This window comes from Serratia sp. JKS000199, assembly GCF_900215455.1.
In the GTDB taxonomy this organism is placed as follows: Bacteria; Pseudomonadota; Gammaproteobacteria; order Enterobacterales; family Enterobacteriaceae; genus Serratia; species Serratia ureilytica.
In genome coordinates, this window is the sequence record NZ_LT907843.1 from 2150694 (window position 1) to 2263646 (window position 112953).

Here is a 112953-nt window from a genome sequence, read left to right on the forward strand (position 1 = left end):
GCGCCGAATCCGGGTTCTTGGCCATAAACACCTGTTCGATGGCGAAGAAGTCGGGCTGAAACTGGGTGATGATCTCGCTGACGCCGGCGTAAATCAGCTTCAGCCGCGTCGGCATGTCGTCCACCACCGTGCGGATGCAGCCGCTGGCGATATAGCTCAACTGGCGCCCCTGCTGGCGGATAAGGCCATAGCCGGTGACGCGTGAGCCGGGATCGATACCGAGTATGATCGCCATATCTACATCCACCTTGCATGCACGGCGCCGCCTGATGGCGGCGCCAGTTTTACCGGATTACAGCGTCGCCGCCACTTCGTCGGAGATCTCACCGTTATGGTAAACTTCCTGCACGTCGTCGCAGTCTTCCAGCATATCGATCAGGCGCAGCAGCTTAGGCGCCGTTTCTGCGTCCATGTCGGCCTTGGTCGATGGGATCATCGACACTTCCGCCGCTTCGGCTTCGAAGCCCGCCGCGGTCAGCGCGTCTTTCACCGCGCCCAGGCTTTCCCAGGCGGTGAACACGTCGATGGCGCCATCGTCATAGGTCACGATGTCTTCCGCACCGGCTTCCAGCGCCGCTTCCATCACGCTGTCTTCATCCAGGCCCGGTGCGTAAGTGATTACGCCCTTCTTGGTGAACAGGTAGGCAACGGAACCGTCGGTACCCAGGTTGCCGCCGCATTTGGTGAAGGCGTGACGCACTTCCGCCACGGTGCGGTTACGGTTGTCACTCAGGCATTCGATCATGACGGCGGTGCCGCCAGGGCCGTAGCCTTCGTAGATGATGGTTTCCATGTTGGTATCATCATCGCCGCCCACGCCACGCGCGATCGCCCGGTTCATGGTGTCGCGCGTCATGTTGTTCGACAGCGCCTTGTCCATCGCCGCGCGCAGACGCGGGTTGGAATCCGGATCGCCGCCGCCCAGCTTCGCGGCAGTGACCAGCTCACGAATAATCTTGGTGAAAATTTTACCGCGCTTGGCGTCCTGCGCCGCTTTACGGTGCTTTGTGTTGGCCCACTTACTATGACCTGCCATAAAAAATCTCCGAAAAAAACTACTGGACTGAATTGATCACGAACTCTTCAATCGCCTGCTGATTGCTCCACGACTTGGTCAACTTCACGGCCTCGGCCGCCTCAAGCCATTGGTAAGCGTGATGCTCGGTAATCACCGGATCGCGCTCCTCGGGCAACGCCAGACAGAACCAGTGCTCTTTATTGCGCGTGGTTCCCGGCGCATAGCGATGTCGCAAATGGACAAAGAGTTCAAACTCCACGCAGCGTTGGCAATCGAACAACGGCAGGTGCTCTGCTTCGATATCGATGCCGACTTCTTCCATAACTTCACGCCGCGCGGCATGCGGTGGCGACTCATCCTGCTCCAGACTGCCGGTGACCGACTGCCAGAACTCGGTATCGTCGCGCCGCTGTAACATCAGCACCCGACCACTGGATTTCGCGTAAATCACTACCAGGATAGATTCAGGGCGCTTATAACTCATCACTCGCTCTCTTGTTCCGCACCGGCTTTCTTTACCACGCTGATCGCCAGCTCCTGCAGCGACGCCGGGTTGGCGAAGCTCGGGGCGTCGGTCATCAGACAGGCCGCCGCGGTGGTTTTCGGGAAGGCGATCACGTCGCGGATATTGTCGGTGCCGGTCAGCAGCATCACCAGACGGTCCAGGCCGAAGGCCAGGCCGGCGTGCGGCGGCGTGCCGTACTTCAGCGCGTCCAGCAGGAAGCCGAACTTCTCGCGCTGTTCGTGTTCGTCGATGCCCAGAATGCTGAATACCGTCTGCTGCATTTCGCTGCGGTGAATACGCACCGAACCGCCGCCCACTTCGTAACCGTTGATGACCATGTCATAAGCGTTGGCGATAGCGTTGACCGGCGCTGCGGCCAGCTCTTCCGGGCTCATGTCGCGCGGCGAGGTGAACGGGTGGTGCATCGCCGCCAGGCCGCCCTCTTCGTCTTCTTCGAACATCGGGAAGTCGACCACCCACAGCGGCGCCCAGCTGTCGAGTTGGGTCAGCCCCAGATCGCGCCCCAGCTTCAGGCGCAGCGCGCCCATCGCATCGGTGACAATCTTGAAGCTGTCTGCGCCGAAGAACAGGATGTCGCCGGTCTGCGCGTCGGTACGCGCCAGGACAGCTTCCAGCACTTCCGCGCTGAGGAATTTGGCGATCGGGCTCTGCACGCCTTCCATGCCGGCGGCGCGGTCGTTGACCTTCAGCCAGGCCAGGCCTTTCGCGCCGTAGATGTTGACGAAAGCGCCGTACTCATCGATCTGCTTGCGGGTCAGCTGTGCGCCGCCCGGTACGCGGATCGCCGCCACGCGGCCTTTGGCGTCGTTGGCCGGGCCGGAGAACACTTTGAACTCGACGTCCTTGACCAGGTCGGCCACGTCCACCAGCTCCAGCGGGTTACGCAGGTCCGGCTTATCGGAACCAAAGCGACGCATCGCTTCGGCGAAGGTCATGACCGGGAAATCGCCCAGATCCACACCCTTCACGTCCAGCCACAGTTCACGCGCCAGTTTCTCCATCACTTCACGCACCTGGTCGGCGGTCATGAAGGAGGTTTCGACGTCGATCTGGGTAAATTCAGGCTGACGGTCCGCACGCAGGTCTTCGTCACGGAAGCATTTGACGATCTGATAGTAACGATCGAAGCCGGACATCATCAGCAGCTGTTTAAACAGCTGCGGAGACTGCGGCAACGCGTAGAATTTGCCCTTGTGCACGCGGCTCGGCACCAGGTAATCGCGGGCGCCTTCCGGCGTCGCTTTGGTCAGCATCGGCGTTTCGATGTCGAGGAAGCCGTGGCTGTCCATGAAGCGGCGCACGAAGCTGGTGATTTTGGCGCGGGTCTTCAGACGCTCGGCCATTTCCGGGCGGCGCAGATCCAGGTAGCGGTATTTCAGGCGCGCTTCTTCGCTGTTGACCTGGTTGGAGTCCAGCGGCAGCGGCTCGGAGCGGTTGATGATCTCGAGCGCGTGGGCAAACACTTCCACTTCGCCGGTGGCCATATCTTTATTGATCTGGCTGTCCGGACGCGCACGCACGGTGCCGACGATCTGGATGCAGAACTCATTGCGCAGGTCGTAGGCCTTGTCGAACGCCACTTTCTCGTCCGGATCGAAGAACACCTGCACGATGCCTTCGCGGTCGCGCATATCAATAAAGATCAGGCCGCCGAGATCGCGACGACGATTGACCCAACCACACAGAGTGACTTCCTGGCCCACGTGGGACAGATTCAACTGCCCGCAATATTCAGTACGCATACGCTATCCTTTTACACAGCCGATGCCGCGCCGGGCTAGTGCGCCCCTGTCGCGCGGCTGTTATCTGATAAATTCTACTTGTTACCCGGTTTAAAATCCGTCGCATACCAGCCGGTGCCCTTAAGCTGGAAACCGGAAGATGAAATCAACTTGGTCAACGCGGGCTGCCCACACGCCGGGCAGTCTGCCAGCGGCGCATCGGAAAATTTTTGCAATTTCTCTAACCGATGGTTGCAAGCACCACATGCATATTCATAAATCGGCATAGGTCGTTGGATTAAAGAGTGTTGAAAAAAGGGAGTCATTATAAAGGAAATTCATCCGCCCGATAAGTGCGAACACAGCATTGTTACTGCACTAAATGGCGCGTTTTTGTTCGAATCAACACATCGGTTAACAAATTTCCCATTAACCTGCGACAGTTTTTTCACGTAGCCTGATTCTCCCCCGGTTTTGCGCCGAACGCAGCTCGCCCGACGCGCCGAACAGTTTTTATCCACTTCGCAACGAGATGAAATCCATGCTGAAACTTGACGCCCAAACCACCGCTCTGGTGCTGATCGATTTGCAAAACGGCATTCTGCCCTACGCCGGCGGCCCGCACGGCGCCGACCAGGTGGTGGCGAACGCCGCCCTGCTGGCCGCGCGTTTTCGCATGCTGGGCGCGCCGGTGCTGTTGGTGCGCGTCGGTTGGTCAGACTCCTTCGCCGAGGCGCTGAAACAACCGGTGGATAAACCGGCTCCCGCGCCCGCCGGCGGTTTGCCGGCCACCTGGTGGGAGTTCCCCGCGCCGCTGGCGGTCTGCGACAGCGATATTCTGATCACCAAGCGCCAATGGGGCGCCTTCTACGGCACCGATCTGGACTTGCAGCTGCGCCGTCGCGGCATCAAATCCGTAGTCTTGGGCGGCATATCCACCAATATCGGCGTGGAATCCACCGCCCGCGCCGCCTGGGAACACGGCTATGAGCTGGTGATCGCCGAAGACGTCTGCAGCGCGCAGAACGCGGAAATGCACCGTTTCGCGTTCGAACACATCTTCCCGCGTTTAGCGCGGGTGCGCGACACCGGCGAAATTCTTGCCGCGCTCGACCGGTAACGTTAAGTTGTAGCCTGATAAGCCAAGCACAAGTAAAGGAAGACGAGCCGTGATCTACATCGGACTGCCACAGTGGCAACATGCAGCCTGGAACCGTATCGGGCTGCGCGACTTGGCGGATTACAGCCGCTACTTCAACTGCGTGGAGGGCAACACCACCTTCTATGCGCTGCCGAAGCTGGAAATCGTGCAGCGCTGGCGCGACATGACCGGCGACGATTTTCGCTTTTGCTTCAAATTCCCGTCGGACATCAGCCATAAGGCCGCCCTGCGCAACTGCGCCGCCGAGCTGCAGGCGTTTTACCACTGCCTGAGTCCGGTGCATCAACGCATCGGGCAATTGTGGCTGCAGTTGCCCGCCGCCTTCGGCCCCGATGAGCTGCCGCGCATGTGGCAGTTCTTCGAAAGCCTGCCGCAGGAGTTCACTTACGGCGTCGAAGTGCGTCATCCGGCATTTTTCGCCAAAGGCGAGGAAGAGCGCGCGTTGAATCAGGGGCTGCATCAGCGCGGCATCAATCGGGTGATCCTCGACAGCCGCCCGGTGCATCACGCCGCCCCTAATACCGCCGCCGTGCGCGATGCCCAGCAGAAAAAACCGAAGCTGCCGGTGCACGCGTTAGTCACCGCCGACCAACCGCTGGTGCGTTTTATCGGCGGCGACCAATTGGCCGACAACCTGCGCTGGTTCGAAGCCTGGCAGCAAAAACTGCCGCTGTGGCAGCAACAGCATCAACCGTATCTGTTTATTCATACGCCGGACAACGGCGATTCACCCCAGCAAGCGCAAAAAATTTGGCAGCAGCTTCGCCGGGCGATCCCCGATTTGCCTGCGCCGCCGGACTGGCCAGAGCAAGATGCACTGTTTTGACCTATTAATCTGACCAATAACATCAAATATTTCCCCGCGACAGTGAATACAATGACGGCTATGATGCTGGCTGCCAGTTTTGGTTAGGGAACGGAGTTAAAAATGGTAAGCGCGCTTTATGTGGTGCTCGGCGCATTGTTGTTGATCAAACTCTCTTATGACGTTGTCAGATTAAGGATGCAGTACCGCGTAGCCTACGGCGACGGCGGTTTTTACGAATTGCAGACCGCCATCCGCGTGCATGGCAACGCCGTTGAATACATTCCTATCGCTGCTGTATTGCTGGTGATTATGGAAATGAACGGCGCAGAAATCTGGATGATCCACCTTTGCGGCCTGATGCTGATGGCCGGGCGACTGGTGCATTACTACGGTTTGCGCAACCGCGAGGTTCGCTGGCGTCGTTCGGGCATGGCCGCGACCTACATCTCTTTGTTGTTGATGGTTCTGGCAAATATCTTCTATCTGCCCTGGGATCTGATTTTCAGCCTGCATTGATCCCGTTTTATCATCAGGCGGCCGCGCCGCCTGCTTCCGCTCCGCTTTTTTACGCTTTTCTGTTAGACTACGCAGCTTCGAATTCTGAACTGATTTGCCGCTATGCCAAACCGCGATACTCTTTTCTCAGCCCCCATCGCCAAACTGGGCGACTGGACCTTCGACGAACGCGTCGCCGAAGTGTTTCCCGACATGATCCAACGCTCCGTTCCCGGCTATTCCAACATCATCTCGATGATCGGCATGCTGGCCGAACGTTTTGTGCAACCCGACAGCCGGGTGTATGACCTGGGCTGCTCGCTGGGCGCGGCGACGCTGTCGATGCGGCGGAATATCAGGGTGCCCGGCTGCACTATCGTCGCCGTCGACAATTCGCCGGCGATGGTGGAACGTTGCCGCCGCCATATCGACGCCTTCCGCGCCGACACGCCGGTCGACGTCATCGAAGCCGATATTCGCGACATCGATATCGAAGACGCCTCGATGGTGGTGCTGAACTTTACGCTGCAGTTCCTCGAACCTGCCGATCGCCTGCGCCTGCTGGAAAAAATTTATCGTGGCCTGCGCCCGGGCGGCGCACTGGTGCTGTCGGAAAAGTTCAGCTTTGAAGACGCCGAAGTCGGCGAGCTGCTGTTTAACATGCACCACGATTTCAAGCGCGCCAACGGGTACAGCGAGCTGGAGATCAGCCAAAAACGCAGCATGCTGGAAAACGTGATGCTGACCGACTCGGTGGAAGCGCACAAGGCGCGTCTGCAACAGGCCGGATTCGAGCATGCCGAAGTGTGGTTCCAGTGCTTCAACTTCGGTTCATTGATCGCTCTGAAAGCGGGGGATGCGCAATGATCGAGTTTGGTGACTTCTATCAGCGCATTGCCAAGAGCCCCCTCAGCCACTGGCTGGATACGCTGCCCGCTCAGCTGAGCGCCTGGCAGCGCGAATCGCTGCACGGCAAATTCAAGCAGTGGTTCAACTCGGTAGAGCATTTGCCGACGCTGACTCCCACCCGCCTCGATCTGCTGCACGGCGTGCGCGCCGAGATGGAGCCGGGGCTGTCGCCGGGCCAGCTTGAAGGCATCGAGAAAATGCTGCGCACCCTGATGCCGTGGCGCAAAGGGCCCTTCTCGCTGTATGGCATCGATATCGATACCGAATGGCATTCCGATTGGAAATGGGATCGCGTACTGCCGCACATTTCTCCGCTGGCCGGCCGCACCATTCTCGACGTCGGCTGTGGCAGCGGCTATCACCTGTGGCGCATGATTGGCGCCGGCGCACACTTCGCCGTGGGTATCGATCCGATGCAGCTGTTCCTGTGCCAGTTTGAAGCCGTGCGCAAACTGTTGGGCGGCGATCAGCGCGCCCATCTGCTGCCGCTCGGCATCGAGCAGTTGCCGGATCTGGCGGCGTTCGACACCGTGTTCTCGATGGGGGTGCTGTATCATCGCCGCTCGCCGCTCGATCATCTCTATCAGTTGAAAAATCAGCTGGTGGCTGAAGGTGAGCTGGTGCTGGAAACGCTGGTGGTGGAAGGCGACCGTCACCAGGTGCTGGTGCCGGGCGATCGTTATGCGCAGATGCGCAACGTGTATTTCATTCCTTCCGCCGAAGCGCTGAAATGCTGGCTGGAGAAGTGCGGCTTTGTCGACGTGAAGATCGCCGATATGTGCGTCACCAGCCTCGAAGAGCAGCGACGCACTGACTGGATGACCAGCGAATCGTTGGCCGAATTCCTCGATCCGAACGATCGCAGTAAAACGGTCGAAGGCTATCCGGCGCCGCTGCGCGCCGTGCTGACCGCCAAAAAGCCCTAGCGCACGCTAATCGGGCCGGCCTGCGCCGGCCCGCCTTCACCCGTTACTGACATCGACAATCCGCAGCTCATAGACCATCGTCGCGTTTGGCGGGATCTGCGGCGCATAGCCAGTTTCACCGTACGCCAACGCCGGCGGCACCACCATCGTCAGCGAGCCGTGATTTTTCAGATGGCCGATAGCCTCGCGGAACAACGGCGGATAGGCGGAGAGCGGCTGGGACATCACCTTCCCACTGCGATCCATATCCTGAATCACGCGACCGTCGGTTAAACTTTCTTTCACCACGATATCCACCCGCGCGTTTTCCGTAATGGCCTCATCACCCGCATAATCGATGCGATACCAGAAACCGGAAGGCGACTTCTGCGTGCCCTTCTTCTTTTGGAACTCGGCAACGAACGCCTCACCTTTGCTGGCCTGCGTCTTCGCAGCCTGGTTTCTGGCATCGTTCACCGCTTTTTCCGACTCCGCCAGTGCGCTGGTCAACTGCGCATCGCTCAACTGGTAATGGCCGTTGAAGGTATCGATCACGCCCGCCAGCAGCGCGGTTTTGTCGGGCGTGATACCCCAATTTTTACGTTCCGCCAGCATCGTTTGAATATCGCGCCCCAAAGCGACACCGGCGGCATAGCTCTGTTGCTCCGGCTTTTTCTTCAGCGCTTGCCTATCCGGCAGCCATTTGGCCCGCGATCTCAGCCCGTCCAGTTCCTCACGCAAGGCTTGCTGCGCCTGATGCGCGGCCGCCAGCTCCGTCGCCGTTTTATCTGCCTGTTGCGCCGCTTTATCCCGTTGCTGCGCAGCCTGCGCGCTTTCCGCCGTCAGCGCCGCCAGACGCTGTTCCAGCGCCTTAGCCTGCTCGGTTTGCGTCTTGTTTTTTTCCTGCAGCTGCGCCAGCTGCTGCTGAAGTTCACCCGCCGCTTTGGCGGCCTCGGCCTTTTGCTGCTCCAGCGCCATCTTCAGTTTTTTCTCTTGCTGCTCGGCCTGCTGGCGTTGGTCATCACGCTCTTTTTGCAGCGCTGCCAACTGCTGCTGAAGTTCGCCCGCCGCCTTGGCGGCCTCGGCCTTTTGCTGCTCGAGCGCCATCTTCAGGTTTTTCTCTTGCTGCCCACCCTGCTGGCGTTGGCTTTCCTGCTCTTTTTGCAACTGCGCCAATTGTTGTTGCAGTACGCCGAGCGCCTTGGCGGCTTCGGCCTTCTGCTGTTCCAGTTCAGCGGCGGCCGCTTTTCGGTCCTGTTCATAACGCTGGCGCGCTTTATCGTTGGCAGCTTGCGCCGCCGCCAGTTTCTCCTGCCAAACCTGTTGCTGCGCGTTATCAGACTGTTTTGGCAACGCCGCCAACCGTTGTTCCAGCAATGCGATGCGTCGATCCCGCTCCTCGGTTTGCTGCTTTTGCCGCGCTAACGCCGCTTGCGCCTCAGCGATTTGCGCCTGAGCCTTACGCTCCTGCGGCGTCAGGTTCAGCGCCTGTCGCACGCCGCTGGCAAAGTCGCTCAACGCGCTCAGATCGGGCGCCGGAGCCGGTTTATCGGCAACCGCCAGGGAAGACGCGACGCGCAACGCGGTCAGCTCCTGCTGCAGTGATTGAATAGCGGCTTGCTGTTGTTCCAGTCGAGTCTCTTTCTCACGCAGCGCCTTTTGCAACTGCGTCAGTTGCTTTCTCTGCGCAGCCGTTTCACGAAGTTGAACCGGCCGGGACGCCGGCTTTTGGATTTCCCGGGGCGGGGTAACCGCGGCGTCAGCCGCCGGTGCATCCTGTTGCTGGTAGCGCTCGGCAAACTGCAATAATGCAGGCACATCGTCATCCGCCACGGCCAGCGTTGGCGCAAGCGCCAGCGATATCATCAGGCTCAGCAGTGCCTTTCTCGCACGAGGGATCATTGGGCGCGTTCTCCGCGCTCAGCCAGACCGGTCATCATTGCAGAACTGATGTCTGCGCAGAGACGGCTGGTGCGATAACGATACAGCGCATCGACGGTTTCCTGCGTGCCCGTATTGATCCGCTGGCGCACGCCGGCATACTGCGCCGCACCGCTCATCAAGGTATCGAACTCGCGTTTGAATTTCTGATATTTCTCGTTATCCATGCCGCGCATGGCATCCAGTTCGCGTTGGCACTGCTGCATGCGCTCGGCCTCACGCTGCCGCTTATCCTGCTCCGCAACTTCTTCTGCGCTGGGCGGCTTACTCAATGTAGAAACGGGCCGTTTGGCGGTCTGGCAGCCGGTCAGGGCCAACGTCAGTAAAAGCGCAGCGGTCCAACAGTGTGCCGTTCGGGTCATTATCGTTATCTCCTTGTAAAGTCCGCCGTCGATGTGCTCTGTGGCTGCGCCGACGGCTCTCCTCATTGGTGCTGTGATGTTCCGGCCATAAAAACCGGCGGTGAACAGGTATAAAATGCAGACGCGATAATGAGCGGCAGAGCGCAAATCATTCACCACGCCAATACATACCAAAAAATCATTTAATATTATGATATTTAAAGGATTTTAACTCACAAACTTATCAGTAGGGCATGACGAGCGCAAGAGAAGAGATGGCGCCTGACCGAGCGAGCAACAGTGCAGGAATGGGCCAGTGTCTTAACAAGACATAAAAAAAGCCCCGGCAAAACGCCGGGGCCTGGTACTTGCGTGATCGCCGAAGGCTCAGTGACACGCAAAGGGGTCTTACGGCCCGGAAACCGGTTATCAAACGCGGTTAGCTGCGTGTTTATGCGCTTTGCGCCAAGGGGTCAACCAAGGCCAGCGCGTTTTTCATCGCCTCCACCATTTCGCCATCCACGCAATAATGGCTAAATTCGTCAAACTCGTTATCGGAACACATGGTGACCCCCGCCTTGCGATAACGCATGGTCGATGGCACCAGATGGCCGGAAGAGCTGTGCAATTCATGCAGGCCGATATCGACAAACTTGTGCAAATTGCTCAGACGCACGCCGGCGCCCGCCATGATCACCGGGCCCTGGCTGGCCTGACGCAAATCACGCAACAGCGGCAGGCCCAGTTCGGCGCTCTGCTGTTGACCGGAAGTCAGAATGCGCGCCACGCCCAGGTCGGTTAGTTGCTCCAGCGCCACCATCGGGTTTTGACACATGTCGAATGCGCGATGGAACGTGACGGCCATCCCTTCGCACAACGTCATTACCTCGCGCATCCGCGGCAGATCGATATGCCCTTCTTCGTCCAGCATGCCGACGACCACGCCGGGGAATCCCAACTCGCGGATCTGGCGGATATCCTGCTTGATCACCTCGAAATCCACCGCGCCATAACAGAAATCGCCACCGCGAGGGCGTACGATCGGATGAACCGGAATCGAAACCCGTTCCCGCGCCAAACGCAGCGTGCCATAACTCGGCGTCAATCCGCCCTCGCTCTGGCTGGCGCATAACTCGATACGATCGGCGCCCGCCCGTTCGGCCGTTAGCGCGCAGTCGACGCTAAAGCAACAAACTTCCAGTTTTATCATTGTCACCCCCAGATAACGGCCAACATACGGCGGCAATTGTTCATTTCTTCATTTCTCACGTAGGCTCATGCTTAGGCATAAACCGGCTCAGGGTTGTAACTATGGCATTCAATTTTGATCAATGGGTAGACCGCAGTCACAGTGACAGCGTTAAGTGGGATAAATATCGCGACAGCGACATCATTCCGCTGTGGGTCGCCGACAGCGACTTCGCCTCCCCGCCGGCGGTCATCGACGCCTTGCAGCGGCGCGTGGCGCACGGCGTGTTCGGCTACACGCACCCATCCCCCGATCTTCTTGAGGTTTTTACCCGCCGCATGGTAGAGCGCTACCGCTGGCACATCAAGCCTGAATGGATCCTTTTCCTGCCCGGCCTGGTGTGCGGCCTGAACCTGTGCGTGCGCGCCTTCACCGAAGACCATCAGAGCACGCTCGCGCCCAGCCCCATTTATCCGCCATTTCGCAAAGCGGCCAAATTCGCCGGGCGCAAGCACCTCTCGGTACCGCTGGCGGCAACAGGCCAACGTTGGGTGCTGGATTTTTCCGCGCTGCATGGGCAGATCAGCGGCAATGAGAAGCTCCTGCTGCTGTGCAACCCGCAAAATCCCGGAGGCACCGTTTATCGTCGAGAAGAGCTGTCGCAGCACCATCAGTTCGCCCGCGAGCACGATTTAATCGTCTGTTCGGATGAAATCCACTGCGAATTGCTGCTTGAACCCGGCGCACGGCATATTCCTTTCGCCACCCTGAGCGAAGACGCGGCCCAGCGCAGCGTAACGCTGATGTCGCCGTCAAAGGCGTTTAATCTCGCCGGGCTGGGCGCCTCGATGGCGATCGTCCCTAATGAGGCGCTGCGACAAAAGCTGAAACGTGCGCGCAGCGGCATCGTGCCGGAGGTCAATCTGCTGGCGCTGGTCGCCGCCCAGGCGGCCTATCAATACGGGCAACCCTGGCTGGACGAGCAGTTGATTTATCTGCGCGCCAATCGCGATCGGGTGACAGAACGCATCAACGCCATGCCGGGATTGAAGTTGTTGCCGATTGAAGCCACCTATTTGGCCTGGATCGACTGCGGCGCGTTGCCGGTGGACAATCCGCATCAGTTCTTCGAGCGCGCGGGCGTTGGATTAAGCGCCGGTTTGGATTTCGGCGATCGGCGCTTTGTACGACTGAACTTCGGTTGCCGGCGGGCTCTGCTCGATGAAGCGCTCGATCGCATGGCGCGGGCCTGCGCCACGCTGTTCGACTAGCCTTGCTCGCTGGCGACAATGTCCCGAATGGAGTAAGGATGAAACTTGATCGTGACCGTTCCATCGGTGATGGCCAGCGTCGGGTTCGGCAACCGCTCGCCCTCGCCTTTTGGCGAGCTTTGCTTCAGTTTGATCCCCGGCGCCAGCAACGCTTCATCAGCGAGATGGCTCAGCGCGCGGGCGTGCAACGTCTGCGGATCGCCGCTCAGCACTAGCTCGACATGTTCCCACCCTTCATGCGGATACCGTTTCTCCCCGGGATACGGCAGCTCGACGCAATCTATCCGCCACGGCCCCACGACCAGCGGCTGCTGTAAATCAAACAGACAGATAGGCCGCCCGTTGATCATCGATTCGGACAACAGTGTCCCGCACTGCATCAATCCCTGGCGCCAGCGTTCGGCGGTAGCGTTCTGGTGACAGCGCAAGGAAATGTGATCGGCGGTAAACGAGGACAGGTCAAGCTGCAATCTGGCGGCGAATTGTTGCAACGCCTGCTCGAAACGCGGCAGGTCGAGCCTCAGATCGTCAAGCTCGGCAATGGCCTGCAAGGGATTGGTCATAGAAACCTCAAAACAACGAGCGCAAAGTTAAAGGCCGTAATTTACACGGTGGCGACGGCGCTCGCCAGAGTGGCGAGATTTTTCAGCGGCAGTACAGCATAATTTTCGGTTCTGGATGGGGGACGAAAAACCCAGCGCTTATTGAGATGGCAGCTTATTAATTCGGCAATTAAATAAAAAATAGGATTTTTCGCAGGCCATTATATCATTTCCTTATGACAGTAAGATTTAAGTTATTTTGCACAAAACCCTCCGCCACCTGCGGGCTAAATCGATTGATTTTTTTCGCTTAATCAAACCTCACCCACTTATATAAGTCACACAAAAAATGAAGCTTAACCAATTGTAAACAAAGAGAATGCAGCGCAAAAAATGATGGAAAACTAAGGATTATCTTAATTTAATGCCGGGCAATTGATTCACCCACTCAACTCGGCTACTTTGGGGGAAATTTAAATTAGAGATGATCATTATGTTATTGCTGACGATATCCTTGGTGTTGATAATTATCGCCGTATACGCCATCTACCGTCATTTTAAATCTCGCAGCACCAATACGCTGGATTCCGGTCGCCGCAATAAAAAACGCTAGCCCCTCATTTTTTCCACCGTATATCTTCTCTCGGTTGTCCATCTTTTATCCCCACGGCAATAACGCGCGCCTCCGCAACTGTTTCATCGCTGCGGTCGCGCCAACTGCTGACGGGCTCCCTCAGATCGGTTACAATTGCAGGCTGTTTTGTGGAGGTCGCCGCCGCCCGCGCGCCGTTGGCCACCACCGTTGAATCCCTCGGGGGCTGGTTTCGGCCCCTCGTTCGTCATTAAGGTAACCCGGTGAATATTCAGGTTCTTCTTTCAGATAAAGTCAGCCAGGCGCTGATCGCCGCTGGCGCGCCAGCGGATTGCGAAGCGCAGGTCCGCCCATCCGCCAAGGCGCAGTTTGGTGATTACCAGGCCAACGGCGTGATGTCAGTCGCCAAAAAGCTGGGCATGCCGCCCCGTCAGCTGGCGGAAAAAGTGGTGCAACTGCTGGATCTCGGCGACGTCGCCAGTAAAGTGGAAATCGCCGGCCCCGGCTTCATCAATATCTTCCTGAACAGCGACTGGGTCGCCCGCCAGGCCGACCAGGTGCTGAACGCACCGAAATTGGGCATTGCGCCGGTTGAACCGCAAACCATCGTTATCGACTATTCCGCGCCGAACGTGGCGAAAGAAATGCACGTCGGCCACCTGCGCTCCACCATCATCGGCGACGCCGCAGCGCGTACTCAGGAGTTTCTGGGCCATAAAGTGATCCGCGCCAACCACGTCGGCGACTGGGGCACCCAGTTCGGCATGCTGATTGCCTACCTGGAAAAAATGCAGAATGAAAACGCCAGCGATATGGGCTTGTCCGATCTCGAGCAGTTCTACCGCGAAGCCAAGAAGCATTACGATGAAGACGCCGAGTTCGCCGAGCGCGCACGCGCTTACGTCGTGAAGCTGCAGGGCGGCGATCAATACTGCCTGAAAATGTGGCGCAAGCTGGTCGACATCACCATGGCGCAAAACCAGCTGACCTATAACCGCCTGAACGTCACGCTGACCGAAGACGACGTGATGGGCGAAAGCCTGTATAACGCGATGCTGCCGGGCATCGTCGCCGATCTGAAAGCCAAAGGGCTGGCGGTGGAAAGCGAAGGCGCCACCGTGGTGTTCCTCGACGAATACCAGAACAAGGACGGCGACCCGATGGGCGTCATCATCCAGAAAAAGGATGGCGGCTACCTCTATACCACCACCGATATCGCCTGCGCCAAGTATCGCTACGAGACCCTGGGCGCCAATCGCGTGCTGTATTACATCGATTCCCGCCAGCATCAGCACCTGATGCAGGCCTGGACCATCGTGCGCAAAGCCGGTTATGTGCCGGAGTCCGTCTCGCTGGAACATCACATGTTCGGCATGATGCTGGGCAAAGACGGCAAGCCGTTCAAAACCCGCTCAGGCGGCACCGTGAAGCTCTCCGATCTGCTGGATGAAGCCATCGAACGCGCCGAACAGTTGATCGCCGGCAAAAACCCGGACATGCCGGAAGACGAAATGAAGACCATCGCTCGCGTGGTCGGTATCGGCGCGGTGAAATACGCCGATCTGTCGAAAAGCCGCACCACCGACTATGTTTTCGACTGGGATAACATGCTGGCCTTCGAAGGCAATACCGCGCCTTACATGCAATACGCCTATACCCGTGTGGCATCGGTATTCAAACGCGCCGGGATCGACGAAAGCAGCCTGACGCTGCCGCTGACCCTGACCGAAGAGCGTGAAATTGCGCTGGCCACTCGCCTGCTGCAGTTCGAAGAGGTGCTCACCGCCGTCGCGCGTGAAGGCACGCCGCACGTCATGTGCAGCTACCTGTACGATCTGGCCGGCTTGTTCTCCGGCTTCTACGAGCACTGCCAGATCCTCAACGCCGACAGCGAAGAAGCCCGTCAGAGCCGCCTGAAGCTGGCGCTGCTGACCGCCAAAACGCTGAAAACCGGCCTGGATACGCTGGGCATCGAAACCGTCGAGCGCATGTAAACCGCGCCGCGCAGAAAAGCAAAAAGGTCGCCGTGGCGACCTTTTTTTTTACGCTTTCACTCGGCTCAGACGACCCGGCGCGCGAAATCACGCGGGCGGAAACCCAACCCGGCCAGCACGCCGAAGTAGGCTACCACACCGGCCACCACCACCGCCGCCAAGCGCAGCAAACGCTCCAGCATGTTGCCCTGATCCCAGGCCGGCATCAGCCACATCAAGCCAATCAGCACGGCCGACATCACCAGCACGGCAATCACCAGCTTGGTGAGGAACAGCGCCCAACCCGGCTGTGGCTGGAAGATTTTCTGCTTGCGCAGCTGCCAATACAGCAGCGCGGCGTTCAGGCAGGCTGCCAAACCGATCGACAGCGCCAGGCCGGCATGCTTCAGCGGACCGATAAACGCCAGGTTCATCACCTGCGTCATGATCAGCGTAATGATGGCGATCTTGACCGGCGTTTTGATGTCCTGACGCGAATAAAAGCCCGGCGCCAGCACCTTAACCACGATCAGCCCCATCAGCCCCACCGAGTAAGCCACCAGCGCGCGTTGCGTCATCGCCGCGTCAAAGGCGCTGAACTTGCCGTACTGGAACAGCGAGACGGTCAACGGTTTGGCCAAAATACCCAGCGCGATGGCGCTCGGCAGCGCCAGCAGGAAGCACAGGCGCAGCCCCCAATCCATCAGGCGCGAATACTCGTCGTGGTTGCCGCTCGAGAAGCTTTTGGCCAGCGACGGCAGCAGGATGGTGCCCAATGCCACGCCCAGCACGCCGGAAGGAAACTCCATCAGGCGGTCGGCATAGTACATCCAGGACACCGAGCCGGACACCAGGAACGATGCGAAGATCGTGTTGATGATCAGCGAGATCTGGCTGACCGACACCCCAAGGATCGCCGGCCCCATCTGGCGCATCACCCGCCAGACCCCGGCGTCACCCAATTTGATGCGCGGCAGCACCAGCATGCCGATCTTGCGCAGGTGCGGCAGCTGATAGCCCAGTTGCAGCACGCCGCCGACCACCACCGCCCACGCCAGCGCCAGCACCGGCGGGTGGAAATACGGCGCGGCGAACAGCGCGAAGCCGATCATGCTGACGTTAAGCAGCGTTGGCGCAAAGGCCGGGATCGAGAAACGGTTCCAGGTATTGAGGATCGCCCCCACCAGCGAGGCCAGCGAAATCAATAGAATATAGGGGAAGGTAATGCGCAGCAGCGCCGACGTCAGCGCAAACTTGTCGGGCGTATCGGTAAAGCCCGGCGCAGTGATATAGATCACCCAGGGCGCGGCCAGCATCCCCAGCACCGTCACCACCGCCAGCACCAACGTCAACAGCCCGGAGACATAGGCGATAAAGGTGCGCGTCGCTTCCTCGCCCTGCTGGCTCTTATATTCCGCCAGGATCGGCACGAAAGCCTGCGAAAATGCGCCTTCGGCAAAGATACGACGCAGCAGGTTAGGAAGTTTGAACGCCACGAAGAAGGCGTCCGTTGCCATGCCGGCCCCGAACACGCGCGCGACGATCGCATCGCGGGCAAAGCCCAACACCCGCGAAAACATCGTCATCGAGCTGACGGCAGCCAAGGATTTGAGTAGGTTCATGTGGTTGTCTGATAGGTACCGTAAATATCAACGCCTGCAACAGCAGGCGTCAGTGAAACAATCGGCTCAGTTTACGCATCCGGAAAAGAATAGCTACCGCCATATGTTACATAGAGTTATCGCGTAACAAACGCTCGACCACCCGCTGCGCAACCAGCGCCTGCTCGCCGCCGGTTTCCGGCGCGCTCTGATTGGCGACGGCGCAGAGGAAATGCCGCACCGCCCCGTCGAAACCGCGTTGCACCAGCGTGCTTTGCCAACCCGGCACCGGCTGTTCCAACTCGCCCTGCGCATCTTCGCGCAGCCAGTGGCGCATATCGGTCAACTGATACCGCGCGCCGTCTGTCACCGCCTGCACGCTTTCGCGCTGGCTGCCGCCGCGGCGATGCATACTGGTCGTCACCAGCGTATCGCCACAGGCGAAGTGGTGCTCGGCGTACAGCATTTCGCCTGCAGCGTTGGCGTGCACGCTGCCGCTCAGCAGTTGCTCGCCTCCGCCCGCCAGCCACAGGGCGGTGTCCACCACGTGCAGATAGTCATCCAGCAGGGTAAAGCGCAGATCGTGAGGGCCGACGCTGTCCGCCCGATGTTTATCCATGCGAATGGAGGCGGGCTGATTCATTTGCTGCTTGAGTTGGCGGTAAAGCGGCGCGAAACGGCGGTTGAACCCCACCATCAGCGTTTTGCCCCGCCGCTCGGCCAGCTCAAGCAACTGCTCGCCCTGCTCCAGCGTTTCCGCCAGCGGTTTATCGACGTAAACATGTACGCCACGGTTAAGCAGCTCGCCAATGACCGAAAAATGGCTGGCGGTGCTGCTGTGGACAAAGACCGCATCGCACTGTTCGGCCAAGTTGTCCAGCCGAGGGAAACAGGCCATGCGGTAGCTGTCGCACAGCGGCTGCGCTTTCTGTTGATTAGGCGAGAAGCCGCCCACCAGCGTCCAGTCCGCCGCCTGACTGAGGATCGGCAGGTAGGCCTTCTGCGCGATGCTGCCCAGCCCCACCACGCCCACGCGCAATTTAGTCATGCGTTTCCCTCGCCAACAGTTGCTGCACCTGCCGTTTCAGCTCCGCCACGTCGTTTTCCAACGCGCTGACCCTGGCGCTCAATTCACCGTCGATCTCCGACTCGAGCGCCGGCGGCGCCTCATCGATTGGCCCGCTGAACAGATGCATGAAGCGGCTTTCGCGCTTGCCCGGCTCGCGCGCCAGGCGCACTACGAACGGGCCGTCTTCGCGCGTGGTCAACTGCTGCAGCACCTGTTCGACCTCGCTGACATCGCTGAACTCGTGCATTCGGTTGGTGCGCGTGCGCAGCTCGCCCGGCGTTTGCGCGCCGCGCAGCAGTAAGGTGGCGATCACCGCCAGTTCGGCGGGAGAGAGCTTCAGCTGGCCAAACTCGGAATTGCAAAACCGCTGCTCGTATTTCACGACCCGATTGCCGAACCCGCTGAGGGTGCGCAGGAAATGTTTGCGCAGCAAGAGATCGAGGAGTTGCTGCACCTCGCTTTCGCTCAGATCCATCACCGGCTCGCGGTTGGTCTTTTGGTTACAGGCCAGGGTAATGGCGTTAAGCGAAAGCGGGTATTGGTCCGGCGTCGTCACCTGTTTTTCCAACAGGCAGCCGATGACCCGGGCCTCTTTGGCGTTCAATTCATATTTCATCGTTTGGCCTCAACGTGGGGGTAGCCACTCTTTATTGGTGTATGCCGTCAAAACGTGGTCTTGCCACTTGCCGTCGATCAGCAGGTAATCTTTGGCGTAACCTTCGCGTTCGAATCCCAGACGCGTCAGCAATGCGCCGCTGCGCTGGTTATGCGGCATATAGTTGGCCATGATGCGGTGCATGCGCTGTTGGCGCAGCATATAGCGGATGGCGGACTGCAAGGCTTCGAACATCAACCCCTGCCCCTGCCATTTCTCCCCCAGCGAATAACCGAGGAAGCAGGCGTGAAACGAACCGCGCAACACGTTGCTGAAGTTCGCCACGCCGCGGACTTCCTGCTCTTCCGGATCGAGCAGGATAAAATAGTAGGCGCTGCCCTGCTTTTGCATTTCAGCGATCATCCCCAGGCGCGCCTGCCAGCCGGACGGATAACAATGGCTTTCATCGCGCACCGGCTCCCAGGGTTTGAGAAAGGTCCGGTTCTCGGCATAATAGTCCGCCAGACGATAGGCGTCCCGTTCATGCACTAAACGGACCACCATCCGGTCGGTAGTAAGACGTACTTTTGGCGATGCAGAGCGGTAGCCGAACATCATTTCCCCCGCGGTCAAAACGGTTCGATAAGAAGTATTTATTAGGAAGCCTCGTGGATAATTATCCGACGCCAATCTGAGGCCATGACTTTATGTTGCCAATAGCGCCTCAGAACCGCGCTCCCTTGCATTCAATATAACCGTAGGCCGCCCCCGAGGTAAAATACCGGCCGCTCAGTAAATCGCCGAATACGCGTTTTACGGCGTTTTTCCGCCAATTTTGCAGTTCAGGTAACACCTTGACGATAAAAAAATATTATCTACTCCGCCCCTGTCGCCGTCCGCCAATTGGGTAGAGAATGGTGGGGTTGCCTTCCCCCTCTCTCTTAATTGCTCATGGTGATGCATGTCTCTGGTGTCGCAAGCGCGCAGCTTGGGTAAATATTTTCTGTTGCTCGACAACCTGCTGGTGGTTTTAGGCTTCTTTGTCGTGTTCCCGCTTATTTCGATCCGCTTCGTCGATCAACTGGGATGGGCGGCGCTGATCGTCGGCATCGCGCTGGGTTTGCGTCAGTTGCTGCAACAAGGGCTCGGCATCTTTGGCGGCGCGGTCGCCGATCGCTTTGGCGCCAAGCCGATGATCGTCACCGGCATGCTGCTGCGCGCCGCCGGTTTCGCCACCATGGCGATGGCCGATGCGCCGTGGATCCTGTGGTTCTCCTGCGCGCTGTCGGCCCTCGGCGGCACGCTGTTCGATCCGCCGCGCACCGCTTTGGTGATCAAACTGACCCGTCCGCACGAACGCGGCCGCTTTTTCTCGCTGTTGATGATGCAGGACAGCGCCGGCGCGGTAGTCGGCGCGCTGATCGGCAGTTGGCTGCTGCAATACGATTTCCACTTTGTCTGCTGGGTCGGGGCGGCGATCTTCGTGCTGGCCGCCGGCTGGAACGCCTGGTTACTGCCGGCTTATCGCATCTCCACCGTGCGCGTGCCGATGAAAGAAGGCATGTTGCGGGTCGTGCGCGATCGCCGCTTCCTCACCTATGTCCTGACGCTGACCGGCTACTATATGCTGGCGGTACAGGTGATGCTGATGCTGCCGATCGTGGTCAATGAAATTGCCGGCTCACCGGCGGCGGTGAAATGGATGTACGCGATCGAAGCGGCGCTGTCGCTGTCGCTGCTCTATCCGCTGGCGCGTTGGGGTGAAAAACATTTTCGGCTTGAACAACGCCTGATGGCGGGCCTGCTGCTGATGACGCTCAGCCTGCTGCCGATCGGCCTTGCCAGCAGCCTGCAAGGCGTGTTCACGCTGATTTGCTGTTTCTATCTGGGTTCGATCATCGCCGAGCCGGCGCGCGAAACGCTCAGCGCGTCGCTGGCCGATCCGCGGGCGCGCGGCAGCTACATGGGCTTCAGCCGCCTCGGGCTGGCGTTGGGCGGTGCGTTGGGATATACCGGCGGCGGTTGGATGTACGATACCGGGCGGATGATGAACATGCCGGAGCTGCCCTGGCTGCTGCTCGGCGCCGTAGGCTTCGCCACGCTGCTGGCGCTGTACTGGCAATTCAGCCCGCGGCGCAACGCGTCGGTGATACTGCGCGGCGGCTAACGCCATAGAAATCCGGCCGAATCGGCAACAGCTGCTATCCTGTTAGTAAAAACACCCACAGGAGCCCGTCGGCATGAGCGAAGAAGCCAAATTACCGCAACTACTCGAACATATGATACTGAACTTGCGCATGATTTATGCGCGCTCCACTCTGGTGGAAAAGGCGCTGGCGCATATCCTCGCCAGCGACGCCGGCCTGAAAAACGATATTATCAAACAGCTGCAGGTCGTCACCGCCGCCAACGAACGCGATCAGATCGATTTGGAACAAGCCCGCATTCACCTGATCGATGTGCTCAACTCGGTACCGGTCAAGAAATAGCACTCCTCGCCCGCGCCTGTTGCGCGGGCAATATCGCAATAACGCACCATCCAACACACGCGTTTCAAGACAGCCTCGATAAGCTGTGGTAACTATTGCTGTTAAAACCTGACAACCCGGAGCAAGCATGAAACTGTTCATTTACGATCATTGCCCATTCTGCGTTAAAGCCCGCATGATTTTCGGCCTGAAACATCTGCCGATTCGCCTGGTCACGTTGCTCAACGACGATGAGACGACCCCGTTCAATCTGATTGGCAAAAAAATGGTGCCGATCCTGATCAAAGACGACGGCGAAGCGATGCCGGAAAGCCTGGATATCGTGCGCTATGTCGATGGCTTGGACGGCAAACCGGTGCTGACCGGCCGCACCACCCCGGCCATCGCCGAGTGGTTGCGCCGGGTCGACAGTTATGCGGCCAAATTGCTGTTGCCGCGTATTGCGCATGCCGATTTCGAAGAATTTGCCACCGACAGCGCCCGCCGTTACTTTATCGATAAAAAGCAGGCGTCAATCGGTAATTTCGCCGAGCATCTCGCCAACAGCGCCGATTTGATCGCCGAACTGGAGGCCGACCTGCAAACGCTGTCACCGCTGATCGTCTCCGCCGACGCCGTGAACGGCGAGCTTTCTGAGGACGATATTCATCTGTTCCCGCTGCTGCGCTCATTGTCGATCGTCGCCGGGGTTGCCCTGCCGGACAACGTGGAAGCCTACCGCAACCGCATGGCGCAGCGCAGCGAAGTGCCGTTGCTGCTGGATATGGAACAATAACGTTCGACAGTCACAAAAAGGATATGGCGTACTGATGCTGAAAATGGTGCTCGCCACCGCTCGCGATCGGGCGCGGCTGAAGGAAATTACTTCCGTTCTGATTCGTTATGGTTTGCAAGACGTTCTGCGCCTGCTGGGCCTGGGGGCGTTGCTGCGTGGCGCCCGCGGTGAGCCCGCACGGCAGAGCGCGCAGCCCCTCCCTCAGCGGCTGCGCGAAGCGCTCGAGGCGCTCGGCCCAACCTTCGTCAAATTCGGCCAGATCCTGGCCACGCGTTCTGACCTGCTGGATCCGGCCTGGACCGACGAATTGGATCGCCTGCACAGCCAGGCGGCGGTGTTGCCATGGGAAATGCTGGCGCCGCAGATCATCGCCGATCTCGGGGATGATCCCGAGCAGCTGTTTGCCGAATTCGATCGCACACCGCTGGCCGCGGCGTCGATGGCGCAAATTTACCGCGCGCGCCTGCACAGCGGCGAACAGGTGGTGGTGAAAGTGCTGCGCCCTGGCCTGGCAAAAACCATTCACGCCGATCTGCGGCTGCTGGCCTCGCTGGCGGAAACCGTGGAGCAGCAGAGTCAGGCGCTGGCGCGCTATCGACCACGGCAGATGGTCAGAGCGCTGGCGACGGCGCTCAATCATGAACTGGATTTGACCCATGAAGGGCATAACTGCGATCGCGTCGCCGGCATGTTTGCGCGTGAACCCGACGTGGTCGTGCCGAAAATCTATTGGCAATGGTCTTCTCCGCGTCTGTTAGTGCAGGAATACTTGCCCGGCACCGCGCCGGAGAACCCCCGGCAGTTGGCAGAAGCGGGATTTGACGGCCCGCTGCTGGCGCGGCGCGGCGCTCGCGCCTTTATGAGCATGGTGCTGGAGCACCGGCTGTATCACGCCGATCCGCACCCCGGCAACGTGATGGCGCTGAGCGGCGATCGCGTCGGCTTCATCGACTTCGGCATGGTGGGGCAGCTGTCCGAACGGCGGCGCAACCAGTTGCTCCTGCTGCTGCAGGCCATCGCCGATCGTCAGTCCGAAGGCATCGTCAACACGCTGATCGCCTGGTCGGACAGCGAACCGCTGGATCTGATGGACCTGGAGCTGGCGGCGCAAAACTTTCTCGACAAGCAGGCCGCCGCCACCCTAACGCTCGGCAAAGCCCTCACTGACCTGTTGGTGATGGCGCGTGAGCACCAGCTGGCGCTGCCGCCGGATCTGGTGCTGCTGTTCAAGGCCTTAATCACCGCCGACGGCGTGCTGCACCGGCTGGATCCGGCCTTTGACATCGTCGCCACGCTCAAACCGATGCTGCAACAAACGGTGCTGCAACGTTATGCCCCTGACGCCGTGCGCCAACGGCTCTTGACCCTGGGCGGGGAAGCGCTCGACGCCGGAGAGGAGCTGCCGCAAACCCTGCGGCTGTTGGTGCGCCGCCTGAAACGCGGGCAGCTCAATGCCGACATTAACGTCAAGAACCTCGGTCAGTTGAGCAAAGCGCTGGAGCGCAGCGCCGTTACCCTAGCCATCGCCATCGTCACCGCCGCTTTTGCCCTGGGGCTGGCGCCTTATCTGATGCATTCGTCGCTGCGGCTGTGGGGCATTCCGCTGTTCCCGTTGTTGGGAGGCGCAGCCTGCCTGGCCGGCGTGATCCTCTTGGCGCTGCGATTACGGCGCTGACGCTTTCGGCGTTATCCGATAGGTCTCGCCCTGTTTTACGCGCACTATTCCTGCCATACCGCCGCCTGCCGTTTTCACGCGCAGGCGGAGCGTTTATAATGATTAATCAATTATCTGCAGCACTTTTCGCCAGCAGTCGCAATGAGGCATTAATGAAGAAGATCCTGATGGGCGCAGCCGCCCTGCTGTTCGCCGGCGTATTGGCCGGTTGCAATCAACTGACCCAGTACACCCTGAGTGAGCAGGAAGTGAATGACTACCTGCAGAAACATAACGACTATCAGAAGCAAATCGGCGTGCCCGGCCTGCTGGACGCCAACATCGTGCTGACTCAGTTGCAAAGCCAGATCGGCCGCAGCGAACCGGGTAAAGTCACCCTTTCCGGCGACGCCAAGGTCAACATCACGTCGATTCTCGGCCCGCAGACCGCTGATCTGAAGCTGACGCTGAAGGCGCAGCCGGTTTATGACCGGGCGCAGGGCGCCATTTTCCTGAAGGACATGGAGCTGACCGATTACAGCGTGCAACCGGAAAAAATGCAGACGGTCATGAAAGCGCTGACGCCGTATCTGAACCAGTCGCTGAAATCCTACTTCGACCAAAAGCCGGCTTATGTGCTGAATCCTGACAACAGCAAAACCGAAGCGCTGGCGAAAAAACTGGCGAAAGGGTTGGAAGTGAAACCGGGTGAATTGGTGATCCCGTTCAGCGACTGACGCCGCCTGAGAACATCAAGCCCGCCGCTCGGCGGGCTTTTTACTGCCGGGAAAGCGTTACTGTGGGGCGCTGTAGGCGATTTCGCCGGTGTTGCAGTTGAGCGTCACGTTGTAGGTTTTATCTGCCTTGGTGCCACGCACCGTCAACGGCACCTGCCATACCTGATCCTTGCCGCTGATGGCATCCGGGCTAACCCAGGCAATCGGCGTTGCGGTACCCAGCAGCTTTTTGTCCGACTCCCAGCGCGTAATGCGGTTCTGCAAGAAGTCGCGCTTGACCTGGGCGGCGATATCCGCCGGCTGCAGGCCCGCACACTGCCCCACCTTGGCGGCGCGCTGTTCGTGATCCTGCGCCCACACCGTCGTCGATGCTCCCATCATGGCCAACAAGGCGATAGCCAAACCCGTTTTTTTCATATGTCCTCCCGTTGTGATTAGCGCTATCCGGGCGCCCATCCCTGGCTCACAACAGGGCTTCGGCAAAGGGTTACCGTTTGACGAACTCAATGACAAACAGCGCATCCAGGCCCGGATAGATTTCCTTGATCACCTGCTTCAGTTCGCCGAGCGACATGTTCTCCTGCTGTGCGTGGCGTTCGGTCAGCGCATCCAGGCGCACCGGCGTTACCGACAGCACTTCGATAAAGCAGAAAAATACGCCGTCCTCATTGCGGCTAACGCGCAATACCTCGCCCGGTTCAAAATGCGATTCACTGGCATCCCGAATGGTGATGGTTTTACGCCCGGCCAGAATGTCTTGCTCAAAGCGGCTGAAGAAAGTTATTTCACGGCTCATTTTAGATCCTTTTTCATCACAACACCGCAACATAAGTCATTATGCCGCCTGCTTTTCTGACGCAGATCCCTCTTTTGGGGTAGAGGCCGCTTTTTTCGCTTTGCTTTCCGCCGGTTTCTTGAGGGTTTCCGCCGGCGATGCGCCGCGCAGAATCAGGCCCAGCGCATCCTTGTTTTCCGCCAGGAAGAAGCTCAGCCCTTCGCGCTGTTCGTCATCCAGGTTCAGCGGCGCCTGCTGCAGCCACTCCCCAAGGTTGTCCGCCAGATCCAGCATTTTGTCGTAGGCGTCGGCTTCTTTCTTGCTCGCGAAAGTCATTTTTTCCTCACCGTTTCTCACCACCACATATTTAACTTCAACCGCCATGCGTGCGTCCTCAAATACTCAAATTACTGTGATTATATACAGTATAAATAGATCGTGGCGGGAAGGCAAACCGCCGCCCGCCTTCGGCTTATTTCAGCAGCCGCACCTTGCAGCTTTTGCCTTTGATTTTACCCTGCTGCAACTGTTGCAGCGCCTTGCGCGCGCTGGCTTTGCGGATCGCGACATAGGCATGCACCGGGAACATATCGATCTTGCCCACTTCCGCCGCCGTCAGCCCGGCATCACCGGTCAGCGCCCCGAGAATATCGCCGGGACGGATCTTCGCCTTGCGGCCGCCGTCGATACACAGCGTCACCATTTCCGCCTCCAGCGAGCCGTTGGCCGCCCCGCTCAGCTCGGACACCGGCGACCAGTCGACGCTCATCTGCAGATAGTCTTCAATCGCGTGCGCACGCGCCATTTCCTGCGGCGTGCACAGGCTGATCGCCAACCCGCTCATGCCGGCGCGGCCGGTACGGCCAATACGGTGCACATGCACTTCGGGATCGAACGCCAGCTCGTAGTTGACCACCAGCTCCAGCTCTTTAATATCCAGCCCGCGTGCGGCGACGTCGGTCGCCACCAATACCCGGCAACTGCGGTTGGCGAAACGCACCAACACTTGGTCGCGGTCGCGCTGTTCCAGATCGCCATGCAGCGCCAGCGCACTGATGCCGCGGGCCTCCAGGGCCTCAAGCACCGTCTGACAGTCGCGCTTGGTATTGCAGAACACCACGCAGGACGCGGGTTGATGATAGCGAATGGCCGACACCAGCAGCGCTGGGCGCTGATCGCGCGTGGTCTCATAAAAGCGTTGTTCGATGGAGGTCTGCGCTTCGCCATCGTCCACCTCGACGCTCAGCGGCTGGCGTTGAACGCGCGCGCTGATGCGCTCGATGCCTGCCGGGTAGGTGGCGGAAAACAGCAGCGTCTGACGTTGCGGCGGCGTATAGCTGATCACATCGTCGATGTCGTCGGCGAACCCCATGTCCAGCATGCGATCGGCCTCATCCAGCACCAGCACCTTCAGCTCGTCCAGCTGCAGCGTTTTCTTGCGCAGGTGTTCCTGGATACGGCCCGGCGTCCCCACCACGATGTGCGGCGCATGCACCAGCGAATCGAGCTGCGGCCCCATCGGCTGGCCGCCGCACAGCGTCAGGATCTTGATGTTTTGCGTAAAACGCGCCAGGCGACGCAGCTCTTTGCTCACCTGATCGGCCAGCTCGCGGGTGGGACAGAGCACCAGCGCCTGCGTGGCGACCTGACCGACGACGATACTGTTCAGCAGACCAATGCCGAAGGCCGCCGTTTTACCGCTGCCGGTTTTCGCCTTGGCGCGCACGTCCCGCCCTTGCAGGATGGCGGGCAATGCGGCGGCCTGTACCGGCGTCATTTCGGCGTACCCCAGTTCGTTGAGGTTGGCCAACTGTTCGGCTGGCAGCGGCAGGGAAGAAAAAGAAACTGTGCTCACGGCGATAACTCTTATGTGACGAATGGAATGGCGGCGCGCCCGCAGGTAAGCGCCGAATCAGCGGTAAATGATAACAGAGATGGGCGGCGTTACGGGGTGCGGGCATAAAAAAACCCGCCGGCGGCGGGTTTCTTGGCAACGCAGTCGTTAAATCGCAACGACGTTGGCTGCGGCTGGGCCACGTTGGCTGTCCTGGATGGAGAACTCAACCTGCTGGCCTTCAGCCAGGGTCTTGAAACCATCGCTGACGATAGCGGAGAAATGAACGAAAACGTCTTTAGAGCCGTCGGCAGGGGTAATAAAGCCGAAACCTTTGCTTTCGTTGAACCATTTAACGTGACCAGTGATCTTGCTCATTTGTGTTTCCTTTACTTGATAAACCTGCCTTGACGGCACGAGACGCGAAAACCTTTCGATAAGTAGGTCTTCTTTCGCCGTCGGTTATTAACGCACAATCGCTCATACAGGGCAAATATTTCTGTTTGTTATAAAAACAGCCAGTTAGCAACAAAAACGGCGCGGCGGCTGCGCGCGCAATCGTTTTCGTATATACTGCCCGCCGATCATCAATCCGCTTACTTTCACCGATCCAGGTACGAAACTATGTTAACGATTGGAACCGCCCTGCGCCCTTCCGCCACCCGCGTCATGTTGCTCGGCTCAGGCGAGCTGGGTAAAGAAGTCGCCATTGAATGCCAGCGCCTCGGTCTGGAGGTGATCGCCGTCGATCGCTACGCCGATGCGCCGGCCATGCATGTGGCGCACCGCAGCCACGTCATCAATATGCTGGACGGTGACGCGTTGAAAGCCGTCATCGAACACGAGCGGCCGGACTATATCGTTCCCGAAATCGAAGCGATCGCCACCGCCATGTTGGTCGAACTTGAACGCCAGGGCCATCGCGTGGTGCCCTGCGCCGAAGCCACGCGCCTGACCATGAACCGTGAAGGCATCCGCCGACTGGCGGCGGAAGAACTTGGCCTGCCCACCTCCAGCTACCGCTTTGCCGACAGCGAGACGGTCTTCCGTCAGGCGGTCGAGCATATCGGCTACCCGTGCATCGTCAAACCGGTGATGAGCTCTTCCGGCAAAGGCCAGAGCCTGATCCGCACGCCCGAACAGCTGCAAAGCGCCTGGGATTACGCCCAACAGGGCGGCCGTGCCGGCGGTGGCCGGGTGATCGTCGAAGGGCTGGTAAGATTTGATTTTGAAATTACGCTGCTGACCATCAGCGCCGTGGATGGCGTGCATTTCTGTGAGCCGATCGGGCACCGTCAGGAGGATGGGGATTACCGCGAGTCCTGGCAGCCGCAACGCATGTCGGCTACGGCGCTGAGCCGGGCCCAGGCTATCGCCGAGAAAGTGGTGAAGGCCCTGGGGGGCTTCGGGCTGTTCGGCGTGGAGCTGTTCGTCTGTGGCGACGACGTGATCTTCAGCGAAGTGTCGCCACGCCCACACGATACCGGCATGGTCACGTTGATTTCACAGGATCTGTCTGAGTTCGCCCTGCACGTGCGCGCGTTTCTCGGTTTGCCGATCGGCGCTATCCGCCAGTTCGGCCCTTCCGCTTCGGCGGTGATCCTGCCACAGCTCACCAGCACCGATGTGCGCTTCAGCGGATTGGAAAACGCGCTGCGCGGGCACAACCAGCTGCGTCTGTTCGGCAAGCCGGAAATCGCCGGCCAGCGCCGCCTGGGTGTAGCGCTGGCGACGGCGGACACCACGGAACTCGCGGTGGAGCTGGCGAAACAGGCCGCCGCCACCGTGGCGGTCAACCGCTAAAACTGACGGGGCCGCTTGCGCGGCCCCGATAACATCAATAGTCTTCGTCTTCTTCAGCATCGTCATCCCGCGACGCCTCCGGCGCGGCATCCTGCTGTTCGTCTTCGTCATCGAACAGCACCGCGACATGAGCGCCCTGATGCTTCTCACGAATTTCCTGCGCAACGCGAGCAATGGCCTCACCGCTGCTCATGCCCTGTTCCATCAGCTGATGGATGCGATCCGCCGCTTCCTGCTGCTCCGCGTGGCTCAGTAATGGCATACCTGCATGCATGTGTCGTTCTCTCCGGCAAAAGGGAGAAGGAGTATACGCGCTAACGCGGCGGATCCCAACGTCTTGTGCCTCAGGCCGGCTGTGAACAGCCGTTATCGTTGCGCCACTGCTTTAAACGGTGCCGCCACAGCATGACATGCCACCCCTGCTTCACGCCGCGCGCATTGGCGAGCATCGCTCTGTCGATGCCACGTTGGTAAAATTCCTCGGTAATCTGATTCTGAGCGGCCGGATCCGGCTCACGGCGAATGCTGTGGCAAATCCCCAGCGCTTCGCGGGTGATCTGCCAATGGAACGCCGGCCGAATGGCGATGGTGTTCGCATAACGCAGGTTGAGCCGCTCCAGCATTTCGACGATTTTCATATAGTGGCGCTGATAATCCACGTTAGCCTTGCCGGTGCGGCGGCGATTGCTGATCGACTTGTCGTGCACCCGTTGGCGGTACAGCGGCGTGCTTAAATATTTGACCCGCTTGGCATTAAACATGACCTCCGTCGTCCAGGGAATATCCTGGTGATGTAAGCCCGGTTCAAAATAGAGCCGATGCTGGCGGATAAAATCGAGACGATATATCGCCAACCACACAACGTGAATAAACTTTCGCGATTTCAACGCGCGTTCGAACCATTGAACGCCAGTGATAACATCAGTGGTGCGTAAACGCTCCTGAGGAAAAATCGGCTGCAATTCGTCCTGGCTGGCAAAATAGCGTTCGCCATTGCATTGCATCACGTCTAATTGGTGCCGTTCGGCCTGCTCGAGCAGCGTGGAATACATTTCCGGCGCCAGCAGATCGTCAGCGTCGGGAAACGCCACGTATTTTCCTCGGGCAACGGCGAGCCCGGCATTACGCGCATTGGAAACGCCGGCGTTCGCCTGATCGATAACCCGAATATGCGGATGCGCCGCCGCATAGCGGTGGGCGACCTCCCCCGAACCGTCGGTGGAACCATCGTTAACGATGATCACCTCCAACCGCTGTTCTCGTTGAGCAAGCAACGAAGCCAGGAAAGGTTCTAACAGTTCTCCCGCATTGTGCATCGGGACGATGACGCTCAGCATTAACGACATAGGCAGCTCTTCAATAATAATGTAACAAAATGATAATTTTATTTTTTTGAAAAATAGAAATCGCTTCAGCGCCCGAGCGAAAATATGACGCGAACATTCACATTTCCGCCGCGAGCCAAATAAGATTCATCTTGTTTGTCTTTTCATGCTTTCTACAAGAAAAGCGTTCCACAACAAGGAATAACTTTCACAAGACGGCCACCTTAAAAAACACAGGCAAAACCGTTTCGCATCGCCCGCTTAATAAAAGCGAGCAACAATAAAAGTGTGAAATTAACGAGTTGTCTTTATATTTCTCGGGTCTTGCGCCCTCGGTGAAAAATGCTTTCAGTTATTTTGACGTTAAATTTTTAACATATCGAAGTATAAACAATGGCGCAAAAAATGCCTTATTTCAGGTTTATTGAACTGTCGTTTATGTGAGGTGTGCTGCATGTCTCGCATGGCAAAACATGCATGCCATGGCCGTCTATGGCACACTAGCCGCCAGATATTGCCGTCTTCACAGCCAGGTTTATTGACGTTCATGAGCGTAACCGCCCCAAACATAAAGTCTTTGCCCTACCATCGCAGCGCCCTGATGACGCTTTTTGCCCCGCTTTCATCGCAGCCTTGGGCGATGCTGCTGCACTCGGGCTTTGCCGACCATTCGCACAACCGCTTCGATATTCTGGTCGCGCAGCCGCGCATTACTCTCACGACTCATGGCGCCACCACGGAAATCATAAGTGACGACGTAACAATACGGTCGCAACAAGATCCGTTTGAGTTGTTGCAACAGCAGATGGTGGCGCAAGGTTGGCAACCGGCCTTTAATCCGGATCTGCCGTTTCAGGGCGGCGCCCTGGGGCTGTTCGGCTACGATCTTGGGCGGCGGGTGGAAAGCTTGCCGCAGTTGGCCGAAGCCGACCTCGCCTTACCGGACATGGCGGTGGGCATTTATGACTGGGCGCTGATCGCCGACCACCGGCTGCAAACGCTGACGCTGCTCAGCTATGGCGACGTGGAACAGCGCTGGCGCTGGCTCAATAGCCAAACCGCGCCTGCGGCACGCCCTTTCACACTGCTGAGCGATTGGCGCGCCAATATGAGCCGGCAGCAGTACGGCGAGAAGTTCCAACGCATTCAGCACTACCTGCGCAGCGGCGACTGTTACCAAATCAATCTGGCGCAGCGATTCTCCGCAGACTATCAGGGAGATGAATGGCAGGCGTTTTGCCAATTGAGCGCCAGCAACCGCGCGCCGTTCTCCGCGTTCTTGCGTCTGCCTCACAACAGCGTGTTGAGCGTTTCTCCCGAGCGCTTCCTGTGGCTGGAGCAGCAGCGCATCCAAACCCGCCCGATCAAGGGCACGCTGCCGCGGCTGGCGGACGCAGAACAAGACGCCGCACAGGCTCGTCGTTTGGCCGGTTCGCCCAAAGATCGCGCTGAAAATCTGATGATTGTCGATCTGCTGCGCAACGATATCGGCCGCGTCGCCCAGCCCGGCAGCGTGCGCGTGCCGGAACTGTTCATCGTGGAGCCGTTCCCGGCGGTGCACCACCTGGTGAGCACCATCACCGCAACCCTGCCGGACACCGCCTCGGCGACCGAACTGCTGCGCGCCTGCTTCCCCGGCGGCTCGATCACCGGCGCGCCCAAGGTGCGGGCGATGGAAATCATCGAAGAACTGGAGCCGCAGCGTCGCAACGCCTATTGCGGCAGCATCGGTTACCTGAGCGCCTGCGGCACCATGGACACCAACATCACTATTCGCACGCTCGTCACCGAAAACGGCCGCATCCATTGCTCCGCCGGCGGCGGCATCGTGGCGGACAGCCAGGAACAGGCGGAATATCAGGAGACCTTCGACAAGGTTGGCCGCATTCTGCCGCAGCTCGGGGAGTGCGCCCAATCGTGATCCCACCAAATGCACCGGCCTCACTGCACGCCTTTATCAGCCGTTTCCAACTGCAGCTGCCGCAGGCGGCGCAGATCTCGCACAATGTGCGCCCGGCCGCGGTGCTGATCCCGATCGTCTGTCGCGCCGAGCCAACGCTGCTGTTGACCCGCCGCGCCGACTCGCTGCGCAAACATGCCGGCCAGGTGGCCTTCCCCGGCGGTAAAACCGACGCTGAAGACGGGTCGGCGATCGTGACGGCGCTGCGAGAAGCGCAGGAAGAAGTGGCGATACCGCCACAGGCGGTTACCATACTCGGCCAAATGGCGCCGCTCGACAGCAGCACCGGATTTCAGGTCACGCCTATCGTCGGCCTGGTCTCGCCGGACGTGCAGTTCCGCGCCAACGAAGGCGAAGTGGCTGACGTGTTTGAAATGCCTTTGCGGGAGGCGCTGACCCTGTCGCGTTACTACCCGCTGGACATTCATCGCGCCGGCCATACGCACCGGATTTACCTTTCCTGGTACCACAGCCAGTTTATCTGGGGGCTGACCGCCGCCATCATTCGCCGCCTGGCGCAGCAAGTCAGTATTTAGCCGGCATTGCGTGATCTGACTCGCAATCTGGCACGGTTGCCGGCCTCCGCTGCGGGTAAAGCGATCGAAATCACTTCATTTGATCGCTTTTTCAACTACCGTTCCGGTTGAATGGTTTTAAAAAAACTGTAAACCCTCTCTTAAACCTTACGAAATACCTGTAAAATACCACCGTCCGAGATAAACCACTGTAGAAACAGGGATTAAGCCGGCGGCGTTCAGCAAGGAAAGCTGGCGCGATTACCGTTAATGGAGCTTGGGCGAAAGCGGATGCCCCGCACAAGGGTTCGCCCCGGGTAATCAGTAAAAAAAGCGACACCACGGATTATTTAATTTCATGCGAAAAAGGCAGCCGAACCCGCACGGCCCTTTTACAATATCGCTGTTCCCTGCGCGGTTTTTAACCGCCGCAGCCATAACAATACGTCTCTTTAAGGAGTTTTAGCGTGATTAGCGTTTTCGACATGTTTAAGATCGGCATCGGCCCGTCCAGCTCTCATACGGTTGGACCGATGAAAGCCGGCAAACAGTTTGTCGACGATCTGGTAAATAAAGGCCTGATGCCTTCTATCACGCGTGTTGCCGTAGACGTTTACGGCTCACTCTCATTGACCGGCAAAGGTCACCATACCGATATCGCTATCATTCTCGGCCTGGCCGGCAACATGCCGGACACCGTCGATATCGATAGCATTCCGGGTTTTATTCGCGATGTAGAACAACGTCAACGCCTGATGCTGGCCAACGGCCTGCATGAAGTCGATTTCCCGCGCGACGGCGGCATGGTCTTCCGCAGCGACAACCTGCCGCTGCACGAAAACGGTATGCAGGTCCACGCCTTCGCCGGCGATAAAGAAGTGTACAGCAAGACCTATTATTCTATCGGCGGCGGCTTCATCGTCGATGAAGAGAACTTCGGCAAGGCCGCCGAGCAAGAACTGCAAATGCCTTATCCGTTCAATTCCGCGCGCGAAATGCTCGACCACTGTCGCGATACCGGGCTGTCGCTGTCCGGCATGGTGATGCAGAACGAACTGGCGCTGCACAGCATGCAAGAGATCGACACCTACTTCGGTAACGTCTGGCAAACCATGCGCGCCTGCATCGATCGCGGTCTGAACACCGAAGGCGTGCTGCCGGGCCCGCTGCGCGTGCCGCGCCGTGCCTCCGCGCTGCGCCGCATGCTGGTGGCGTCGGATAAACTGTCCAACGATCCGATGAACGTGATCGACTGGGTCAACATGTTCGCGCTGGCGGTTAACGAAGAAAACGCCGCCGGCGGCCGCGTCGTCACCGCGCCGACCAACGGCGCCTGCGGCATCGTGCCTGCCGTGCTGGCTTACTACGATCACTTCATCGAGTCCGTCAGCCCGGACATCTATATCCGCTACTTTATGGCGGCGGGCGCCATCGGCGCGCTGTACAAGATGAACGCCTCCATTTCCGGCGCCGAAGTCGGCTGTCAGGGTGAAGTCGGCGTTGCCTGCTCCATGGCGGCGGCCGGCCTGGCCGAACTGCTGGGCGGCAGCCCTGAGCAGGTATGCGTGGCGGCGGAAATCGGCATGGAACACAACCTGGGTCTGACCTGCGATCCGGTCGCCGGCCAGGTGCAGGTGCCGTGCATTGAGCGCAACGCCATCGCCTCGGTCAAGGCGATCAATGCCGCCCGCATGGCCCTGCGCCGCACCAGCGAACCGCGCGTTTCGCTGGATAAGGTGATCGAGACCATGTATGAAACCGGCAAAGACATGAACGCCAAGTATCGAGAAACATCACGCGGCGGCCTGGCTATCAAGGTGCAATGCGACTGACCGACAACCCCGCCATCCGGCGGGGTTTTTTATGGGTAATCAATTCATTGAGCGTTTTTGTGACAATGTCACCAGAAAAAATCCTGCATTTTTCTCATCGATCCGGCGGTTAGCCTGCAAATTGACCTTCTGTTTTGCCAAATCGAAATAATTTACTGAGTTACCATCAATCTTGTATAACCTCAGGCTAGAATTAGCCGAGCGTAACTTAAGGATCTATGGCCTGACCGTGACTCGGAGCTGGATTACCGAACAAGGATTTACCGGATGTTGATGACCCACCTCGCCGCGTCCCAATATCGTTACTACCGTTGGCTGCTGGCCGGAGCGGTGGGCGCGGCTATTCTGTTGGTATCGCTGTATACCCGTTACTATCAAGAGGTCAAAAGCATCGAGCAGAGCCAGCAAACGTTGGCCACCCGCACCGTCGGCAAGATTGACCAGCTGCTGTCCCCCGCACAGCTGCAGGCGGAACGCAGTATGGACATGCTGGAACAACCCTGCGAGAACGTCTCATCGACCCTACGCTTTCGCGCTGCGCAAAATCAGGCGCTGCGCGCCATGCTGCTGGTAAAAAATGGCGTCATCTACTGCTCCAGCCTGTTTGGCGCCCGTCATTATCAGTTGGCCGCCGTGCTGCCGATTTTCGTCAACAGCAACGTCAAGCTGGCGCTGCGTCCTTCGTTGGCGGTGAGCAAAGGACTGCCCACGTTGGTGATGTGGACACCCTCCCCCGGCGATAGAACCAGCGGCGTTCTGCACGTCTTCAATATCGAGCTGTTATCGAACTTTTTACTCGAACCGCAGGAGCCTTATGTTCAGCGAATGGTGCTGAACGTAGCCGACAGCAGCCTGGAATACGGACGCCGTGAAATCCTGCGCCGCGACACCCTGACCAACGATCTGCGTTACACCGCCGGTTCCGAGCGGTACCCGTTCTCGATTTCGCTGTTCGGCCCGCAGGTCGGCATGCTGGCGTTTTCCGCACTGCCGCGCCATATTCCTCTGGCGCTGTTGATCAGCCTGCTGGCGGCCTACGTGGTCTACCTGCTCACCGCTAACCGTATGAGCCTGTCTTATCACATCGGTCATGCCATTACCCACCGGGAGTTCCGCGTTTACTGCCAACCGATCATTCACAGCGATACCGGCCGCTGCGCCGGCGTCGAGATGCTGCTGCGTTGGAAAAAGAAACGGCAGGGGTGGATCTCGCCCGACGTGTTTATCCCGCTGGCCGAGCAGCATGAGCTGATCATTCCGCTGACCCGTTATCTGATGAACACCGTGACGGAAAATCTGCAGCTATTCCCGCCGCGGCCGTCGTTCTACATCAGCATCAACGTCGCGGCCGAACATTTTAAAACGCTCAACATCATCGACGATATCCGCCAGATTTGGCTGCCGGCGCACCCAATGCCGTCACTGATGCTGGAGCTGACCGAGCGCACCGCGCTGTCGGCCATCCAGCATGACCAGATCCGGACGCTGAAAGACATGGGTATCATGCTGGCCATCGACGATTTCGGCACCGGCCACAGTTCGCTGAGCTACCTGAAAAACCTCAGCCCGGACGTGTTGAAGATCGACCGCGGGTTTACCGCGGCCATCGGCACCGACGCGGTAAACGCCACGGTGACCGACACCATCATTACGCTGGCGCAGCGGCTGAAGCTGAAGTTGGTGGCTGAAGGGGTAGAAACGGCGGAACAGGCTGACTATCTGCGCTCACGCGAGGTCAATGCCCTGCAGGGGTATTATTTCGCCAAACCGATGCCGATCCACGTTTTCCCGCTGTGGTTGCAGCAGTACGAATCGCGCGTCAGACATGCGCAAGAGGATCCGCCGGAGGCCTGAGCCTCCGGCGAACGGGTTACGACTGCGTCGGCTCGTCAAAGACGACGCGGGTGACACGCACCAGTTCGATGCGGTATTCGGAGACGTCGACGATATCGAAACGCAGGTGGTTCAGCTCGATAGTATCCCCCACCACCGGCATCTGGCCGTAGTGGGCCAACAGCAGCCCCGCCAGGGTGGCGTAGTCCGCGGTTGGGCTCACCAGGTCATCGCAGGCCAGCGCCTGTTCCAGCGAGTGCAGGTCGGTCCCGCCCTTCACCAGCCAGCCGTCGCCTTCCGCCACAATGTCCGGGGTTTCATCTTCGTCCGGGAATTCACCGGCAATCGCTTCCAGCACGTCCAGCGGCGTCACCAGCCCTTGCACGACGCCGAACTCGTTGGTGACCACCACCAGACGCCCTTTGGCGCGACGCAGCACCGCCAACAGCTTGATGACGTCCATGGTTTCCGGCACCACGATCGGCGGCGTGCGGGCGGCGAACTCGGCGATATCTTCACCCTGCTCCAGCGCCACCAGCAGATCCTTGGCGCGCACCACGCCGACAATCTCATCCACCGAATCGCGGCACACCGGGAACAGACTGTGCGGCGTGTCCAGCAGCTGTTCGCGCACCTCTTCACGAGAGCGCTCGCAATCGACCCAGGAAATCTCGGTGCGCGGCGTCATCACGCTGCGCAATGAGCGCGAGGCCAGCGTCAGCACGCCGCTGATCATATAACGCTCTTCCTCCGCAAAGGTTTCATCCCGCGGCAAGGCGACCGCATCGTCCGTCTGCTGCGCGCGCTGCTGCCCCATCAGGCGCATGATCGCTTCCGCGGTGCGCTCGCGCATCGGGCGACGCGCCTGATGCTTGATGAAGTTGCGACGCGCGATCTGGTTGAACAATTCAATCAGGATCGAGAAGCCGATCGCGGCGTACAGATAACCTTTAGGAATATGCAAGCCGAAGCCTTCGGCGATCAGGCTCAGGCCGATCATCAACAGGAAGCTCAGGCACAGCACCACAATGGTCGGGTGCGCGTTAACGAAGTTAGTCAACGGTTTGGACGCCAACAGCATCACCGCCATCGCGATCACCACCGCCGCCATCATCACCGGCAGATCGTTCACCATGCCCACGGCGGTAATCACCGCATCGAGCGAGAACACCGCGTCGAGGATGACGATCTGCACCACCACCGCCCAGAACTTGGCGTAACCGCGGTTGGCGCCGTCCTGGTGCGTCTGCCCTTCCAGCCGTTCATGCAGCTCCATGGTGGCTTTGAACAACAGGAACACCCCGCCGAACAGCAGGATAAGATCGCGGCCCGAGAAGCTGAAATCGCCGACGCTGAACAGCGGCGTGGTCAGCGTCACCATCCAGGAGATCACCGACAACAGGCCCAAACGCATCAGCAATGCCAGCGACAGGCCGATGATGCGCGCTTTATCACGCTGCTTCGGCGGCAGCTTGTCGGCCAAAATGGCAATGAACACCAGGTTGTCGATGCCCAGCACGATTTCCAGCACCACCAGCGTAAGCAACCCCGCCCAGATAGAGGGGTCCATTAAAAATTCCATATCAGACTCCAGAGAAAAGTGGGAACGAGTGCAGGAGGCTCAGACGTGACGATGCCGCCGCTGCATGGGCGCAGTCGACAATAGCAAGGTGACGGGATGGGATTACCGGGTGGTGGCCGAGCGGCCGAACAGCATATGTAACGCCAGCAGGTGGCGGGTGAAACCTGGAAAAACAGTAACTTCGGTGACAGTCCATAGGGAGGGCTGAGGCCCTTCACTCCTTAGTGATGAAAGAGGAAATTACTGTATCAGGATTTTTCTGGCGGACAAAGCGGCTTTTTCAACGGCGGTTTAAGGTTGCGCCCTGTCATCTCGCCCACGACCGTTAAGATTTATCCGAGCATTCAATAGCGGAGCAGCGTCACAAAAAATATTTTTTCACTCACTAAAATAAATGACGCGTTCGTGAAGTATCGCGCACAGGCATTTGAAACTGCGTGAGAAATGTTAGGCGTGCGTTTCTTTTTTTCTACCATAATGTATCTGAACCGCGGAAGTGACTGCCAAGACGGCACGGAAGAACGATATACACCGTGCCTGGAGTTCAACGAGGAGGTAGCGAGTGGCAATAGCTATTATCATCGGCACACACGGGGCTGCAGCGGAACAACTGCTGAAAACGGCGGAGATGCTATTGGGCGAGCAGGACAACGTCGCCTTTATAGACTTCGTTCCCGGTGAGAATGCCGAAACGTTAATCGTCAAGTACAACGAAAAAATCAGTGGATTGGATACCAGCGGCGGCGTGCTGTTCCTGGTGGATACCTGGGGCGGCAGCCCGTTCAACGCCGCCAGCCGCATTGCGGTCGATAAAGACAACTATGAGGTCGTCACCGGGGTCAACATCCCGATGCTGGTGGAAACCTTCATGGCGCGGGACGATAACCCCGCTTTCGATGAACTGGTGGCGCTGGCGTTGGAAACCGGCCGTGAAGGCGTGAAAGCGCTGAAAAAACCGCAAGAAGAACCCGCAAAACCCGCAGCACCCGCCCCGAAAGCCGCTGCTCCTCAGGCGCCGTTGGGGCCGAACGATCACATGAAAATCGGCCTGGCGCGTATCGACGATCGCTTAATCCACGGCCAGGTCGCCACCCGCTGGACCAAAGAGACCAACGTCAGCCGCATCATCGTCGTCAGCGATGAGGTCGCCGCCGACCATGTGCGCAAGACCTTGTTGACCCAGGTTGCCCCGCCGGGCGTCACCGCTCACGTGGTGGACGTGGCGAAGGCCATCCGCGTCTGGAACAACCCGAAATACGCCAACGATCGCGTGATGCTGTTATTCACCAACCCGACCGACGTTTGGCGTCTGGTGGAAGGCGGCGTCGAGATTACATCCGTCAATATCGGCGGCATGGCGTTCCGTCAGGGGAAAACCCAGGTGAACAACGCCGTTTCCGTCGATGAAAAAGATATCGAAGCGTTTAAGAAGCTGAACGACCGCGGTATCGAGCTGGAGGTGCGTAAGGTCTCGTCCGACAGCCGGCTAAAAATGATGGACCTGATTAACAAACTCAATTAGTGGCGCCAGCCGCTGATTATTTTACTCAGAGCTTTTTTGGTCATAGGAGAAGTGCAATGGAGATCACCACTCTTCAGATTGTGCTGATATTTATCGTTGCCTGTATCGCCGGGATGGGTTCCGTCCTCGACGAGTTCCAGTTCCATCGCCCGCTGGTCGCCTGTACCCTGATCGGCTTCATCCTCGGCGACATGAAAACCGGCATCATCATCGGCGGTACGCTGGAAATGATCGCCCTCGGCTGGATGAACATCGGTGCGGCGGTCGCGCCGGATGCCGCCTTGGCGTCCATCATCTCGACCATTCTGGTCATCGCCGGTGGGCAGAGCGTCGGCGCCGGTATCGCGCTGGCCATTCCGCTGGCGGCGGCCGGCCAGGTGCTGACCATCATCGTGCGCACCCTCACCGTGGCCTTCCAACACGCGGCGGACAGCGCGGCGGAGCGCGGCAGCCTGCGCGCCATCACCTGGATCCATATCGGTGCCCTGCTGCTGCAGGCGATGCGTATCGCCATCCCTGCGGTCATCGTCGCCATCTCGGTCGGCACCGCCGGGGTACACGCCCTGCTCAACTCGATCCCGGAAGTGGTCACCAGCGGCCTGAACATCGCCGGCGGCATGATCGTCGTGGTCGGTTACGCAATGGTGATTAACATGATGCGCGCCGGCTACCTGATGCCGTTCTTCTATCTCGGTTTCGTTACCGCCGCCTTCACCAACTTCAACCTGGTGGCGCTCGGCGTCATCGGCGTGGTGATGGCCGTGCTGTATATCCAGCTCAGCCCGAAATACAACAAATCTCAGGTTGTCCAGGCCGGCCCGGCTAACGCGAACGATCTCGATAACGAACTCGACTAGGAATAGGTGAGAGAAATGGTTGATACAACTGCTCAAAAGAAACTCACGCCGGCCGACATTCGCGGCGTATTCCTGCGCTCTAACCTGTTCCAGGGGTCATGGAACTTCGAACGCATGCAGGCGCTGGGTTTTTGCTTCTCGATGGTGCCGGTGATCCGTCGCCTGTATCCGGAAAACAATGACGATCGCAAACAGGCGATCAAACGCCATCTCGAGTTCTTCAACACGCACCCTTACGTGGCGGCGCCGGTGCTCGGCGTGACCATGGCGATGGAAGAGCAACGCGCCAACGGCGCGCCGATCGACGACGGCGCGATCAACGGCATCAAGGTCGGTTTGATGGGGCCGTTGGCAGGCGTCGGTGACCCGATTTTCTGGGGCACCGTGCGGCCGGTGTTCGCCGCGCTCGGCGCCGGCATCGCCATGAGCGGCAGCCTGCTCGGACCGATCCTGTTCTTCGTGCTGTTCAACCTGGTGCGCCTGCTGACCCGCTACTACGGCGTGGCCTACGGTTACCGTAAAGGGGTGGATATCGTCAACGACATGGGCGGCGGCTTCCTGCAAAAACTGACGGAAGGAGCGTCCATTCTCGGCCTGTTTGTGATGGGGGCGCTGGTCAACAAGTGGACGCACGTGAATATCCCGCTGGTGGTGTCCAAGATAACCGACCAGACCGGGCATACCAACGTCACCACGGTGCAGACTATCCTCGACCAGCTGATGCCGGGCCTGGTGCCGTTGCTGCTGACCTTCGCCTGCATGTGGCTGCTGCGCAAGAAAGTCAACGCGCTGTGGATCATCATCGGCTTCTTCGTCATCGGTATCTTTGGCTATTGGATTGGCCTGCTGGGCCTGTAATCGTTCGAAACGGCCGGGGGGCAACCCCCGGCTTTTTTATGTGTGGAGCAAGAGATGTCACTGACCGACGCCGTACTGATGCTGTTCATCGCCCTGCTGTTGCTGTATTCGCTGTATGACGAATTCGGCATGGATCTGCTGAAAGGCAAAACGCGGCTCAAAGTGCCGCTCAAACGCCGCAACCGGCTCGACAGCCTGATTTTCGTCGGCCTGATCGCCATTCTGATTTACCGCAACGTCACCACCAACGGCGCGGCATTAACCACTTACCTGCTTATTTCTTTGGCGCTGCTCGCCATCTATATCGCTTATATTCGCTCGCCCAAGATGGTGTTTAAAGCGCACGGTTTTTTCTTCGCCAATGTGTTTGTCGAATATAACCGCATTAAAGCCATGAATTTATCGGAGGATGGCATTCTGGCCATCGACCTGGAACAGCGCCGGCTGTTGGTTCAGGTAACTCACCTGGACGACCTGGAGAAGATTTATCACTTTTTCGTTGATAATCAATAAATAAAAATAAATCCATTCCGTTATCGCTCAAACCCCGCGCTGCTTGTGGACAATTAATCGGCAGCGCCATTTCCTTTCTGACTATTATTTCCGCAACATTGTTACCCCCGGCTACATTATATTCCCGCATGAACTCAGATTAATGAAAACGAGTCTCAATTAAGAGCCAATATAGCCAAAGAATAAGGTTGTCGATGGCTGAAATAATATGGTATGGTTGCGCCGTCATTGGGGAGTAGCCGGTTTCTGGAGAATAAAAACCAGAAACGCCCGTATCAACATACTCGTTTCGCCGTATGAAACGTGGTGCGGGCAGCCAGGTAAGGTTGGCGAGACCATAGACACGTAACTCCGTCGTTTGGTTGGGGGTGGGTTACGTGTATATGGAGCCACCCGGCCGAGGCTATTTCACATGAACCTTTCAGCAACGCTTATTCTCGCTTTCGGCATGTCCATGGATGCTTTCGCCGCTTCAATTGGCAAAGGCGCCAGCCTGCATCAACCCCGTTTTCGCGAAGCGATCCGCACCGGCCTGATCTTCGGCGTGGTGGAAGCGATCACCCCGCTCATCGGTTGGGCCATCGGCCTGTTCGCCAGCCAATACATCATGGAATGGGACCACTGGGTCGCCTTCTCGCTGCTGTTCATTCTCGGCATGCGCATGATCGTCGAAGGGGTGCGCAACAGGCCCGACGAAGAAGAGAAGGTCAAACGCCATGGTTTCTGGTTATTGGTCGCCACCGCCATCGCCACCAGCCTCGACGCCATGGCGATCGGCGTCGGCCTGGCCTTCCTGCAGGTGAATATCGTGCACACCGCGATGGCCATCGGCTGCGCCACCATGATCATGGCGACGCTGGGCATGATGATCGGCCGCTTTATCGGCCCGCTGCTCGGCAAACGCGCCGAGATCCTCGGCGGCGTGGTGCTGATAGGTATCGGCGTCAACATCCTGCTGGAACACCTCGGCTACCTGGCCTGAGGCGACCGAACTGCAAAAAAACCTGCCGCGGCAGGTTTTTTTGTTTCTGGACGCCGCGCCTTTTAAGCGCGACGTCGGTACAGCGCCAGGACGAAATCCGTCTCGCACACAAACTCCCCGCCCTCGGCCAACCGCTGTTGCACTTCCGGCGTGGCGCGCCAGGCGAACGGCGTCATCTGCAGCAGGTTGGCGGCCTGCGCGCCCGGCAAGGTCATCGTATAGGCCAGCGCCTCTTTGCGCTCGCAGTCGAACCCATCGAACTGTTCGTCCTGTTCGGCATGCAGCTGCACCTGCTGGTACACCCGCTCTTTCAGCTGGTACAGATGACGCGGGCCCGGCGAAACCGTCACTACCACGCCGCCCGGCTTCACCACCCGCGCCAGCTCCTGCGCCTTGCAAGGGGCGTAGATGCGCAAGACCGCATCCAGCGCCCCGTCGGCGAACGGCAAGCGGTGGCTGGAGGCGACGCAGAACGAGACCGCCGGATAACGTTTGGCGGCATAGCGGATCGCCACCTTCGCGACGTCCAACCCGTAGACCGCCATATTGCGCCCCTGGGCCAGCCGTGAGGCCACGGCGGCGGTGTAATACCCTTCCCCACAGCCTATGTCCAATAACGCGCCAGCATCGGCCGCCAGCGCCACATCCAGCCACTCGGCCACCTGCGCTTGCAACGGCTGATAATATCCACCGTCGAGAAACGCGCGCCGCGCCTGCATCATTTCCGCGCTGTCTCCCGGCTGTTTCGATCGCTTGTGCTGTACCGGCAGCAGATTGACGTAGCCCTCTTTGGCCTGATCGAACTGATGATTGCCGTCGCAACGCCATTGTTGAGACGAAAAATGCAGCGGCTGATGACACAGGGGACATTGATAAGACATGAATGGGCTTCCAGAGAGACAGGGCGCGGCTAGTCTAAAGAAGGCGCCAGTTTGATGCAAGGCGCATCCCCGCTCGCTTTCATCGCCAACAACACCTGGCCAAGCGGGGAAAAAGCTGGCTACACTGAGAGTCTGTTTTCTCACGCAGGTGAAAATAATTTATGAGCGATCGTTCCGCGCTGCTCGATGCGGTGCCCCACATTCAGCACGGCTTCGGCAGCAAACTCGCGCTGCTGCCGGGGCATCTGCTGCCCTACAGCGCCACATTGCCGGAAAAGAAGCAGGTGCATGGCACCCGCATCGTCGATGTGCTGCAACCGGCGCAGACGTGCGGTGAGGCCGATGGCTTCTACACGCGCCAGCCCGGCATTCTGCTCAGCGTGCTGACGGCGGATTGCCTGCCGGTGCTGTTCAGCCGTCGTGACGGCGGCGCCATCGCGGCGGTACACGCCGGCTGGCGCGGGTTGCTGGACGGTATTCTGGAACAGATGGCGGCCCGCATTCGCCAGGACGGCGACACCGCCGATTGGGTGGCCTCCATCGGCCCCGCCGCCGGCCCGTGCTGTTACGAAGTTGACGAAGCGCTGGTGGAAAACTTTAAACAGCGTCTGCCGCTGCCCGCTTCGCTGATCAGCCCGCACTATCGGCATCTGGATCTGGCCGCGATCGCCGAATACAAGCTGACGACGCTCGGCTTCGCCGCCGTTGACCGCTCAGGCAGTTGCACTATCTGCACGCCGGACGTCGATCCGCAGCGGCCGCAGCGCTTCAAATACACCAGCTATCGCCGCAACAGCCATCGGCGCGCGCAGGATCCGACGCATCCGGGCATTAAAGGCCGCAACCAGTACGCCGGCATCGTCATCGTCGCCGAATGACGGAAACGAAAAAGCCCGCGCGAAGGCGGGCTTTTTGTACAGCTGACGCTGATTAGATAGCAGTAACGTTTACTGCAGATGGGCCTTTCTGGCCATCTTGGATTTCGAACTCAACGTTCTGGCCTTCAGCCAGGGTTTTGAAGCCGTTACCCTGGATTGCAGAGAAGTGTACGAACACGTCTTTGCTGCCGTCAGCCGGGGTGATGAAACCGAAACCTTTAGACTCGTTGAACCACTTAACTTGACCTTTGATCTTTGCCATCTTGAGTATTTCCTTTGGATTGTTTAAACCGCCCGTAGGCGTTACATAGACAAACTAGAGTCGTTACTGCTTGAGGCACTAAGATAAGGATCGGCAGAGAAGCGGTATTCAACGCTAACGTCTTTACTCAGAACTTCTTTACTGAAAATGCCACACATATACAGAACTGTACCTCGTTTTACCCAGATGCGTTATCACATACTCTGTATGCGATGGCAAGCCATTTTTAATCACTGAACGACATGTCGCACATATTTGAAACGGTCGAGAGCCACATTTGCTTAAATAGGCCAAAAGATGTTGAAGCATCGGCTATTTTCTGCTTGCTAAAATCACTGCGCCAGACCCCGCATTCTGCTGGCGTTTTAACAAAACTTTCATCGTATTGACGCCTATCTGTCTCGTCATTTCCGCTTTTTTGCCGCTTATAGCGTTAAAAAATTTGAATCTTTATGGAATTTGATATGCAACATTTGAATATCGATGAACGGGGGCCAATTTATTCATCGCTCCTCCGACCATTTACCGCCGGAAAGCCCATTCATCATCGGCTTTCAGCCCTGCCGCCAAACGGCGCGGGCGAGCACGGCGAACGGGCCAGCGGTGACGCATCCGCCCTGCACAACGGATGCATAAACATGCAAAGCGCCGACACCTCTCCCGCTTGCCGGTGGGTTCATCATAAATAATCCGAATATCATTAACCTCAATAGCCGGAATAGTCTTATCAATAACGAAAGTTCAACGTTGAATTAAATCCTGAAAACAAGGGGGTTATTTGAATCACCACCCGTGCTTATCAATTCGGCTAATTACAGCCGCGCTTTCAAACCGTTGGTTTTATTCATCCCGCAGCGCCGCCGGGTGATGAGGTAACGCAGACGGTGAGTCCTGCAACGCGATGCGCTCACCAATCTTCAGCGGATGGAATTGATGCTGCTCCAGCCCCGCTTCACTCAACGCCAGGTTCAACTGCTGCGGCGGCTCGTCCAGCGATTCATCCGCCAATTCGAACACCCCCCAATGAATGGGAATGGCGCGCGGCTGATTCAGTTGACGGTACAGCGTCACCGACTGCTGCGGATCCATATGCTGCTCCTGCATAAACCAGCGCGGCGCATAGGCGCCGATGGGCAGCGCCGCCACGTCGAACGGCCCCAGCCGTTGACCGATCTCCGCCAGCCGTTCCGAATAGCCGCTGTCGCCGGAAAAATAAAACCGCAGCGCCGGATGGTGGATCACCCAGCCGCACCACAGCGAGCGATTGCGATCCCACAGCGTGCGCATGCTCCAGTGCCGCGCCGGCGTGGCGTAGACCGTCAGCTCGCCCAACGGCAGACTCTGCCACCAGTCCAGCTCATGCACCTTCAGCCGATAACGGCGGAACCAGCGCTTCAAGCCGAGCGGCACGATGAACTCGGCCTGAGGGAAACGCCGCGCCAATTGCCGCACCGTGCGCCTGTCAAGGTGATCATAATGGTTATGGGAGATCAGCACCGCATCCACCGCCGGCAGTTGCTCCACCGTCAGCGGCGGCGGCGTTCTGCGCTTCGGGCCGTAAAAGCTCAGTGGCGATGCGCGTTCGGACAACGCCGGATCGATCAGGATATAGCGCCCGCTCAACCGCAGCAGCATCGAGGCATGCCCCAACCACCAGACGCTGTCGCCACTGCCGCTGAGATCGGCCGGCTGCCACCAGCGTTCGGTAAATTGCGCGTAGCCCTGCTGCGGCGGCTTGGGCAACCCCTGGCGCTTGCGCTCATCTTGCCAACGTTGAAGATCCCCCTCCTGACGCCGCGAAGGTTCCGGGTTGCGAAATCCCTCCGGCGTGTGATGCGCCTTGGCCGCGTCGTAATAACGGTTGATTCTTTTCATCCAGCGTCTTCTCCCGACCCTCAGCGCCCTGCACGGGCATGACTTTCAGTGTAACAAACCCGATGAAGCTCGCACTTCGTCAGCCGTGCGCTGCATTGAGGGAGCTTTTGCCGTATGCTGTTGTCTCACTTCGGTGAGACAGCCAGGGCCGCCAAGAGCCCGTTAAGACTCTCTTAAGAACTTTGTGATTGACTTGTAGGGCATACAGAAAAGGAGAAGTTATGAGTCGTTCGACATCCCGCAAATCAGGCGCAGGCCTGGGGCGCCGTATTCGCAGCGCGCTGCTGGCGCAGAAGCAATACTGGAAAATGTATTTCGCCATGAAGCTGCGCCGCGTGCGCGTGCCTGCACCGCTGGTGCTGCTTGGCGGTTCGCTGCTCGGGTTCTTCATGCTGACCCTGCTGATGCTCAGCGTGGTGACCATCGACGTCATCAGCACCCTGCTGCTGCTGTGCCGGAAACTGCTGGGACGAGGTGACGGTGAGGGGCGCGCCTTTATGCCGCGCAGCTGACGAGAAGAGCGCGGAGGCGCAATACGCCTCCGCGCGCAGATTAACGCTTGGCGCCTTTGCGGCGCGTCAGCATGAACCCGCCCCACAGCACTGCAATCCACACCGGCATCAACAGCACCGAAATGCGGATCCCTTCGCTGAAATACATAATCACTAAAATCAGGCCGAGGAACGCCAGGCACAGATAGTTGCCGAACGGATACCACAGCGCCTTAAAGCTCGGAATGACGCCCTGACGGTTCTTCGCCGCACGGAATTTCAGGTGCGCCAGGCAGATCATCACCCAGTTGATCACCAGGGTGGACACCACCAGCGCCATCAGCAGCTCAAACGCCTTGCCGGGCATCAGATAGTTGATCAGCACGCCGATCGAGGTAATCAGCGCCGACAGCGCGATGGACAGGACCGGCACGCCGCGCTTGTTGACACGCGTCAGCGCTTTCGGCGCATTGCCCTGGCTGGCCAGCCCGAACAACATGCGGCTGTTGGCGTAAACGCCGCTGTTGTAGACCGACAATGCGGCGGTCAGCACCACCACGTTGAGCACCGTCGCCACCAGATTGCTGTTCAGCGCATGGAAGATCAGCACGAACGGGCTGCCGCCCTCCACCACTTGCCCCCACGGATAAAGCGAGAGCAGTACGGTCAGCGAACCGATATAGAAAATCAGAATACGGTACACCACCTGATTGGTCGCTTTAGGAATGCTGCGACGCGGATCCGCGGCTTCCGCCGCGGTGATGCCCACCATCTCCAGCCCGCCGAACGAGAACATGATCACCGCCATCGCCATCACCAGCCCCGAGAAGCCGTGCGGCATAAAGCCGCCCTGCTGCCACAGGTTGGTGATGCTGGCCTGTGGCCCACCGTTGCCGCTGGCCAACAGCCAGGCGCCAAACACGATCATGCCGACAATCGCCACCACCTTGATGATGGCGAACCAAAACTCGGTTTCGCCGTACAGGCGCACGTTCACCAGGTTGATCAGATTGATCAACACAAAGAACAGCGCGGCGGACGCCCAGGTGGGGATCTCTGGCCACCAGTACTGAATGTAGATGCCGACGGCGGTCAATTCCGCCATGCCGACCAGAATGAACATCGCCCAGTAGTTCCAGCCGGAAAGGAAACCGGCGAAATCACCCCAATATTTATAGGCAAAGTGACTGAAAGATCCGGCGACCGGCTCCTCCACCACCATTTCGCCCAGCTGGCGCATGATCAAAAACGCGATAAAACCGCCGATGGCGTAGCCCAACAGCACGGCGGGGCCGGCCATTTTAATGGTTTGCGCAATGCCGAGAAATAAACCGGTGCCGATGGCGCCCCCGAGGGCAATAAGCTGTATGTGTCTGTTTTTTAATCCGCGTTTTAGCGGGGTATCCTGATGCTGACCGCCCATCTTATCCTCATATGGCGTACCTCCTTGCCGTTATCGGCCAAGATTTCACCAATCAATAAATGTATCTGCGGGCGGCTTTTTAACACTTAACCCCGTGAGCATCAAGGAGTAGCGCCCCGAGACGGCAGACCGGAGCGCGATTTTTTAACCGAGGGAGAGCGGGTAACGGCGGCGTTCAGCCAGGCATACCGCACAGTTTGGTCAGGTTGCGCGCGCCGATCATCAGCGTGGCGACATAAGATTGGCGACGCGTAACCACTTCCACCGCCACGCGATCGTTTTGATATTTTATCAGATAGGTCGAGGGCCAGCCCTGACGGCGCTGGCCGAAGCTTTCGGCATGACGATCGATCGCCGCATGGGCAATCACCAGATGAGACAAGTTTTTATCACCTTTGATAATGCGCTTCATAAACAGCCTCCGCCAACGACAGCTCTGTTATTAGAAAAAGGAGAAACTCTTACCAATCACCGGTATTTTTGCGAATCAGTTAGCCTGTCGGCTCATCAGAAAACAGATCATCGCCGCGCGCAGCGGGCTGGCGCTGTCGGCCTGCCATTCACCGCCCTGGGTGCTCATGCGCGCCTGCCACTGTGGGCTGTCGCTGTGGTTGTCGGGGTTCAGACTGATTTTGTTGGCGCAAATGATCGGCCAGGCGTCGGAGGGATTCTTGCAGTAATCTTTACCTTTCACGCCGCCGTAGGGATACCACTTGTCCGGGTTCTCCCCGGTCAGCAGCGCAATGCTGCGGTTCACTTCGGCATCGCTTTCTTCGTACCATTTAATCATCGGCTTTATCCATCTTTTGTAAGGTTCGCGCTACATTACGATGTCTGTAAGACAGTTTTATGACAGCGTCGCCGGTTTTCACATTATCTGCACTAATGTTTCGCCCCCTTTAACTTTTCTCCCCTTCTGCGTACACTTTTCGTCTGTTTAGCGCCCAGGAAACGCACGCATGTTGACCGGCCTCAACCACCTGACGCTCGCCGTCAGCGATCTCGATCGCAGCTTCGATTTTTACCGTCATCTGTTGGGGTTTACCCCTCACGCCCGCTGGCAAGGCGGCGCCTATCTGTCGTTGGGGGCGTTGTGGCTGTGCCTGTCATTGGATGAGGCCCGCACGCAACCACGGGCGCGTGATTACACCCATTACGCCTTCAGCGTCGCGCCGGAACACATTGAACGGGTCAGCGAGCGGCTGCGCCAGAGCGGCGCAGAAGAGTGGAAAAGCAATCGCAGCGAGGGCGAGTCGCTCTATTTTCTCGATCCTGATGGGCATCAGTTGGAGATCCATGCCGGCGATCTGGCCAGCCGCCTGGCGGCATGCCGGGAAAAACCGTATCAGGGCATGGTATTTTACTGAAGCGCCCCGGCGGCGCAGCGCCGGCCGGAGCAAGGTGTTCAACGTTCGGGGATAAAACCTTTAAAATCCAGCGCGGGGCTGAGATCGTCGTCATCAGCATCGCCGCCGTCGGCGCGAGCGCTGTGCGCCAAACGCTTCAACAGCGCCGTTTGTTGACGTTGCTGCTCGGCAATTTCCTGCAGCAGGCGAATCTGCTCGTTGGCGCGCACGCTGGCGCGGTTCACCAGGAACCAAACCCAGAGCCCCACCAGCAACGCCACGGCGGCGAGAGCCAACGACAACAGGCCGTTCTGGCCAAAACCTAAATCGTACATGGACAACCCTATCTACTGCGAAATTCAGGCCGCCATCTTAACACTCGCGGCGGCCGGGCGAACATCCCTGCCAAAAATTGCTTACCAGGGTACGAAGCGCGTCACCGAACAGATGCCCAGCGCAAAATTTCCACCATCGTCGCAATAACTGTCCAGCGCCAACAGGTAGAAAAACAGGCAAGCAGCGACGGCCGTCATTATCACGAGGATTTTTTTTCGCAACAAATTTAGCAGCCTCATTGTTATCAGGATGGTCTATCGCGCATGTTATCACAGCAAAGTTAAACGAAGTTTAACTTGTCGTTTAGATTTCTGGCTATCGCCCGATTTTCAGACTGTTACCCTTGCCCTCGCGCTGGCGCCGTGGCTAGATGAACCCTCAGGGATAACGAGGAAACGCAATGAGCAGACTGATTAAGTGGGTACTGGTATTGGCGGTCATTTACGGCGGCTTTTTGATCTCGGGCTACGGCGTGCTGATCGGCAGCAACAAGAACGTCGGCGGATTGGGATTGCAGTGCAAATACCTGACGGCGCGCAACGTGGCGATCGCCCAGTACGTCAATGGCGACAACGGTTTCATCGGCGTGACCGACTGCCCGCTGTTCAAGAAAATCGAAACGGTGGTGGATTAACCGCCACCGCCCGACGCCGTCGCTCTGCGGCGGCTCCGCCTCAATCGCGGGTAAACTTCAACTCGATCAGCGCAATCGCCTTGTCAATCGCTCTGCGGGTCACCGGATCGGCGCCGGCGGGATGCGTGGAGAAATCGATGCTTTTGAGCTGGCCCGCCATCTTGTCGCGCACTTCGGTCGGCGCAATCACGTCGATAACGTCCAGAATCTGTTTAATGACCAGTTGGCAAGCGACCAGATCGGAAGCCAATTCCTGCTCGTTGCTCAGCATGTCAGACATAATAACTTTCCCTCTTGATTCAAACGCCGCACAGAATAGCATGCCGCCTGCGCCATTGCCCGCCCTCCCCGCCTTTTTCCCCATTCTGCGCACCGCCGGGCAAAAGCCCGCGGCAGATTAGCCTATACTTGCAGCATGACGGTGATAAAAACATCCGTAACCTAAGCCACAACCAACAGGAGATAGTTATGGCGAATCACAATGTGAAATCCTGGGCAACAGTGCGTGAAACTTCGGTGGAAATTGCCGAAGCTATTTTTGAACTGGCAGGGAACGATGAAGTGTTGGCGCAGAAGATCTGGGAAGAAGGCAGCGATGAAGCGCTGGAAAAGGCTTTTGCCAAAACCACCGCCGACCAGCTTTATTGGGGAGAGGAAACCGTCGAGCGTAAAAACGTTTAAGCCGCCAGGCAACAAAAAGCCCGGGTTTCTGGCCCAGGCTTTCCCGATTAGCGTTCACCCCGCTCAGCGGCGTGCATCTCTGCTTGCTCTCACGGTTCTTCACCTCCCACACCTTCTGCATTTTTCATGCTCATCACCGGCGTCGCCATAAAAGCGCCGACGCCCACGATTACAACCAGAGTAATAATCACTGTCATTAACATGCGATCACCCCATCAACGTTGAGTTGTTACGGCTGACTCTGTTTTGGCGGTTCTTGCTGCGGTCTGCTCCGCGTCACCCACCGCGGCGGCGACAGTCTCAGATTAGCCGTTTTTCCTTTCGGCTGACAAGCGGCGGTTCAACGGTTTTTCCGAATCATGCCCCGTCATCGGCGGCGTTTTTTGTCCGCGGCGGCAAGTTGTGTATACTTCACCGCTATGTAGATCTCACACTGACGCACTGATGATACAAGAACACCATCTCTCATTGGTCTGCGCCCTCAGCAAATGGGTCGAAACTCACCTCGGACGAGTGATCCATCTCGAAGAGCTGGCCGAGTACTCCGGCTACTCGCTGTGGCACATGCAGAAGCTGTTCAAAGAAGCGACAGGGATTTCGCTGGGCAAATACATTCGTGAACGCCGTCTGGCCGGCGCGGTCTATCAACTGCGCAGCAGTGAAGCGTCGATTTTCGATATCGCCCTGGACTTTGGCTTCGGCTCACAGTCCCACTTCACCTACATGTTCAGAAAGCGTTTTAATATCACGCCTTACGATTTCCGCCAGGATCTGAGCGTCGATCTGCACATCGATCCGCCGCTGCACGTCATTCACCAAAAATCCGCCTGATTTTCGCCCGCCGTCAACCGGCGGGTTAACGCGCGCCCCAGACCGCCAGCAGCGCGATCGCGGCCGGCAACGCCTGCACCCACAGGATCTTGCGGCTGGCGGTCAGCCCGCCGAACACACCGGCCGCCAGCACGCAGCCGAGAAAGAACAGCTGCAGCGCCACATCTTCACGCCAATAGCCCCATACCAGGCCCAGCGCCAGAAAACCGTTGTACAGCCCCTGGTTGGCGGCCAAGACCCGCGTGGCCGCGGCGAACTCCGCCGTCGTCCCGAATGCTCGCCTGCCGATCGGCGCGCGCCACAGGAACATTTCCAATACCAGGATATAAAGGTGGAGCGCCGCGATAAGCAGCAGAACAATGTCGGCAATGAGCTTCATGATTATCCAAATAGCGAAATGGGGATGCCGTCAAGTATAAGTGATGGGTGAATATCGCTCACCATCCAAGATAAAAAAACCCGCCGAAGCGGGTTTATGCAGGAGTCATTTTTTGAGGTTAGTGTAATACGGCAACCAACAATGCCGCGACAGAGACCCAAAACAGCGCCGTGGCAACCACGACATGGGACAGTCTTGCACGATAAAGAACTTGGCTCATAATGACCTCACTGACATCAGACTAACGGGAGACAACCTGACTTCCTGAGGATTATCCTAATCTTCTTCCGTTTATCATTATATGCGTCAGATCACTATTTCGTTGAGAAACTTTATATTGTCGTGAAGCTGGAGCCGCGATCACATTTATTGCGCGTTATTAGAGCGAAATAAGTCGAATAATCTCGGCGATTATATCCTAACGCTATCAAACTTCGCTCCACGGCAGGCGTGGCGCGACCATGCGCTCACCGGAATAACCGCTGACCGCCGGAAAACGATCCGTTTCCTGCTCCCAATCGCGCTGAGCCTGAATAATTTCCGCTTTGGTATGGCCAACGAAGTTCCACCAGATAAGGATCTCTTCATTTAACGGCGCTCCACCGATTAATAATCCCCGGCTGCCCTTCTCTGCATTTAACTCAATAGAGTTATTACCCATGCCTAAATAGGCGAATGCGTCAGGTGAAAATGTTTCACCATTAAGTTCAAATGCACCAATTAGGGGCAAAAAGCCGATTTCATAATCATCGCGCAGCGGCAATTGCGCCGTCGCCGCCTCTTGCCATTCCATATCAATGGCGATTAATGGCGAAAGAGTAAACACCGGTGAACGATAAGCGCCAAATTCCCCGACCAGCAAACGGTGATTCACGCCGTTATTACGCCACTGCGGCAAATCGGGATAATGATCGAATCGCGGCGTCATGTCGGCATATTCAGCCGGCAACGCAATCCACAATTGTGCGGCGTGCAGTCGTCGGTCCTCGCCCACCGACTGTTCCGTATGCGCGATGCCGTGCCCTGCGGTCATCAGATTGACCTGCCCCGGACGGATCAACTGTTCGCTGCCGAGGCTATCGCGGTGCAGCACCTCACCCTCGATCATCCAGGTAAAGGTTTGCAGACCGGTGTGCGGATGCGGCCCTACGTCCATGCCGGGCGCGGTGCCGTTGAATACCGTCGGGCCGGCGTGATCGAGAAAACACCAGGCGCCGACGGTGCGCCGCTCCCGGGTTGGCAACGCGCGGTTGATAGGAATGCCGCCCACTTCGGCATTGCGCACGGCAATGCGCTGGATCTGGCGCGCGCCGTCAATGACAGGGCACTCGCGTGAGGGTGAAAAGCGCGTAGGACGTGACTGACTCATCGCAAAGACCTCCTGAATGGCGCCGATTCGCCAAGGATAATCGCCCCAGCTTAGCACAGGACAACGCCCCCTGGAGAGCGACGACGCTCAGCCGCGCTCACGCGGATTAAGGTGTTTTGATGTAGCAGCTTTTAATATCGATATCGTCGTGGGCATGCCTGAGATCGGAGAAATAAGTCACTCCGAAGAGAATCGACACGACCAGCAGTACAGAAACCAACAGGCCGATAATCGCCAACAGTTTGGTTTCATCGTGGAGATTGGGCTCCATTTTCTCTCCCCTAGTTAATGACGTCAGGTCAGCCACAGCGTAACCGCCAACGTAAAAATGATCAGTGAGCAGGACGCAATCGCCAAAACGACGATCGCAAATTGCGCATCACCCAAGGTTTCTCTGTAGTTTTTATCCGTCAAGGCGTTACGCTGCTGTTTCACTAAATCGGCTTTCACTCGTTCAACTGCTGCATTGCTGTTTGATGGGGCAAGACACCCCCTCAGAATGGGGGAGCGAAATCCCCCTTCGGCTGCTCAGTCCGCAACCGGGCCATGACGCTACCAACTTTCCCCCCCAGGGTCAACACCGCCGCCGCGGGCCGGCGAGCGCAAGCACACGGTATGTGTAACTTTTATTTAGAGGGAAGGGAAATAAGAGATGCTTATAGCGGAGGCAAAAAAAAGGCCGGCACATCGCCGGGCCAGGGGAGACAGAGGCGTTATTGCGGGACACGCAAAACCTGTCCCGGATAGATCTTGTCCGGGCTCGACAGCATCGGCTTGTTGGCTTCGAAAATTTTGTTGTAAAGATTGGCGTTACCATACATCTCTTTGGAGATTGCGCTCAGCGTATCGCCCTTCTTCACGGTATAGAAGCGGCTCTCGGCGTCGGATTGCGCTACCGCCACCTTGTCTTCCACACCGCTGATGCCCGCTACGTTGCCGATCGCCACCAGAATCTTCTCTTTCAGCTCCTGGCTGACGGCATCGCCGGTCACCACCGCTTTCCCATCGACCACCTGCACATCGACTTTGTCGGTGCCCGGCAGGCCGCTCTTATCGAGATGCTCCTTGAGTTTGGCGCTTTGATCTTCGGCGGAGGCATTGCCGGTGACTGTGTCCCACAGTTTTTCGCCCGCTTCTTTGACAAAGTTAAACAAGCCCATAATCACTCCTTTTGATGGTTGCACTAATGCGTTTAAGTAAGGCTTGTTAAGCTTAGCATCGTCAAAAGGATATGCCATCCGCTCACGGCGCCAGAAACGGTTAGAGTATTCCGAAAGTGTCGTCAGCGGCGTTTCAACGGTGATTAATCGCGCAATGATGCTGAAAAATATTGCTTTTTTACCTACACTGTTGCAGACAAGGCGACTCGACGAAGGAGGCGTGCAACGATGTACGCATTGGTGATGTTTGTCTGTTATCTGGATGGTGGCTGCAGTGAAATGGTGGTCGACATATTGCGCGACGAGCCACAATGCCTGGTCGCGATGAAGGAACAGAACTTGCGACACGCCGGTTGTTATCCCATGGAAGAGTTTATCGACGGCTTCTGGTTGCCAGCCAGCGAATATTCGGATTTTTAATTCCCTTCCCGCGCGATGCTGAGGAATTTCTGATTTCATCAGAAACTTCGTCTTCCTCCGAGGCATAAGGCCGCTGTTTTGCTAAATTGCGGCTCCCGAAGAAGAGAGAGACAGAGAAAGGTCATGCCAGCATCAGCTCATTCCAACGAGCAATATGAAACTCTGCTGCGCGACGTCAGCCTGGCGTTAGGCGACGCAGTGTTGCAGTTAATCAAAAACCATAAAAAGGTATCCGGCGGCAATATTCTTTCGCAGCTGGTGACAGAGATAGAGCGAGAGCAGGATCAGCAGCGGTTTGCCGCGCTGCGTTCGGCCATCGAGTTGGTGGGGTTGGCGCCAAAAGGCTGAGCGCGCGATACAAACGAAGGCAGGGCTTGCGCCCTGCCTGATTACCGATCCCGACACAGGATGAGGATAATGGAATTGCAGCTTAGAAGCGGTAGGTCAGGTTGACGGCAACGATGTCGTCAGTGCTCAGCTTCAGTTTGTTGTCGTCGTTCAACTGGTTGATCTTGTAGTCGACGTAGGTGTACATGTTTTTGTTGAAGTAGTAAGTCGCGCCCACTTCCACGTATTTCACCAGATCGACATCGCCAATCCCTTCAATATCCTTGCCTTTCGACTGCACGTAGGCCAGAGACGGACGCAGACCGTTTTCGAACTGGTACTGGGCCACAACTTCGAAGTTCTGCGTTTTGTTGGCGAAGCCGGAGACGCCATTGCCGCTGATCGGCGTCATGTTGCGGGTATCGGCATACATGGCCGCCAGATAGACCTGGTTGGCGTCATATTTGATTGCGGTGGTCCAGGCGGTGGCCTTATCCCCTTTACCATACTTCAGCGCTTTCTGGTCGCTAGTACGGTTGGAATCAGAGAACGCCGCCGCGACGCCGATGCCGGTGCCGCCGATGTCCTGATAGTCCAGAGACATGCCGTAACCGTCGCCGTTTTGCTTGGTCACGCTGCGGCCGTCACCGTCGTTTTTACCCTGGTACTGCAACGCCAGGTTCAGGCCTTCCACCAAACCGAAGAAGTCACGGTTGCGGTAGGTCGCCAGGCCGTTGGAGCGCGCGGTCATGTAGTTGTCGGTGTAGCTGTAGGAGTCGCCGCCGAATTCCGGCAGCATGTCGGTATAAGCTTCGGCGTCGTACACCACGCCGTAGTTACGGCCGTAGTCGAACGAGCCATAGTTGGCGAACTTCAGGCCGGCGAAGCCCAGACGGGTTTTGGTGCCGGTGGTGCCCTGCGCTTCATCGTGGTTGGCCTGAACGTTGTATTCCCACTGGCCGTAACCGGTCAACTGATCGTTGATCTGGGTTTCTCCTTTAAAGCCCAGACGAACGTACGTTTTATCTCCGTCTTCACTTTTATCTTTACTGAAAACGTGTTTGGCCGAAACGCGGCCGTACAGGTCGAGTTTATTACCATCTTTATTGTAGATTTCAGCCGCGTTGGCGAAGGAGGTGACCGCCCCGAGGGCGACAGCTAAGGCTAATACACTGCGTTTCATCATTTATTTTCCTAGATATTATAATTAGAACCCTGCCCGTCACGCCCAATTTATAATTTGGGCTGTGATTTTATCTTTTGGTATTTTATGAGCTCCCCTAATGCTGGGGTGATGTGACATTAGCATCATGAATCAAAACTTAAAATCAAAAAGTTCATGAAACAACGAGGAGAAAGCATGTTTATTTGTAACTATATATTTCAAAAAAGATAATGCATAACTCATTGAATATAAGAAATTTTTATCACATAACTTATAACCAAAACGGTGCAACGCACCAATTTAGTGCATTTTGGTTTCGTTTTGCGTGCTTTCTGCGCGATTCAAAAGTAACAACAATATTAGCATGGTTATTAAAAACGTTACTTATTTCACATTTTTATCTTAACAAAGTCACCAGGCAATTAAGGCTTTCCGATAACGGCTGAATACGGCATTTATTCATTCACGTAAAGAAATCCCTATAGGACGAATAAAATTCGATTTATGGCCATTTAAATAGCGGGAAATAGCAGATTAAAATAATGAAAGGAATAAACGGCAGCGCGCTGACGGCGCCGCCGAGGATAAATCAATACAACGTAGAACGGGAAACTTCGCTCAACAGCATGCCGGCGCGCAGGCCCAGCGCCACAGTGGGGTTAGGAAACAGTATCCACGCGCCCTCTTCGCCAACGCGATACTCCTCCTGCGGCTGCTCGCACAGCAACATCCCCGGTTTCAACTCGGTGAAGTTGGCGGTGTCATCATCCAGATGCAGCTTGAAATCCTCGCTGTGTTTGATCAACGAGTGCATCACACGGAATACCCGGATCGCCTCGCCCGCGCGCTCCGGCAACGGCCCCTCGCTGACCGCCGCCCGCAGAGCGCGATCGATGGCGGCGAACTGCTGCAGATCGTTGCTGCCGAACGGCCGCGCCTTGCCCAGCTCGAGCGTACAGCTCGCCGCATTGAGATGCTCGCTGGAATAGTGGCTGAAAGTCCCGCCCGGCGCGCTGTGTACCACCAGCGCATCCAGATCGGCGGCATCCAGCAGCTTTAGCATCGGTTCGCTGTACGGGCGCTTCTGGAAGGGCAAAATGCCAAAGCGCGGCAAATGCGACTCGCGAATGGCGGTGTGCAGATCGTAATGGAAGCGCGCCGCCTGTTCGCCATCAAAAAAGGCGGCGAGCGTGCGCTCCAACTGCTGGGCGCGCGCGGTTTCCCCGCTGGCGGCGAAGTTGCGGTAGCGGCCGCCGAACATGCGGTTCATGTCGCTGTGCAGATAGCGCTTGCCCGCCCGCATCGCCGCCGGGTTGCCCAGCACCACCAACAGCCGCACCGCCAGCGGCAAGTGGCCGCTCAACAGATCGCCGATTAACTGACTGAGCAGTTCAATCGGCGCGGTTTCGTTGCCGTGTACGCCCGCCGACACCACCAACGCCTGGCGATAATGCTGCCGCGGCGTGAGCTCCAACACCCCTTCCCCCAGCCAACGCCAGCGCAGCTGCGGCGTTTCGCCCTGCCATTCGGCGGGTTCTTTCCCCTCCAGCGTCAGGGGCAGTAGATCGATCATGCAGCCTCCCTTATCGTTGGAACGGATAGATGGACCCGAGACCGAGGATCGACGTCAGCGAATCCAACGCCTCGCGCCCTTCGCGCAGCAGCAGCGGATCGGCCAGGTCATCCTGCGTCAGGCGATCGCGGTAATGACGATCCACCCACTCGTTCAGCGTCGCGAACAGCCGATCGTTCATCATGACGCGCGGATTCACCGCCCGCAGCTCTTGATCGTTGAGCGCCACCCGCAGCCTCAGGCAGGCCGGGCCGCCGCCGTTGCGCATGCTTTCGCGCAGATCGAACACGCGGATTTCATCGATCGGGCCGCCGCTGCCGACCATCTCGTTCAGATAGCGCCACACGCCGGCATGCTGGCGCGACTCTTCCGGCACCACGATCATCATCTTGCCGTTCGGCTTGGTGAGAATTTGGCTGTTGAACAGATAAGTCGCCACCGCGTCCGCCACCGAGACGCGCTCCGTCGGCACTTCGATCGCCACCAGCTCGCTGTCCAGCGTCGCCATCTTGCGGCGCACTTCATCCAGCGCCTGTTGCTGGCGGTAAAACGCCTGCTGGTGGTGGAACAGCACGTTCTGGTTGCTGACCGCAATCACGTCGTTATGGAACACGCCCTGGTCGATCACCGCCGGGTTTTGCTGCACGAAGACCGTATGCTGCTCGTCCAATTGGTGCAGGCGAGCGATCGCCTCACCGGCTTCGCGCGTCTGGCGCGCAGGATAACGCGCCGGCGCCGTTTCGCCGCCAAACTCCTGGCGACCGTAAACGAACACCTGCACGCTGCGCCTGGCATAATCGCCGCCCAGCCGGTTATGGTTGGCCGCCCCTTCGTCCCCGAACAACGCCACCTGCGGCAGCGCTTCATGGTGGGCGAAATGCCGGTCGTCGTTAAACATCGCCCGCAAAACGTCGGTGGTCGTTTCCGCTTCAATGGCGCGGTGGAATTTATTGTTCAGGTTGGCGGCGGTGAAATGCACCTTGCCGTCTGCGCTGTCCGCCGAGGGGGACACCGTGGCCGCATTGGCGGTCCACATGCAGGACGCCGAGCTGAGCGCCGACAGCAAACGCGGCGATTGACGCATCGCCTGCGCCAGCACCGCCTCATCGCTGCCGCTGAAACCCAGGCGACGCAACATCGGCAAATGCGGCCGCTCCTGCGGCGGCAATACCCCTTGCTGGAAACCGAGATCGGCCAGCGCCTTCATTTTCAGCAGCCCCTGCTTCGCCGCCAGCTGCGGGTTCGATACGCTGTTTTGATGCTGCGTAGAGGCCTCGTTACCGAACGACAGCCCGGCATAGTGGTGCGTCGGCCCCACCAAACCGTCGAAATTGACTTCATATCCTGACATGGCTATCCCCTGGGGATGGCCTGCGGCGACGCCATGACGCCGCCGCAGACGATTAACGGAACGACAAGCCCGGCGAGAGCGTCGCCGGCAGCGACAGGCTTTCGCTTTCCAGCGACGCCATCGGCCAGGCGCAATAGTCCGCCGCATAGAAGGCGCTTGGGCGATGGTTGCCGGAAGCCCCCACGCCGCCGAACGGCGCCGCGCTGGACGCCCCGGTCAACGGCTTGTTCCAGTTGACGATGCCGGCGCGCGCTTCCAGCAGCAGCCTCTCGAACAGCTCGCGCTGCGGCGAGACCAATCCCACCGACAGGCCGTAGCGCGTCTGGTTGGCGAGCCGCAGGGCCTCGTCGAAATCGCGGTAACGCACGATCGTGGTCAACGGCCCGAAGTACTCTTCGTCCGGCACGCCGGCCACGCCGGTCAGCTCGATGATGCCCGGGCTGAGCAGCGAACTGCCCGGCTCCAGCAGACGCATGGCCAGCAGCGATTTGCCGCCCAGCGCCAGCAAGCGCTGCTGCGCTTTCAGCATGTTTTCCGCCGCGGCCGCCGACACTACGCCGCCCATGAACGGCTGCGGTTCGGCATCCCAACGGCCGACGCGCAGCTCGCCCGCCACCTGAACCAAACGCGCGATAAAGGCGTCGCCTTCCGCCCCCTGCTTCACCAAAATGCGGCGTGAACAGGTGCAGCGTTGGCCGGCGGAGATAAACGCCGACTGGATAGCCAGGTTGACCGCCGCGTCGCGATCCTCGAAACCATCGACGATCAGCGCGTTGTTGCCGCCCATCTCCAGCGCCAGGATCTTCTCCGGCTGCCCCGCCAATTGGCGATGCAGGTGGTAACCGGTGCCGGCGCTGCCGGTGAACAACAGGCCGTCGATATTCGCACTGGCCGCCAGCGCCTCGCCGGTTTCCCGGCCGCCCTGCACCAGATTGATCACCCCGTCCGGCAGACCGGCCTTCAGCCACAGCTTCAGGGTCTCCTCGGCGGTCAGCGGCGTCAGTTCGCTCGGTTTGAACACCACGCAGTTTCCGGCCAGCAGCGCAGGCACGATATGGCCGTTCGGCAGATGGCCGGGGAAGTTGTAAGGCCCGAACACCGCCAGCACGCCGTGCGGGCGATGGCGCAGCACCGAAGCGCCGTCGGCCATCGCCGTCTGGCTAAAACCGGTGCGCGCCTGATAGGCCTGCAGTGAAATGCCCACCTTGCCGATCATCGCCTGAATTTCGGTCAGGGTTTCCCAGCGCGGTTTGCCGGTCTCGCGGCTGATGGTTTCCGCCAGCGACTGTTTATGTTCTTCCAGCAAAGCGGCGAAGCGTTTCACCAGCTGTTCGCGCTGCTCGAACGGCGTACGCGCCCAGCCGGGAAATGCGGCGCGCGCGGCTTCGCAGGCGGCGGCGACGTCATCGGCGTCGGCGGCGTTGGCGCGCCACAGCGGCTGATTGCCGACCGGATCGGCCTTGCCGAACTCCGCGCCGCGGCCCTGCCGCCAGACGCCGTTAATCAACAGTGCAGGATGGGACATCATGCTTTCTCCTGTGCAATAAGGGGGAGTACCCGCACCGGGCTGCCCTGCTCGACGCCGAGCGCCGCAGCGGTGGCGGCGTTGATATGCAGGCGGTCGTCATACAGATCGGCATTGACCAACAGTGCGCGGTAATTCTGATAGTTGTCGTTGGCGACCAGATGGACCGGCGCATCGGCGCGCATCGGCGTGTCATCCAGCACCACTTTGACCAGGCGGCTCTGCTTCACCGCACGGATGTGGTCGATTTCGGCTTCCAGCGTCGGGCCACCGTCGAAGATATCGACGTAGCCCTGATAGCTCAGGCCTTCCGCCTCCAGCAGGCGGCGCGCCGGCAGGGTTTGCGGGTGCACTTCACCGATCACCTTCTGCGCGTCTTCGGCCAGGAAATCGACATACAACGGATGTTTCGGCATCAGTTCGGCGATAAACGCTTTTTGTCCGGTGCCGCTCAGGTAGTCCGCCTTGGCGAACTCGATGGAGAAGAAACGGTGGCCGACGCTCTCCCAGAACGGCGAACGGCCGTTTTCATCGGAGAAACCACGCATCTCGGCGATCAGACGGCGGGAGAAGCGTTCACGGAACGCGGCGATAAACAGGAAACGCACCTTCGACAGCAGCTTGCCGTTCTCGCCGTGACGATAGTCCGGATCGAGGAACAGCGTGCACAGTTCCGAATGCCCGGTATGGTCGTTGCTGAGGAACAGCGTCGGCACCGATTTATAGACGTTCAACTGTTTGGAAGCGTGCACCTGCGTGCCGACGCGGAAGCTGTACCAGGGTTCCGCCAGGCCGACGGCCACTTCGATCGCGCAGACCCCCACCGCCTGCCGGCGCTCGCTGTCTTCCAACACGAACAAATAACACTGGTCACTTTGCGGAAGTTCGCCTTGCCAGGTTTTTAACGCCCGCTCAATGCGTGCCGACAGGGTATCTTCATTTTGCGGCAGCGACGTGAGACCGATACCGGATTTGCCGGCAAGCGTCAGCAAATCCGCCAAATCGCGGCGCTCTATAGGGCGAATAATCATCATAATGCGAACCTCTTCTGAATCAGGCTGCGCCGATGAAGGCGCAGCCCGCTGATTAGCTGCAAATGCGCGCCACGGCGCGCGCGAATCGCGCCAGCCCCTCTTTCACATCCTGCTCAGGGATGATCAGCGACGGCGTGAAACGCACCACGTCCGGGCCGGCGATCAGCGCGATAACGCCTTCTTCGTTGGCCAGTTGGGTGATCTGCTTCGCTTTGCCGGCATAGTCTTTCTTCAGTTGGCAGCCGATCAGCAAACCGCCGCCGCGGATCTCGGCGAAGATCGGATACTGACGGTTGATGTCGTTCAACCCGTCGATGAACCACTGGTGGCGCTGCTTGACGCCTTCCAGCACTTCCGGGGTATTGATGATGGAGAACACTTCCCCCGCCACCGCCGTCGCCAGCGGGTTGCCGCCGTAGGTGGTGCCGTGAGTGCCGACGCCCAGCGTTTTCGCCAGCGCATCGGTGGTCAGCATGGCGCCGATCGGGAAGCCGCCGCCCAGCGCTTTCGCGGTGGTCAGCACGTCCGGCACCACGCCGTACTGCATATAGGCATACAGGTGGCCGGTGCGGCCGACGCCGGTCTGCACTTCGTCGAAGATCAGCAGCGCGTTATGGCGATCGCACAGTTCACGCAGCCCCTGCAGGAAACTGGCTTCCGCCGGCAGCACGCCGCCTTCGCCCTGGATAGGCTCGACGATCACCGCGCAGGTGCGATCGTTGATAAGCTCGGCCGCTGCGGCCAGATCGTTATACGGCGTATGGGTGATACCGCCCGGCAGCGGCGCAAAGTCCTGCGAATATTTTGGCTGGCCGCCGGCGGACACGGTAAACAGCGTACGGCCGTGGAACGCGTTGTTGAACGCCACAATCTGATCTTTACCGGCGCCGTGCTGGTCGTGCGTATGTTTGCGCGCCAGTTTCAGCGCCGCTTCGTTGGCTTCTGCGCCCGAGTTACAGAAAAACACCTTGTCGGCGAACGTGGCGTCGATCAGTTTTTTGGCCAGGCGCAGCACCGGTTCGTTGGTATAGCCATTGCCCAGATGCCACAGTTTGCCCGCCTGCTCCACCAGCGCCGCCTTGACCGCCGGGTGCGCATGGCCCAACGCGTTAACCGCGATGCCGCCGGCGAAATCGATGTAAGACTTACCCTGTTGATCCCACACCTGCGATCCTTCACCCCGCACCAGAATAAAATCGGCAGGGGCATAAACCGGGACCATCCAGTCATCGAAAGACTGGCGGGTAACTGCGATTGGCTGTTCCATAGTGACCTCATAATCTCAGCAAAGGCTGAATTTTGACTGTAAGGACCGCGCAAGCCCGGCTAGGCCGCCACAATGCAAAAAAACCGCTGTTCAAAACCGACTTTCCCGGCGGAGAAAATGCTGTCTCTCACCGCTGATTTAGAAACAAATCTGTTACATAAAATCGGTTTTTCACTATTTATGGCGCTTATCCGGTCCCTGAGCGGGGAGTAAATGTTAACGAGCAGTTAAAATACATGTCGTTTGATAAAGAGTGTAGAGCAGCTATCGTGCCAAAACGGGATTTTTGCCGGATTTTGCTATTTTTTACGTTAAAACAACGGCTTATAATGAATATTTATTCATTTTATATGCATTTGCAATGCATAATTTAAAAAATAAGGCCTAAAATCATCATTGCTCGCGAAATCCTATTCAATTGCGAAAAACTTCAGGATTTCTGATCGCGCTCGCAAAAATAATTTCATCCGATTTGCTCGCCATCACACTTTTTGCCCCAACCCGGTGCAGCGCTGCGCCAGGATCGGGCAATGCGGCGACGAAGCGCCTATTCCATCGGCAGCACCCCGGAAAACGAACCGCGCCGATCGCCGCCAGCCGCGGCTCCCGCTTTATGCGCCAACGACTACACTGTGATTCTGACCGCACTTTTTCTTCTGCGCACAAGGAGTCACCATGCCCAAACGAACCGTCGATCTCAGCCGGCCTCTCCTCCAGCACGACATCCGCACGTTTCTCGAGACGCTGAATGCCGCCGGCGGTAAACCTATGGAACAAATGAAGCCCAAAGAGGCGCGCAGAGTTTTGGAAGCAGCGCAGCGCAGCGTAGACGTGCCGCTGCGCGAGGTGGAGATCAGCGAGAAAACCATTCACGTAGAGGGCCAGGATATTCTGCTGCAGCTGGTGCGGCCGGCCAGGGTCAAGGAGACATTGCCGGTATTCATGTTCTTTCACGGCGGCGGCTGGGTGCTGGGCGATTTTCCCACCCATGAACGGCTGGTGCGCGATCTGGTTTACAGCTCCGGCGCGGCGGCGGTGTTCGTCAACTACCCCCGCTCACCGGAAGCGCACTATCCGCAGGCGATCAATCTGGCTTACGCCGCCACGGAATGGGTGGCCGAATATGGCGAAAAAATCAACGTTGACGGTTCACGGCTGGCGGTGGTCGGCAACAGCGTCGGCGGCAATATGGCGGCGGTGGTCAGCCTGATGGCCAAAGAGAAAGGCCTACCGGCATTGCGTTGCCAGATCCTGCTGTGGCCCGTTACGCACGCCCATTTTGATACCGATTCCTATCATCAGTTCGCCGAAGGCCATTTCCTGACCCGCAATATGATGAAGTGGTTTTGGGACAGCTATGCGCCCGATAAGGCGCAGCGCAAAGACATCTACGCCTCGCCGCTCAACGCTACGCCGGAACAGCTGCGGGGCTTGCCGCCGGCGCTGGTGCAAACCGCCGAGCTGGACGTGCTGCGCGATGAGGGCGAAGCCTACGCGCGTCTGCTCGACGCCGCCGGCGTCGAGGTCACCTCTACCCGCTACAACGGGCTAATCCACGACTACGGCCTGTTGAACCCGCTCGCCCACGTCCCGGCGGTGCATTCGGCGATCCACCAGGCCGGGCGCGCGTTGAAACACTACCTGTCCTGACGCTAACCGACCAGGTGGCAAGCCACCTGATGACCGGGCGCCACGCTGCGCAGCTGCGGCGCCTGTTCGCGGCACTGCGCCGTGGCCAGCGGGCAGCGGGGATGGAAACGGCAGCCGCGCGGCGGGTTGGCGGGGTTCGGCGGCTCGCCGCCGGCCACCCACGCCGGCGCGCGTTGCGCATCCAGCGTCGGCACCGCCGCCAACAAGGCCTGCGTGTAAGGATGCAGCGGTTGTCGGAACAGCGCATCGCGATCGGCGCTCTCAACGATCTGCCCCAGATACATCACCGCCACATCCTGGCACAGATGCTCCACCACGCCGAGATCGTGCGAGATAAACAGCAGCGTCACCCCCTGCCGCTCCTGTAAATCGGAAAACAGATTGATGATCTGCGCCTGAATCGACACGTCGAGCGCCGATATCGGCTCATCGGCGACGATAAATTCCGGTTGCAGGATCAACGCGCGCGCAATGCCGATACGCTGCCGCTGGCCGCCGGAAAACTCATGCGGAAACCGCCCGTAATGCTGTGAGGACAATCCGCAGATCGCCAGGGTATCGAGCACCCGTTCGCGCAGTTCCGCCTTGCTCGCCAGGCCGTGTTGCAACAGCGCTTCCCCAATGGCGTCGCCCACGCGCAGACGCGGATTCAGCGAGCTGTAAGGATCCTGAAACACCAGCTGCATTTTCGGCCGCAGGGCGCGCAACGCGTCCTTGCTCAGGCCGTCCAACGCCTGCCCTTTGAACAGCACCTCACCGGCGGTTTTGTCGTGCAGGCCGAGCAGCGTGCGGCCAACGGTGGTTTTGCCGCTGCCGGACTCGCCCACCAGCCCGAAAACGCGCCCCTTGCGGATGCTGAAGCTGACATCATCCACCGCCTTCAGTTGGCCGGTGGTGCGCCCGAACAGCCCGTCGCGCAGCGGAAAATATTTCTTTAATCCTTTCACTTCCACCAAAGGTTCAGTCGACATACGGATGCCCTCCCGCGTTGAGAAAACAGGCGGACTGACGCTGACGGGAGCCGTACAGCGGCGGAATGCCGTCGCGGCAGCGAGCGGAGGCCTGCGCGCAGCGCTCGGCGAAAGCGCAATGCTCCGGCAGCCGCGCCAGATCCGGCACCTGACCGGGAATGGAGTACAAGCGGCGTCGCCGCTGCCCCGGCACCGGCCGCGAGGCGATCAGCCCCTGCGTATAGGGATGTCGCGGCTCGTCCAGCACTTCCCGGGTCGTTCCCTGCTCGACGACGCGCCCGGCGTACATCACCGCCAGCCGATCGGCCATCTGGGCGATCACCCCGAGATCGTGGGTGATCAAGATCATCGCCATGTTGTGTCGCCGGCTCTGCTCACGCAGCAACGCCAGGATCTGCGCCTGTACCGTGACGTCGAGCGCCGTGGTCGGTTCGTCGGCGATCAACAGCGCCGGGCGGCACCCGATCGCCATGGCGATCATCACGCGCTGCAGCATGCCGCCGGAAAGCTGATGCGGATAGCAGCGCATCAGCGCCTCCGCGCGCGCCAACCCCACTTCCATCAAGAGTTGAATCGCCTGGCGCCAGGCCGCTTTCGGCGACAGGGTCAGGTGGCGAATCAGCGGCTCCACCAGCTGTTCGCCGAGGGTCAACACCGGATTCAGCGCGCTCATCGGCTCTTGAAAGATCATCGCCAGCCGGTTGCCGCGCAGATCCGCCATCTTGGATGCCCGCAGCGACAGCAGGTTTTGCCCTTCAAAGCGAATCTCACCGCCGTCTATCTGCGCCAGCGGCTGCGGCAACAGCCCCATCAGCGCCATGGCGGTCACGCTTTTGCCGCAGCCCGATTCGCCGACGATCCCCAGCGTTTGCCCGGCCTGCAGTTCAAGGCTGACCTGTTGCACCGCCCGCACCGGCCCCTGCTCGCCATGAAACGACACCGACAGCCGGTCGAACGCCACCAGCGGTTGACTCATCGTTTTACCCCGCTCATTTTCGGATCGAGCGCGTCCCGCAGGCCGTCGCCCAAGATATTGATCGCCACCACGGTGACGAAGATCGCCAGCCCCGGCGGCATCCACAGCCAGGGGCGGCGCTGAAAGTCGATCAGGCTATTGGCGGCGTCCATCATGTTGCCCCACGACGGCGTCGGCGGCACCACGCCCAGCCCAAGGTAGCTCAACGCCGACTCGCTGAGGATGGCGTTGGCCACCGCCATGGTGGCGACCACCACCAAAATCGGCACGGTATTGGGCAACAGATGGCCGAAGAGGCGCCGCCGAGTGGAGAGCCCCAGCACTTCGGTGGCCAACATGAAATCCCGCTCGCGCAGCGACAGGATCTGGCCGCGCACCAGCCGCGCCAGCGACGGCCAGCCCAGCAGGCTCAGCATGATCATCACCATGTAGATACGGTAGTCCGGCGACACGTCGAGTTCAGTCAGCATCGCCCCCATGATGATCAGCAGCGGCAGGCCAGGAATGGTCATCAACAGATCGGCGAAGCGCATGATCAGCCTGTCCGCCACGCCGCCCAGATAACCGGCGAACGCCCCCAGTACATAGCCCAGCGTCACCGACAGCAGCATCGACACCAGGCCGATGGTCAGCGATATTCGCCCCGCCAGCAGCAGCCGGGTGCAAATATCGCGGCCGAGAAAGTCGGTGCCCAACCAATGCGCGCCGCTCGGCGCCTGATTGATGTTCAGCACATCGCCGGCGTCGTCAGGCCACGGCGACAGCGACGGCCCAATCAGGCACAGCAGCGCCAACAGCACCAGCAGCGCCAGCGAGATCATCGCCGGTCGGTGGCGGCGCAGACGGCGCCAGGCCTGCGCGGCGGGCGGCGGAGACAGCTGCGCCAGCGCCGGCAACTGCGCCTGGCGCCAGCGGCGACGGCGCCCGAAAAACAGCGTTACCCACATCGTGTTACCTCAAGCGAATGCGTGGATCGGCGTAGGCGTACAGAATGTCCGCCAGCAGATTGCCGAGAATGGTCAACGCCGCCAGAAACAGCGTGAACCCCATCAATACCGGATAATCGCGCGCCGCCAGCGAATCGATATGGATATGCCCGGCGCCCGGCCAGTTGAAGATTTTTTCGGTGATCAGCGCGCCGGAGAACAATCCCGGCAGCTCGAACCCCAGCAGGGTGATGATCGGCAACAGCGCATTGCGCAGCGCGTGTTTGAGGATCACCGTTTTCTCCCTGAGCCCTTTGGCGCGCGCGGTGCGGATATAGTCCATGCGGATCACCTCCAGCATGCTGGCGCGAAAATAGCGCGTCAGGCTGCCGGCCTGCAGCATCACCAGCGCCAGCACCGGCAACAGCAGGTGCGCCGCCACCTCCAGCGCCCAGGCCAGCCCGCTCGCTTCGCTGCCGGTGCGCAACATGCCGCCCGCCGGCAACCAGTGCAGATCGACGGCGAACCATTTGATCAGCAACAGGCAAAGGAAAAACGTCGGAAACGACATGGCGGCGAACACCGCCACGGTGATCAGATGATCGAACAGCGAATAGGGTTTCATCGCCGAGATCACTCCTACCGCCAGCGCGATGCCCCAATACAGCACCATCGCCACCGCCGCCAGCAGGAACGAGTTCCAGATGTATTGATTCAGCAGCGTGCTGACCGGGATCTGATACTGCAGCGAGAAGCCGAGATCGCCCTGCAACAGCCGGCCAAGCCAATGCAGGTAACGGCTGAACAAGGGCTGATCCAACCCATACAGCGCCCGCAGCTCGGCGGCGCGTTGCGCGGTCAGGTTGATATTGCCGTCGATAAAGTCGCCGGGCGCCAGGGCGAAGATGCAAAAAATCAGCAATGAAGCCAACAACAGCATCGGGATAGTCTGCAACAAACGGCGCAGGATAAAATTTCTCATCGCGAATTCCATCGCCGCCGCCCGGAATAGCGCGGCGGCATCGGGGCGTTACGGCGCCGGTTTGACGTTCGGCAGGCTGCCGACCAGTCCGTTGTAGATATCCGGTTTAAAGCCGGTGACGCGCGCGCTGCTGGCGCTCAATATTTCGCGGTTGCCGAGCAGGATCACCGGCGGATCGTCCGCCAGCACCTGATACAGCTGATGGTACAGCGGCTTACGCTGCGCGATATCCAGCGTGGCGTTGGCTTTGGCGATCAGCGCGTCCACCTGCGGGTTGTGGTAGCCGGTCTCGCTCTCGCGGCTGATGAAGTCGCGTACGCCGTCGTGCGGATCGTTCAGCGTGCTGGTGCTGAGAGACGCCAGGTCGTAATTGCCCGCCTTGCGCTGCGCCAGCAGCGCGTTGAAATCCAATACCTGCGGTTTCAGCACCACGCCGAGCCGGCGGTAGTTATCCTTGGCGATCGGCACCAGCGCGTCGTTGATCAGCTTTTTGGTCACCAGCAGCGTCAGCTCCAGCTTTTTACCGTCTTTCTGCCGGATGCCGTCAGCGCCCACCTGCCAGCCTGCCTCGTCCAACAGCTTTTTGGCCTTATCGAGATCGTAAGCGTAAGGATTGATGCCGTTGGCGTCGTAAGCCCAGGAGATCGGCGAAATCGGCTGGTTGGCGACCTTGCCGTACCCTTGGTACACCACGGCGATCAGTTTTTGCCGATCGAGGCCGTAGATCAGCGCCTGACGCACCCGCTTGTCCTGCAGCGCCGGGCGTCTGAGGTTGAAATCAACCCGGCTGTAATCGCTCGAGCTGTAAAGGTTGATATTGGCGAAACCGAGCAGCTTGAGCTGTTCGATATCGTCCGGCTTGGCGGTAAAGGCGTCGTAGTCGGTCTCACCGGTCTGGAACAGCTGGAAGTTGGTGGCCGGGTTGGTGACGCGATAGATAAAGCGCGCCATCGGCGGCGGGCCGAGGTAGAAGTTCGGGTTGGCGTGGAAGCGGATTTCCTGCCCCGGCACGTACTTGTCGTAAATGTAGGGGCCGTTGCCGAGCGGCTTGCCGTTCAAGGCGCGCACGCCGTCGAGCTTGCCGCGCTGATAGTCTTTGCCGTAGTAAGCCCGCGACAATACCGGCCCGCCAATCAGTTGCAACGTGGTCGCGCCCGGTTGGGTGGTGACGATCTGAATGGTGCGATCGTCGATCACCTTCAGCCCGCTGATGCCGGCCGCGGTGCCGTTTTTATACTCGGCGCCGCCCTGAATGTGCGCCGGCGTGATATCGGTATCGCCGTCATAGGCCGGGTCATGCAGCAGCGTCAGGGTAAAGGCGATATCGTCGGCCTTCAGCGGCGAGCCGTCGCTGTAGACCAGATTCGGCCGCAGCTTGATGGTGTAGGTCAGATTATCGGGGCTGACCTGCCAGGACTCCGCCAGGCGCCCTTCCGGTTTGCCCTGGCTGTCCAGGCCGATCAGCCGGCTGAAGATTACGTCGGTCACGTTCTCGTCCCAGCCGTTGGTGAACAGATACGGGTTGAAAATCCCCTGCGGCTCCGAGATGCCCGCCACGACGGTATCTTTGCGCAGTTTGGCGGCGGCCGGCACCCGAGCGGCGTCGCTGGCCGGCGTAATGCCTTCGGCCAGCGTTTCCGCCTGCGCGGCGGTGCTCAATCCCAGCGCGCAGACCAACGCCAGCGGCGTCAGCCGATAGCGCAACAGTTTGTTTAGCTTATTTTTTATTCCACTCACCCACTGCCCCTCGTCTACCCGTTGATAAAAATGTGACAAAATTTATCGCAGAGTAATGGGCGGCTGGAGGGCTGTCTAACAACGAAACCGGCATTCCATTGCCGAAAAAAGCATTATGAATTTTTCTGGGGCGAAGCGGCGGGAAAAACGCGATTCAGCCGGCCGCCGCCAGCCCCCGGATAAGTTTAGCTAAGGTTTTTATCGCCTCTTCAAAGCGGTCATTCCATTCAAATGAGGCGTTGAGACGGAAGCAGTGGTTGAAATGGTCGCCGGTGGTGAACATGCGCCCCGGCGCGATGCTGATGCCCCGTGCGAGTGCGCGCCGGTACAGCTCCATCGACGACAGCGCCGGGTCGAGTTCCAGCCACAGGAAATACCCACCGTCGGGCTGACTGACTTTCACCGTCGGCGGAAAATGGTGGGCGATCGCCTGACGCATTGCGCTTTGGCGCTGGGCCAGCAGGCGTCGCAGCCGCCGCAGATGGGTGTCGTAGCCGCCGTGCAGCAGATAATCCGCCAGCGCCATCTGGGTCGGCACGCTGGTGGAAACGGTGCTCATCAGCTGCAAACGCTGGATCTGTTGCGCATAACGCCCCGCCGCCACCCAGCCGACGCGAAAGCCCGGCGCCAGACATTTGGAAAATGACGAGCAGTGCAGGATCTGGCCGCCGCTGTCGAGCGCCTTCGCCGGCAACGGCCGTTCGGCGCTGAAGTACAGCTCGCCGTAGACATCGTCTTCGATCAGCGAGATCTGCCGTTCGCGCAGCAGCGCCACCAGACGCTGCTTGTTGGCCTCCGGCAGGGTGGCGCCCTGCGGGTTCTGGAAGTGGGTCATCAGCCAGCAGGCTTTGATCGGATACTGCTCCACCGCCTGCTGCAACGCGTCCAGATCGATACCGTCCTGCGGATGCGTGGCGATCGCCACCGCCTTCAGCCGCAGCCGTTCCAGCGCCTGCAGCGCGCCGTAAAACGCCGGCGACTCGATCGCCACATAGTCGCCCGGTTGGGTCACCGCCTGCAGGCTGAGGCTGAGCGACTCCATCGCCCCGGCGGTGATGACGATCTCGTCCGGCGCGACCTGCATGCCGCTCAGCGCATAGCGTTGGGCAATGTGCCGCCGCAGCGCGTCGTTGCCCGGCGGCAGGTTGACCAGCGAACTGTGCGGCGTGAACTTGCGCGCTACGCTGCTCAGCGCCCGCGCCAGCTTCGGCTGGGCGAACAGCGTGGCGTCGGGAAACGCCGAACCGAAAGGCACGATGTCCGGATCCTTGCAGGCCTGCAGCACGTCGAAAATAAAGGCGTTGATGTCCACCTGCTCGCTCAGCAGCAGTTTCTCGCCGCGCGAAGGCTGCGGCAGCGGCTGCGGACGCGCCGCCACATAGTAGCCCGACTGCGGCCGGGCGACGATCCACCCTTGGCTCTCCAGCAGTTGATAAGACTGCACCACCGTCATCAGGCTCAATCCGGCGCGTTTGCCGCTCTCGCGCAGCGAAGGCAGCTTGTCGCCCGCCCGCCACACCCGGTTCTGGATCTGTTCTCTAATCTGCTGCGCAAGCTGCTCGTATCGGGTCATAACCATTAACTGTTATATGAAAAAGTAAAATAACTGTCACTATTATAGGCACTGTACTCCGTGCTTAACTTAACGCCAAGCATTTCACATAAAAATGACAGCTATACTCAAGAGGTTAATTTATGTTCAACCCTAGGAGGCGCCATGCTGGGTCTTGATGCACTGGAACTTGCCAGAATACAGTTCGCCTTCACCGTGTCTTTCCATATCATTTTCCCCGCCATCACCATCGGTTTAGCCAGCTATCTGGCGGTGCTGGAAGGATTATGGTTGAAAACGCACAATGAAGCCTATCGTGAGCTTTATCACTTCTGGTCAAAGATTTTCGCCGTTAACTTCGGCATGGGCGTGGTATCCGGGCTGGTGATGGCTTACCAGTTCGGCACCAACTGGAGCTTCTTCTCCGAGTTCGCCGGCAGCATTACCGGGCCGCTGCTGACTTATGAAGTGCTGACCGCCTTCTTCCTCGAAGCCGGTTTCCTCGGCGTGATGCTGTTCGGCTGGAACCGCGTCGGCCCCGGCCTGCACTTCTTCGCCACCTGCATGGTGGCGCTCGGCACGCTGATCTCCACCTTCTGGATCCTGGCCTCCAACAGCTGGATGCAGACCCCGCAAGGGCATGAAATCATCAATGGCCAGGTGGTGCCGGTTGACTGGCTGAAGGTCATCTTCAACCCGTCCTTCCCGTATCGCCTGCTGCACATGTCCACCGCCGCCTTCCTCTCCTCGGCGTTCTTCGTCGGCGCGTCCGCCGCCTGGCATCTGCTGCGCGGCCGCGACACGCCGGCGATGCGCAAGATGCTGTCGATGGCGATGTGGATGGCGCTGATCGTCGCGCCGGTGCAGGCGCTGATCGGCGATGCGCACGGCCTGAATACGCTGAAACATCAGCCGGCGAAGATCGCCGCCATCGAAGGCCACTGGGAAAATCCGCCGGGCGAAGCCACGCCGTTAATCCTGGTCGGTTGGCCGGACATGCAGCGCGAAGAGACCCGCTTCAAGCTGGAAGTGCCCTATCTCGGCAGCCTGATCCTGACGCACAGCCTGACCGAGCAGGTGCCGGCGCTCAAATCGTTCCCGCCGGAAGATCGCCCCAACTCCACCGTGGTGTTCTGGTCGTTCCGCATCATGGTCGGGCTGGGCATGCTGATGATCCTGGCCGGGGTGTGGAGCCTGTGGCTGCGCTGGCGCGGCGGGCTCTATCAGTCGCGTCCGTTCCTGTATTTCATCCTGTGGATGGGCCCTTCCGGGCTGCTGGCGCTGCTGGCGGGCTGGTTCACCACCGAGATAGGCCGCCAGCCGTGGGTGGTGTACGGCCTGCTGCGCACCAAGGATGCGGTGTCCGCGCACGGCGATCTGCACATGAGCATCAGCCTGCTGGCGTTCATCATCGTCTACTGCTCGGTGTTCGGCGTGGGCTACTCCTACATGATGCGCCTGATCCGCAAAGGGCCGCAGCCGCATGAACACCAAGAAGACAATACCGAGGGCCGCCCGGCGCGTCCGCTGTCCGCGGTCAACGACACTCTGGACGACAGGAGCTGAACATGGGTATCGATCTTCCGCTGATTTGGTTTGTCATCATCGTGTTCAGCACCATGATGTACGTGGTGATGGACGGTTTCGATTTGGGCATCGGCATTCTGTTTCCGTGGGTGAAGGCGAGCGGCGACCGCGATCTGATGATGAACACCGTCGCCCCGGTGTGGGACGGCAATGAGACCTGGCTGGTGCTGGGCGGCGCGGCGCTGTTCGGCGCCTTCCCGCTGGCCTACTCGGTGATCCTCGACGCGCTGGCGATCCCGCTGACGCTGATGCTGATCGGGCTGATTTTCCGCGGCGTGGCCTTCGAGTTTCGCTTCAAGGCGACGCCGGAGAAGCGCCATATCTGGGATAAAGCGTTCATCTGGGGCTCTCTCTTCGCCACCTTCAGCCAGGGTGTGGTGGTGGGCGCCGTGATCAACGGCTTCCCGGTAGAAGGCCGCACCTACGCCGGCGGCGCACTGGACTGGCTGACGCCGTTCGCGCTGTTCTGCGGGCTGGGGCTGGTGGTGACCTACGCCCTGCTCGGCTGTACCTGGCTGGTGATGAAAACCGCCGGTGACCTGCAGGCGCGCATGTATCACCTGGCGACGCCGCTGCTGGCGATCCTGCTGCTGGTGCTGGCTGCGGTCAGCATCTGGACGCCGATCGCGCATCCCGAAATCGCCGCGCGCTGGTTTACGCTGCCGAACCTGTTCTGGCTGCTGCCGGTGCCGGTACTGGTGCTGCTCAGCGCCTGGGGGATCCGGCATGGGGTGAAACGCGGCGCGCACTACTCGCCGTTCATGCTGACGCTGCTGCTGGTGTTCCTCGGCCTGAGCGGGCTTGGCATCAGCATCTGGCCGCACCTGATCCCGCCGGCCATCAGCCTGTGGGACGCCGCCGCGCCGCCGCAGAGCCTCGGCTTTATGCTGGTCGGCGCGCTGTTCATCATCCCAATCATTCTGGTCTACACCTTCTGGAGCTACTACGTGTTCCGCGGCAAGATCAGCCATGAACACGGCTATCACTGAGGAAGGAGGACGCTATGCAAGATAAAACGGCAGCCGCCGCTCCGGCGCCCTGGTGGAAACGCATCGGTTGGCTGGTGATCATCTGGAGCGCCAGCGTGCTGGGGTTATTCGTGGTTGCCTCGCTGTTCCGCCTGCTGATGACCGCGGCGGGCATGAAGTCGCATTGACGTGACGCCTTATCTGGACGCGCTGTTGGGAAAGTAAAAAGAGACCACCAGCGTGACCAGCGGCAAGGCGCCGATCTTCACCAGCTCAAACACCTGATTCAGCGCTTCGTTTTTCTCCCAATACGCGTGGGCGGCGAATACGCCCACGCTGACCGCGAATATCCCGCACAGCACCTGGCGTGCCAGGCGCAGCCGCTCCATTTCGTCGAAGACCAAGACCTGCTCCAGATAAACCTGGCTGGCCTCATCGCGCAGATTACGGCTTTCGATGTTCATGGGAAGATCTCCACGACCCGCCCCACCGCTTCAAGCTGTTCACCCTTCTCCCGTACAATACCAAGAGAAGTACCATCCTGTTTCATCCAGTACTTATCGGCAAGGGTAATCAGTGCAAACGCCATTTTGATTACCTCGGTTTTTTCCATCCCGTGACGCCGGGCGATATCGTTCAGATCATCATCAATTTTGTTCGATAACCGAATCGGCAAGCTGCGCATAGTCCACCTCCTGTGGCCGTTGATTCACAGAGGGAAAGTCTACTGGAAGGGCAAATATCGTTCAATTAGTGAACTGCGTAACGCCTCGCACAATTCGCATGCAACGCTAGTGCGGCTTGCGGCCCATCGCGCTGAGGAAGCGTTGCTGCAGACGCAACAGCTCCTCCAGCTCCAGCAGGCGGTAGTCGATGCCGAAGCGCGGCGCCACCTCGCCGATGATGCGGCTGAGCGCCGGGTAATGGCGGTGGCTCCAGTGCGGAAACAGATGATGCGTCAAATGCAGGTTCGCCCCGCCCAGCCAATAACCCAGCCAGCGCGGCCGAGTCTGCCAGTCGAACGTGGTGGCGAACACATGGTGATACCAACCGTGCGGCATCGCGCCCTGCGCCGGCGCCTGATAAAAGTTGGCCTTGGCCCAGTGGGTGCCGATGATCAACATCACGAACAGCAATGAAGAAAGCATCTGGCTCAGCAAATAGACCAGCAGAATTTGCCCGATGCCGATAGCCGGCGGCAACAGCCAACATGGGATCGCCAGCGCCAGCAGCAGGTGCGCCGCCTTCCCGGCCAGAAACCCGCTCCAGCCGCGTACGCCCTGCTGCGCCATGCGCGCCGACACGCGGGTGCGGCCCGCCCTGTCCAACCAATCGAACAGCCAGATGTAGTACGGAAAAGTCAGCGCCGCCACCAACGGCCAATAGTAACGCTGCGCGCGCATAAAGGGTCGCCAGCGCTGGAACGGCGTTTGCCGCAGCACGCCGTTGGCGTCGATATCGGGATCGTAATGTTCGATGTTGTTATGGGCATGGTGGAACAACACATGCCGCACGCGCCAACAGTCGGGATCCAGCCCCAGCGGCACGCTCACCAGTGCGTTCAGCCAGCGGTTGGCCCAGGGGCGGCGGAAAAACGCGTTGTGCGAGGCGTCGTGCACCACGTTCACCGTCAGGAACATGCCGATAAAGATAAAACCGAAGTAGCAGGCGAAAAACGCCCAGCCGTTATGCTGCTGCAGGCTCAGCCCGTAACACAGGCCGCACAGCGCCAGCAGCAGCGCGACCTTCGCCAGCATGCCGCCGTCGGCGAAACGGTGATCGCCGTGGGTCGCCAGATAGTGCTGGGCGGCCTGCATCAGCGCGCGGTGCAACCCGTTGTCGTCGCGCCGATAGGCTAACGGACGCAGCGGTTTCATGGCTGTCCCATCCGGCGTAAGAAACGCTGTTGTTGCGCCAGCAGTTCGCGATAGCCGATGCAGCGGTACGCCATGCCGTGCCGCTGCGCGACCTCCGCCACCGCGGCAGCCAGGGCCGGATAGTGGCGATGATTCCAGCCGGGAAACAGGTGATGGGTCAGGTGATAGTTCAGCCCGCCGGTCAGATGCTCCAGCCAGCGCGGTTCGGGCTGCCAGTCGCAGGCGGTGGCGAAATTGTGCCGATACCAGCCTTGCGGCATGCTGTCGCCCGTCGGCGCCGGGTAAAACTCGGCCTGCGCCCAATGGGTGCCCAGCAGCAAGAACACCACCAGCAGCGAGGCGCACATCTGGCTGAGCGCGTAAGCCAGCAACACCCAGCCCCAGCCGATGCCGTGCAAGTGGCCCACGACCAGCGGCGCCACCAGCACCAGCACCAGATGCGCGAGCTTGCACAGCACGAACAGCGCCCAACCGCCGCGCCCCGCCAGCACGCGTTTTTCCCGCAGCGGCGTTTTATCGAGCCGATCGGACCAATCGAAAATCCAGGCGATATAGGGCAGCGAGAGCGCGGCGATCAGCGGCCAGTACAGATGCTGATAGCGCATATGGGGCCGCCAGCGCTGGAACGGTGTCTGGCGGAAAAAGCCGTTCTCTTCGGTATCCAGATCGTAATGTTCGACGTTGGCGTAAACGTGGTGGTAATCCACATGCCGCGTGCGCCAGTAGTCCGGATCGACGCCCAGCGGCAGCGTCACCAACCGCCCCACCAGCCGATTGGCCCAGGGCGCACGCAGGAAAGCGTTATGCGAAGCATCGTGGTTGACGTTGACATTGAGCAGCATGCCCATGGTCACGAACAGGAAATAGCAGAGGAAAAACGCCCAGGGCTGATGCTGCAGCAGGCTCAGCGCGTAAAACCCGACGCACAACGCCAGCAACAGCGCGGCCTTGGCCAATCGCGCGGCATCGGCATAGCGATGATCGCCCGCCAGACAGGCGTGGGCCGCGCGCTTAAGATCGCGGTGGAAGGCCTGTTCGCCATCGGCGGGAAAACGCAGCGGCGGCAATGATTCAGCCATGCGGTTCCTCCACGGCGGCCGGTGCGGCTACTCTTCCCCAGCCCAACGCGACGCACAGGGCATGCAACGCCACGGCGGCCATGGCGATATGCCAATAGCGCTGCGGCCAACCGAGATAGCCGATAAACAGCAGCGGCATGCCCAGCGCGATCAGCAGCCAGACGGCGCTCGCCCACCGCCGCCCTTCCGTCATGCCGCCCAGCGCCACCGATCCCAACGCCAGCAGCGCCAACAGCGCCATTTGCGGCCAGCTGATGTCGCTATAGCCGTAACCGTATTGGTAGACGTAACCGACCACCAGCGAGAACAACAGCATGGCGCCGCTGAAAACGCTGAGCGCCGAACGGCGGTCGCGTTGCCGGCCCGGCGCCGGGCGCCATGCCAGGCGCAAATAGCGCAGGAACGGCAGATTGCTCGCCCAGAATGGGTTGGCGGACGGCCTGTCGCCGCCGACGCCATAGCTGAACGGCGTGCTCGGCAATGCCGGGCAAAAGGTGCCGAACAGCTTGTCCCAGAAGATAAAGCTGCCGCCGAAGTTCTTATTGGAATACGCCATGTCCTTGACGTGATGCACCCGGTGATGCGCCGGCGTGACCAGGATGTTTTCCAGCACGCCGAGCTTCGGCGTCAGCGCATTGTGGTTAAACAGCTGAATGCTGTAATGAAAAATAGAGACCGCAACGAACACCGACAGCGGCACCCCCGCCAGCGCCAGCAGCAAAAAGAACGGGATCGACGTCAGCGACGAATACCAGGAGTTGCGCACCCCCAGCGACAGATTAAAGTGCTCGCCCTGATGGTGCACCACGTGCACCGCCCACAGCAGGCGGAAACGATGGTGCAGACGGTGCAGCCAGTAGAAACCGAAGTCCCACGCCAGCAGGGCGAACAGCCACATCAGCAGTGGCGGCCAGGCATCCAGCAACCCCAGGCTGAAATGCGCGGCCACATAGCCGTAGCAGGTGATCTCCAACCCGCGGAACAGCCACAGCATGATATGGCCGGAATTCAGGTTGAACACCAGATCGTGCCAGTTGACCGGCTCGCGACGCCCCCACTGCAGCGCCACCGCCTCGGCCACCACGATGAACAGCATGAACACTATCGGCAATGCCAGATCGCTCATCCCATTTCTCCTTTAACGACGCGCCTGCGCAGGGTTTTCATGCGCAGGGCCAGCCAGCCGGCGAACAGCGCCAGCAGCGCGCCGCCGGCCAAATCGACAAACAAATGCCGACGCAGTTGCAGAATCGAGAACGCGATCGCCACGCCCCACAGCATCCACAGCGCCGTGCGCACTTTGCGCTCGCCGTCGCTCAGCGCCCACACCGCCAGCACCGTCAGCGCCATATGCAACGAAGGCAGGCAGTTTTGCGGCGAGTCCACCCGGGTTAACGCCGCCAGCAGTTGCGCGCTGATCCCGACGCCATCGTTCTGCGGATAGGCCATGGTGGTCGGCCACAGCAGGTAAACCGCCCCGGCGCCCAGCGCGGTCAACTGCATCGCCAGCGTCAGCCATTTGACTCGCTGCAGCGGCGCCAGCAAATAGCCCGCCGGGACGATGAGGAAGAACGACAGGTAGAGCCAAATAGCTGCCGGGTTGAACGGGATCGCCCGGTCAAGCGCCGACGGCGGCAACAACGTTCCCGCCCCCTGCAGGCGATCGGTCAAGCTATACACCACGCCGACCGTGCCCCATCCCAGCAGCATGTGCCATAGCCTGAACAGTGCGCTTTTCATGCCTCCTCCGCCCGGCGCACGATGCGCCGCCGCTTGCGATCGAACTGCGGCAGCACCGCTTGCGCCGTCAACCGCCATTCGAGGCGATCGGTGGCGATGCCCTGACGAGCGAACAGCGCCATCAGCTGCGCCTGACAGTGCGCCAACGCCGCCGGGCTGCAATCGGCAATCAGCTCCAACCGCCGTTCGCCATGCTGGATCAGGCGGTAATCGCTGGTCAGCGGTAACGCATTGGCGATCGTTCGGCTGCAGGCATCGGCGAACACCGCCTGCGGTTGCCGCTGCGCATCGGGCAGCATCAGCTGATCGTCGCGCCGCCCCTCGATACGGGCGATCGCCCGCGTCGGTTGCCCGCATGGGCAGGGTTCCTTGCGCAGCACCAATACATCGTCCAGCCGATAACGCACGATCGGCTGCGTACTGCGGGTAAAGTCGGTGATCAGCGGCGTGAAGCGCAGTTCGTCGATCCACTGCGGCTCGATATGCAAAAACTCCTCGTTCAGGTGCAAGGTGCCGTGCGCGCAGGTGGCGGCGAGGAACCCCTCGGTAGCCTGATACACTTCGCCGACCGCCGGAAACACCTGCTGCAGCAGGCAGCGATCCTGTTCTTCAAGCACCTCGGCGACCGAGATCACTTTTTTGACCGACAGCGTCACCTGCCCGGCCAGCACCGCCAACGCCAATGCGCGCAGCACCTGCGCCGGGGCCACGATGATGCTGGGCGCCTGCCGTTCCAATGCCGGCAAGTGGCCGCTGAACGGCGCGAGCAAATCGTAAAACGCCAGGCTCAGCCAGCGGTTGTTCACGCTGTGATAGAGATTATTGTCCGCGCGCAGAAACAGCGCGACGCGCTCGCCCGCCGACAGCCCGTCCGGCAGCATTTTCGCCAACATGCCGCCGGCCCACACCTGCTGTTCCCGCGGGCTGACGACAAACACGCCGCGCTGCCCGGAAGTGCCGGACGACAATCCGACGCTGTAGCGCCCGATCTTCGGCGTGAAATCGCGATCCGCCTCGCTGCGCTGCGCGCAGGCCAGCACCGCATCGCACCGCAGCCCGGCGGTGTTCATGCGGTCGAACTGCGCCATCATCAGCGCCTTGTCCATCTGCGGCCATTCGGCGAACGGCCGGCGGCTGAAGCCTTGAAAATAGGGACTCTTGCTCAGCACCCGGCGGGCAAAACCCTCAAGCTGTCGGGCCTGATGCGCCTCCAGCGCCGCACGATCGCCAAAGCGCTGGCGCCGGGCGCGGAAATAGTGCCAAAGGGTCATGAAGGGGATCACAGGTCCCCCTCGTGGCACAGCAAAATGTTGACCTGGCCGCCCGCCCACAGCTGGTTGAGCCGCTCCAGGGTGCGGGTGTAAGCCGCCGCGTCGTCCATCACCAGATTGGCCAGGCGCGAAGGCCCGCGCAGCGTCTGGTAACTCTGCGGCGACCAGGCGGCGTCGCTGGCCAGCAGCGTCCAGCCGGCGTCGGTGAGAATAAAGGCGCCAATATGGCCGGCCGCATGCCCCGGCAACGGCACCAGCACGATCTGCCCTTCACTGCCCGGCAGCGCGTAACCGCGATCGAACGGCGCCAACAGCGCGGGCAACGCCACCGCAGGAAAAGACTCCATAAACTGCAGACGGCTCTCGAAATCCGCCGGGATCAGGCCGGGAATAAAGGCGCGCTTCAGCGCCGCGAAACCGCGCAGCCCACGGGTTTGCTGCCAGCCCTCGCCGGAGCAAATAAAGTCGAGTTGGCTGAAATCCTGCAGCCCGGCGATGTGATCGGCGTGAAAATGCGAGACGATCAGCGCCTGAATATCCCCCTCGGCATAACCGGCTTCGCGCAGCTGATGCGCCAACGACTCGGCCGGATCGAAATAGACCGGCGTCATGCGGCGGTAAAGGCTGAACAGCCCCGACTGCGTGTGCTGCTGAAAATAACGCGCGTAGCCGGTATCCCACAGCCAGCGGCGCTCCCCCACCTCCAGCAGATAGGCGCGCGCCGGGAATTTACACACCCGGAACCCGGCGCCGCGCAGCGCCATGCAGCCGATATGCGTGCAATAGCCCACTTCAAACACGGTGACCTTAGCCATGCTGTCCGCCTCCTTGCCGCCGCAGCCACTCGCCGGTCAGACGAATGCCCTCTTCCATCGAATAACGCGGCCGATAGCCCAACTCTTCGATCGCACGAGTCTGGTTCAGCGTCATGTCAAAATGCACCGCCGCCACGCTGTAGCGCGTCAGCAGCGGTTCCTTGCCGCTCAGCGTCGCCCACAGCTCCATGCCGCCGGCCAGCGTATGCAGCAGCGGATAGGGCACGGCCTGCAGCCGGTAACTCAGCCCCAGCTCCTGACGCAGCAGCGCATCCAGCATCTCCGCCAGCCGCTGCGGTTGGTGGTTGGTGATGTTGTACACGGCGCCGGACGGCAATCCGCGCTGCCGACTGGCCAGATCCATCGCGTGCACCACGTTGGGGGCAAAGGTCAGATCCAGCAGCGCCTGTCCGCCGCCGGGCAATCGCAATACGCCGCGATCGCGTTCGAGCTGCTGCAACAGCCGCGGCACGATCACCCGATCGTGCGGGCCAAACAGGCCGCGTGGCCGCAGCATAATGTAGGTGGTTTGCGGATAGATCTTCGCCTGCGCCAACAGGCGTTGTTCGGCGGCGTGCTTGCTGGCGGCATAGTGATTGGCGAAGCGCCGCGCCCGGTAACCTTCGTCAAGGTCGTAATGCGGCTGAAAATCGAAGTAGATTGCCGGCGTGGAGATATGCACGAAGCGCCGCACGCCGCAGCGCCCGGCCGCCTCCGCCAGCTTATCCGTCGCCGCGGCGTTGATGCGGTGAAACTCCGCTTTGCCGCCCCAGGGCGAAGACTTGGCCGCGCAGTGCCAGACCCACTCGCAGTCGGTCACCAGCTCCCGACACTGCTGCGGCGTGGCCTGCGCCAGATTGAGCGCGCAAAACTCGGCGCCCAGCTGACGCAGCGTTGCGCCGGCCCGTTCATCGCGGCCGGTAGCGCGCACCTGATGTCCGGCCTCCAGCAACCACTGCGCCGCGTTGCGTCCCAGCCCGCTGGTCGCCCCGGTGACCAGCACCCTCATGGCAGCAACACCATGCCGGCCAGCGCCAGCCCGGCGGCGGTGCCGATCAGCATCACCGGCTGACCGGGATTGAAGCGCCCGGTGGTCACGGCGGCATGCAGCGCCGTCGGGATAGACGCCGCCACCTGATTGCCATGATGGCGGTAGATATCGACCAGCGCCTCGCTGGAGACGTGCAGCCGTTTGCGCATATGTTCGAGCGACAGATGGCTGGCCTGATGCGGCACCACGGTGGCGATCTGCGCCAGGGTCAGGCCACTGGCGCTCAACAGCCGATCGAGGTAACCCTCAATCAGCGCCGACGCCTGGCGGAACAGCGGCTTGCCCTGCATATGAAACAGGAAGTCTTGCTCACACATGCCGGCGCGCGGGTTGCGACGCGTGCCGCCGGCCCGGATCTCGCACAGTTCGCTGCCGGTGGGGTAGGTTTCCACCAGGCTGGCGAGGATGCCGCTGGCGCCGTCGCCGCACTCCACAATGGCGCAGGCCGCGCCGTCGCCGAAGATCAGCGACGACTCTTCGTGCTGCCAGTCGATGCCGCGTGAAGCGAGATCCGCCGAGATGATGGCGATGCGTCGATACGTCCCGGCGTTCAGCAGCCCTGCCGCCACCTGCAGCGCAGAGATAAAGCTGACGCAGCTGCTGTTGATGTCGAAGCCCGGCGTGCCCGGCGCCAGCCCCGCCACCTTGAGAATGTGCGCGGCGGTGCACGGCAGCGCCTGCACCGAAATCGCCGAGGCGGAGATCAGCAGATCGATCGAGTCCGCCGGAATGGCGTGGCGAGCCAGCGCATCTTGCAGCGCGGCAGCGGCGAGTTCGGCCTGGCTGGCATCGTCGGCGGCGTGATAGCGGTAAACGATGCCCGAGCGTTTTTCAACGTAGCCGGCCGGTTTCCCCAGCCGCGCGTCGAGCGCAGAGGACGCCACGCGGTTAGGCGGCAACGCGGCCCCGGTGGCGATGATTTTCAGAGGCAGCAGCTCGGGTGAGCGTAATTGTGTGGTCATTATTGTTATTGATTAACCTGACTATCCATAAAGCGATTCTCCCGTAGGGCACGAAGGCCACACGGATCATCCCCGGTTTTTATGTCCCAAAATGCCTTTCATCAAGGCGGTATCTCTTGTTATCGGCTACCACAGGCCGACGTCCGTCGGCGGAAGCATAAACGTAACATAACTGAGATAGTGAGTTTACGACAAGGCGACGAGAATGGGCAGACGGCGGGAGAATTATCGGAATAGCGCCGCCGCTGGCGATCGGCGGCGGCGGGGTCAGGCTCAGCGGCGGTTGCGCACCAGCTGGTAACGGCGGGTCAGGTACTCTACCGGCGCACTCCAGATATGCACCAGGCGGCAGAACGGGAACAGCACGAACAGCGTCATGCCCAGCACCATATGCAGCTTGAAGATCAGCGCCACGCCTTCCAGGTGCGCAGAAGCGCCGGCGTGGAAGGTTACGACCGCCTGCGCCCAGGCCACCAGCTTCATCATTTCACTGCCGTCCATATGCTGGGCGGAGAACGGAATGGTCAGCAACCCCAGGCACACCTGCACCACCAGCAATGTCAGGATCAGGATGTCGGCGACGCTGCTGGTGGCGCGCACCCGCGGGTTGGTCAACCGGCGCTTCAGCAGCAGCGCGCCGCCGATCAGCGTCATCAGGCCGCAGGCGCCGCCGGCGATCATCGCCAGCTTCTGCTTCACGTCGATCGGCAGGAAGGCCTCATACATCCAGTGCGGCGTCAGCATGCCGAGGAAGTGGCCCGCGAAGATGCCGATAATGCCGATGTGGAACAGGTTGGACGCCAGCCGCATGCCCTTTTTATCCAGCATCTGGCTGGAGCCGGCACGCCAGCTGTACTGCCCGTAGTCGTAGCGCAGCCAGCTGCCGATCAGGAACACCGCGCCGGCCAGATAAGGGTAGATGTCGAAGAAGAACTGATTCAAAAATTGCATAATTAGCGTCCTTTGGTTCCGGTTAACGCATCCGTCAGGTCCAGATACTGTGGCGCCACCGCGCCGGCGAATCGCCGCTGGTGCGCCGTCTGCTGGGCGGAGGCGCAGCCCTGCTCGCCGAGAAATTTGACCTGCTCCTCTTCCCATACCGCATCCAGCGCCTGCGGCGTATCGTCGCGCGCCTCTTGCGCCACCTGCGTCTTCAGCGCCTGCGCCTGCGCATCGCTGCCGGACAGCGCCAACAGCAGATCGAACAGCACCGCGTACGGGCTTTCGCGCTGCTGCAAGCGCGCGCCCAGCAGCGCCAGGATCGGCGCAATGTCCTGCAGCCCTTCCCGCGCCTGTGCCGCGCTGCGGCTGGCCAAATACTCCAGGTACAGCGGCAGGAAATCAGGCAGCTCGCGGCTGTCGATCTCCAGCCCGGCGGCGCGGTACTGCGCCATCAGGTCAACCATCGCCTGGCCGCGATCGCGCGACTCACCGTGCACGTGCTCAAACAGCAGCAGCGAGGTGGCGCGGCCGCGATCGAACAGCTCGCAATAGTCGGCCTGCGCGTCCAGCAACGGGCGCGCGCACAGGCGGCGGATAAACAGAATCAGCAGCGCGCTGTGGTGCAGATCCAGCTCGCTGGCCGGTTCCAGCGCTTCAATCAGCGCCTGCTGATGGTCAAACAGCGCCTGCTCCGGGTAATCCAGCAGGCGGGCGATCACTTTCAGGCTGATCATGAGGCATCCTCCGGCCGCGCGGTTTTCGCGGTCACGTCGATGGCGTCGATACGACGGCTGTTGAACAGATTGAACTTGCCGTCGCTGCCGTGGCAGCCGTCGCCGAAGCTGAAACCGCAGCCTTTGCTTTCGGGGAAGGCTTCGCGCGCCAGCTCGCGGTGGCTCGACGGCACCACGAAGCGATCTTCATAGTTGGCGATCGCTAGGTAGCGATACATCTCCTGCGCCTGCGCTTCGCTCAGACCGACCTGCTCCAGCGCGCTGATGTCCACCACGCCGTCGACGGTTTCCGCCCGTTTGTAGTGGCGCATCGCCAGCATGCGTTTCAGCGCCAGCAGCACCGGCTCGGTATCGCCGGCGGTCAGCAGGTTCGCCAGATACTGCACCGGAATGCGCAGGCTCTCGACGTCCGGCAATACGCCACTGTGCGCCAGCTCGCCGGCGTCGGCGGCCGACTGAATCGGCGACAACGGCGGCACGTACCACACCATCGGCAGCGTGCGGTATTCCGGATGCAGCGGCAGCGCCAGCTTCCAGTCCATCGCCATTTTGTACACCGGCGATTGCTGAGCGGCTTCAATGACGCCCTGCGGCACGCCGTCCGCCAGCGCCTGAGCAATCACCTTCGGGTCATGCGGATCGAGGAAAATATCGAGCTGGCTCTGGTACAGATCCTTGTCGTTTTCCACCGCCGCCGCCTGCTCGATGCGATCGGCGTCGTACAACAGCACGCCGAGATAGCGGATGCGGCCGACGCAGGTTTCCGAACAGACCGTCGGCTGCCCGGCTTCGATGCGCGGGTAACAGAAGATGCACTTCTCGGACTTGCCGCTCTTCCAGTTGAAGTAGATTTTCTTGTACGGGCAACCGGTCAGACACATGCGCCAACCGCGACACTTGTCCTGATCGATCAGCACGATGCCGTCTTCGCCGCGCTTGTAGATCGCCCCGCTCGGGCAGGTGGCGACGCAGGCCGGGTTGAGGCAGTGCTCGCACAGGCGCGGCAAATACATCATGAAGGTGTTTTCGAACTGGCCGTACATCGCCTTCTGCAGGTTATCGAAGTTCTTGTCCTGCGAGCGCTTTTCAAATTCCCCGCCGAGGATCTCTTCCCAGTTCGGGCCGCTTTCGATCTTGTTCATGCGCCGGCCGGTGATCAGCGAGCGCGGGCGCGCCACCGGCTGGTGTTTGCCCTGTTTGGCGGTGTGCAGATGCTGGTAGTCGTAATCGAACGGCTCGTAGTAGTCGTCCAGCGCCGGCACGTCCGGGTTGGCGAAGATTTTCGCCAGCACGCCGACGCGGCTGCCCATGCGCGGCTCCAGCTTGCCGTTGATTTTACGGATCCAGCCGCCCTTCCACTTCTCCTGATCTTCCCAGGCGTGCGGATACCCGACGCCGGGCTTGCTTTCCACGTTGTTGAACCAGGCGTATTCCATCCCCTCGCGGCTGGTCCAGACGTTCTTGCAGGTGACCGAACAGGTGTGGCAACCGATGCACTTGTCCAGATTCAGCACCATGCCGACTTGCGAACGAATTTTCATTTGTTGTTCTCCTGCTGACTGCCCTGCGCGTAGTCGTTGCCTTCATCGTCCAACCAATCAATACGGTTCATTTTGCGCACCACCACGAACTCGTCGCGGTTGGAGCCGACGGTGCCGTAGTAGTTGAAGCCGTAGGCCAGCTGCGCATAGCCGCCGATCATGTGGGTCGGTTTCGGGCAAGCGCGGGTCACCGAGTTATGGATGCCGCCGCGTTGGCGAGTGATCTCCGAGCCGGGCAGATTCACGATGCGCTCCTGCGCGTGGTACATCATGGTCATCCCCGCCGGGATACGCTGGCTGACCACCGCGCGCGCCGTCAGCGCGCCGTTGGCGTTGAAGGCCTCGATCCAGTCGTTGTCCGCGATGCCCAGATCTTTGGCGTCGTCTTCGCTCAGCCAGACGATCGGGCCGCCGCGCGACAGCGTCAGCATCAGCAGGTTGTCGCTGTAGGTGGAGTGGATGCCCCACTTCTGGTGCGGCGTCAGGAAGTTCAGCGCCTTCTCCTTGTTGCCGTTCGGTTTGCTGTTGAGCAGCGGCTGCGCGGCGCGGGTGTCGATCGGCGGCCTATACGCCAGCAGGCTTTCGCCGAAGGCGCGCATCCACTCGTGATCCTGATACAGCTGCTGACGGCCGCTGAGGGTGCGCCACGGGATCAGCTCGTGCACGTTGGTGTAGCAGGCGTTATAGGAGACGTGCTCGTCTTCCAGGCCGGACCAGGTTGGGCTGGAGATGATTTTGCGCGGCTGCGCCTGAATGTCGCGGAAGCGAATTTTCTCGTCTTCCTTGTTCAGCGCCAGATGCCGGTGATCGCGGCCGGTGACGTTGCTCAGGGCCTCCCAGGCTTTTACCGCCACCTGGCCGTTGGTTTCCGGCGCCAGCGACAGGATCACTTCCGCCGCGTCTATCGCGCTCTCGATCTTCGGCCGCCCCGCCGCCGGGCCGTCGGCCTTGACGTAGTTAAGCTGCTTGAGGAAATCGACCTCGGTCTGGGTGTTCCAGCTGATGCCCTTGCCGCCGTTGCCCAGTTTGTCCATCAACGGCCCCAAGGAGGTAAAACGCTCGTAGGTGGCCGGATAATCGCGCTCCACCGCGATGATGTGCGGCGCGGTTTTGCCGGGGATCAGTTCGCACTCGCCTTTCTTCCAGTCCTGCACGCCGTAAGGCTGCGCCAGCTCGGCGGCGGAGTCGTGCTGAATAGGCAAGGTCACCACGTCGGTTTCCTGGCCCAGATGGCCGACGCACACCTCGGAGAAGGCTTTGGCGATGCCCTTGTAGATTTCCCAGTCGCTCTTCGAATCCCAGGCCGGATCGACCGCCGCCGACAGCGGATGAATGAACGGATGCATGTCGGAGGTGTTCATGTCGTCTTTTTCGTACCAGGTGGCGGTCGGCAGCACCACGTCGGAATACAGGCAGGTGCTCGACATGCGGAAATCGAGCGTCACCACCAGATCCAGTTTGCCTTCGCCGCCCTGCTCGCGCCATTCCACTTCCTGCGGCTTCACGCCGCCCTGCTGGCCGAGATCTTTCCCCTGGATACCGTTCTCGGTGCCCAACAGGTATTTGAGCATGTATTCATGGCCCTTGCCGGAAGAACCCAGCAGGTTGGAGCGCCAGACGAACAGGTTGCGTGGGAAGTTCTGCGGATTGTCCGGCTGCTCGGCGGCAAAGCCCAGCGCGCCGCTCTTCAGGCTGTCGACGGTGAACTCAACCGGCGACTGGCCGGCGGCACGGGCCTGCTCCGCCAGGCGCAGCGGGTTAGCGCCCAGCTGCGGCGCCGAAGGCAGCCAGCCCATGCGCTCCGCGCGCACGTTGAAGTCGATCAGGCTGCCGCCGAAGCGCGATTTGTCCGCCAGCGGCGACAGCAGCTCATCGGCGCCGACGGTTTCATAGCGCCATTGGCTGGAATGGTTGTAGAAGAACGAGGTGCTGTTCATGTGGCGCGGCGGGCGCTGCCAGTCAAGGCCGAACGCCAGCGGCAGCCAGCCGGTTTGCGGCCGCAGTTTTTCCTGGCCGACGTAGTGCGCCCAGCCGCCGCCGCTCTGGCCGACGCAACCGCAGAAGATCAACATATTGATCAGGCCGCGGTAGGTCATGTCCATGTGATACCAGTGGTTGACGCCGGCGCCGACGATGATCATCGAACGGCCGTGGGTCTTCTCGGCGTTTTCCGCGAACTCGCGGGCAATGCGGATGATGTTGTGGCGCGACACGCCGGTGATCTGCTCGGCCCAAGCCGGGCTGTAAGCCTTGACCTCGTCATAGTCGGCGGCGCAGTTGGCGTCGCCCAGCCCGCGCTCCAGACCGTAATTGGCCAGCGTCAGGTCATACACGCTGGTCACCAGCGCTTCACTGCCGTCCGCCAGCTGCAGGCGTTTCACCGGCAGCTTGTGCAGCAGGATTTCGTCCAGCGCCACGCTGTTGAAATGCTCGCTGTCGGCGCCGCCGAAGTACGGGAAGCCCACCTCGGCGACGTCGTCATGCATGCCCAACAGGCTGAGCTGCAGCTCGACTTCCTGTTGTGACTTGCCCTCGCGCTGTTCCAGGTTCCACTTGCCCTTCTCGCCCCAGCGGAAGCCGATGGAGCCCTGCGGCGCCACCAGATCGCCGCTGCGGCTGTCGATAGCGACGGTTTTCCACTCGGGGTTGTTTTCCTGGCCCAGCCCGTCCACCAGATCGGCGGCGCGCAGCAGGCGGCCGGCGGCGTAGTGGCCGCCTTCACGCGCTTCCAGCAGCACCAGCATCGGCATATCGGTATAGCGGCGCACGTAGTCACGGAAGTAACCGACTTCGCGATCGAGATGGAACTCTTTCAGCATCACGTGGCCCATCGCCAACGCCATCGCGCTGTCGGTGCCCTGCTTCGGATTCAGCCAGTGGTCACACAGCTTGGCGACTTCGGCGTAGTCCGGCGTCACCGCCACGGTTTTGGTGCCCTTGTAACGCACTTCGGTAAAGAAGTGGGCGTCCGGGGTACGCGTCTGCGGCACGTTAGAGCCCCAAGCGATAATGTAGGAGGAGTTGTACCAGTCGGCGGATTCCGGCACGTCGGTCTGCTCGCCCCAGGTCATCGGCGAGGCCGGCGGCAGATCGCAATACCAGTCGTAGAAGCTCAGGCAGGCGCCGCCAATCAGCGACAGGTAACGGGCGCCGGCGGCGTAGGACACCATCGACATCGCCGGGATCGGCGAGAAGCCGATAATGCGATCCGGCCCGAAGGTTTTGGCGGTATAGACGTTGGCGGCGGCGATCAGTTCATTGACCTCTTGCCAGCTGGATCGGACGAAGCCGCCGCGGCCGCGCGCCACCTTGTAGCTTTTGGCTTTTTCCGCATCGCCGACGATAGAGCCCCAGGCCGCGACCGGATCGCTGTGCTGCGCTTTCGCTTCGCGCCACAGCTTGAGCAGACGCTTGCGCATCAGCGGGTATTTCAGCCGGTTGGCGCTGTACAGGTACCAGGAGTAGCTGGCGCCGCGCGGGCAGCCGCGCGGTTCATGGTTAGGCAGATCGGGACGGGTGCGTGGATAATCGGTTTGCTGGGTTTCCCAGGTCACCAGACCATTCTTCACATAGATCTTCCAACTGCAGGAACCGGTGCAGTTCACGCCGTGGGTGGAACGCACCACTTTGTCGTGTTGCCAACGGCTGCGGTAGCCGTCTTCCCAGTCGCGGTTGGTGTTCAAGGTCTGGCCGTGATCGCCAGAAAAAGGCTCCGCCAACTGCTTGAAATAGCGGAAACGGTCTAAAAATTTGCTCATCCGGAATGCTCCTGAAGGCTCTTGTCGTTATAAGAAGACATGCTCAATCTGCCGCCAGCCTACTGACGGCCAACCGGCGGCAAATTGATTGCGATCAAGAGAAAGCGGCGGGCGACGCGTGCGTCGGGCGGGAAATACCACCAAAGTATAGGGGCGAGGAATAGGATTAATTGTTTGAATTAAAACGAATAAATCAGAATATCAAGATGAAGGTGAACGGGCGGGAGGCAAGACGGGGTATTTGGGGGTAGGACGCGGGGGAAAACCCCGCGTCAGGTTTCAGAAAGGGACGCCGCGGAAGAAGACGTTGCGCAGAATGTTCTTCATGTAAACGCCGGCCATCACCCCGCTGTTGACATAGATGATGCCCTTCATGCCGTGCAGCACGCCGCCGAGACGGCTTCGGCTGTCGGTGATGATGCGCGACGTGATGCAGGTGTGGCGCAGCCGCATCACCTTGCGCGCCCGCGGCGAAATCTGCGGCATCAACCGGCGCTCGAACTGCATTTTGTTGTGATAGCCGATGATGCCTTTCGGGCTGGAGGTAATACGCTCACCGTCGTGATCGTTATGCACCGCCAGGCGCTCGTGCAACGTGCCGATGCGCATGCCCGCCGCCAGCAGGCGATAAATGAAGATATGATCCTGATAACGCGGGGTATTGAAGAACCCGCGCACCGCGATCGCCGCCTCGCGGCGCAGCATGATCATCGGCGTGTAAGCGACGCCGGCCAGCATGAAGTCCTCCAGCCCGTCGCAGCGGGCGCGGTAATAGCGCTCGGCGTTGATTTGGCCATCCTGCAGAATATCCATATCGCACAGGCTGACGGGGTAATCGCCGCGCTGCATAAAGGCCAGCTGACGGGCGATCTTCTCCGGGTGGTAGTAATCGTCGTCGTCCAGAAAAGTGAGGTATTCCCCGGTGGCGCGCAGGATGCCGCTGTTGCGCGCCCGCGCCCCGCCGCCGTTGCGCGCGCGCGGGCAATAGACGATCTGCCCGGCGGCAATATAGCCGGCCAGCCGTTCGCGGGTGGCCTGGCGCTGCGGATGGTCCGGCGGATTATCGTCCACCACCACGATCTCCATCGGCTGATGGGTTTGCGCCAGGACGCTGTCGATGGCGCGCGCCAGCAGTTCGCTGCGGCCATAGGTCGGAATAATGACGCTGACTTTGATACTCATAATGGGCTTCCACACGGGTTTATCGTCGTTCGGGCACGGTCAGATTCACCCGAAACGGTTGTAGAGACTGGCCATCAGGTAGTAGACCAGCGGACTGCGGTAGAACAGGCGGTTCTTGCGGCTCAGCATTTGCCGCTCCTCCGCCCGCAGCCGGGCATAGCGCCGTTTCAGCTCGGCGGTTTCCCGCAGCGCGTCACGCAGGCCGAAGAAGTCCAGCCCGACCAGCAGGCGCGCCTTCAGCGTGGTGACGAACAGCACCGAGTGGAATCCCTTCCCCCCCTCGCGGCGACGCCCGCTGTCAGCGCGCTCGATGGCGTAATCGAGATCGTCCAAATCCCGCCGCTTCGGCGCGCGCGTGATGCCGTTGGGGTTAGCGCGATATCCTACCAACGGCGTGTCGCACACCACGATGCGGTTCGCTTTCAGATACAGCTGCGGGATCAGCTGGATATCCTCGAAGTTGCGCCCCGCCGGAAACGCGGCGTCGTTGAACAGCGAACGGTGATAAATCCGCGCCCAGGCGTACCACAGGCTGCGGTTAAAACTGTCCGCCAGCAGCGCCATATGCGGCTCGCGCTCCTGTGGCGCGGCGTTGCCGGGCACGATCGCCATCAGGCCATCCGGTTCTATCTTGCCGTTTTTCAGCCGCGAGAAACGCTGGGCGTTGAACGCCACGATCTCCACCTGCGGGTTATCCGCCAGCAGGCGCCCCAAAATGCTGAAATAGCCCGGCAGCAGCACGTCGTCGGAGTCCAGAAAACCGAGATATTCGCCTTCGGCATGGGCGATCCCGGCGTTGCGCGCGGCGCTCAACCCCTGGTTATCCTGGCGCAGGATGCTGACCTGCGTTTTCAATGCCGGATAACGGCACAGCACCTCTTGCGCGACGGCGATGGAGCCGTCCGGGCTGCCGTCATCGACGAGGATCACTTCCGCCCAGTCGGGCAATTGACTCAGCACCGAGTCCAGGCACGCTTCGATGTAGGCTTCCACCTTATACACCGGGACGATCAGGCTTAGCGTGATAGTCATGAACGGGTATCCTTATTGATTGCTAGTGTCTCGTTGCACCCACAGCGCGCTGCTGCCCACCGCGGGCAATTTGGCGTCGATCTGCGGCTGCCCCTGCCAGCGCCAGCCGGGCGGCAGGTCAAAACGGGCGGCCATCGGCCGATAGTACGGGTTGGCGATCAGCACCAGGCCGCGCTCGCCGTCGATAAACAGCCGCGCCGGTACGGCGGTGTTGTTGCCGGACAGCGTCGCACTTTCGCCCGAGAGCAGGTACGGCGTGAAGCTGTCGATCTGTTGCGCCACGCGGGCAACCCCTTGCCAGATACCGTCGAATTCCTGTTGGTTGAAATCGCCGCTGCGGCGCTTGTAGAACAGGTCGGTATAGGAGTAGAACAGCAGCCCTTTGACGCCGCCGATCAGCCCCAGCCAGGCCTGGTTGCGGATCTCCGCTTCGCTCGGCTGGCGCGGCTTGCGGTGCGGCTCATAGGCGGCGTGATCCATGATCTGCATCACCAGCCAGGCGCCCTTCGCCTGGCGCGCCACCTGCACCGTCAGGCGCGAGTATTCCAGCGTGCGCGTCATGTCGGCATCGCGTCCGACCGGATAAGGATCGCTGGCCAACACGTCGGAACTGTTGAAATAGGCGTTGAGCGCGCCGGTCTGGTTCAGCGCCTGAAAGGTCAGATGGTCAGGGTCTTGTTGCTTCACCTGCAGATGCATCTGCTCTATCTGCGGCGCGTACTTCGGCGCCAGCTCATCGTTGATGTACCAGGCGAGCAGGTTCGGCTGAGTTTTAAACTTCTCCACATAAGACGCCGTCAACTGCGGGTAGCTCAGGCGCGTTTTCGGCGCAGAGTCGAGGCCGGGGTAGAAATCCTTCAGCGAGAAAATCACCTGCAGCCCGTACTGCTGCGTTTTGCGGAAATAGGCGTACGGGTCGCGCCCTGCGCCGTAGTTGTAATTCAGCACGGTGTTGAAACCGGCGTCGCGGATGCGCGCCAGATGCTCATCGGTCGCCATGTTGCCGTACATGTAGATGCCCAGCGGAAAGAAGCGCTTGCCCTGCCGCAGCGTATAGCCCTGCTCGTCCAGCGCCACTTTCGGCGGCGCCTCGCCGATGCTGACCGGCATTTCGCTGCTCCGGCTGTGCTTCGACGCCACGTCCGTCACCTGCTGCTGCAGGCGGTACTCGCCGGCGGCCAGGTTGGCCGGCAGCGAGAACTCTACGCGCTGACGCTCGGCGACATGGTAGCGGCGGCTCTCCTGCCGCACGGCGGTGCGTTGGCTATCGAGCAGCGTACTTTCCACCTGCACTTCCTGAGGCTGCTGCACTTCGATCAGGCTGGAGGCCGATTGCCCGCCGGCGCGCATCTGATACAACGCCGGCGCCGTCGGCTGGCTGCAAACGTAGGCATCGTCGAACCAGGCGTTGCCGGTCGTGCCCTTGCGCATATATAGCCCCAGTACGGTGGTGGTGGCCTCTGCCGGCACGGTGAAGCTGCCTTCCACCGGCTGCCAACCGCTGCTGCCCAGCAGGCCTTGCGGGTAGCTGCCGGCCAGGTGGCGCCCCTTGGCGTCATAGCTTTCGACGTACACCCCGGCGCCCGGCTGATCGCCTTTGCCGCGCAGGTTATCGCCGCGCACCCACACGCCGAACGCGATCGTCTGGCCCGCTTTCACCTGCAGCGTTTGCAGCATCTGGTGATACTCCGCCGGGTCAGGATTGCTGTAGTACAGGCTGGCGCGGCCGCTGCGGCCGCCGGAGACCACCTTGGCCGGCGGCAGCGACCAGCCCGTCTGTCCCTGCTCAAAGCCGGGGTTGGTCAGCAGATTGGTCTCGCAGCCCGCCGCCCCGGCCTGAGCCGCCAGCCCGCATCCGATCAGCACGCAGGCTGCGTTCAAGATTTTGCTGGTCATTGTCTTTTCATCACCGCGCTGTACAGGTAGGAGAAGAACAGGTAGCAAGATTTTTGATAAGAGAGCCCCAGATGACGACGGTAGATCTGCCACTGCCAGTCCGCCGCGCGGATCTTGTTGCCGGACAGCGAATTGGCGGACAGCCGGTAAAACGCCAGCGGCTCCGGAATGCAGTACGCCAGGCGATTGCGCGCGCGCTCCAGAATAGACAGCCACATCACGTAGTCTTCGTGCCCGACCTTGCGCTGGTAGACCTTGCCGACCCGGCGCTGGTTGTACATGCCGGTCAGGTTGCCGATCCAGTTGCTTTTCAACATGTCGCGGTAGGCGATGATCTCCCCGGCGCCGCGGTAATTTTTCACCTGCGCCAGGTCATTCTCGAAGGTGTAATAGTGCGAGCAGACCACGTCGTAACGCTGGGTTTTAAGGATGCCGACCTGGCGAGCCAGCTTATTCGGGTGCCAAACATCGTCGCTGTCGCAAAACGCGATGTAGTCGCCCCGCGCCGCCTCGATGGCGATGTTGCGCGTTTCGGCCACCCCCTGATTGGCGTTGTTGCGGATGTAGGTCAGCCGATCGTGAATGAACGGCTTGACCACCTCAGCGGTGTTGTCGGTGGAGGCGTCGTCAATCACATACAGGTGATAGTCCTGATAAGTTTGATTCAATACGCCAAGGATCGACTCGCGGATAAAACCGGCGGCGTTATAAGCCGGCATAATGACGGACACTTTTTCCATGATGATTACCTCAGACGATAAGCTCTTGCCACTGGGGGTAAATACGTTCAGGCACAAACCGCTGCGCCTTTTCCAACGCACGGTGGGAGAAGCGGCGACGCAGTTCGCCGTCGCCGATCAGCGCCAGGACGCGCTGACTGAAGGTGTCGACGTCGCCGTCCGTCACCAGATAACCGTTTTCGCGATCGTCGATCAGCTCCGCCGGGCCGGTCAGACAGTCAAAAGCCACCAGCGGCAGGCCGAAGCTCATGGCTTCGATCAGCACCATCGGCAGACCTTCGTAGCGAGAGGTCATCAGCAACAGGCTCGCCTGCCGGTAATGCCCGGCGATATCGGCGGTGGCCGGCAGCAGCTGCACCCGGTCGTCGAGCCCGTAATCGGCGATCTGCCGTTGCAACGCCGCCCGATCCGGGCCATCGCCGACGATGTGCAGCCGCCACTCCGGCGCCTGCTGCGCCACCTGCCGCCAGGCGGCGATCAGCCGGTCGAAGCCTTTCTGGTGGCACAGTCGGCCGACCGCCAGCGCCACCGGCTGTTGCTGTTCCGGATGCGGCGCCCGCAGCGGAAACGGCGACACGTTCTCAATCACCCGACATTTGCGGGCGGGCACCCAGCGGCCGATATTCGCCAGATCTTTTTGCGTCAGCAGCACGGTGCGATCGCCCAGCCGGTAGATCAGCACCTTCAGCCACTTCATCGGCCACGGATACTGGTGGAAACTGACATGTTCACTCAGCACCAAGCGGCTGCCGGGACACAACAGCCGCAGGTAAGGCACCATGATCACCGAGAGTTTCCCCATCGAGACGGTGATGATGGCGTCATAGCGGCCGCGGCGTAAGAACAGCGCCAGGCGCCACGGCCAGAGCAGCGTCTTGCCGCGCATGAAGCGCAGCGTCACCGCCGGCTCCAGCGGATAGAACGCCCGATCCCCGCAGATGGATATCAGTTCGACCTGGTGGCCGAAGCGGGTGGTCAGCGCATTGGCCAGGCTGCTGGCCACCCGTTCGGTGCCGCCTTTGCCGCCGATGTCTTCGATTACAATTGCGATTTTCCGCGGTTGCATGTCACCTCCGTAATCCCTCGCGGGCCGTGCGCAGCAGCCTCCCCCCCAATGGAAACAGTCCCAGCCTGGCCAGACAGTCGCCATACAGCTTGATCGCCTTGAATTTGCCGCTCAGGGTGTGGCGCTCCATGCGCGATGAGTAGTAGTTGAAAGCCTGCAGATCTTCGCTGTACAGCGAAGCCAGCAGGTGTTTACAGGCAAAGCCGCTGATATAACGGCCGCTGGCCTGCAGATAGGTATCGATAAAGCGTTCGCTGGCGTCGATGTTCAATCGGCAGCGGTTCAGATCCTCGTCGCCGCAGCGGATGAACACCCCACCGCCCTGATCGTGAACCACCCGGGCGCCCAGGTTGGTGGCGTTGACCAAAAACCCCCAGTCCTGGTAACGGGCCAAAAACTCCGGAAATAAAAACCGCCGGTCTTGTTTCTTGCGCACGCTGATGGTCGAGGTGCGAATATCCCCCATCTCGATAAATAAGAAATCTTCCCCGGCCACGCCCTCTTGGTAATTAAACACGTAGCTGCGCACATTCTTGTCGTTGACCGTGGTGTAATTGCCGAACACGATATCGATCCGCGTGTCCTCATGCCGTCTCAAGCGCCGGATGATATAATTGGTGCCAAACATATCTTCCGGTTCCAGAAAAAAAACCACCTCAGAACGCGCCAGGCGAAAACCGATATTGCAGGCGACGGCGATATTGCCGCGCACCCGGCTTTCATGCAGTCTGGCGCGATGATTCGCCGCCAACAGTCCGTGTATCTTTTCCGACTCACCGGCTTCCGATGAATAATCGACCACGATAATTTCATAATCAAAACCGGCGCAATAATGGGTCATGCGCGCCAGCGTGGCGGCGAGATGGTTTGAATTATTAAAAGCGGGAATAACAATTGATAAGTCCATTTAATACCTCAAAAGCTATTATCAACTGGCGAGTGCAGCCTGATGCCAGAGAAAAAGTTTGTTATCGCAGCATATCCCTGCCCGGTTATCCCCCCGCCTCGGGTCGAGTACGCGCAGCCAACGGCCTGTTTCAGCTACGTATGAAAATACCCTCCCCATTCTTGTTCAATCGTTTCTGGCATCAGCCGTTGTAATCCGGCCCCCGGGGTGAAAGTCAGCTCGCCAAAATAAATGCGATCCTGCACCTGATAAAAATCGACGCGTACGTACGAGAATTGTTCCGCCACCTGGCGCGCCAGCCGCAGCATCTCCTTTAGCCCGCTGGGGCGCGACATCGGCACGTCGCTGTTCGGCACGCCCATGCGGATCTCGGTGCGGTTCCAGTCCGCATCAAAGAAATCGCGGCGATGATCGATAAAGCGCTGATAATCGATCTGAATAAAGAAGCGCACCTCACCGTCAAGATTAAAACAGTGGATCTTGATGTCGTTCGGTATTTGCCCTTCGTCGATCAGCATTCTTTCCACCATGATGCAAGGTGGAATATCTTTATAATGCCGCTCGCGATAAACCTGATAAAAACTTTGCCGCAGCCAACTGTTGGTCAACACCCGCAGTTCGTTATAACCGGTTTGGCTTTTATCAAATACCAGCTTGTTATATCCGCTGCCATGGTTGGCTTTAATCACAAACGACTCGGGCAGCTGCTGATACATCTCTTCCGTAAATTCGTTGCCGTGCGCGTAAAGATCGATCAAATACTCTTTACCCCATAGCTGTTCGATATACTCTCTCACCCGATATTTATCAGATAGCTGCGTATATATCGCCAGTGGATAAACTTTCCTACGCATCAGTTTTTCGCTGTACCCCACCGGATGAGCCAGATGCGGCACCTTGCGGAAAAACATTGCGTATTTTAACTGATGATATATTGCATCGGGCATACGTCGGTATAACCCTTTCACCAGATTATTTAACATATATTTCTCGTACCTTCCCTATTAATTGCGGAAAACACCGATAGCAAGTCACCTGCAAACGCGTAATTTTTCCTCCTCTGAAAAAGCTGTTGAGCACAAAGAATGAAATAAACTCCGTGATCAACGTCGATATCGCCGCGCCCATGATCCCGTAGCGCGGGATTAGGATGAAATTCATCACCACGTTGGCCAACGCCGCCAGCGGCATTTTGATGGCGATGAATCGATAGCCGCTGAACAGCACGATGGCGCGGTAAGACACCGTTCCCATCACCGAGAACAGCGACGTCACCGAGCACAGCGCCAAAATGGTCGCCGTTTGCCGGTAACTTTCGCCGAACATCAGCGCGACTATCTGCTGCGGAAACAGCGACAGCACCGCTATCACCGGCATCGAAAGCACCAGCACCATCAGATACAGCTGGCGAATGCGCGCCTCTTGTTCCTGCTCCGAACCGGCATTCGCCACGCCTGGCATCATCGACATGATCAGCGCGATGGGCACGAATACCCACCCCTGGCTCAGCGTGATGGCGGCGCTGTAAAGCCCGACGCTGTGTTCTCCCAAATAGTTGCCCAGCATGATCTGATCGATGCGCGTATAAATGACGATCGACAGGCTGGAGATCGCCAGCGGCAAGCCGACGCTGAACAGGTAGCGGCCGTAGCGCCGTTTGTGTCTGCCGCTGATCGCCGGCATCTGCGCCTGCTCGCGACGGAACAGCACCCAGCGCACCGCATAAGGCAGCAGGCTGCTCAGCACATAGGGCAGCGCAAACCACACCAGCGGCAATTGCGCGTACACCAGGCCGAGCCGCATCACGATCGACAGCAACAGCGCGACGTTGTTGATCAACGTGTTCAACTTCGACTTCAGCAGCGCGTCGTAATAGATTTTGTAGACGTCCTGCACGGAGAAATACGCGCTGATCAACATCAGCAGCATCATGATTTGGTTGGTGCGATCCTGCGTCAACAGTGTCCAGACCATCAGCGGCAGCGCGATCAGCGCAAACAGCTGGCGGCGGATGCGCATCGAAGCCAGCATCAGCCGCATGCCGCTCCGGCGCCGTTTGGCGACGCGGTTGAACAGCACCGCGTCCGCCCCCAGCTGCACCAGCGGCACGGCGATGGCGATCACCGACAGCAAGTAGTTAATCAAACCGTATTGCGCCGGCCCGAGATAGCGCGCGACGTACACCGAAACGAAAATCCCCGACAGACTCAGCGATACCCGCTCCAGCATTAGCCACAAAGAGTTCATCAGCATCGCTTTCATGCGCTTACGGCACCTTTTCTTCCTGATGGCTCGGATAGGCAAAGGCGTAGTAACCCGCATCGGCGGCGGATTTTTTCACCATGCCGTTGAGGATCACGCCTTTGATCGCCACCCCATTCTGTTCGAAACGGCGCATGCTGGTTTCGATCTGCTTGACGGTGTTCACTTCAAAACGCACCACCAGCAGCGAGGTGCCGGCGTGATGACCGACGATCGCCGCATCCGTCACCGCCAGAATCGGCGGCGTATCGATCAGCACCAGATCGTAGTGTTGCCCGGCCCAGCGCAGGAAGTCAGCGAAGCGGCGATGCATCAGCAGTTCGGACGGATTCGGCGGCACCTGGCCGCGCGGCACGAAGTCCAGGTTGGCGATGGCGGTTTTCCGCACCGCCTGTTCCGCCATCACGTCGCCCACCAGCATGTCGGACAAACCGCGATGTCCATCCTCGGCCAGCCAGCGATGCAGAAAGCCTTTGCGCATATCCGCGTCGATCAGCAACACCCGCTGCCCGGCCTGCGCCACTACCACCGCCAGGTTGGTGCTGGTGAAGCTCTTGCCGCTTTCCGGGCTGGCGCCGGAGACCATCAGAATATTGTTTTTGGCTTCCAGCATGGCGAAATGCAGGCTGGTGCGCAGGCTGCGGATTGCCTCCACCGACAGATCCGTCGGCTCGGCCACCGCCAGGATCGGCAGGCGCCGGCCGCCGGATTTGGGCAACAGATGACGCTGCTCGCGGTTGCGCTTCACCTGCCACGGCGACAGCGGCACGGTGGCGTAGACGTTGATGCCCCGTTTCTCCAGCGTATCGATATCATTGATGCCGCGGTGGAAGGCCGCGCGCAACAGCACCACCGCGGCGGCGCCCCCGGCGCCCAGCAGCAGCGCCAACAGCACGATCAGCATCTTTTGCGGCTGGATCGGCCGAATGGCGGTTTCCGCTTCATCGATGATGCGCACGTTGCCTACCGTGCCGGCCTTGCTGATGCTCAGCTCCTGCTGCTTGTTCATCAGCTGCATGTAAACCTGCTGATCCACCTGCACGTCTCGGGTGAGACGCAGGATCTCCTGCTGCATTTTCGGCAGCGTCTGCACCTGTTTGCCCAGCCGCGCCTTTTCCGCTTCCAGCGTGGCGCGCTTTTCCAGCAGCGCCCGGTAAGCCGGGTGCGCGCGGGTATAGAGCTTGGAGATCTCCGCTTCCTTGAAGGTCAGTTCATTGAGCTGCGCTTCGAGCTGCACCTGCGTGTCCAACACCGATTTGGCTTCCAGCGACAGATCCACCGAGTCGTTTTGCTGACGGAACTGATTGAGCTGGGTTTCGGCGTTGTTGAGCGAGGTTTGCGTTTGCGGCAGTTGCTCTTGCAGGAACGCCAGCATTCGCTGCGCCTCTTCCGTTTTGCGATCCACGTTCTGCTGCAGGTAGTTGTCGGTGATGTTCTTCAGCACCGCCTCGGCGCGCTGCGGATCTTCGCTCGGCAGCGTAAAGGTCATGATGCCGCTGTCTTTACCGCCCGGCACTACGTCAAGATTTTTGCGCAGATCGTCCACCGCTTTCTGGCGCGCGACTTTGACCACCGTGAAGCTGGCGCCCGGCGCCGCGTCCAGTGCCGAGACGGCCATGTTCCATCCGCCCTGCGCCACCGGCTGCCCGACCGCGCCGCTGAACAGTTTGGCGCCGTCATGGCTCAGCTCGTAATGCTGCCCATCGCGCACCGTCAGCGTCAGCGCTTCGCCCTCCATTTCCGGCGGCGTCGTTAACGTGGCGATATCCAGCACCGGCGCCTTTTCGCCGCTCAGTCGGGCAAAACCTTTACCGAATACCGGGAAATAGTCCGGCTCGACGCGCACCGTCAGGCCAAGGGCATCCACCGTTTTGCCGAGCACGTAGCGCGACTTGGCCAGCGTCACTTCATCCTGCGTCGCCGAATTCTGCCCCATCGAGCTGTCCAGCGTTTCGCGCAGCAGCGAGTCGCCGGACAGCTGTTTCTCCACCTGCACCACCGCCGTGGCCTGATACACCGGGGTCGCCAACAGGGCATAGGCGACGCCCAGCGCGCCGGCCACGCCGGTTACGACGGCGATCCGCCAGCGGTTATCCCAAAGCGGCCCTACCAGACGCTCCCACTCCAGCTTTTCATCTTGTTCGGCCACCATCACGGACAGCGCATTGTTCTTCATCTTCTGTTCCTTATTCATCCTGCGGATTTACCAGTTGCGCACGCGCAAGGTAGCCTCGCTGAGATCGTTAAAGCTGCTGATGGTCGGCACCAGCTGGCTGATCAAACGGTTCCAGCGCGCGACCGGCGCCGCAGTGACGTACACGACGTCGTAAGGTTGCAGCTGAAATTCAGCGCCCATCGCCAGCGCGCTGGCGTCGGAAAGATCGAACTGATACAGCGTCGCCAGCCGCTGCGGCGTTTTGCCGCCGCTCGGCCGGATCACGAATACCCCGGTCGCATCCGCGACCGTCTGGCTGATCCCTTCGGAAGAGCCGAGGGCCTCGGTCAACGTCATGCCGCTGCGATCCATCTTCAGCGTCGCTTGCTTGCCCACTTCGCCCATCACGAACACTTTCAGTTCGTCATTGCGCGGGACGTAAAGGATGTCACCCGGCTGCAGCAACGCGTTCTGACTGATGTCGCCGCGCTGCATCAGCGCCTGCAGCGAGATGGCCCGATCCTTGCCCTGATGGGTCAGCACCACGTTGCGCCAGTCGGCGTTCTCCGTCAGGCCGCCGGCGGCGTTGATCGCATCCAGGATGGTCAGCGGCACGTTGGTAATCGCCTGCTGGCCGGAGGTTTTCACCTCACCGGTCACATAAGCCTTCTGCGAACGGAAAGCGGCGATGCTGACATCCACCTGCGGGCTTTCCACATACTGCGCCAGACGGCCGGCGATCAGGCTGCGCACTTCGGTGACGGTTTTGCCCACCACCGCCACTCGCCCGATATAGGGATAAAAAATCGTGCCATCGGCATGGACCCAGTTACCGGTGTCGCTGGCGCTGCGGTACTGCCCGGCCGGCGTAGTCAGCTCAGGGTGATCCCAGACGGTGACGTTCAACACGTCGCCGACGCCGATACGGTATTGATAGTTCTGCAGCCGCTGATCCAGCGCCGGGTTCGGCCGGGCGACCGGTTCTACGCGCCGCATTTTCTGCAGCAACATCGGCGACATGCGGTAGACCTGCACCTGGTTATTCAAATCAAAACCGTCGTCTTGCTGCACGACGACGGCTTTTCCGCTGGTAGGTAAATGTGAGCCGGGAATCACCGTACACCCGCTCAACAGCGCGGAGGTAAAGGCCAACGGCATCAAAAGAGGCAAATGAAAATTCATGGAAGTACCGTGATAAACGGGCTGCCGCCGCAGCCCGTGAGGGGATTAACGGCCGACGGTCGGATTATCGCTGAACACCGTCGCCTGACGCGGCTCGCGCAACAGGGCGAAATAGCCGCAAAAACAGAGCAGAAACGCCACCAGCATCAAACTCTCTTGCAGTTTCAGCACTTCGCTGCAGATGCCGATGCAGGCCAGCGTCACCGCCAGCATGGTGCTCATCGCCAGCGCCTGGCGCGCATTCAGTCCGCGACGCATCAGAATATGGTGCAAATGATCGCGCCCCGCTTTGAATGGGCTTTGGCGGCGCAGCAGGCGGCGCACCATCACCGTCACCATGTCCATCAGAGGAATGGCGATCAGCCACAGCGCGGTCACCGGGCGCATCACCGCCTGCGGTCCCTGGGTCGCCAGCAACACCAGCCACAGCACGCTGAAGCCGATCACCATGCTGCCGGCGTCCCCCATAAAGATCTTGCTGCGCGCACCGAACAGACTCAGGTTGAACAGCAGATAAGCCGCCAGAGCGGCGATCAGGCCCAGACACCACAGCGCCAGGTCTTCCCGGCCGCCCAGCCCGAACACGATGGCCAGCGCGACGAAGGTGACGCAGGACAATGCGCCCAACTGCCCATCGATGCCATCCACCATGTTGTAGGCATTGATCGCTCCCCATACCGCCAGCGGCGTGAGCAGCAACGCGCCATAGCCGAGCATCACTTCCTGATGCCCCCAGACATAACCCAGCGAGGAGAGTTGCATCCCTGCCGCCAGCATCATCGCCAGCGCGATCCCTCCCTGCACCATGACGCGCGGCGCCACGGGCAGATCAAAGCGGTCATCCAGCACGCCCAACACCACCAGCGCCGTTATGCACAGCAGGTAGATCGTGCTTTCGGGCAGCCAGGCGGGTTGCCACAGCGTCATCAGCATCAGCGTCAGGTACACGGCGATGCCGCCGACCAGCGGAATGTGCCCCAGATGTTGCTTGCGCGCATTGGGCTTATCCACTAACCCCACCACCAAGGCGGCGCGGCGGGCAATAAGCACCCACGCCACCGCCAGCACAAATATCACGCTCAGTTGATATAACATCGTTCCTCCAGCGAATAAGCACGCTACCGCCCTTGAGTTACAGCTCCCAATGCGCTATTAACAAAAACAAAATTGATCCGGCCAGGATATAAGTCAGCATGCGCTAATCCTGAAAATGCAGATTTATCCGCTTGTCAGCGAAAATATCGAAATAACGTCAGCGTGCGATTAAGTTATCTATCAGAAAACTCATGTTTAATGGTTCTTTCGATTGCCGAATCAAGTTCGACCGGCGCCACGAAATTATTCTGCACATTGCTTTTAAATTGCGTTCTGGCGCAGAATTTCTGCACTCTGACGCGACTGATTGGAAATTTCTTGCGACTTATTTTACTCACGACATCCAATGCGGTTGCGCCGCATATTCCCAAGGCGTAAGGAATGCGAATCGTCTTATTTTCTCTGCCCAATGAAGAGGAAATAACGTCGACCAGCTGATTCATCGTAAAGTCCGGTTTATCGACATAGTTGCTGACCTGATAACTGGACTGCTGATCCAACGCATGCTCCAGCCGTGCAGCAATATTCTCGACGTAAGCCATCGACTTCATATTATTGCCGCTGCCAATCATCACGAAACGGCCGCTGGCGATCTGGCGGAACAGGTTATACACGTTGCCGCGGTTGCCTTCGCCGAACACCACCGTCGGACGGATGATGGTCAATTTATTTGCGGCGTCTGCCTTGCGCCAGGCCTCATAAACATATTCCGCCTCGAGCTTGGACTTGCCGTAATGGTTGAAAGGTTCGAAACGCCCTTCTTCGCCGGTTTCCTGCTTGACGAACCCGTAAACGGCGACCGAGGAGGTGAAAATGATTTGGCGGATATTCAATGCAGAGGCGGTCATGCAGACATGACGTGCGCCTTCGACATTGACCTGATAATAGAGCGAAATGGGATCGACATTGTCCTGATGCTCCGCCGCCAGATTAATGATGGCGTCACAGCCCGCCAGCGGTTCTTGCAAAGTCTGAGGTTGAGTCACATCGCCATACTGATAAAGGGATGGAAAATGTGCACTGGGTTGCTTATCGACGATGACCAATGTCAGATCATCGCGCTTACTGAGACGTTTCGCCAGGCGTGTTCCGATAAAACCGGAACCCCCGATAATAGCTACTTTACGCTTATCCATAATTTGTCACTCAGCAGGTTCTCATTATTCCCGTCACCCGATTGGGACAGGCGCTAATACGCGTTAGGTAATGAGTTCCAGACTGGACAAATCGAACCTGGCTTTCAAATAACAAATAATGAAATAAAAGATTTCATCAAATGTAAAATTATCGCTATAGATAAAACCTCATTCAGCGCTAATTTTTAACATCGTAAGCAACTTGATATTGCAAGGTTTTATTCGGCAATATGAGATTAATCCGACCTTTACCGGTGGAGGAAGAGGTCTCATATTTTACCGGCAATTTCAGCTGGCCTTGTTTAGGATCGACACATTCGATGGTGGCCTGATCCATGTTCTCTCCCTGGTACAGACAGAACAGCGTTTGCGGGCTGTTGGTATGGGGATTATTCAGCGTCAGCGTCAACACCACGCGCGTGTTGTTCTGAATATCATTGATCACCGGCGGACGGGTTTGGTTGCCCAGGACATATGAAAAATGTGAAATAACCAGTAACGAGGCGAACACCGTCAGGTATTTCACCACGCGACTGGCAGGCACGCTGAAAAAGCGGCGCACGGATAGCGACTTCTTTTCATGCGCCGGATCTTGAGAGGAATCCATCGCCGCAACAGGCGCAGAAACGAGGGTCGATTTACGCGGCTTAACTATTTTCTCGTCGTTGGCTACAGGCGATTCATTTTCACTTTCAGAAAGTTCCGCTTGAATATCAACGTCAATATCATCGTTACCGTTTAATATATCATCATCGGCGTAGTCTTCATCTTCAGATATAAAGTGAAAAGCCGCTTGATTTTCCACCTTGTAACCCAAGCGTGGAATGGTTCTGATAAGCGTGTGTTCCGAATCGCTAATTTTCTGACGGATGGATTTAATTGTTTGATTTATCGTTGAATCTGAACAATAGGTTCCTTTCCAGATATTTTCTATAATTTCCGTTCGGGTAACCAGCTCGGGGGATCTGGCGACAAGCAGCGAAAGAATTTGATACTCCTTCCAACGCAGACGGAATTTCTCCCCGGCAGGAGTCAGAACATCGAGATTCCTAATCTTTATTCTTTTATCAAGATTCACTTTTAATTTCCTTAGCGTGCCTGTCCTGCACACTTTGTATAGAAATATCAAAAAATGTTCAAGAAATTAAATGTAAACTCAACAGGTTGCATTCATCGGATATTGGCTTTTATAAAAATTTTCTGATTTCATTTTTTACATTAAGCCTGATTCAGGATGTTCCGTTTATCCAGACGACTCTATTTCCCTGTTGGTAACATGGATTTCTTTCCTGGCTACCGTAAAATTCAAGCTAGCACCCCTTTGATTTAGAAAGAAAAAACTAACGGCGTTGCTTAATTGTTAATCGAATGAAATTGTGAAATTTCATTCTACGCCCTGAATTCATTCTGTTTTTCCACCTAATCTGAACGTCAGATAGACTACAAAAAGACGGAAAAAACAGAATGAGAGTTATCTGATTTAACTCCGGCGTTCATTCCATCCAACGGGCGCAGCATCTAAGACAAAACCCTATTGCTGATTTTATAATACGCACATCAATTAGGTATTCTCCTAAGCAATTTCATTTAAACGCAGGAAAAAGCATTAATTGTTTAATAGTAAGAACACGCTCAACAAAACGAAAAAACCGCGTGAATAATATAAACCTTTTGTGAGAAAGGATTCATACATTGAGAGATATAACTATAAAAAAAGAAAAAAACGGCAAGCGGGGGTGAGAATTTTACCTAAAGGCAGAAAATTTCACTGAGGAGGAGAAGAGAGAAGTTTCGGTATGAACGAAATATCCCTCCCCTGTCGGGAGGGATAGAGAAAGTCGTTTGACACTCAGGCTTTTTTCTTGCGGCCATACACCGCCCAGGTGATCACGACGCACAAAATGTAAAACACCAGGAACACTTTCATCGCGCCCGCAGGTGAACCGGTCAGCGCCAGTGAGGTGCCAAAGGCCTGCGGAATGAAGAAGCCGCCGGCGGCGCCAATCGCCGAGATAAAGCCCAATGCGGCGGCGGAATCGGTTACCGCCTCACGCTGCGCGCTTTCATCGCTGCCGCCGGCCGCTTTAACGCGATCGACGGTGATTTTGCGGAAAATAACGGCGATCATTTGGAAAGTCGATCCGCTGCCCAGCCCCGCAGTGAGGAACAGCACCATAAAGATACCGTAGAAGGCGATGAACGACCCGCTCTCGCCCGCACTCGGCAAGGTCAGGAACAACAGCGCGGCAAAAACGGCCATGACCACAAAGTTGATCAACGTCACCCGCACACCGCCGAAACGGTCAGACAACGCGCCGCCGACCGGCCGCGCCAGCGCCCCCAGGAACGGCCCGAAAAACGCGTAATGCAAGATCACCACGTCGGGGAACTGCGTCTTCGACAGCATGGCGAAGCCGGCGGAGAAACCGATGAAAGAGCCAAAGGTCGCGAGATACAGCAGGCTCAGCATCCACAGATGCCCACGCTTGAGCACCGGTAGTTGCTGACGCAGCGATGCCTTGGCCGCCGCCAGATCGTTCATGCCGAACCAGGCCGCCAACGTGCCAACCAGCAGGAACGGCACCCAGATCCAGGCGGCGTTTTCCAGCCACAGCTGGCCCCCCTCCACCTGGTTTTGCGCCGTGCCGCCAAACAGGCCGAACAGGCTGAAGGAAATCGCCAGCGGCGCGACCAGCTGCATGACGCTGACGCCCAGATTGCCCAACCCGCCGTTGAGCCCCAACGCCCCGCCCTGACGCGCTTTCGGGAAGAAGAAGCTGATGTTGGCCATGCTGGAGGCAAAGTTGGCGCCGGCGAAACCGCACAGCAGGGAAATAATGACGAACACGCTGTACGGCGTACTGCTGTCCTGCACCGCAAACCCGAGCCACAGGCAGGGCACCAGCAGGAAACAGGTGCTGATGGCGGTCCAGCGACGGCCGCCAAACAACGGGATCACGAAGGAATACGGTACGCGCAAAATGGCGCCCGAGACCGACGGCAGCGCCGTCAGGAGAAACAGCTGGTCGGTGGTAAAATTGAAGCCGACCTTGTTCAGGTTGACCGCGACGGCGCTGAACAGCATCCAGACGCAGAATGCCAGCAGCAGACACGGAATGGAAATCCACAGGTTGCGGGTGGCGATGCGCTGGCCACGCTGCTGCCAAAAAGCGCTGTCTTCAGGGCGCCAGTCCTGAATCAGCGCACCGGTTTTCTTTGATGAAGGCGTTGCAAGTTGCGACATAAAAACCTCAGACACGGGGGATCATTCCGCACACCCTAGGGGGCGGCCCCGGCGGCAAAGTTGATGTATATCAACCCGCATGCAAGTAGTTGGCGGCGGAAATAGCGCCTTCATCCCCTTAGGGGTACGCCCTAACCAAAAATTAAATCCATTTAAATCAATCAACTAATCACTATCACTTTCGTTTTCTTGCCGTCTCGACGCGCCCCTGGAAACTAATGGGTACTTCATTCGAGGTATGGGGTTATGCGCAGGGATAATCAAAAATACGGCTGAATCGTGACTTGTTTAGCCCCATCGCCGCCTTCGCCCCTGAGCTTCAGCGGCGCCAAACGCCAGGAATCCGCACTTATGAAACGCCTGTTGGCCCCGCTTTCGATCGTGAATCAGGTCGCCCTGCTGATGTTGCTGTCGGGCATGCTGGGCGTGGCCGGCATGGGGATTTCCGCCTGGATGTCGCAAAGCATTCAGGGCAACGCGCACGCCATCAACAAGGCCGGCTCGCTGCGCATGCAAAGCTACCGGCTGCTGGCGCAGGTGCCGCTGGATGAACGGCACGAAGCGCTGATCCGGGAACTGGAGCGCGACGAAAATAGCCCCGACCTGCAGCGTTCGGTGGAGCAGGAAGGGTTGACGCAGCCTTTCAACGCCCTGCGCGACTATTGGCAACAGACGCTGCAACCTCGCCTGCGCAGCGCGCAGCAGCCGGCCGACGCCGCGCCCCAGGTCGCGCACTTCGTGCGGTTGTTGGATAAGCTGGTGTCGGATATCGACAGGCAAACCGAACGCCGCCTGCTGATGGTGACGCTGGTGCAGGCCGGCTTTATTGCGCTGACGCTGCTGCTGTTGATCGGCACCACCTGCTACCTGCGGCGCCGGTTGCTGCATCCCTGGCGGCAACTGGTGGAGATGGCCCTGGCGGTAGGCCGCGGTGATTTTAGCCGCCGCTTTGCGCAGCGCGGCCATCAGGATGAAATGGCGTCGCTCGGCGGCGCGTTGAACACCATGTCCGACGAGCTGTCGGCCACCTACAGCGGGCTGGAGCAGCGCGTGGCCGAGAAGACCGCCGACCTGCAGCAGAAAAATCAGGTGCTGAGCTTCCTCTATCGCGCCAGCCGCCAGCTGCACGCCAGCGAGCCGCTGTGCAGTCGCCTGACGCCGCTGCTCAACCAATTGCAAACCCTGACGCCGCTGCGCGCCATTCAGGTGCGGCTGTATGAAAACGACAGCCGGGAACCGCTGCTGCAGCTGAGCGGCAACCAACCGCTAAGGCCGGAGCATTGCCATAACCCGGTGTGCAGCGCCTGCCTGAACGACAGCGACCGCCAGTATCCCAACAATCCGTCGCTGAGCTGGAGCCTGAGCGACAAGCTCGGCGACTACGGCGTGATCGTGGCGCAACATGCGCCGCAGCAACCGCTGAACGATGAACATCGCCAACTGATCAATACCCTGGTGGAACAGCTGACCAGCGTGCTGGCCATCGAACGTCAGGTCGACCACCAGCAGCAGTTGATGCTGATGGAGGAGCGGGCGGCGATCGCCCGCGAGCTGCACGACTCCATCGCCCAATCGCTCTCCTGCCTGAAAATGCAGATCGCCTGTCTGCAGATGCAGGGGGAAACGCTCTCTGCCGCCAGCCAGGCGCTGGTGCAACAGATGCGTGAAGAGCTGAACGGCGCCTATCGCCAACTGCGCGAACTGCTGACCACCTTCCGTCTGCAGTTGACCGAACCGGGTCTGCTAGCGGCGCTGCAATCGACGGTCGCGGAGTTCAACCCCAAACTGGGCCTGACCATCAGCCTCGATTATCAGCTGGGGCCGCGCACGGTGCCGGCCTATCAGGCCATACACCTGCTGCAGATCGCCCGCGAGGCGCTCAGCAACATCCTTAAGCATGCCGCCGCCAGCGAGGTAAGCATTCAGGTCATCAATAAACGCGGCGAAGTGACCCTGAGCGTATGCGACAACGGACGCGGCCTGCCGGCCGAGACCTCTCGCCCCGACCATTACGGCTTGATCATCATGCGCGATCGCGCCAAGAGCCTGCACGGCCGCTGCGACATTTTACCGCGCAGCGGCGGCGGCACCGAGGTGCGGGTCAGCTTCACGCCGGATAACCACGCCATCGACTAACGGAGACACCATGACGACAGAAACCGCCGCCACCATCTTACTGATCGACGACCACCCCATGCTGCGCAACGGCGTAAAACAGCTGATCGGCATGGACGCTCGCCTGCAGGTCATCGCCGAGGCCAGCAACGGTGAACAAGGGGTCGCGCTGGCGGAGCAGCACGATCCGGATCTGATCCTGCTCGACCTGAACATGCCCGGCATCAACGGGCTGGAAACGCTGGATCGCCTGCGCCAGACCGATCTGTCGGGGCGCATCGTGGTGTTCAGCGTATCCAACCATGAAGACGACGTCGTCAGCGCGCTCAAGCGGGGCGCCGATGGCTATCTGCTGAAAGACATGGAGCCGGAGGATCTGCTGAAGGCGCTGCATCAGGCGGCGGCCGGGCAGATGGTGCTCAGCGAAACGCTGACGCCGATCCTCGCCGCCAGCCTGCGGGAAAACCGCCCAAGCGCCGAGCGCGATATTCAGCAACTGACGCCGCGCGAACGGGATATCCTGAAGCTGATCGCCCAGGGGCTGCCGAACAAGCTGATCGCCCGCCGCCTGACCATCACGGAAAGCACCGTCAAGGTACACGTCAAACACCTGCTGAAAAAGATGAAGCTGAAATCCCGCGTCGAGGCCGCCGTGTGGGTGTTGCAGGGTAAAAACGGTTAATCGTCGCCGTACAGCGGCCCGGTTTGCGCCGGGATCGGCGGCGGCGTCAGGGTTTGGATCGGCGGCTGATCCGCTTCATCACCGGCGGTCGCCGTCAGCGGCGGCGCCACTTTCAGTTCTATCCAGTTGGACGTCACGCGCTGCTGTTTGTCGTCCTCCAGCGTGACCGACAGCCGATAGCTGTTGGCGGCGCCCGGGGCGTCATCCCACGGCGGCACGATCGCCGTCCAGCCCTGCGGGTCGTTGGCATTGTGCGGCGGTGTCAGGCTCAGCGCCTGCGTATCCCCCTGCCAGCTGACGTGAGAAATCCCGTGCAACGCCTTGATTTCCAACACCAGCGGCACGGTTTCCCCCGCCTGCAGGCTCCACGGCGGCGTGGCCAGGAACACCTGCAGCGTCTTGCGCTGGCGGAACTCCAGCACCGGCACGTTTTTACGTTCGACAGGATCGTAGCGGCTGCCGCGCAGCGACTTGGCCTGCGCCACATACTCCGGCGAAATCTGCTTGACCAGCGGCACCCCGAGCCGGTAGCTCAGCGCCAGTTCCACCTGATCCTGGCTCTGCCCGCCCGCACCAATCTTATGCAACGCCTTCATCGTCACCAGCGGCACCGGGGTATAGTTGAGCCCCAGCTGCATCGCGCGCGGATCGTTCTGTTTCTTGCCGCTGCCGAACAGATCGACATTCTCGCCCAGGTACTGTTCATAACTGAGCGAACCGCCGATTTGGCGATAGAACGGCAAATAGCCCTGCGTCGTGATGTCGTAACCGCGCGCCGGACGGCTGAAAAATACCCCATCGCCGGGCTGTTGCGACAGCGCCGACAGCGGATAGTAATAGTTGGTGGAGAAACGCAGATAGTCCCCCCAGGCTTCCGCCCCCACGCTGCCGCGATTGCGCTGCCGGGCGAAATCGCTGTCGAGCGCCGTGTTGTAACCCAGCAGCCAGTCACCGGCGATCCAGCGTTGCCCCAGCGCGACATTGCCGAGCGCCCCGGCGCTTTGCTGCAGCCAGCCGATTTGGCTGTAGGTCAACAACCCGTCGACGTCGTACAACGGGCTGAAGAGCTGGCCGTTGCTGCCGGTAAAATCGCCCTCGCCGTTCATCTTCAGCGACAGCCGGGCGGTTCCCAACGGAGACAGCAGTTCTTGCGCCTGTTGCTGCAGCGCGCCGGTCGCCTGGCCCAGCAAATAGTCTTCAGCGCGGCTGCGCATCTGCTGACGTGAAACGTTGTTCAGATCTTTTTCGCCGAGCTGTTTGGCCATCTCGGCCCACTGCTTCTCGCGCGCGGCATCGTCGGGCGCACCGCCCAGTTCGGGCAAGTTCGCCGCCGGATCTGCGCCGGCCTGTTCGGAAGAGATAACGCTGTCCGGCGCCGGTGGGGATTCGGCGCACGCGGGCGCCGCGCCGGCCAGCCACACCAGCGGC

General features: G+C 59.5%; 114 protein-coding genes and 1 riboswitch (2 of these 115 running past the window's edge). Of the genes, 36 read left to right on the top strand and 78 right to left on the bottom strand.

All coding sequences use genetic code 11. The annotated features are described in order from the left end of the window. From ruvC to CPH57_RS10345, 5 genes are all read right to left on the bottom strand, one after another. Positions 1 to 235: the 5' end (the start) of a crossover junction endodeoxyribonuclease RuvC gene (gene ruvC, locus CPH57_RS10325; protein WP_004932367.1), read on the bottom strand. 287 nt of this gene lie to the left of the window's left edge; 235 of the gene's 522 nt are visible here — the first part of the coding sequence; the start codon lies at positions 233 to 235; the stop codon falls past the left edge of the window. A gap of 57 nt (positions 236 to 292) precedes the next feature. After that, positions 293 to 1036, bottom strand: coding sequence for a YebC/PmpR family DNA-binding transcriptional regulator (locus CPH57_RS10330; RefSeq protein ID WP_004932370.1), 744 nt, complete (start codon positions 1034 to 1036; stop codon positions 293 to 295). 19 nt (positions 1037 to 1055) lie between these two features. Then, complete coding sequence (gene nudB / locus CPH57_RS10335; protein WP_004932373.1) at positions 1056 to 1502, bottom strand: dihydroneopterin triphosphate diphosphatase; 447 nt, start codon at positions 1500 to 1502, stop codon at positions 1056 to 1058. Continuing rightward, positions 1502 to 3286, bottom strand: coding sequence for an aspartate--tRNA ligase (gene aspS / locus CPH57_RS10340; RefSeq protein ID WP_033643354.1), 1785 nt, complete (start codon positions 3284 to 3286; stop codon positions 1502 to 1504). Before aspS ends, nudB begins: the two co-directional genes overlap by 1 nt. A gap of 74 nt (positions 3287 to 3360) precedes the next feature. Then, positions 3361 to 3591, bottom strand: coding sequence for a zinc ribbon domain-containing protein (locus tag CPH57_RS10345; RefSeq protein ID WP_320204121.1), 231 nt, complete (start codon positions 3589 to 3591; stop codon positions 3361 to 3363). Positions 3592 to 3806: 215 nt separating this feature from the next. On the opposite strand from CPH57_RS10345, the gene CPH57_RS10350 reads away from it, so the two are divergent. The 5 genes from CPH57_RS10350 (at position 3807) to cmoB (ending at position 7565) form a co-directional block, all read left to right on the top strand. Beyond that, positions 3807 to 4385, top strand: a complete 579-nt coding sequence (locus CPH57_RS10350; protein WP_033643355.1) for a hydrolase — start codon at positions 3807 to 3809, stop codon at positions 4383 to 4385. Between the two features lie 52 nt (positions 4386 to 4437). Beyond that, a complete protein-coding gene (locus CPH57_RS10355; RefSeq protein WP_096242837.1) occupies positions 4438 to 5253 on the top strand; it encodes a DUF72 domain-containing protein in 816 nt (271 codons plus the stop codon). Positions 5254 to 5355: 102 nt separating this feature from the next. Then, positions 5356 to 5751, top strand: a complete 396-nt coding sequence (locus CPH57_RS10360) for an MAPEG family protein (RefSeq protein WP_004932387.1) — start codon at positions 5356 to 5358, stop codon at positions 5749 to 5751. Positions 5752 to 5853: 102 nt separating this feature from the next. Next, positions 5854 to 6597, top strand: a complete 744-nt coding sequence (cmoA, locus tag CPH57_RS10365) for a carboxy-S-adenosyl-L-methionine synthase CmoA (protein WP_033650946.1) — start codon at positions 5854 to 5856, stop codon at positions 6595 to 6597. Continuing rightward, complete coding sequence (gene cmoB / locus CPH57_RS10370) at positions 6594 to 7565, top strand: tRNA 5-methoxyuridine(34)/uridine 5-oxyacetic acid(34) synthase CmoB (RefSeq protein ID WP_033643358.1); 972 nt, start codon at positions 6594 to 6596, stop codon at positions 7563 to 7565. Before cmoA ends, cmoB begins: the two co-directional genes overlap by 4 nt. Positions 7566 to 7601: 36 nt before the next feature. On the opposite strand, the gene CPH57_RS10375 is transcribed toward cmoB, so the two are convergent. From CPH57_RS10375 to cutC, 3 genes are all read right to left on the bottom strand, one after another. Further along, positions 7602 to 9446, bottom strand: a complete 1845-nt coding sequence (locus tag CPH57_RS10375; RefSeq protein ID WP_231922827.1) for an FKBP-type peptidyl-prolyl cis-trans isomerase N-terminal domain-containing protein — start codon at positions 9444 to 9446, stop codon at positions 7602 to 7604. Beyond that, a complete protein-coding gene (locus tag CPH57_RS10380) occupies positions 9443 to 9847 on the bottom strand; it encodes a hypothetical protein (RefSeq protein WP_028127482.1) in 405 nt (134 codons plus the stop codon). The genes CPH57_RS10375 and CPH57_RS10380 overlap by 4 nt, the downstream gene beginning before the upstream one ends. A gap of 430 nt (positions 9848 to 10277) precedes the next feature. Next, the gene (gene cutC, locus CPH57_RS10385; RefSeq protein ID WP_033643362.1) at positions 10278 to 11036 is read right to left on the bottom strand and encodes a copper homeostasis protein CutC; all 759 of its coding nucleotides are present in this window, start codon (positions 11034 to 11036) and stop codon (positions 10278 to 10280) included. A 101-nt stretch (positions 11037 to 11137) separates the two neighbouring features. Between cutC and CPH57_RS10390 the strand changes: the two genes are divergently transcribed. After that, positions 11138 to 12286, top strand: coding sequence for a MalY/PatB family protein (locus tag CPH57_RS10390; protein WP_096242319.1), 1149 nt, complete (start codon positions 11138 to 11140; stop codon positions 12284 to 12286). Here CPH57_RS10390 and CPH57_RS10395 read toward each other — a convergent pair. After that, positions 12283 to 12849: a VOC family protein gene (locus tag CPH57_RS10395; protein ID WP_060660623.1), complete on the bottom strand. Its 567-nt coding sequence runs from the start codon at positions 12847 to 12849 to the stop codon at positions 12283 to 12285. The genes CPH57_RS10390 and CPH57_RS10395 overlap by 4 nt on opposite strands. Before the next feature lie 475 nt (positions 12850 to 13324). Next, on the bottom strand, positions 13325 to 13483 hold the full coding sequence (locus tag CPH57_RS24575; protein WP_154219869.1) for a hypothetical protein: 159 nt from the start codon (positions 13481 to 13483) through the stop codon (positions 13325 to 13327). A gap of 200 nt (positions 13484 to 13683) precedes the next feature. Here CPH57_RS24575 and argS point away from each other — a divergent pair, with 200 nt between their 5' ends. Beyond that, positions 13684 to 15414: an arginine--tRNA ligase gene (argS, locus tag CPH57_RS10400; RefSeq protein WP_033650942.1), complete on the top strand. Its 1731-nt coding sequence runs from the start codon at positions 13684 to 13686 to the stop codon at positions 15412 to 15414. 65 nt (positions 15415 to 15479) lie between these two features. Here argS and murJ read toward each other — a convergent pair whose 3' ends face one another. The 4 genes from murJ to rimJ all read right to left on the bottom strand — a co-directional run bounded on the left by murJ (position 15480) and on the right by rimJ (position 19273). Continuing rightward, complete coding sequence (murJ, locus tag CPH57_RS10405) at positions 15480 to 17015, bottom strand: murein biosynthesis integral membrane protein MurJ (protein ID WP_033643367.1); 1536 nt, start codon at positions 17013 to 17015, stop codon at positions 15480 to 15482. A gap of 106 nt (positions 17016 to 17121) precedes the next feature. Further along, the gene (locus CPH57_RS10410) at positions 17122 to 18042 is read right to left on the bottom strand and encodes a Gfo/Idh/MocA family protein (protein WP_096242320.1); all 921 of its coding nucleotides are present in this window, start codon (positions 18040 to 18042) and stop codon (positions 17122 to 17124) included. Further along, positions 18035 to 18679, bottom strand: coding sequence for a YceH family protein (locus tag CPH57_RS10415; RefSeq protein ID WP_042784746.1), 645 nt, complete (start codon positions 18677 to 18679; stop codon positions 18035 to 18037). The genes CPH57_RS10410 and CPH57_RS10415 overlap by 8 nt, the downstream gene beginning before the upstream one ends. A 9-nt stretch (positions 18680 to 18688) precedes the next feature. Then, positions 18689 to 19273 (bottom strand): ribosomal protein S5-alanine N-acetyltransferase, encoded by a 585-nt coding sequence (gene rimJ, locus CPH57_RS10420; protein ID WP_033644290.1) that lies wholly within the window; start codon positions 19271 to 19273, stop codon positions 18689 to 18691. A 346-nt stretch (positions 19274 to 19619) separates the two neighbouring features. Between rimJ and mdtH the strand changes: the two genes are divergently transcribed. From mdtH to CPH57_RS10445, 5 genes are all read left to right on the top strand, one after another. Then, entirely contained in the window at positions 19620 to 20825 is a 1206-nt protein-coding gene (gene mdtH / locus CPH57_RS10425; protein WP_033643370.1) for a multidrug efflux MFS transporter MdtH, read from the top strand. Between the two features lie 73 nt (positions 20826 to 20898). Next, the gene (locus tag CPH57_RS10430) at positions 20899 to 21147 is read left to right on the top strand and encodes a hypothetical protein (RefSeq protein WP_033643371.1); all 249 of its coding nucleotides are present in this window, start codon (positions 20899 to 20901) and stop codon (positions 21145 to 21147) included. A gap of 127 nt (positions 21148 to 21274) precedes the next feature. Continuing rightward, positions 21275 to 21922 carry a glutaredoxin 2 gene (gene grxB / locus CPH57_RS10435; RefSeq protein WP_096242321.1) on the top strand — a complete coding sequence of 216 codons (648 nt, stop codon included), beginning with the start codon at positions 21275 to 21277 and terminating at the stop codon, positions 21920 to 21922. A gap of 34 nt (positions 21923 to 21956) precedes the next feature. Next, positions 21957 to 23597 (top strand): AarF/ABC1/UbiB kinase family protein, encoded by a 1641-nt coding sequence (locus tag CPH57_RS10440; protein WP_069100688.1) that lies wholly within the window; start codon positions 21957 to 21959, stop codon positions 23595 to 23597. Between the two features lie 152 nt (positions 23598 to 23749). Then, a complete protein-coding gene (locus CPH57_RS10445; protein ID WP_016927416.1) occupies positions 23750 to 24313 on the top strand; it encodes a lipoprotein in 564 nt (187 codons plus the stop codon). 57 nt (positions 24314 to 24370) lie between these two features. Here the strand turns inward: CPH57_RS10445 and yebF are convergent, their stop codons facing one another. The 5 genes from yebF to cspC form a co-directional block, all read right to left on the bottom strand. Continuing rightward, positions 24371 to 24730 (bottom strand): protein YebF, encoded by a 360-nt coding sequence (gene yebF, locus CPH57_RS10450; RefSeq protein ID WP_033643374.1) that lies wholly within the window; start codon positions 24728 to 24730, stop codon positions 24371 to 24373. Positions 24731 to 24800: 70 nt separating this feature from the next. After that, a complete protein-coding gene (yqfB, locus tag CPH57_RS10455) occupies positions 24801 to 25109 on the bottom strand; it encodes a N(4)-acetylcytidine aminohydrolase (RefSeq protein ID WP_004927562.1) in 309 nt (102 codons plus the stop codon). 39 nt (positions 25110 to 25148) lie between these two features. Next, on the bottom strand, positions 25149 to 25472 hold the full coding sequence (locus tag CPH57_RS10460; RefSeq protein WP_033643375.1) for a YebG family protein: 324 nt from the start codon (positions 25470 to 25472) through the stop codon (positions 25149 to 25151). 88 nt (positions 25473 to 25560) lie between these two features. Then, on the bottom strand, positions 25561 to 26943 hold the full coding sequence (gene dbpA / locus CPH57_RS10465) for an ATP-dependent RNA helicase DbpA (RefSeq protein WP_033643376.1): 1383 nt from the start codon (positions 26941 to 26943) through the stop codon (positions 25561 to 25563). A 147-nt stretch (positions 26944 to 27090) separates the two neighbouring features. Then, the gene (gene cspC, locus CPH57_RS10470; RefSeq protein WP_004927572.1) at positions 27091 to 27300 is read right to left on the bottom strand and encodes a cold shock-like protein CspC; all 210 of its coding nucleotides are present in this window, start codon (positions 27298 to 27300) and stop codon (positions 27091 to 27093) included. A 246-nt stretch (positions 27301 to 27546) separates the two neighbouring features. Between cspC and purT the strand changes: the two genes are divergently transcribed. After that, positions 27547 to 28725, top strand: coding sequence for a formate-dependent phosphoribosylglycinamide formyltransferase (gene purT, locus CPH57_RS10475; protein ID WP_089197146.1), 1179 nt, complete (start codon positions 27547 to 27549; stop codon positions 28723 to 28725). 34 nt (positions 28726 to 28759) lie between these two features. Here the strand turns inward: purT and CPH57_RS10480 are convergent, their stop codons facing one another. Continuing rightward, positions 28760 to 28999 (bottom strand): YoaH family protein, encoded by a 240-nt coding sequence (locus tag CPH57_RS10480; RefSeq protein WP_033643378.1) that lies wholly within the window; start codon positions 28997 to 28999, stop codon positions 28760 to 28762. A gap of 70 nt (positions 29000 to 29069) precedes the next feature. Next, positions 29070 to 30071 carry a glycosyltransferase gene (locus CPH57_RS10485; RefSeq protein ID WP_096242322.1) on the bottom strand — a complete coding sequence of 334 codons (1002 nt, stop codon included), beginning with the start codon at positions 30069 to 30071 and terminating at the stop codon, positions 29070 to 29072. A 526-nt stretch (positions 30072 to 30597) separates the two neighbouring features. On the opposite strand from CPH57_RS10485, the gene pabB reads away from it, so the two are divergent. From pabB to CPH57_RS10505, 4 genes are all read left to right on the top strand, one after another. Then, a complete protein-coding gene (gene pabB / locus CPH57_RS10490; RefSeq protein WP_046688496.1) occupies positions 30598 to 31971 on the top strand; it encodes an aminodeoxychorismate synthase component 1 in 1374 nt (457 codons plus the stop codon). After that, positions 31968 to 32546: a CoA pyrophosphatase gene (locus tag CPH57_RS10495; protein ID WP_033644292.1), complete on the top strand. Its 579-nt coding sequence runs from the start codon at positions 31968 to 31970 to the stop codon at positions 32544 to 32546. Before pabB ends, CPH57_RS10495 begins: the two co-directional genes overlap by 4 nt. 446 nt (positions 32547 to 32992) lie before the next feature. Further along, a complete protein-coding gene (gene sdaA / locus CPH57_RS10500; RefSeq protein ID WP_096242323.1) occupies positions 32993 to 34357 on the top strand; it encodes an L-serine ammonia-lyase in 1365 nt (454 codons plus the stop codon). A gap of 267 nt (positions 34358 to 34624) precedes the next feature. After that, positions 34625 to 36211, top strand: a complete 1587-nt coding sequence (locus CPH57_RS10505) for an EAL domain-containing protein (RefSeq protein ID WP_033643382.1) — start codon at positions 34625 to 34627, stop codon at positions 36209 to 36211. 16 nt (positions 36212 to 36227) lie between these two features. On the opposite strand, the gene CPH57_RS10510 is transcribed toward CPH57_RS10505, so the two are convergent. Continuing rightward, on the bottom strand, positions 36228 to 37772 hold the full coding sequence (locus CPH57_RS10510; RefSeq protein WP_033643383.1) for a TerC family protein: 1545 nt from the start codon (positions 37770 to 37772) through the stop codon (positions 36228 to 36230). A 562-nt stretch (positions 37773 to 38334) separates the two neighbouring features. On the opposite strand from CPH57_RS10510, the gene manX reads away from it, so the two are divergent. The 5 genes from manX to mntP all read left to right on the top strand — a co-directional run bounded on the left by manX (position 38335) and on the right by mntP (position 42504). Next, positions 38335 to 39294 (top strand): PTS mannose transporter subunit IIAB, encoded by a 960-nt coding sequence (gene manX, locus CPH57_RS10515; RefSeq protein ID WP_042784756.1) that lies wholly within the window; start codon positions 38335 to 38337, stop codon positions 39292 to 39294. Positions 39295 to 39350: 56 nt separating this feature from the next. Continuing rightward, on the top strand, positions 39351 to 40151 hold the full coding sequence (locus tag CPH57_RS10520) for a PTS mannose/fructose/sorbose transporter subunit IIC (protein ID WP_033634888.1): 801 nt from the start codon (positions 39351 to 39353) through the stop codon (positions 40149 to 40151). Between the two features lie 15 nt (positions 40152 to 40166). Beyond that, on the top strand, positions 40167 to 41009 hold the full coding sequence (locus tag CPH57_RS10525; protein ID WP_033634889.1) for a PTS mannose transporter subunit IID: 843 nt from the start codon (positions 40167 to 40169) through the stop codon (positions 41007 to 41009). Between the two features lie 54 nt (positions 41010 to 41063). Continuing rightward, positions 41064 to 41522 (top strand): DUF986 family protein, encoded by a 459-nt coding sequence (locus tag CPH57_RS10530; protein ID WP_033643385.1) that lies wholly within the window; start codon positions 41064 to 41066, stop codon positions 41520 to 41522. A 218-nt stretch (positions 41523 to 41740) separates the two neighbouring features. Further along, positions 41741 to 41927, top strand: a riboswitch (yybP-ykoY riboswitch). 7 nt (positions 41928 to 41934) lie between these two features. Further along, positions 41935 to 42504 (top strand): manganese efflux pump MntP, encoded by a 570-nt coding sequence (gene mntP, locus CPH57_RS10535; RefSeq protein WP_025159822.1) that lies wholly within the window; start codon positions 41935 to 41937, stop codon positions 42502 to 42504. Positions 42505 to 42566: 62 nt separating this feature from the next. Here the strand turns inward: mntP and rlmA are convergent, their stop codons facing one another. After that, a complete protein-coding gene (gene rlmA / locus CPH57_RS10540) occupies positions 42567 to 43385 on the bottom strand; it encodes a 23S rRNA (guanine(745)-N(1))-methyltransferase (RefSeq protein ID WP_096242324.1) in 819 nt (272 codons plus the stop codon). Positions 43386 to 43546: 161 nt separating this feature from the next. Between rlmA and pgeF the strand changes: the two genes are divergently transcribed. Next, on the top strand, positions 43547 to 44263 hold the full coding sequence (gene pgeF / locus CPH57_RS10545) for a peptidoglycan editing factor PgeF (RefSeq protein WP_096242325.1): 717 nt from the start codon (positions 43547 to 43549) through the stop codon (positions 44261 to 44263). Between the two features lie 52 nt (positions 44264 to 44315). Here pgeF and cspE read toward each other — a convergent pair whose 3' ends face one another. From cspE to CPH57_RS10560, 3 genes are all read right to left on the bottom strand, one after another. After that, positions 44316 to 44525: a transcription antiterminator/RNA stability regulator CspE gene (cspE, locus tag CPH57_RS10550; RefSeq protein WP_002221949.1), complete on the bottom strand. Its 210-nt coding sequence runs from the start codon at positions 44523 to 44525 to the stop codon at positions 44316 to 44318. Positions 44526 to 44566: 41 nt separating this feature from the next. Further along, on the bottom strand, positions 44567 to 44683 hold the full coding sequence (locus tag CPH57_RS10555) for a DUF2627 domain-containing protein (protein ID WP_002211058.1): 117 nt from the start codon (positions 44681 to 44683) through the stop codon (positions 44567 to 44569). Positions 44684 to 45365: 682 nt separating this feature from the next. Continuing rightward, positions 45366 to 46400, bottom strand: a complete 1035-nt coding sequence (locus tag CPH57_RS10560) for an MBL fold metallo-hydrolase (RefSeq protein WP_046896659.1) — start codon at positions 46398 to 46400, stop codon at positions 45366 to 45368. Between the two features lie 221 nt (positions 46401 to 46621). Here CPH57_RS10560 and CPH57_RS10565 point away from each other — a divergent pair, with 221 nt between their 5' ends. Beyond that, entirely contained in the window at positions 46622 to 46912 is a 291-nt protein-coding gene (locus tag CPH57_RS10565; protein WP_033643389.1) for a hypothetical protein, read from the top strand. A gap of 40 nt (positions 46913 to 46952) precedes the next feature. Here CPH57_RS10565 and CPH57_RS10570 read toward each other — a convergent pair whose 3' ends face one another. The 3 genes from CPH57_RS10570 to CPH57_RS10580 all read right to left on the bottom strand — a co-directional run bounded on the left by CPH57_RS10570 (position 46953) and on the right by CPH57_RS10580 (position 49104). After that, entirely contained in the window at positions 46953 to 48314 is a 1362-nt protein-coding gene (locus tag CPH57_RS10570) for an amino acid permease (RefSeq protein WP_072627486.1), read from the bottom strand. A 175-nt stretch (positions 48315 to 48489) separates the two neighbouring features. Continuing rightward, positions 48490 to 48726, bottom strand: a complete 237-nt coding sequence (locus tag CPH57_RS10575; protein WP_025303167.1) for a DUF4060 family protein — start codon at positions 48724 to 48726, stop codon at positions 48490 to 48492. A gap of 75 nt (positions 48727 to 48801) precedes the next feature. Continuing rightward, complete coding sequence (locus CPH57_RS10580; RefSeq protein ID WP_033643391.1) at positions 48802 to 49104, bottom strand: phage protein NinX family protein; 303 nt, start codon at positions 49102 to 49104, stop codon at positions 48802 to 48804. A 169-nt stretch (positions 49105 to 49273) separates the two neighbouring features. Here CPH57_RS10580 and fos point away from each other — a divergent pair, with 169 nt between their 5' ends. Further along, positions 49274 to 49681 carry a fosfomycin resistance glutathione transferase gene (gene fos / locus CPH57_RS10585; protein WP_033643393.1) on the top strand — a complete coding sequence of 136 codons (408 nt, stop codon included), beginning with the start codon at positions 49274 to 49276 and terminating at the stop codon, positions 49679 to 49681. 38 nt (positions 49682 to 49719) lie between these two features. On the opposite strand, the gene CPH57_RS10590 is transcribed toward fos, so the two are convergent. Both CPH57_RS10590 and CPH57_RS24835 read right to left on the bottom strand, forming a co-directional pair. Beyond that, entirely contained in the window at positions 49720 to 49995 is a 276-nt protein-coding gene (locus tag CPH57_RS10590; RefSeq protein ID WP_033643394.1) for a YebO family protein, read from the bottom strand. A gap of 81 nt (positions 49996 to 50076) precedes the next feature. After that, positions 50077 to 50235, bottom strand: coding sequence for a PhoP/PhoQ regulator MgrB (locus tag CPH57_RS24835; protein WP_004927688.1), 159 nt, complete (start codon positions 50233 to 50235; stop codon positions 50077 to 50079). Positions 50236 to 50396: 161 nt separating this feature from the next. Between CPH57_RS24835 and CPH57_RS10600 the strand changes: the two genes are divergently transcribed. Further along, positions 50397 to 50630 (top strand): YobH family protein, encoded by a 234-nt coding sequence (locus tag CPH57_RS10600; protein ID WP_033643398.1) that lies wholly within the window; start codon positions 50397 to 50399, stop codon positions 50628 to 50630. Positions 50631 to 50670: 40 nt separating this feature from the next. On the opposite strand, the gene CPH57_RS10605 is transcribed toward CPH57_RS10600, so the two are convergent. Then, positions 50671 to 50910: a DUF2766 family protein gene (locus CPH57_RS10605; protein ID WP_033643399.1), complete on the bottom strand. Its 240-nt coding sequence runs from the start codon at positions 50908 to 50910 to the stop codon at positions 50671 to 50673. 188 nt (positions 50911 to 51098) lie between these two features. Between CPH57_RS10605 and CPH57_RS10610 the strand changes: the two genes are divergently transcribed. Further along, positions 51099 to 51311, top strand: coding sequence for a YccJ family protein (locus tag CPH57_RS10610; protein ID WP_004927694.1), 213 nt, complete (start codon positions 51099 to 51101; stop codon positions 51309 to 51311). A gap of 444 nt (positions 51312 to 51755) precedes the next feature. After that, positions 51756 to 52142, top strand: a complete 387-nt coding sequence (locus CPH57_RS10615) for a helix-turn-helix domain-containing protein (RefSeq protein WP_004927697.1) — start codon at positions 51756 to 51758, stop codon at positions 52140 to 52142. Between the two features lie 25 nt (positions 52143 to 52167). Here the strand turns inward: CPH57_RS10615 and CPH57_RS10620 are convergent, their stop codons facing one another. The 5 genes from CPH57_RS10620 to lysM all read right to left on the bottom strand — a co-directional run bounded on the left by CPH57_RS10620 (position 52168) and on the right by lysM (position 55050). Beyond that, a complete protein-coding gene (locus CPH57_RS10620; RefSeq protein WP_046687262.1) occupies positions 52168 to 52521 on the bottom strand; it encodes a DUF1304 domain-containing protein in 354 nt (117 codons plus the stop codon). Between the two features lie 427 nt (positions 52522 to 52948). Then, the gene (locus CPH57_RS10625; protein ID WP_047574840.1) at positions 52949 to 53890 is read right to left on the bottom strand and encodes a pirin family protein; all 942 of its coding nucleotides are present in this window, start codon (positions 53888 to 53890) and stop codon (positions 52949 to 52951) included. A 106-nt stretch (positions 53891 to 53996) separates the two neighbouring features. Next, positions 53997 to 54161, bottom strand: a complete 165-nt coding sequence (locus CPH57_RS24580) for a hypothetical protein (protein ID WP_162837199.1) — start codon at positions 54159 to 54161, stop codon at positions 53997 to 53999. A gap of 23 nt (positions 54162 to 54184) precedes the next feature. Continuing rightward, positions 54185 to 54340, bottom strand: a complete 156-nt coding sequence (locus tag CPH57_RS24585; protein ID WP_162882310.1) for a hypothetical protein — start codon at positions 54338 to 54340, stop codon at positions 54185 to 54187. Between the two features lie 263 nt (positions 54341 to 54603). After that, a complete protein-coding gene (lysM, locus tag CPH57_RS10630) occupies positions 54604 to 55050 on the bottom strand; it encodes a peptidoglycan-binding protein LysM (RefSeq protein ID WP_060660612.1) in 447 nt (148 codons plus the stop codon). A 228-nt stretch (positions 55051 to 55278) separates the two neighbouring features. Between lysM and CPH57_RS10635 the strand changes: the two genes are divergently transcribed. Next, a complete protein-coding gene (locus CPH57_RS10635) occupies positions 55279 to 55470 on the top strand; it encodes a YebW family protein (RefSeq protein WP_004934567.1) in 192 nt (63 codons plus the stop codon). A gap of 123 nt (positions 55471 to 55593) precedes the next feature. Further along, positions 55594 to 55818 carry a biofilm development regulator YmgB/AriR family protein gene (locus CPH57_RS10640; RefSeq protein WP_016927388.1) on the top strand — a complete coding sequence of 75 codons (225 nt, stop codon included), beginning with the start codon at positions 55594 to 55596 and terminating at the stop codon, positions 55816 to 55818. A gap of 82 nt (positions 55819 to 55900) precedes the next feature. On the opposite strand, the gene ompC is transcribed toward CPH57_RS10640, so the two are convergent. The 6 genes from ompC to CPH57_RS10670 all read right to left on the bottom strand — a co-directional run bounded on the left by ompC (position 55901) and on the right by CPH57_RS10670 (position 63712). Then, positions 55901 to 56983, bottom strand: a complete 1083-nt coding sequence (gene ompC / locus CPH57_RS10645; RefSeq protein ID WP_069100978.1) for a porin OmpC — start codon at positions 56981 to 56983, stop codon at positions 55901 to 55903. Positions 56984 to 57551: 568 nt separating this feature from the next. Continuing rightward, positions 57552 to 58535 (bottom strand): succinylglutamate desuccinylase, encoded by a 984-nt coding sequence (gene astE, locus CPH57_RS10650; RefSeq protein WP_096242326.1) that lies wholly within the window; start codon positions 58533 to 58535, stop codon positions 57552 to 57554. A gap of 10 nt (positions 58536 to 58545) precedes the next feature. After that, on the bottom strand, positions 58546 to 59886 hold the full coding sequence (gene astB, locus CPH57_RS10655; RefSeq protein WP_033643406.1) for an N-succinylarginine dihydrolase: 1341 nt from the start codon (positions 59884 to 59886) through the stop codon (positions 58546 to 58548). Positions 59887 to 59938: 52 nt separating this feature from the next. Beyond that, positions 59939 to 61411 carry a succinylglutamate-semialdehyde dehydrogenase gene (gene astD / locus CPH57_RS10660; RefSeq protein ID WP_046688497.1) on the bottom strand — a complete coding sequence of 491 codons (1473 nt, stop codon included), beginning with the start codon at positions 61409 to 61411 and terminating at the stop codon, positions 59939 to 59941. After that, positions 61411 to 62445: an arginine N-succinyltransferase gene (gene astA / locus CPH57_RS10665; RefSeq protein ID WP_004934585.1), complete on the bottom strand. Its 1035-nt coding sequence runs from the start codon at positions 62443 to 62445 to the stop codon at positions 61411 to 61413. Before astA ends, astD begins: the two co-directional genes overlap by 1 nt. Positions 62446 to 62497: 52 nt before the next feature. After that, on the bottom strand, positions 62498 to 63712 hold the full coding sequence (locus tag CPH57_RS10670; RefSeq protein WP_096242327.1) for an aspartate aminotransferase family protein: 1215 nt from the start codon (positions 63710 to 63712) through the stop codon (positions 62498 to 62500). Between the two features lie 675 nt (positions 63713 to 64387). On the opposite strand from CPH57_RS10670, the gene CPH57_RS10675 reads away from it, so the two are divergent. Continuing rightward, the gene (locus tag CPH57_RS10675) at positions 64388 to 65362 is read left to right on the top strand and encodes an alpha/beta hydrolase (RefSeq protein ID WP_033650922.1); all 975 of its coding nucleotides are present in this window, start codon (positions 64388 to 64390) and stop codon (positions 65360 to 65362) included. Between the two features lie 2 nt (positions 65363 to 65364). Here CPH57_RS10675 and CPH57_RS10680 read toward each other — a convergent pair whose 3' ends face one another. From CPH57_RS10680 to CPH57_RS10705, 6 genes are all read right to left on the bottom strand, one after another. After that, on the bottom strand, positions 65365 to 66333 hold the full coding sequence (locus CPH57_RS10680; protein ID WP_033650921.1) for an ABC transporter ATP-binding protein: 969 nt from the start codon (positions 66331 to 66333) through the stop codon (positions 65365 to 65367). After that, the gene (locus CPH57_RS10685; RefSeq protein WP_046687268.1) at positions 66323 to 67309 is read right to left on the bottom strand and encodes an ABC transporter ATP-binding protein; all 987 of its coding nucleotides are present in this window, start codon (positions 67307 to 67309) and stop codon (positions 66323 to 66325) included. Before CPH57_RS10685 ends, CPH57_RS10680 begins: the two co-directional genes overlap by 11 nt. Next, positions 67306 to 68256, bottom strand: a complete 951-nt coding sequence (opp4C, locus tag CPH57_RS10690) for an oligopeptide ABC transporter permease (RefSeq protein WP_046687269.1) — start codon at positions 68254 to 68256, stop codon at positions 67306 to 67308. Before opp4C ends, CPH57_RS10685 begins: the two co-directional genes overlap by 4 nt. Before the next feature lie 4 nt (positions 68257 to 68260). Next, positions 68261 to 69217 (bottom strand): ABC transporter permease, encoded by a 957-nt coding sequence (locus CPH57_RS10695; RefSeq protein WP_004934604.1) that lies wholly within the window; start codon positions 69215 to 69217, stop codon positions 68261 to 68263. Positions 69218 to 69265: 48 nt separating this feature from the next. Then, positions 69266 to 70954, bottom strand: coding sequence for an ABC transporter substrate-binding protein (locus tag CPH57_RS10700; RefSeq protein WP_033643412.1), 1689 nt, complete (start codon positions 70952 to 70954; stop codon positions 69266 to 69268). 154 nt (positions 70955 to 71108) lie between these two features. Continuing rightward, a complete protein-coding gene (locus CPH57_RS10705; protein WP_042784770.1) occupies positions 71109 to 72527 on the bottom strand; it encodes a PLP-dependent aminotransferase family protein in 1419 nt (472 codons plus the stop codon). Positions 72528 to 72671: 144 nt separating this feature from the next. Between CPH57_RS10705 and CPH57_RS10710 the strand changes: the two genes are divergently transcribed. Genes CPH57_RS10710 through CPH57_RS10720 form a run of 3 tightly spaced genes read left to right on the top strand, consistent with a single transcriptional unit; the run spans position 72672 to position 75249 of the window. Then, positions 72672 to 74072, top strand: a complete 1401-nt coding sequence (locus CPH57_RS10710) for a cytochrome ubiquinol oxidase subunit I (protein WP_004934615.1) — start codon at positions 72672 to 72674, stop codon at positions 74070 to 74072. A 2-nt stretch (positions 74073 to 74074) separates the two neighbouring features. Further along, on the top strand, positions 74075 to 75082 hold the full coding sequence (cydB, locus tag CPH57_RS10715) for a cytochrome d ubiquinol oxidase subunit II (RefSeq protein ID WP_033650915.1): 1008 nt from the start codon (positions 74075 to 74077) through the stop codon (positions 75080 to 75082). A 14-nt stretch (positions 75083 to 75096) separates the two neighbouring features. Continuing rightward, complete coding sequence (locus CPH57_RS10720; RefSeq protein WP_004934619.1) at positions 75097 to 75249, top strand: DUF2474 domain-containing protein; 153 nt, start codon at positions 75097 to 75099, stop codon at positions 75247 to 75249. 9 nt (positions 75250 to 75258) lie between these two features. On the opposite strand, the gene CPH57_RS10725 is transcribed toward CPH57_RS10720, so the two are convergent. From CPH57_RS10725 to CPH57_RS10860, 28 genes are all read right to left on the bottom strand, one after another. Next, positions 75259 to 75525 (bottom strand): hypothetical protein, encoded by a 267-nt coding sequence (locus CPH57_RS10725; RefSeq protein WP_033643416.1) that lies wholly within the window; start codon positions 75523 to 75525, stop codon positions 75259 to 75261. Further along, complete coding sequence (locus CPH57_RS10730; RefSeq protein WP_025303190.1) at positions 75522 to 75746, bottom strand: hypothetical protein; 225 nt, start codon at positions 75744 to 75746, stop codon at positions 75522 to 75524. Before CPH57_RS10730 ends, CPH57_RS10725 begins: the two co-directional genes overlap by 4 nt. A gap of 106 nt (positions 75747 to 75852) precedes the next feature. Beyond that, entirely contained in the window at positions 75853 to 76938 is a 1086-nt protein-coding gene (locus tag CPH57_RS10735) for an acyl-CoA desaturase (protein WP_096242328.1), read from the bottom strand. Then, on the bottom strand, positions 76935 to 78017 hold the full coding sequence (locus CPH57_RS10740; RefSeq protein ID WP_069100984.1) for an acyl-CoA desaturase: 1083 nt from the start codon (positions 78015 to 78017) through the stop codon (positions 76935 to 76937). Before CPH57_RS10740 ends, CPH57_RS10735 begins: the two co-directional genes overlap by 4 nt. Continuing rightward, positions 78010 to 79143 (bottom strand): sterol desaturase family protein, encoded by a 1134-nt coding sequence (locus CPH57_RS10745; protein ID WP_046687275.1) that lies wholly within the window; start codon positions 79141 to 79143, stop codon positions 78010 to 78012. The genes CPH57_RS10740 and CPH57_RS10745 overlap by 8 nt, the downstream gene beginning before the upstream one ends. After that, positions 79140 to 79757, bottom strand: a complete 618-nt coding sequence (locus CPH57_RS10750; RefSeq protein WP_069100985.1) for a phosphatase PAP2 family protein — start codon at positions 79755 to 79757, stop codon at positions 79140 to 79142. The genes CPH57_RS10745 and CPH57_RS10750 overlap by 4 nt, the downstream gene beginning before the upstream one ends. Beyond that, positions 79754 to 81040, bottom strand: coding sequence for a F390 synthetase-related protein (locus tag CPH57_RS10755; protein ID WP_096242329.1), 1287 nt, complete (start codon positions 81038 to 81040; stop codon positions 79754 to 79756). Before CPH57_RS10755 ends, CPH57_RS10750 begins: the two co-directional genes overlap by 4 nt. Beyond that, the gene (locus tag CPH57_RS10760) at positions 81037 to 81843 is read right to left on the bottom strand and encodes an MBL fold metallo-hydrolase (protein ID WP_033643422.1); all 807 of its coding nucleotides are present in this window, start codon (positions 81841 to 81843) and stop codon (positions 81037 to 81039) included. Before CPH57_RS10760 ends, CPH57_RS10755 begins: the two co-directional genes overlap by 4 nt. Next, positions 81836 to 82852, bottom strand: a complete 1017-nt coding sequence (locus tag CPH57_RS10765; RefSeq protein ID WP_096242330.1) for an NAD(P)-dependent oxidoreductase — start codon at positions 82850 to 82852, stop codon at positions 81836 to 81838. Before CPH57_RS10765 ends, CPH57_RS10760 begins: the two co-directional genes overlap by 8 nt. Then, positions 82849 to 83856 carry a 3-oxoacyl-[acyl-carrier-protein] synthase III C-terminal domain-containing protein gene (locus CPH57_RS10770; protein WP_096242331.1) on the bottom strand — a complete coding sequence of 336 codons (1008 nt, stop codon included), beginning with the start codon at positions 83854 to 83856 and terminating at the stop codon, positions 82849 to 82851. Before CPH57_RS10770 ends, CPH57_RS10765 begins: the two co-directional genes overlap by 4 nt. Positions 83857 to 84129: 273 nt before the next feature. Continuing rightward, positions 84130 to 84807: a respiratory nitrate reductase subunit gamma gene (gene narI / locus CPH57_RS10775; RefSeq protein ID WP_033643426.1), complete on the bottom strand. Its 678-nt coding sequence runs from the start codon at positions 84805 to 84807 to the stop codon at positions 84130 to 84132. Positions 84808 to 84809: 2 nt separating this feature from the next. Further along, complete coding sequence (gene narJ / locus CPH57_RS10780; RefSeq protein ID WP_033650904.1) at positions 84810 to 85532, bottom strand: nitrate reductase molybdenum cofactor assembly chaperone; 723 nt, start codon at positions 85530 to 85532, stop codon at positions 84810 to 84812. Further along, the gene (gene narH / locus CPH57_RS10785) at positions 85529 to 87073 is read right to left on the bottom strand and encodes a nitrate reductase subunit beta (protein WP_096242332.1); all 1545 of its coding nucleotides are present in this window, start codon (positions 87071 to 87073) and stop codon (positions 85529 to 85531) included. Before narH ends, narJ begins: the two co-directional genes overlap by 4 nt. Then, positions 87070 to 90831, bottom strand: coding sequence for a nitrate reductase subunit alpha (locus tag CPH57_RS10790; RefSeq protein ID WP_096242333.1), 3762 nt, complete (start codon positions 90829 to 90831; stop codon positions 87070 to 87072). The genes narH and CPH57_RS10790 overlap by 4 nt, the downstream gene beginning before the upstream one ends. Before the next feature lie 279 nt (positions 90832 to 91110). After that, positions 91111 to 92013, bottom strand: a complete 903-nt coding sequence (locus CPH57_RS10795; RefSeq protein WP_096242334.1) for a glycosyltransferase family 2 protein — start codon at positions 92011 to 92013, stop codon at positions 91111 to 91113. Positions 92014 to 92058: 45 nt separating this feature from the next. Next, positions 92059 to 93045: a glycosyltransferase family 2 protein gene (locus tag CPH57_RS10800; RefSeq protein ID WP_033643431.1), complete on the bottom strand. Its 987-nt coding sequence runs from the start codon at positions 93043 to 93045 to the stop codon at positions 92059 to 92061. Between the two features lie 12 nt (positions 93046 to 93057). Then, on the bottom strand, positions 93058 to 94941 hold the full coding sequence (locus CPH57_RS10805; RefSeq protein ID WP_042784785.1) for a carbohydrate-binding protein: 1884 nt from the start codon (positions 94939 to 94941) through the stop codon (positions 93058 to 93060). Then, entirely contained in the window at positions 94938 to 95681 is a 744-nt protein-coding gene (locus tag CPH57_RS10810; protein ID WP_033643433.1) for a glycosyltransferase family 2 protein, read from the bottom strand. The genes CPH57_RS10805 and CPH57_RS10810 overlap by 4 nt, the downstream gene beginning before the upstream one ends. A gap of 10 nt (positions 95682 to 95691) precedes the next feature. Then, on the bottom strand, positions 95692 to 96747 hold the full coding sequence (locus CPH57_RS10815) for a glycosyltransferase family 4 protein (RefSeq protein WP_047574805.1): 1056 nt from the start codon (positions 96745 to 96747) through the stop codon (positions 95692 to 95694). 1 nt (position 96748) lies between these two features. Then, entirely contained in the window at positions 96749 to 97654 is a 906-nt protein-coding gene (locus CPH57_RS10820) for a glycosyltransferase family A protein (RefSeq protein WP_033643435.1), read from the bottom strand. Positions 97655 to 97788: 134 nt separating this feature from the next. Next, entirely contained in the window at positions 97789 to 98637 is an 849-nt protein-coding gene (locus CPH57_RS10825) for an ATP-grasp fold amidoligase family protein (protein WP_033643436.1), read from the bottom strand. Further along, entirely contained in the window at positions 98627 to 99916 is a 1290-nt protein-coding gene (locus CPH57_RS10830) for a flippase (RefSeq protein ID WP_047574802.1), read from the bottom strand. The genes CPH57_RS10825 and CPH57_RS10830 overlap by 11 nt, the downstream gene beginning before the upstream one ends. A 4-nt stretch (positions 99917 to 99920) precedes the next feature. Next, entirely contained in the window at positions 99921 to 102092 is a 2172-nt protein-coding gene (locus tag CPH57_RS10835) for a polysaccharide biosynthesis tyrosine autokinase (protein ID WP_033643439.1), read from the bottom strand. 27 nt (positions 102093 to 102119) lie between these two features. After that, positions 102120 to 103253, bottom strand: coding sequence for a polysaccharide export protein (locus tag CPH57_RS10840; protein ID WP_033650895.1), 1134 nt, complete (start codon positions 103251 to 103253; stop codon positions 102120 to 102122). A 45-nt stretch (positions 103254 to 103298) separates the two neighbouring features. Continuing rightward, positions 103299 to 104348, bottom strand: a complete 1050-nt coding sequence (gene wecA, locus CPH57_RS10845) for a UDP-N-acetylglucosamine--undecaprenyl-phosphate N-acetylglucosaminephosphotransferase (protein ID WP_033643441.1) — start codon at positions 104346 to 104348, stop codon at positions 103299 to 103301. 173 nt (positions 104349 to 104521) lie between these two features. Continuing rightward, positions 104522 to 105484 (bottom strand): NAD(P)-dependent oxidoreductase, encoded by a 963-nt coding sequence (locus CPH57_RS10850; RefSeq protein WP_033643442.1) that lies wholly within the window; start codon positions 105482 to 105484, stop codon positions 104522 to 104524. A 178-nt stretch (positions 105485 to 105662) separates the two neighbouring features. Then, positions 105663 to 106562 (bottom strand): transcriptional regulator, encoded by a 900-nt coding sequence (locus CPH57_RS10855; RefSeq protein WP_033650894.1) that lies wholly within the window; start codon positions 106560 to 106562, stop codon positions 105663 to 105665. Positions 106563 to 107333: 771 nt separating this feature from the next. After that, positions 107334 to 108728: a NarK family nitrate/nitrite MFS transporter gene (locus CPH57_RS10860; protein ID WP_096242335.1), complete on the bottom strand. Its 1395-nt coding sequence runs from the start codon at positions 108726 to 108728 to the stop codon at positions 107334 to 107336. Positions 108729 to 109079: 351 nt separating this feature from the next. Between CPH57_RS10860 and narX the strand changes: the two genes are divergently transcribed. Together narX and narL are read left to right on the top strand one after the other, a co-directional pair. Further along, positions 109080 to 110864: a nitrate/nitrite two-component system sensor histidine kinase NarX gene (narX, locus tag CPH57_RS10865; protein ID WP_033643445.1), complete on the top strand. Its 1785-nt coding sequence runs from the start codon at positions 109080 to 109082 to the stop codon at positions 110862 to 110864. Positions 110865 to 110874: 10 nt separating this feature from the next. Continuing rightward, the gene (gene narL, locus CPH57_RS10870; RefSeq protein WP_033643446.1) at positions 110875 to 111525 is read left to right on the top strand and encodes a two-component system response regulator NarL; all 651 of its coding nucleotides are present in this window, start codon (positions 110875 to 110877) and stop codon (positions 111523 to 111525) included. Here narL and CPH57_RS10875 read toward each other — a convergent pair. Next, a protein-coding gene (locus CPH57_RS10875) for a YchO/YchP family invasin (protein ID WP_096242336.1) crosses the window boundary here: on the bottom strand, positions 111522 to 112953 show its 3' portion. 80 nt of this gene lie beyond the right edge of the window; 1432 of the gene's 1512 nt are visible here — the last part of the coding sequence; its start codon lies beyond the right edge, outside the window; it ends in the stop codon at positions 111522 to 111524. The genes narL and CPH57_RS10875 overlap by 4 nt on opposite strands.

Excerpts from the sequence above, each read along its gene's own strand:
- CPH57_RS10330 (WP_004932370.1), bottom strand. The coding sequence starts at position 1,036 with ATGGCAGGTCATAGTAAGTGGGCCAACACAAAGCACCGTAAAGCGGCG.
- nudB (WP_004932373.1), bottom strand. The coding sequence starts at position 1,502 with ATGAGTTATAAGCGCCCTGAATCTATCCTGGTAGTGATTTACGCGAAA.
- aspS (WP_033643354.1), bottom strand. The coding sequence starts at position 3,286 with ATGCGTACTGAATATTGCGGGCAGTTGAATCTGTCCCACGTGGGCCAG.
- CPH57_RS10345 (WP_320204121.1), bottom strand. The coding sequence starts at position 3,591 with ATGACTCCCTTTTTTCAACACTCTTTAATCCAACGACCTATGCCGATT.
- CPH57_RS10350 (WP_033643355.1), top strand. The coding sequence starts at position 3,807 with ATGCTGAAACTTGACGCCCAAACCACCGCTCTGGTGCTGATCGATTTG.
- CPH57_RS10360 (WP_004932387.1), top strand. The coding sequence starts at position 5,356 with ATGGTAAGCGCGCTTTATGTGGTGCTCGGCGCATTGTTGTTGATCAAA.
- cmoA (WP_033650946.1), top strand. The coding sequence starts at position 5,854 with ATGCCAAACCGCGATACTCTTTTCTCAGCCCCCATCGCCAAACTGGGC.
- cmoB (WP_033643358.1), top strand. The coding sequence starts at position 6,594 with ATGATCGAGTTTGGTGACTTCTATCAGCGCATTGCCAAGAGCCCCCTC.
- CPH57_RS10375 (WP_231922827.1), bottom strand. The coding sequence starts at position 9,446 with ATGATCCCTCGTGCGAGAAAGGCACTGCTGAGCCTGATGATATCGCTG.
- CPH57_RS10380 (WP_028127482.1), bottom strand. The coding sequence starts at position 9,847 with ATGACCCGAACGGCACACTGTTGGACCGCTGCGCTTTTACTGACGTTG.
- cutC (WP_033643362.1), bottom strand. The coding sequence starts at position 11,036 with ATGATAAAACTGGAAGTTTGTTGCTTTAGCGTCGACTGCGCGCTAACG.
- CPH57_RS10390 (WP_096242319.1), top strand. The coding sequence starts at position 11,138 with ATGGCATTCAATTTTGATCAATGGGTAGACCGCAGTCACAGTGACAGC.
- CPH57_RS10395 (WP_060660623.1), bottom strand. The coding sequence starts at position 12,849 with ATGACCAATCCCTTGCAGGCCATTGCCGAGCTTGACGATCTGAGGCTC.
- CPH57_RS24575 (WP_154219869.1), bottom strand. The coding sequence starts at position 13,483 with ATGGACAACCGAGAGAAGATATACGGTGGAAAAAATGAGGGGCTAGCG.
- murJ (WP_033643367.1), bottom strand. The coding sequence starts at position 17,015 with ATGAACCTACTCAAATCCTTGGCTGCCGTCAGCTCGATGACGATGTTT.
- CPH57_RS10410 (WP_096242320.1), bottom strand. The coding sequence starts at position 18,042 with ATGACTAAATTGCGCGTGGGCGTGGTGGGGCTGGGCAGCATCGCGCAG.
- CPH57_RS10415 (WP_042784746.1), bottom strand. The coding sequence starts at position 18,679 with ATGAAATATGAATTGAACGCCAAAGAGGCCCGGGTCATCGGCTGCCTG.
- rimJ (WP_033644290.1), bottom strand. The coding sequence starts at position 19,273 with ATGTTCGGCTACCGCTCTGCATCGCCAAAAGTACGTCTTACTACCGAC.
- mdtH (WP_033643370.1), top strand. The coding sequence starts at position 19,620 with ATGTCTCTGGTGTCGCAAGCGCGCAGCTTGGGTAAATATTTTCTGTTG.
- CPH57_RS10430 (WP_033643371.1), top strand. The coding sequence starts at position 20,899 with ATGAGCGAAGAAGCCAAATTACCGCAACTACTCGAACATATGATACTG.
- grxB (WP_096242321.1), top strand. The coding sequence starts at position 21,275 with ATGAAACTGTTCATTTACGATCATTGCCCATTCTGCGTTAAAGCCCGC.
- CPH57_RS10440 (WP_069100688.1), top strand. The coding sequence starts at position 21,957 with ATGCTGAAAATGGTGCTCGCCACCGCTCGCGATCGGGCGCGGCTGAAG.
- CPH57_RS10445 (WP_016927416.1), top strand. The coding sequence starts at position 23,750 with ATGAAGAAGATCCTGATGGGCGCAGCCGCCCTGCTGTTCGCCGGCGTA.
- yebF (WP_033643374.1), bottom strand. The coding sequence starts at position 24,730 with ATGAAAAAAACGGGTTTGGCTATCGCCTTGTTGGCCATGATGGGAGCA.
- yqfB (WP_004927562.1), bottom strand. The coding sequence starts at position 25,109 with ATGAGCCGTGAAATAACTTTCTTCAGCCGCTTTGAGCAAGACATTCTG.
- CPH57_RS10460 (WP_033643375.1), bottom strand. The coding sequence starts at position 25,472 with ATGGCGGTTGAAGTTAAATATGTGGTGGTGAGAAACGGTGAGGAAAAA.
- cspC (WP_004927572.1), bottom strand. The coding sequence starts at position 27,300 with ATGAGCAAGATCACTGGTCACGTTAAATGGTTCAACGAAAGCAAAGGT.
- purT (WP_089197146.1), top strand. The coding sequence starts at position 27,547 with ATGTTAACGATTGGAACCGCCCTGCGCCCTTCCGCCACCCGCGTCATG.
- CPH57_RS10480 (WP_033643378.1), bottom strand. The coding sequence starts at position 28,999 with ATGCATGCAGGTATGCCATTACTGAGCCACGCGGAGCAGCAGGAAGCG.
- CPH57_RS10485 (WP_096242322.1), bottom strand. The coding sequence starts at position 30,071 with ATGTCGTTAATGCTGAGCGTCATCGTCCCGATGCACAATGCGGGAGAA.
- pabB (WP_046688496.1), top strand. The coding sequence starts at position 30,598 with ATGAGCGTAACCGCCCCAAACATAAAGTCTTTGCCCTACCATCGCAGC.
- CPH57_RS10505 (WP_033643382.1), top strand. The coding sequence starts at position 34,625 with ATGTTGATGACCCACCTCGCCGCGTCCCAATATCGTTACTACCGTTGG.
- CPH57_RS10510 (WP_033643383.1), bottom strand. The coding sequence starts at position 37,772 with ATGGAATTTTTAATGGACCCCTCTATCTGGGCGGGGTTGCTTACGCTG.
- CPH57_RS10520 (WP_033634888.1), top strand. The coding sequence starts at position 39,351 with ATGGAGATCACCACTCTTCAGATTGTGCTGATATTTATCGTTGCCTGT.
- CPH57_RS10525 (WP_033634889.1), top strand. The coding sequence starts at position 40,167 with ATGGTTGATACAACTGCTCAAAAGAAACTCACGCCGGCCGACATTCGC.
- CPH57_RS10530 (WP_033643385.1), top strand. The coding sequence starts at position 41,064 with ATGTCACTGACCGACGCCGTACTGATGCTGTTCATCGCCCTGCTGTTG.
- mntP (WP_025159822.1), top strand. The coding sequence starts at position 41,935 with ATGAACCTTTCAGCAACGCTTATTCTCGCTTTCGGCATGTCCATGGAT.
- rlmA (WP_096242324.1), bottom strand. The coding sequence starts at position 43,385 with ATGTCTTATCAATGTCCCCTGTGTCATCAGCCGCTGCATTTTTCGTCT.
- pgeF (WP_096242325.1), top strand. The coding sequence starts at position 43,547 with ATGAGCGATCGTTCCGCGCTGCTCGATGCGGTGCCCCACATTCAGCAC.
- cspE (WP_002221949.1), bottom strand. The coding sequence starts at position 44,525 with ATGGCAAAGATCAAAGGTCAAGTTAAGTGGTTCAACGAGTCTAAAGGT.
- CPH57_RS10555 (WP_002211058.1), bottom strand. The coding sequence starts at position 44,683 with ATGTGTGGCATTTTCAGTAAAGAAGTTCTGAGTAAAGACGTTAGCGTT.
- CPH57_RS10560 (WP_046896659.1), bottom strand. The coding sequence starts at position 46,400 with ATGAAAAGAATCAACCGTTATTACGACGCGGCCAAGGCGCATCACACG.
- CPH57_RS10565 (WP_033643389.1), top strand. The coding sequence starts at position 46,622 with ATGAGTCGTTCGACATCCCGCAAATCAGGCGCAGGCCTGGGGCGCCGT.
- CPH57_RS10570 (WP_072627486.1), bottom strand. The coding sequence starts at position 48,314 with ATGGGCGGTCAGCATCAGGATACCCCGCTAAAACGCGGATTAAAAAAC.
- CPH57_RS10575 (WP_025303167.1), bottom strand. The coding sequence starts at position 48,726 with ATGAAGCGCATTATCAAAGGTGATAAAAACTTGTCTCATCTGGTGATT.
- CPH57_RS10580 (WP_033643391.1), bottom strand. The coding sequence starts at position 49,104 with ATGATTAAATGGTACGAAGAAAGCGATGCCGAAGTGAACCGCAGCATT.
- fos (WP_033643393.1), top strand. The coding sequence starts at position 49,274 with ATGTTGACCGGCCTCAACCACCTGACGCTCGCCGTCAGCGATCTCGAT.
- CPH57_RS10590 (WP_033643394.1), bottom strand. The coding sequence starts at position 49,995 with ATGTACGATTTAGGTTTTGGCCAGAACGGCCTGTTGTCGTTGGCTCTC.
- CPH57_RS24835 (WP_004927688.1), bottom strand. The coding sequence starts at position 50,235 with ATGAGGCTGCTAAATTTGTTGCGAAAAAAAATCCTCGTGATAATGACG.
- CPH57_RS10600 (WP_033643398.1), top strand. The coding sequence starts at position 50,397 with ATGAGCAGACTGATTAAGTGGGTACTGGTATTGGCGGTCATTTACGGC.
- CPH57_RS10605 (WP_033643399.1), bottom strand. The coding sequence starts at position 50,910 with ATGTCTGACATGCTGAGCAACGAGCAGGAATTGGCTTCCGATCTGGTC.
- CPH57_RS10610 (WP_004927694.1), top strand. The coding sequence starts at position 51,099 with ATGGCGAATCACAATGTGAAATCCTGGGCAACAGTGCGTGAAACTTCG.
- CPH57_RS10615 (WP_004927697.1), top strand. The coding sequence starts at position 51,756 with ATGATACAAGAACACCATCTCTCATTGGTCTGCGCCCTCAGCAAATGG.
- CPH57_RS10620 (WP_046687262.1), bottom strand. The coding sequence starts at position 52,521 with ATGAAGCTCATTGCCGACATTGTTCTGCTGCTTATCGCGGCGCTCCAC.
- CPH57_RS10625 (WP_047574840.1), bottom strand. The coding sequence starts at position 53,890 with ATGAGTCAGTCACGTCCTACGCGCTTTTCACCCTCACGCGAGTGCCCT.
- CPH57_RS24580 (WP_162837199.1), bottom strand. The coding sequence starts at position 54,161 with ATGGAGCCCAATCTCCACGATGAAACCAAACTGTTGGCGATTATCGGC.
- lysM (WP_060660612.1), bottom strand. The coding sequence starts at position 55,050 with ATGGGCTTGTTTAACTTTGTCAAAGAAGCGGGCGAAAAACTGTGGGAC.
- CPH57_RS10635 (WP_004934567.1), top strand. The coding sequence starts at position 55,279 with ATGTACGCATTGGTGATGTTTGTCTGTTATCTGGATGGTGGCTGCAGT.
- CPH57_RS10640 (WP_016927388.1), top strand. The coding sequence starts at position 55,594 with ATGCCAGCATCAGCTCATTCCAACGAGCAATATGAAACTCTGCTGCGC.
- ompC (WP_069100978.1), bottom strand. The coding sequence starts at position 56,983 with ATGATGAAACGCAGTGTATTAGCCTTAGCTGTCGCCCTCGGGGCGGTC.
- astE (WP_096242326.1), bottom strand. The coding sequence starts at position 58,535 with ATGATCGATCTACTGCCCCTGACGCTGGAGGGGAAAGAACCCGCCGAA.
- astB (WP_033643406.1), bottom strand. The coding sequence starts at position 59,886 with ATGTCAGGATATGAAGTCAATTTCGACGGTTTGGTGGGGCCGACGCAC.
- astD (WP_046688497.1), bottom strand. The coding sequence starts at position 61,411 with ATGTCCCATCCTGCACTGTTGATTAACGGCGTCTGGCGGCAGGGCCGC.
- astA (WP_004934585.1), bottom strand. The coding sequence starts at position 62,445 with ATGATGATTATTCGCCCTATAGAGCGCCGCGATTTGGCGGATTTGCTG.
- CPH57_RS10670 (WP_096242327.1), bottom strand. The coding sequence starts at position 63,712 with ATGGAACAGCCAATCGCAGTTACCCGCCAGTCTTTCGATGACTGGATG.
- CPH57_RS10675 (WP_033650922.1), top strand. The coding sequence starts at position 64,388 with ATGCCCAAACGAACCGTCGATCTCAGCCGGCCTCTCCTCCAGCACGAC.
- CPH57_RS10680 (WP_033650921.1), bottom strand. The coding sequence starts at position 66,333 with ATGTCGACTGAACCTTTGGTGGAAGTGAAAGGATTAAAGAAATATTTT.
- CPH57_RS10685 (WP_046687268.1), bottom strand. The coding sequence starts at position 67,309 with ATGAGTCAACCGCTGGTGGCGTTCGACCGGCTGTCGGTGTCGTTTCAT.
- opp4C (WP_046687269.1), bottom strand. The coding sequence starts at position 68,256 with ATGTGGGTAACGCTGTTTTTCGGGCGCCGTCGCCGCTGGCGCCAGGCG.
- CPH57_RS10695 (WP_004934604.1), bottom strand. The coding sequence starts at position 69,217 with ATGAGAAATTTTATCCTGCGCCGTTTGTTGCAGACTATCCCGATGCTG.
- CPH57_RS10705 (WP_042784770.1), bottom strand. The coding sequence starts at position 72,527 with ATGACCCGATACGAGCAGCTTGCGCAGCAGATTAGAGAACAGATCCAG.
- CPH57_RS10710 (WP_004934615.1), top strand. The coding sequence starts at position 72,672 with ATGCTGGGTCTTGATGCACTGGAACTTGCCAGAATACAGTTCGCCTTC.
- cydB (WP_033650915.1), top strand. The coding sequence starts at position 74,075 with ATGGGTATCGATCTTCCGCTGATTTGGTTTGTCATCATCGTGTTCAGC.
- CPH57_RS10720 (WP_004934619.1), top strand. The coding sequence starts at position 75,097 with ATGCAAGATAAAACGGCAGCCGCCGCTCCGGCGCCCTGGTGGAAACGC.
- CPH57_RS10725 (WP_033643416.1), bottom strand. The coding sequence starts at position 75,525 with ATGAACATCGAAAGCCGTAATCTGCGCGATGAGGCCAGCCAGGTTTAT.
- CPH57_RS10730 (WP_025303190.1), bottom strand. The coding sequence starts at position 75,746 with ATGCGCAGCTTGCCGATTCGGTTATCGAACAAAATTGATGATGATCTG.
- CPH57_RS10735 (WP_096242328.1), bottom strand. The coding sequence starts at position 76,938 with ATGAAACCGCTGCGTCCGTTAGCCTATCGGCGCGACGACAACGGGTTG.
- CPH57_RS10740 (WP_069100984.1), bottom strand. The coding sequence starts at position 78,017 with ATGGCTGAATCATTGCCGCCGCTGCGTTTTCCCGCCGATGGCGAACAG.
- CPH57_RS10745 (WP_046687275.1), bottom strand. The coding sequence starts at position 79,143 with ATGAGCGATCTGGCATTGCCGATAGTGTTCATGCTGTTCATCGTGGTG.
- CPH57_RS10750 (WP_069100985.1), bottom strand. The coding sequence starts at position 79,757 with ATGAAAAGCGCACTGTTCAGGCTATGGCACATGCTGCTGGGATGGGGC.
- CPH57_RS10760 (WP_033643422.1), bottom strand. The coding sequence starts at position 81,843 with ATGGCTAAGGTCACCGTGTTTGAAGTGGGCTATTGCACGCATATCGGC.
- CPH57_RS10765 (WP_096242330.1), bottom strand. The coding sequence starts at position 82,852 with ATGAGGGTGCTGGTCACCGGGGCGACCAGCGGGCTGGGACGCAACGCG.
- CPH57_RS10770 (WP_096242331.1), bottom strand. The coding sequence starts at position 83,856 with ATGACCACACAATTACGCTCACCCGAGCTGCTGCCTCTGAAAATCATC.
- narI (WP_033643426.1), bottom strand. The coding sequence starts at position 84,807 with ATGCAATTTTTGAATCAGTTCTTCTTCGACATCTACCCTTATCTGGCC.
- narJ (WP_033650904.1), bottom strand. The coding sequence starts at position 85,532 with ATGATCAGCCTGAAAGTGATCGCCCGCCTGCTGGATTACCCGGAGCAG.
- narH (WP_096242332.1), bottom strand. The coding sequence starts at position 87,073 with ATGAAAATTCGTTCGCAAGTCGGCATGGTGCTGAATCTGGACAAGTGC.
- CPH57_RS10790 (WP_096242333.1), bottom strand. The coding sequence starts at position 90,831 with ATGAGCAAATTTTTAGACCGTTTCCGCTATTTCAAGCAGTTGGCGGAG.
- CPH57_RS10795 (WP_096242334.1), bottom strand. The coding sequence starts at position 92,013 with ATGAGTATCAAAGTCAGCGTCATTATTCCGACCTATGGCCGCAGCGAA.
- CPH57_RS10800 (WP_033643431.1), bottom strand. The coding sequence starts at position 93,045 with ATGACTATCACGCTAAGCCTGATCGTCCCGGTGTATAAGGTGGAAGCC.
- CPH57_RS10805 (WP_042784785.1), bottom strand. The coding sequence starts at position 94,941 with ATGACCAGCAAAATCTTGAACGCAGCCTGCGTGCTGATCGGATGCGGG.
- CPH57_RS10810 (WP_033643433.1), bottom strand. The coding sequence starts at position 95,681 with ATGGAAAAAGTGTCCGTCATTATGCCGGCTTATAACGCCGCCGGTTTT.
- CPH57_RS10815 (WP_047574805.1), bottom strand. The coding sequence starts at position 96,747 with ATGCAACCGCGGAAAATCGCAATTGTAATCGAAGACATCGGCGGCAAA.
- CPH57_RS10820 (WP_033643435.1), bottom strand. The coding sequence starts at position 97,654 with ATGGACTTATCAATTGTTATTCCCGCTTTTAATAATTCAAACCATCTC.
- CPH57_RS10825 (WP_033643436.1), bottom strand. The coding sequence starts at position 98,637 with ATGTTAAATAATCTGGTGAAAGGGTTATACCGACGTATGCCCGATGCA.
- CPH57_RS10830 (WP_047574802.1), bottom strand. The coding sequence starts at position 99,916 with ATGAAAGCGATGCTGATGAACTCTTTGTGGCTAATGCTGGAGCGGGTA.
- CPH57_RS10835 (WP_033643439.1), bottom strand. The coding sequence starts at position 102,092 with ATGAAGAACAATGCGCTGTCCGTGATGGTGGCCGAACAAGATGAAAAG.
- CPH57_RS10840 (WP_033650895.1), bottom strand. The coding sequence starts at position 103,253 with ATGAATTTTCATTTGCCTCTTTTGATGCCGTTGGCCTTTACCTCCGCG.
- wecA (WP_033643441.1), bottom strand. The coding sequence starts at position 104,348 with ATGTTATATCAACTGAGCGTGATATTTGTGCTGGCGGTGGCGTGGGTG.
- CPH57_RS10850 (WP_033643442.1), bottom strand. The coding sequence starts at position 105,484 with ATGGATAAGCGTAAAGTAGCTATTATCGGGGGTTCCGGTTTTATCGGA.
- CPH57_RS10860 (WP_096242335.1), bottom strand. The coding sequence starts at position 108,728 with ATGTCGCAACTTGCAACGCCTTCATCAAAGAAAACCGGTGCGCTGATT.
- narX (WP_033643445.1), top strand. The coding sequence starts at position 109,080 with ATGAAACGCCTGTTGGCCCCGCTTTCGATCGTGAATCAGGTCGCCCTG.
- narL (WP_033643446.1), top strand. The coding sequence starts at position 110,875 with ATGACGACAGAAACCGCCGCCACCATCTTACTGATCGACGACCACCCC.